94 protein-coding genes and 1 pseudogene are annotated in these 113905 nt (G+C 67.2%); 59 read left to right on the top strand and 36 right to left on the bottom strand.

The features are described 5' to 3' along the window. Positions 1 to 265: 265 nt before the first annotated feature. From ACIGKL_RS12455 to ACIGKL_RS12435, 5 genes are all read left to right on the top strand, one after another. Entirely contained in the window at positions 266 to 637 is a 372-nt protein-coding gene (locus ACIGKL_RS12455; RefSeq protein WP_397486952.1) for a DUF423 domain-containing protein, read from the top strand. Positions 638 to 812: 175 nt separating this feature from the next. Beyond that, a complete protein-coding gene (thiS, locus tag ACIGKL_RS12450; RefSeq protein WP_397486951.1) occupies positions 813 to 1013 on the top strand; it encodes a sulfur carrier protein ThiS in 201 nt (66 codons plus the stop codon). A 20-nt stretch (positions 1014 to 1033) separates the two neighbouring features. Then, positions 1034 to 1828 (top strand): thiazole synthase, encoded by a 795-nt coding sequence (locus ACIGKL_RS12445; protein WP_122109636.1) that lies wholly within the window; start codon positions 1034 to 1036, stop codon positions 1826 to 1828. Between the two features lie 87 nt (positions 1829 to 1915). Beyond that, positions 1916 to 2632, top strand: coding sequence for a tRNA (guanosine(46)-N7)-methyltransferase TrmB (trmB, locus tag ACIGKL_RS12440; RefSeq protein WP_397486950.1), 717 nt, complete (start codon positions 1916 to 1918; stop codon positions 2630 to 2632). 174 nt (positions 2633 to 2806) lie between these two features. Continuing rightward, positions 2807 to 4150 (top strand): DUF1329 domain-containing protein, encoded by a 1344-nt coding sequence (locus ACIGKL_RS12435; protein WP_397486949.1) that lies wholly within the window; start codon positions 2807 to 2809, stop codon positions 4148 to 4150. 148 nt (positions 4151 to 4298) lie between these two features. Here the strand turns inward: ACIGKL_RS12435 and ACIGKL_RS12430 are convergent, their stop codons facing one another. From ACIGKL_RS12430 to ACIGKL_RS12380, 11 genes are all read right to left on the bottom strand, one after another. Continuing rightward, a complete protein-coding gene (locus tag ACIGKL_RS12430) occupies positions 4299 to 4622 on the bottom strand; it encodes a DUF3392 domain-containing protein (protein WP_021442006.1) in 324 nt (107 codons plus the stop codon). 16 nt (positions 4623 to 4638) lie between these two features. Continuing rightward, entirely contained in the window at positions 4639 to 5811 is a 1173-nt protein-coding gene (hemW, locus tag ACIGKL_RS12425) for a radical SAM family heme chaperone HemW (protein WP_397486948.1), read from the bottom strand. Continuing rightward, entirely contained in the window at positions 5808 to 6404 is a 597-nt protein-coding gene (rdgB, locus tag ACIGKL_RS12420; protein ID WP_397486947.1) for an RdgB/HAM1 family non-canonical purine NTP pyrophosphatase, read from the bottom strand. The genes hemW and rdgB overlap by 4 nt, the downstream gene beginning before the upstream one ends. Next, on the bottom strand, positions 6401 to 6817 hold the full coding sequence (locus tag ACIGKL_RS12415) for a DUF4426 domain-containing protein (protein WP_397486946.1): 417 nt from the start codon (positions 6815 to 6817) through the stop codon (positions 6401 to 6403). Before ACIGKL_RS12415 ends, rdgB begins: the two co-directional genes overlap by 4 nt. Positions 6818 to 6844: 27 nt before the next feature. Then, positions 6845 to 7441 carry a methionine biosynthesis protein MetW gene (gene metW / locus ACIGKL_RS12410; protein ID WP_397487464.1) on the bottom strand — a complete coding sequence of 199 codons (597 nt, stop codon included), beginning with the start codon at positions 7439 to 7441 and terminating at the stop codon, positions 6845 to 6847. Between the two features lie 2 nt (positions 7442 to 7443). Further along, positions 7444 to 8583: a homoserine O-acetyltransferase gene (locus ACIGKL_RS12405; RefSeq protein WP_397486945.1), complete on the bottom strand. Its 1140-nt coding sequence runs from the start codon at positions 8581 to 8583 to the stop codon at positions 7444 to 7446. 96 nt (positions 8584 to 8679) lie between these two features. Further along, positions 8680 to 10659 (bottom strand): dynamin family protein, encoded by a 1980-nt coding sequence (locus ACIGKL_RS12400; protein ID WP_397486944.1) that lies wholly within the window; start codon positions 10657 to 10659, stop codon positions 8680 to 8682. 205 nt (positions 10660 to 10864) lie between these two features. After that, entirely contained in the window at positions 10865 to 11164 is a 300-nt protein-coding gene (locus ACIGKL_RS12395; protein WP_397486943.1) for a DUF167 domain-containing protein, read from the bottom strand. A gap of 1 nt (position 11165) precedes the next feature. Next, complete coding sequence (locus ACIGKL_RS12390) at positions 11166 to 11759, bottom strand: YggT family protein (protein WP_397486942.1); 594 nt, start codon at positions 11757 to 11759, stop codon at positions 11166 to 11168. A 9-nt stretch (positions 11760 to 11768) separates the two neighbouring features. After that, positions 11769 to 12587 (bottom strand): pyrroline-5-carboxylate reductase, encoded by an 819-nt coding sequence (gene proC / locus ACIGKL_RS12385; protein WP_397486941.1) that lies wholly within the window; start codon positions 12585 to 12587, stop codon positions 11769 to 11771. 19 nt (positions 12588 to 12606) lie between these two features. Then, positions 12607 to 13302 carry a YggS family pyridoxal phosphate-dependent enzyme gene (locus ACIGKL_RS12380; RefSeq protein ID WP_397486940.1) on the bottom strand — a complete coding sequence of 232 codons (696 nt, stop codon included), beginning with the start codon at positions 13300 to 13302 and terminating at the stop codon, positions 12607 to 12609. A gap of 74 nt (positions 13303 to 13376) precedes the next feature. Here ACIGKL_RS12380 and pilT point away from each other — a divergent pair, with 74 nt between their 5' ends. The 3 genes from pilT to ACIGKL_RS12365 all read left to right on the top strand — a co-directional run bounded on the left by pilT (position 13377) and on the right by ACIGKL_RS12365 (position 16189). Next, positions 13377 to 14411, top strand: coding sequence for a type IV pilus twitching motility protein PilT (pilT, locus tag ACIGKL_RS12375; protein WP_397486939.1), 1035 nt, complete (start codon positions 13377 to 13379; stop codon positions 14409 to 14411). A 122-nt stretch (positions 14412 to 14533) separates the two neighbouring features. After that, positions 14534 to 15679 carry a PilT/PilU family type 4a pilus ATPase gene (locus ACIGKL_RS12370; protein WP_397486938.1) on the top strand — a complete coding sequence of 382 codons (1146 nt, stop codon included), beginning with the start codon at positions 14534 to 14536 and terminating at the stop codon, positions 15677 to 15679. Between the two features lie 111 nt (positions 15680 to 15790). Beyond that, on the top strand, positions 15791 to 16189 hold the full coding sequence (locus tag ACIGKL_RS12365) for a TM2 domain-containing protein (RefSeq protein WP_122109627.1): 399 nt from the start codon (positions 15791 to 15793) through the stop codon (positions 16187 to 16189). Between the two features lie 173 nt (positions 16190 to 16362). Here the strand turns inward: ACIGKL_RS12365 and ntrC are convergent, their stop codons facing one another. From ntrC to glnA, 5 genes are all read right to left on the bottom strand, one after another. Next, entirely contained in the window at positions 16363 to 17796 is a 1434-nt protein-coding gene (gene ntrC, locus ACIGKL_RS12360; protein WP_397486937.1) for a nitrogen regulation protein NR(I), read from the bottom strand. After that, a complete protein-coding gene (gene glnL / locus ACIGKL_RS12355; RefSeq protein ID WP_397486936.1) occupies positions 17793 to 18881 on the bottom strand; it encodes a nitrogen regulation protein NR(II) in 1089 nt (362 codons plus the stop codon). Before glnL ends, ntrC begins: the two co-directional genes overlap by 4 nt. 188 nt (positions 18882 to 19069) lie before the next feature. Next, a complete protein-coding gene (locus tag ACIGKL_RS12350) occupies positions 19070 to 19696 on the bottom strand; it encodes a DUF4124 domain-containing protein (protein WP_397486935.1) in 627 nt (208 codons plus the stop codon). 3 nt (positions 19697 to 19699) lie between these two features. Further along, entirely contained in the window at positions 19700 to 20266 is a 567-nt protein-coding gene (locus ACIGKL_RS12345) for a DUF4124 domain-containing protein (RefSeq protein ID WP_397486934.1), read from the bottom strand. A 304-nt stretch (positions 20267 to 20570) separates the two neighbouring features. Further along, a complete protein-coding gene (gene glnA, locus ACIGKL_RS12340) occupies positions 20571 to 21977 on the bottom strand; it encodes a glutamate--ammonia ligase (protein ID WP_397486933.1) in 1407 nt (468 codons plus the stop codon). Positions 21978 to 22306: 329 nt separating this feature from the next. Here glnA and thiI point away from each other — a divergent pair, with 329 nt between their 5' ends. Both thiI and typA read left to right on the top strand, forming a co-directional pair. Beyond that, positions 22307 to 23761, top strand: a complete 1455-nt coding sequence (gene thiI, locus ACIGKL_RS12335) for a tRNA uracil 4-sulfurtransferase ThiI (protein ID WP_397486932.1) — start codon at positions 22307 to 22309, stop codon at positions 23759 to 23761. 164 nt (positions 23762 to 23925) lie between these two features. Next, positions 23926 to 25749, top strand: a complete 1824-nt coding sequence (gene typA, locus ACIGKL_RS12330) for a translational GTPase TypA (RefSeq protein ID WP_397486931.1) — start codon at positions 23926 to 23928, stop codon at positions 25747 to 25749. 333 nt (positions 25750 to 26082) lie between these two features. Here typA and gbcA read toward each other — a convergent pair whose 3' ends face one another. Then, positions 26083 to 27372, bottom strand: coding sequence for a glycine-betaine demethylase subunit GbcA (gene gbcA / locus ACIGKL_RS12325; protein ID WP_397486930.1), 1290 nt, complete (start codon positions 27370 to 27372; stop codon positions 26083 to 26085). A gap of 325 nt (positions 27373 to 27697) precedes the next feature. On the opposite strand from gbcA, the gene gbcB reads away from it, so the two are divergent. Together gbcB and ACIGKL_RS12315 are read left to right on the top strand one after the other, a co-directional pair. Then, on the top strand, positions 27698 to 28801 hold the full coding sequence (gene gbcB, locus ACIGKL_RS12320) for a glycine-betaine demethylase subunit GbcB (RefSeq protein WP_397486929.1): 1104 nt from the start codon (positions 27698 to 27700) through the stop codon (positions 28799 to 28801). Between the two features lie 274 nt (positions 28802 to 29075). Further along, positions 29076 to 33140: an autotransporter-associated beta strand repeat-containing protein gene (locus ACIGKL_RS12315; protein ID WP_397486928.1), complete on the top strand. Its 4065-nt coding sequence runs from the start codon at positions 29076 to 29078 to the stop codon at positions 33138 to 33140. A gap of 70 nt (positions 33141 to 33210) precedes the next feature. Here the strand turns inward: ACIGKL_RS12315 and ACIGKL_RS12310 are convergent, their stop codons facing one another. After that, on the bottom strand, positions 33211 to 34251 hold the full coding sequence (locus tag ACIGKL_RS12310) for a low specificity L-threonine aldolase (RefSeq protein WP_397486927.1): 1041 nt from the start codon (positions 34249 to 34251) through the stop codon (positions 33211 to 33213). A 231-nt stretch (positions 34252 to 34482) separates the two neighbouring features. Here ACIGKL_RS12310 and ACIGKL_RS12305 point away from each other — a divergent pair, with 231 nt between their 5' ends. The 7 genes from ACIGKL_RS12305 to ACIGKL_RS12275 all read left to right on the top strand — a co-directional run bounded on the left by ACIGKL_RS12305 (position 34483) and on the right by ACIGKL_RS12275 (position 43536). Continuing rightward, positions 34483 to 34782 carry a hypothetical protein gene (locus ACIGKL_RS12305; protein ID WP_397486926.1) on the top strand — a complete coding sequence of 100 codons (300 nt, stop codon included), beginning with the start codon at positions 34483 to 34485 and terminating at the stop codon, positions 34780 to 34782. Positions 34783 to 35457: 675 nt separating this feature from the next. Next, the gene (locus ACIGKL_RS12300) at positions 35458 to 36834 is read left to right on the top strand and encodes an L-serine ammonia-lyase (protein WP_397486925.1); all 1377 of its coding nucleotides are present in this window, start codon (positions 35458 to 35460) and stop codon (positions 36832 to 36834) included. A gap of 36 nt (positions 36835 to 36870) precedes the next feature. Then, entirely contained in the window at positions 36871 to 37860 is a 990-nt protein-coding gene (locus ACIGKL_RS12295; RefSeq protein WP_397486924.1) for a GlxA family transcriptional regulator, read from the top strand. Between the two features lie 235 nt (positions 37861 to 38095). Beyond that, complete coding sequence (locus ACIGKL_RS12290; RefSeq protein WP_397486923.1) at positions 38096 to 39307, top strand: M24 family metallopeptidase; 1212 nt, start codon at positions 38096 to 38098, stop codon at positions 39305 to 39307. Between the two features lie 79 nt (positions 39308 to 39386). Further along, the gene (locus ACIGKL_RS12285; RefSeq protein ID WP_021442225.1) at positions 39387 to 40172 is read left to right on the top strand and encodes a creatininase; all 786 of its coding nucleotides are present in this window, start codon (positions 39387 to 39389) and stop codon (positions 40170 to 40172) included. Positions 40173 to 40313: 141 nt separating this feature from the next. Continuing rightward, a complete protein-coding gene (locus ACIGKL_RS12280; RefSeq protein ID WP_397486922.1) occupies positions 40314 to 41882 on the top strand; it encodes a BCCT family transporter in 1569 nt (522 codons plus the stop codon). Between the two features lie 196 nt (positions 41883 to 42078). After that, the gene (locus ACIGKL_RS12275; RefSeq protein WP_397486921.1) at positions 42079 to 43536 is read left to right on the top strand and encodes a sodium:solute symporter; all 1458 of its coding nucleotides are present in this window, start codon (positions 42079 to 42081) and stop codon (positions 43534 to 43536) included. A gap of 19 nt (positions 43537 to 43555) precedes the next feature. Here ACIGKL_RS12275 and ACIGKL_RS12270 read toward each other — a convergent pair whose 3' ends face one another. Then, positions 43556 to 44563 (bottom strand): GlxA family transcriptional regulator, encoded by a 1008-nt coding sequence (locus ACIGKL_RS12270; protein WP_397486920.1) that lies wholly within the window; start codon positions 44561 to 44563, stop codon positions 43556 to 43558. A gap of 357 nt (positions 44564 to 44920) precedes the next feature. Here ACIGKL_RS12270 and glyA point away from each other — a divergent pair, with 357 nt between their 5' ends. The 7 genes from glyA to fdhA all read left to right on the top strand — a co-directional run bounded on the left by glyA (position 44921) and on the right by fdhA (position 54016). Further along, entirely contained in the window at positions 44921 to 46174 is a 1254-nt protein-coding gene (glyA, locus tag ACIGKL_RS12265) for a serine hydroxymethyltransferase (RefSeq protein WP_397486919.1), read from the top strand. 66 nt (positions 46175 to 46240) lie between these two features. Next, positions 46241 to 47491 carry a sarcosine oxidase subunit beta family protein gene (locus ACIGKL_RS12260; RefSeq protein WP_397486918.1) on the top strand — a complete coding sequence of 417 codons (1251 nt, stop codon included), beginning with the start codon at positions 46241 to 46243 and terminating at the stop codon, positions 47489 to 47491. Between the two features lie 192 nt (positions 47492 to 47683). Continuing rightward, the gene (locus tag ACIGKL_RS12255; protein WP_397486917.1) at positions 47684 to 48010 is read left to right on the top strand and encodes a sarcosine oxidase subunit delta; all 327 of its coding nucleotides are present in this window, start codon (positions 47684 to 47686) and stop codon (positions 48008 to 48010) included. Continuing rightward, complete coding sequence (locus ACIGKL_RS12250) at positions 48007 to 51024, top strand: sarcosine oxidase subunit alpha (RefSeq protein WP_397486916.1); 3018 nt, start codon at positions 48007 to 48009, stop codon at positions 51022 to 51024. Before ACIGKL_RS12255 ends, ACIGKL_RS12250 begins: the two co-directional genes overlap by 4 nt. Next, positions 51017 to 51646: a sarcosine oxidase subunit gamma gene (locus tag ACIGKL_RS12245; protein ID WP_397486915.1), complete on the top strand. Its 630-nt coding sequence runs from the start codon at positions 51017 to 51019 to the stop codon at positions 51644 to 51646. Before ACIGKL_RS12250 ends, ACIGKL_RS12245 begins: the two co-directional genes overlap by 8 nt. Positions 51647 to 51750: 104 nt before the next feature. Then, on the top strand, positions 51751 to 52614 hold the full coding sequence (purU, locus tag ACIGKL_RS12240) for a formyltetrahydrofolate deformylase (RefSeq protein ID WP_397486914.1): 864 nt from the start codon (positions 51751 to 51753) through the stop codon (positions 52612 to 52614). 202 nt (positions 52615 to 52816) lie between these two features. After that, complete coding sequence (gene fdhA, locus ACIGKL_RS12235; RefSeq protein WP_397486913.1) at positions 52817 to 54016, top strand: formaldehyde dehydrogenase, glutathione-independent; 1200 nt, start codon at positions 52817 to 52819, stop codon at positions 54014 to 54016. 128 nt (positions 54017 to 54144) lie between these two features. On the opposite strand, the gene ACIGKL_RS12230 is transcribed toward fdhA, so the two are convergent. Next, complete coding sequence (locus ACIGKL_RS12230) at positions 54145 to 55035, bottom strand: acyltransferase (RefSeq protein ID WP_397486912.1); 891 nt, start codon at positions 55033 to 55035, stop codon at positions 54145 to 54147. Positions 55036 to 55248: 213 nt separating this feature from the next. Between ACIGKL_RS12230 and ACIGKL_RS12225 the strand changes: the two genes are divergently transcribed. The 8 genes from ACIGKL_RS12225 (at position 55249) to ACIGKL_RS12190 (ending at position 63848) form a co-directional block, all read left to right on the top strand. Next, positions 55249 to 55713 (top strand): ATP-dependent zinc protease, encoded by a 465-nt coding sequence (locus ACIGKL_RS12225; RefSeq protein WP_397487463.1) that lies wholly within the window; start codon positions 55249 to 55251, stop codon positions 55711 to 55713. Positions 55714 to 56031: 318 nt separating this feature from the next. Continuing rightward, positions 56032 to 58062, top strand: a complete 2031-nt coding sequence (locus ACIGKL_RS12220) for a methyl-accepting chemotaxis protein (RefSeq protein ID WP_397486911.1) — start codon at positions 56032 to 56034, stop codon at positions 58060 to 58062. A 497-nt stretch (positions 58063 to 58559) separates the two neighbouring features. Next, positions 58560 to 59246, top strand: coding sequence for a two-component system response regulator CreB (gene creB, locus ACIGKL_RS12215; protein ID WP_397486910.1), 687 nt, complete (start codon positions 58560 to 58562; stop codon positions 59244 to 59246). A 3-nt stretch (positions 59247 to 59249) separates the two neighbouring features. Next, complete coding sequence (gene creC / locus ACIGKL_RS12210) at positions 59250 to 60674, top strand: two-component system sensor histidine kinase CreC (RefSeq protein ID WP_397486909.1); 1425 nt, start codon at positions 59250 to 59252, stop codon at positions 60672 to 60674. A 295-nt stretch (positions 60675 to 60969) separates the two neighbouring features. After that, positions 60970 to 61542 (top strand): DUF6932 family protein, encoded by a 573-nt coding sequence (locus ACIGKL_RS12205; protein ID WP_397486908.1) that lies wholly within the window; start codon positions 60970 to 60972, stop codon positions 61540 to 61542. Further along, entirely contained in the window at positions 61539 to 62471 is a 933-nt protein-coding gene (locus ACIGKL_RS12200; protein ID WP_397486907.1) for a hypothetical protein, read from the top strand. The genes ACIGKL_RS12205 and ACIGKL_RS12200 overlap by 4 nt, the downstream gene beginning before the upstream one ends. 80 nt (positions 62472 to 62551) lie before the next feature. Further along, on the top strand, positions 62552 to 63049 hold the full coding sequence (locus ACIGKL_RS12195) for a hypothetical protein (RefSeq protein WP_397486906.1): 498 nt from the start codon (positions 62552 to 62554) through the stop codon (positions 63047 to 63049). A gap of 340 nt (positions 63050 to 63389) precedes the next feature. Then, a complete protein-coding gene (locus ACIGKL_RS12190; RefSeq protein ID WP_397486905.1) occupies positions 63390 to 63848 on the top strand; it encodes a phage infection protein in 459 nt (152 codons plus the stop codon). A gap of 11 nt (positions 63849 to 63859) precedes the next feature. On the opposite strand, the gene ACIGKL_RS12185 is transcribed toward ACIGKL_RS12190, so the two are convergent. Together ACIGKL_RS12185 and ACIGKL_RS12180 are read right to left on the bottom strand one after the other, a co-directional pair. Continuing rightward, positions 63860 to 66169 carry an ATP-dependent DNA helicase gene (locus ACIGKL_RS12185; protein WP_397486904.1) on the bottom strand — a complete coding sequence of 770 codons (2310 nt, stop codon included), beginning with the start codon at positions 66167 to 66169 and terminating at the stop codon, positions 63860 to 63862. Beyond that, positions 66166 to 67796 (bottom strand): annotated as a pseudogene (locus tag ACIGKL_RS12180) (VRR-NUC domain-containing protein). Before ACIGKL_RS12180 ends, ACIGKL_RS12185 begins: the two are co-directional and overlap by 4 nt. Positions 67797 to 68032: 236 nt before the next feature. Between ACIGKL_RS12180 and ACIGKL_RS12175 the strand changes: the two are divergent. The 3 genes from ACIGKL_RS12175 to ACIGKL_RS12165 all read left to right on the top strand — a co-directional run bounded on the left by ACIGKL_RS12175 (position 68033) and on the right by ACIGKL_RS12165 (position 70371). Next, complete coding sequence (locus tag ACIGKL_RS12175; protein WP_397486903.1) at positions 68033 to 68491, top strand: phage infection protein; 459 nt, start codon at positions 68033 to 68035, stop codon at positions 68489 to 68491. A 182-nt stretch (positions 68492 to 68673) separates the two neighbouring features. Continuing rightward, positions 68674 to 70014: a cell envelope integrity protein CreD gene (creD, locus tag ACIGKL_RS12170; protein ID WP_397486902.1), complete on the top strand. Its 1341-nt coding sequence runs from the start codon at positions 68674 to 68676 to the stop codon at positions 70012 to 70014. Between the two features lie 48 nt (positions 70015 to 70062). After that, positions 70063 to 70371 carry a hypothetical protein gene (locus ACIGKL_RS12165; RefSeq protein WP_397486901.1) on the top strand — a complete coding sequence of 103 codons (309 nt, stop codon included), beginning with the start codon at positions 70063 to 70065 and terminating at the stop codon, positions 70369 to 70371. A gap of 287 nt (positions 70372 to 70658) precedes the next feature. Here ACIGKL_RS12165 and pulA read toward each other — a convergent pair whose 3' ends face one another. Next, complete coding sequence (gene pulA / locus ACIGKL_RS12160; RefSeq protein WP_397486900.1) at positions 70659 to 73766, bottom strand: pullulanase-type alpha-1,6-glucosidase; 3108 nt, start codon at positions 73764 to 73766, stop codon at positions 70659 to 70661. 212 nt (positions 73767 to 73978) lie between these two features. On the opposite strand from pulA, the gene ACIGKL_RS12155 reads away from it, so the two are divergent. From ACIGKL_RS12155 to ACIGKL_RS12140, 4 genes are all read left to right on the top strand, one after another. Then, positions 73979 to 74767: a hypothetical protein gene (locus tag ACIGKL_RS12155; protein ID WP_397486899.1), complete on the top strand. Its 789-nt coding sequence runs from the start codon at positions 73979 to 73981 to the stop codon at positions 74765 to 74767. A gap of 166 nt (positions 74768 to 74933) precedes the next feature. Beyond that, a complete protein-coding gene (locus ACIGKL_RS12150; RefSeq protein WP_397486898.1) occupies positions 74934 to 75194 on the top strand; it encodes a DUF4212 domain-containing protein in 261 nt (86 codons plus the stop codon). Between the two features lie 6 nt (positions 75195 to 75200). Beyond that, the gene (locus tag ACIGKL_RS12145; RefSeq protein WP_397486897.1) at positions 75201 to 76970 is read left to right on the top strand and encodes a sodium:solute symporter family protein; all 1770 of its coding nucleotides are present in this window, start codon (positions 75201 to 75203) and stop codon (positions 76968 to 76970) included. A gap of 91 nt (positions 76971 to 77061) precedes the next feature. Further along, complete coding sequence (locus ACIGKL_RS12140) at positions 77062 to 77568, top strand: hypothetical protein (protein ID WP_397486896.1); 507 nt, start codon at positions 77062 to 77064, stop codon at positions 77566 to 77568. Positions 77569 to 77574: 6 nt separating this feature from the next. Here ACIGKL_RS12140 and ACIGKL_RS12135 read toward each other — a convergent pair whose 3' ends face one another. The 5 genes from ACIGKL_RS12135 to ACIGKL_RS12115 form a co-directional block, all read right to left on the bottom strand. Continuing rightward, on the bottom strand, positions 77575 to 77757 hold the full coding sequence (locus ACIGKL_RS12135; RefSeq protein WP_397486895.1) for a hypothetical protein: 183 nt from the start codon (positions 77755 to 77757) through the stop codon (positions 77575 to 77577). Further along, entirely contained in the window at positions 77754 to 78881 is a 1128-nt protein-coding gene (locus tag ACIGKL_RS12130) for a PepSY-associated TM helix domain-containing protein (RefSeq protein ID WP_397486894.1), read from the bottom strand. The genes ACIGKL_RS12135 and ACIGKL_RS12130 overlap by 4 nt, the downstream gene beginning before the upstream one ends. Positions 78882 to 78959: 78 nt before the next feature. Beyond that, a complete protein-coding gene (locus tag ACIGKL_RS12125) occupies positions 78960 to 81347 on the bottom strand; it encodes a TonB-dependent siderophore receptor (RefSeq protein WP_397486893.1) in 2388 nt (795 codons plus the stop codon). 186 nt (positions 81348 to 81533) lie between these two features. Further along, a complete protein-coding gene (locus ACIGKL_RS12120) occupies positions 81534 to 82487 on the bottom strand; it encodes a FecR family protein (RefSeq protein ID WP_397486892.1) in 954 nt (317 codons plus the stop codon). After that, positions 82484 to 83002 (bottom strand): RNA polymerase sigma factor, encoded by a 519-nt coding sequence (locus tag ACIGKL_RS12115; RefSeq protein WP_397486891.1) that lies wholly within the window; start codon positions 83000 to 83002, stop codon positions 82484 to 82486. The genes ACIGKL_RS12120 and ACIGKL_RS12115 overlap by 4 nt, the downstream gene beginning before the upstream one ends. A gap of 189 nt (positions 83003 to 83191) precedes the next feature. On the opposite strand from ACIGKL_RS12115, the gene yegQ reads away from it, so the two are divergent. Further along, positions 83192 to 84499, top strand: coding sequence for a tRNA 5-hydroxyuridine modification protein YegQ (gene yegQ, locus ACIGKL_RS12110; RefSeq protein WP_397486890.1), 1308 nt, complete (start codon positions 83192 to 83194; stop codon positions 84497 to 84499). Positions 84500 to 84650: 151 nt separating this feature from the next. Here the strand turns inward: yegQ and ACIGKL_RS12105 are convergent, their stop codons facing one another. Beyond that, complete coding sequence (locus ACIGKL_RS12105) at positions 84651 to 85355, bottom strand: PolC-type DNA polymerase III (RefSeq protein WP_397486889.1); 705 nt, start codon at positions 85353 to 85355, stop codon at positions 84651 to 84653. Further along, on the bottom strand, positions 85352 to 87283 hold the full coding sequence (locus ACIGKL_RS12100) for a putative nucleotidyltransferase substrate binding domain-containing protein (RefSeq protein WP_397486888.1): 1932 nt from the start codon (positions 87281 to 87283) through the stop codon (positions 85352 to 85354). Before ACIGKL_RS12100 ends, ACIGKL_RS12105 begins: the two co-directional genes overlap by 4 nt. 234 nt (positions 87284 to 87517) lie before the next feature. Here ACIGKL_RS12100 and pgaA point away from each other — a divergent pair, with 234 nt between their 5' ends. The 4 genes from pgaA to pgaD are packed head-to-tail and all read left to right on the top strand — an operon-like array spanning position 87518 to position 93855. After that, positions 87518 to 89980: a poly-beta-1,6 N-acetyl-D-glucosamine export porin PgaA gene (gene pgaA / locus ACIGKL_RS12095; RefSeq protein ID WP_397486887.1), complete on the top strand. Its 2463-nt coding sequence runs from the start codon at positions 87518 to 87520 to the stop codon at positions 89978 to 89980. A gap of 10 nt (positions 89981 to 89990) precedes the next feature. Continuing rightward, a complete protein-coding gene (pgaB, locus tag ACIGKL_RS12090) occupies positions 89991 to 91994 on the top strand; it encodes a poly-beta-1,6-N-acetyl-D-glucosamine N-deacetylase PgaB (RefSeq protein WP_397486886.1) in 2004 nt (667 codons plus the stop codon). Continuing rightward, positions 91991 to 93343 carry a poly-beta-1,6-N-acetyl-D-glucosamine synthase gene (pgaC, locus tag ACIGKL_RS12085; protein WP_397486885.1) on the top strand — a complete coding sequence of 451 codons (1353 nt, stop codon included), beginning with the start codon at positions 91991 to 91993 and terminating at the stop codon, positions 93341 to 93343. The genes pgaB and pgaC overlap by 4 nt, the downstream gene beginning before the upstream one ends. Then, on the top strand, positions 93340 to 93855 hold the full coding sequence (pgaD, locus tag ACIGKL_RS12080; RefSeq protein WP_397486884.1) for a poly-beta-1,6-N-acetyl-D-glucosamine biosynthesis protein PgaD: 516 nt from the start codon (positions 93340 to 93342) through the stop codon (positions 93853 to 93855). The genes pgaC and pgaD overlap by 4 nt, the downstream gene beginning before the upstream one ends. A gap of 102 nt (positions 93856 to 93957) precedes the next feature. Here the strand turns inward: pgaD and ACIGKL_RS12075 are convergent, their stop codons facing one another. Continuing rightward, positions 93958 to 96135, bottom strand: a complete 2178-nt coding sequence (locus ACIGKL_RS12075) for a malate synthase G (protein WP_397486883.1) — start codon at positions 96133 to 96135, stop codon at positions 93958 to 93960. 446 nt (positions 96136 to 96581) lie between these two features. On the opposite strand from ACIGKL_RS12075, the gene ACIGKL_RS12070 reads away from it, so the two are divergent. Both ACIGKL_RS12070 and ACIGKL_RS12065 read left to right on the top strand, forming a co-directional pair. Continuing rightward, a complete protein-coding gene (locus tag ACIGKL_RS12070; RefSeq protein WP_397486882.1) occupies positions 96582 to 97031 on the top strand; it encodes a GNAT family N-acetyltransferase in 450 nt (149 codons plus the stop codon). Between the two features lie 34 nt (positions 97032 to 97065). Further along, the gene (locus ACIGKL_RS12065; RefSeq protein WP_397486881.1) at positions 97066 to 97584 is read left to right on the top strand and encodes a glycine cleavage system protein R; all 519 of its coding nucleotides are present in this window, start codon (positions 97066 to 97068) and stop codon (positions 97582 to 97584) included. A 288-nt stretch (positions 97585 to 97872) separates the two neighbouring features. Here ACIGKL_RS12065 and rarD read toward each other — a convergent pair whose 3' ends face one another. The 5 genes from rarD to ACIGKL_RS12040 form a co-directional block, all read right to left on the bottom strand. Further along, a complete protein-coding gene (rarD, locus tag ACIGKL_RS12060; protein WP_397486880.1) occupies positions 97873 to 98766 on the bottom strand; it encodes an EamA family transporter RarD in 894 nt (297 codons plus the stop codon). A gap of 300 nt (positions 98767 to 99066) precedes the next feature. Then, positions 99067 to 100041 (bottom strand): serine/threonine protein kinase, encoded by a 975-nt coding sequence (locus ACIGKL_RS12055; RefSeq protein WP_397486879.1) that lies wholly within the window; start codon positions 100039 to 100041, stop codon positions 99067 to 99069. Between the two features lie 56 nt (positions 100042 to 100097). Continuing rightward, positions 100098 to 100862: a TOBE domain-containing protein gene (locus tag ACIGKL_RS12050; RefSeq protein ID WP_397486878.1), complete on the bottom strand. Its 765-nt coding sequence runs from the start codon at positions 100860 to 100862 to the stop codon at positions 100098 to 100100. 60 nt (positions 100863 to 100922) lie between these two features. Next, positions 100923 to 101654, bottom strand: a complete 732-nt coding sequence (locus ACIGKL_RS12045) for a ComF family protein (RefSeq protein ID WP_397486877.1) — start codon at positions 101652 to 101654, stop codon at positions 100923 to 100925. Between the two features lie 42 nt (positions 101655 to 101696). After that, entirely contained in the window at positions 101697 to 101990 is a 294-nt protein-coding gene (locus tag ACIGKL_RS12040) for a hypothetical protein (protein ID WP_397486876.1), read from the bottom strand. 209 nt (positions 101991 to 102199) lie between these two features. Between ACIGKL_RS12040 and bioB the strand changes: the two genes are divergently transcribed. The 11 genes from bioB to ACIGKL_RS11985 all read left to right on the top strand — a co-directional run. Further along, positions 102200 to 103255 carry a biotin synthase BioB gene (gene bioB, locus ACIGKL_RS12035; RefSeq protein WP_397486875.1) on the top strand — a complete coding sequence of 352 codons (1056 nt, stop codon included), beginning with the start codon at positions 102200 to 102202 and terminating at the stop codon, positions 103253 to 103255. A gap of 85 nt (positions 103256 to 103340) precedes the next feature. Beyond that, entirely contained in the window at positions 103341 to 104510 is a 1170-nt protein-coding gene (gene bioF / locus ACIGKL_RS12030) for an 8-amino-7-oxononanoate synthase (RefSeq protein ID WP_397486874.1), read from the top strand. Then, positions 104503 to 105228 (top strand): alpha/beta fold hydrolase, encoded by a 726-nt coding sequence (locus ACIGKL_RS12025; RefSeq protein ID WP_397486873.1) that lies wholly within the window; start codon positions 104503 to 104505, stop codon positions 105226 to 105228. Before bioF ends, ACIGKL_RS12025 begins: the two co-directional genes overlap by 8 nt. A gap of 189 nt (positions 105229 to 105417) precedes the next feature. Continuing rightward, on the top strand, positions 105418 to 106221 hold the full coding sequence (gene bioC, locus ACIGKL_RS12020) for a malonyl-ACP O-methyltransferase BioC (protein ID WP_397486872.1): 804 nt from the start codon (positions 105418 to 105420) through the stop codon (positions 106219 to 106221). Positions 106222 to 106305: 84 nt separating this feature from the next. Next, the gene (gene bioD / locus ACIGKL_RS12015) at positions 106306 to 106992 is read left to right on the top strand and encodes a dethiobiotin synthase (RefSeq protein WP_397486871.1); all 687 of its coding nucleotides are present in this window, start codon (positions 106306 to 106308) and stop codon (positions 106990 to 106992) included. Between the two features lie 261 nt (positions 106993 to 107253). Then, a complete protein-coding gene (locus ACIGKL_RS12010; protein WP_397486870.1) occupies positions 107254 to 107553 on the top strand; it encodes a hypothetical protein in 300 nt (99 codons plus the stop codon). A gap of 52 nt (positions 107554 to 107605) precedes the next feature. Then, on the top strand, positions 107606 to 108337 hold the full coding sequence (locus ACIGKL_RS12005) for a putative metalloprotease CJM1_0395 family protein (protein WP_397486869.1): 732 nt from the start codon (positions 107606 to 107608) through the stop codon (positions 108335 to 108337). 168 nt (positions 108338 to 108505) lie between these two features. Continuing rightward, positions 108506 to 110311, top strand: a complete 1806-nt coding sequence (locus ACIGKL_RS12000; protein WP_397486868.1) for a phenylacyl-CoA dehydrogenase — start codon at positions 108506 to 108508, stop codon at positions 110309 to 110311. A gap of 152 nt (positions 110312 to 110463) precedes the next feature. Beyond that, on the top strand, positions 110464 to 111750 hold the full coding sequence (locus tag ACIGKL_RS11995; RefSeq protein ID WP_397486867.1) for a GGDEF domain-containing protein: 1287 nt from the start codon (positions 110464 to 110466) through the stop codon (positions 111748 to 111750). 104 nt (positions 111751 to 111854) lie between these two features. Beyond that, the gene (locus tag ACIGKL_RS11990; RefSeq protein ID WP_397486866.1) at positions 111855 to 113648 is read left to right on the top strand and encodes an acyl-CoA dehydrogenase C-terminal domain-containing protein; all 1794 of its coding nucleotides are present in this window, start codon (positions 111855 to 111857) and stop codon (positions 113646 to 113648) included. Between the two features lie 163 nt (positions 113649 to 113811). After that, positions 113812 to 113905: acyl-CoA dehydrogenase N-terminal domain-containing protein (locus ACIGKL_RS11985; RefSeq protein WP_147459074.1), on the top strand; the 94-nt coding region annotated here is incomplete at its 3' end.

Raw genomic sequence — 113905 nt, 5'->3', positions numbered from 1 at the left:
GATGGCGGCTGGGAGGGGCATTAAAACAAAAAACCTGCGGGAGAAGTTTTTGGGCGTCCTTGTCGGTAGCGCTGGAGGCTAGGCACAAAGGGCGCGTGGTGTCTGTAGGAGCGGATTTATCCGCGAAAACTCCCGGCGAAATCGCGACTAAAGGCCAGGCGCCCCCTCGCTCCTGCAGCATCGCTGCCTGTGACAACGCCGCGCATTTGTCCCGTGGCGCCAGGGGTTACACTGCGCGGCATCGCCCCTCATGCCTGGAGGCTCCATGGCTCGTCTCTGGTTGTTGCTATCGGCCTTCGCCGGCTTTACCGGCGTCGCCCTCGGCGCTTTCGCCGCCCATGGCTTGAAGAACCGGCTGACGCCCGAGTACCTGGCGGTGTTCCAGACCGGCAGCCACTACCAGCTGATCCATGCCCTGGCCCTGTTCGGCGTCGGCCTGCTGGCGCTGCAGGCACCGGGGCGCCTGGTCAACCTGGCCGGCGGCGCCTTCGCCCTGGGTATCCTGCTGTTCTCCGGCAGCCTCTATCTGCTGACCCTCAGCGGCATCGGCAAGCTCGGCATCGTCACCCCCTTCGGCGGCCTCGCCTTTCTGCTCGGCTGGCTGTGCCTGGGGCTGGCGGCTTGGAAGCTGGCGTAGGGGCTGTGGTGCGTCCCCGTTGAGTCGCTGCTATGTCCAGCGGTGCGCACGGCGCACCCTACGACAGACCTGACCCGGGCGTCAGATTTGAGGACGAATGGCGCCTTTTAGCCTTGGTCGCGGCTGGCTATCGGGCTAGAATGCCGGCCCTCTTCCTAGTTGTGACCGAGCCGTCATGCACATTCAGTTGAATGGTGAACCCTTCGAGCTGCCCGACAACCAGAGCGTCGCGGACCTGCTGGCCCGTCTCGATCTGGCCGGGCGCCGCGTGGCGGTCGAGCTCAATCTGGACATAGTTCCACGCAGCCAGCACGACAGCACCCGGCTCGCCGAGGGCGACCAGGTGGAAGTGGTGCACGCCATCGGCGGCGGTTGATCCCCTTGAGGAGTTTCTCCATGAGCCAAGTTCGCAGCGACAAGCCCTTCACCCTGGCCGGCCGCACCTACCAGTCGCGTCTGCTGGTCGGCACCGGCAAGTACAAGGATATGGACGAGACCCGCGACGCCATTGCCGCCTCCGGCGCTGAGATCGTCACCGTGGCGGTGCGCCGCACCAATATCGGCCAGAATCCGGGCGAGCCGAATCTGCTCGACGTGATCAGCCCCGACCAGTACACCATCCTGCCCAACACCGCCGGCTGCTATGACGCCGCCGACGCCGTGCGCACCTGCCGCCTGGCGCGCGAGCTGCTCGACGGCCACAAGCTGGTCAAGCTGGAAGTGCTGGCCGACCAGAAGACCCTGTTCCCCAATGTCATCGAGACTCTCAAGGCCGCCGAGATACTGGTCAAGGACGGCTTCGACGTGATGGTCTACACCAGCGACGACCCGATCATCGCCCGTCAGCTGGCGGACATGGGCTGCGTCGCGGTGATGCCGCTGGCCGGCCTGATCGGCTCCGGCCTGGGCATCTGCAACCCCTACAACCTGCGCATCATCCTCGAAGAGGCCAAGGTGCCGGTGCTGGTCGATGCCGGCGTGGGCACCGCCTCCGACGCCACCATCGCCATGGAGCTGGGCTGCGAGGCGGTGCTGATGAACAGCGCCATCGCCCATGCCGACAACCCCGTGCTCATGGCCCAGGCCATGAAGTACGCGGTGGAAGCCGGGCGCCTGGCCTATCTGGCCGGGCGCATGCCGAAGAAACTCTATGCCAGCGCTTCTTCTCCGCTGGATGGCCTGATCAAATAACGATGACGATTTGCTGCGCGTCTGCCCTGCTGCGTTAAAAACAGGCTCTAGCTCGCAAAATCGTAAAGCACTCTACAAGAGCTCCACATGACTGACACGCAACAGCCCGAAACAACCGAAGACGGTCGCCGGCTCCGCACCATCAAGAGCTTCGTGATGCGCGCCGGGCGCATGACCGAGGGTCAGCAGCGCGGCCTGGACAAGGGCTGGCCGCTGTTCGGCCTGGCGCTGGAAGACGGCCTGCGCGATTTCGACCAGGTGTTCGGGCGCCGCGCGCCGCGCACCTTCGAGATCGGCTTCGGCATGGGCCATTCCACCCTGGAGATGGCCGCGGCGGCGCCGGAGCAGGACTTCATCGGCGTCGAGGTGCACAAGCCCGGCGTCGGCGCCCTGCTGAGCGGGGCGATGGCGCAGAACCTGAGCAACGTCCGGGTGTACAGCTGCGATGCGCTGGAGGTGCTGCGCCAGTGCGTGGCCGATGCCAGCCTGGACCGCGTGCTGCTGTTCTTCCCCGATCCCTGGCACAAGGCCCGGCACCACAAGCGGCGCATCGTTCAGCCGGCCTTTGCCGAGCTGGTGCGCAGCAAGCTGAAGATCGGCGGCGTGCTGCACATGGCCACCGACTGGCAGAACTACGCCGAGCATATGCTCGAGGTGATGAGCGCCGCGCCGGGCTACCGCAACCTGGCCGCCGACGGCAGCTACGTGCCGCGCCCCGAGGAGCGTCCGGTAACCAAGTTCGAGCGCCGCGGCGAACGCCTCGGTCATGGCGTATGGGACCTGAAGTTCCAGCGCCAGGAGTGATCGTCGCTGCACATCCCCACCGCTTCGCCAAAAAATGGCAGGACGCCTAAGCAGATCGGGATAACCCGGCGGCCAGGACGGCACCTCACCGCAGACACAACAAAACGATAAGCGCGGCCGCGGGCCGCGCGGATAACAGCGACGCCGCTGCCACGGCGCCGTGAGGAGAGCATTGTGTTGAGATCGGTTTCCATTCTGCTGCTGAGCGCCCTGGCCCTGCAGGCCCAGGCCAAGGTCGATGCCAGCCAGGCCGCGCGCCTGGGCCAGGAGCTGACGCCGCTGGGCGGCGAACGCGGCGGCAATGCCGCCGGCACGATTCCCGCCTGGAACGGCGGTCTGGCCACGCCGCCGGCCAATTACCAGCCGGGCATGCACCACCCCGACCCCTATGCCGCCGACGCCGTGCAGTACCGGGTCGACGCCGGCAACCTGGCGCAGCATGAACAACAGCTGCCGCTGGGGCTCAAGGCCCTGCTGCAGCAGAACCCCGGCTACCATCTGCGGGTGTTCCCCACCCGGCGCAGCGCCGCGGCGCCGCAGCGCATCTACGACGCCACCCGCTTCAACGCGCTCAACGCTGAGCTGATCTCCGGCGGCAACGGCGTGCAGGGCGCCGCCTCCGGTGTGCCCTTCCCGCTGCCGCAGAATGGCCAGGAAGCGATCTGGAACCACATCATGCGCTACCGTGGCGACCAGATCAGCATGGCCACCAACCAGGCCGCGGTGCTCAGCAACGGCAGCTACAACCTGCTCAAGCTCGAGCGCGACATTTATTTCCTCTACGGCCGCGACGGCGTGGCGCCGCAGGACCTGGACAACACCCTGTTCTACTACAAGTACAAGGTGGTGGCGCCGGCCAAGCTGGCCGGTTCGGCCCTGGTGGTGCAGGAGACCCTCGACCAGGTGCTCGCCATCCGCAAGGCCTGGCGCTTCAACCGCGGCGAGCGTCGCGTGCGGCGCCTGCCGATGCTGGCCTACGACACCCTGCAGCCGGACACCAACGGCATGGCCACCGCCGACCAGGTCGACGCCTACAACGGCGCGCCGGATCGCTACGAGTGGCAGTTGCTGGGCAAGCGCGAGATGCTGGTGCCCTACAACAGCTACGCCGTGCACCAGAAGGGCATCGCCTACGGCGATATCCTCCAGGCCAAGCACGTCAATCCCGAGCTGCTGCGCTACGAGCTGCACCGCGTCTGGGTGGTCGAAGCGGATCTGCGTACCGGTTTCAGCCATCCCTACGGCAAGCGCCGCTTCTACCTGGACGAGGACAGCTGGCAGATCCTCGCCGTCGACCTGTACGACAAGCACGGCGAACTGATCGGCCTACAGGAAGCCCACCCGATCAGCTACTACGACGTGCCAATGTTCGGCTCGACCCTGGAGACCATCTACGACTTCAAGGGCAGCCGCTACTTCGTCGACGGTCTGGACAACAACGAGAAGATGTACGACTTCGACGCCAAGCTGAGCCCGCGCGACTTCACCCCGCAGGCGCTGCGCCGCGAAGGCAACTGAGGCACGCGGCCGCAGGCCGCATGTTCGAGCGAAGCGCCGCGACGCCTTGACCGGGTCGCGGCGTTTTTTATGCCGTTGGGGCTGGTTGGCGCCGCGCGTAGGGTGCGCTGCGCGCACCGCCGGCGACTGGATGTGTGGTGCGCACTTCTTAGTTGCGGTCGGCCAATATGCCGATCACCACGAAGATCAGGATCAGCACCGGCGCCAGGGTGAAGTTGTTGAAATGCGCCAGGCCCTTGGCCAGCCAGGGGGTGAGGAAGACGATCGCCAGGCCGTAGCCGACCGCGCAGAACACCACGAACAGCAGGGTGCGCAGGACGAAGTTGAGGTTGCCGATGGTGCGCTGGACCCAGGCGTTGATGGCCGGGCCAAACAGCACCAGCAGGGTGGCCATGATGGCCAGGGAGATGTCGCCGAGGTGGCTGCGGCTCCAGCGCGAGAGGGTGACGATCAGGTCCAGTACGAGATCCATCCGGGGTCCTTAGCCATCAGGGCAGGAAGTGTTGCAGCAGATCGTTGAGAAACAGCTGGCCCTCGGCGGTGGCGCACAGCCGCTCGGGCTCGCTGCGCAGCAGCTTGCGCGCCTGCGCCTCGGTGCGGGCGGCGTCCAGGCTGGCCAGGGGCAGACCGGTGCGCTCGGTGAACAGGCTCGCCGGCACGCCGTCGCTGAGGCGCAGCACGTTCATGAGAAATTCGAAGGGCAGCTCGTCGGCGCCGAGCACGCGCTCGCCGGCCTGGAAGGCCTTGGCCGCGTCCAGGTAGTCCTTGGGCAGGCGGGTCTTCCAGCTGCGCAGGATGCGCCCGTGCGGGTCGCTGAGCTTGGCGTGGGCGCCGGCGCCGATGCCGAGAAAGTCGCCGAAGGTCCAGTAGTTGAGGTTGTGCCGCGCCTGCTTGCCCGCCTGGGCGTAGGCGGACACCTCGTACTGGGCGTAGCCCTCGGCCGCCAGCAGCGCCTGGCCGGCCTCCTGGATGTCCCACAGCAGATCGTCCTCGGGCAGCGTCGGCGGCTGGCTCCAGAACAGCGTGTTCGGCTCCATGGTCAGCTGGTACCAGGACAGGTGCGTCGGCGCCTGGGCGATGGCGGTGCGCAGGTCGAACAGCGCGTCCTCGAGGCTTTGCTCGGGCAGGCCGTGCATCAGGTCGAGGTTGAAGTTGTCGAAGCCGGCGGCGCGCGCCATATCGGCGGCGCGGATCGCCTCGCTGCCGTCGTGGATGCGCCCCAGCGCCTTGAGCTTGGCCTCCTGGAAACTCTGCACGCCGATCGACAGGCGATTGATGCCCAGCGCCCGGTAGCCCTTGAACTTGGCCTGCTCGAAGGTGCCGGGGTTGGCCTCCAGGGTGATCTCGATGTCGCCGGCGAACGCCACGCGGCGCTCGACGCCTTCCAGCAGGCGGCCGAGGGCGCGGTCGGAGAACAGGCTGGGGGTGCCGCCGCCGAAGAAGATCGAGCTCAGCGGCCGGCCGTGGACGTGACCCAGGTCGGCGTCGAGGTCGGCCAGCAGGGCGTCGACGTACTCAGCTTCCGGCAGCGTCGGCCCGGCCGCGTGGGAGTTGAAGTCGCAGTAGGGGCACTTTTTCACGCACCAGGGGATATGGATATAGAGCGCCAGCGGCGGCAGCGCGAAACTCCGCTCCCCGGCGGCGGGGGAGTGCTGGCTCACGCCAGCCCCAGCCGCTGCTTGAGCAGGGCCATGGCGCGGGCGCGGTGGCTCAGGCGGTTCTTTTCCGCCGCCGGCAGTTCGGCGGCCGAGCGCTGGCAGTCTTCCACCCAGAACAGCGGGTCGTAGCCGAAGCCCTGTTCGCCGCGCGCCTGGTGCAGGATGCGGCCGTGCCACAGGCCCTCGCAGAGAATCGGCAGCGGGTCGTCGGCGTGCCGCACCAGGGCCAGGGCGCAGACGAACTGGGCGCCGCGCTGGGCGTCCGGCACATCTTTCAGGGCATCGAGCAGCTTGGCGTTGTTCGCCGCATCGCCCTGGCCGTCCGCGTAGCGCGCCGAGTAGATGCCGGGGGCGCCGCCGAGATGATCCACCGCCAGACCGGAATCGTCGGCCAGCGCCGGCAGGCCGGAGAGGCGTGCGGCGTTGCGCGCCTTGAGGATGGCGTTCTCGACGAACGACAGGCCGGTTTCCTCCGGCTCGACGCTGGAGAATTCGCCGATCGAGCGCAGGCGCACGGCATCGCCGAGCATGGCCTGCAGTTCCTTGAGTTTGCCGGCGTTGTGGCTGGCCAGCACCAGTTCGTTGAAGGCTGTCATTCGTCGGGGAACATTTCCTGGTTAAAGCTGAAACTGTGCGGGTTGCCGCCCTGCTGCACGTCGAGGGTGAAGCTCAGCACCTCGCGGCTGGAGAAGGGGAACTGCGCCAGGTAGTAGATGGCGCCGCTTTCCGTGACCTGCTTGAAGCTCAGCGGCGTGACCTGGCCGAGCAGGTTCTTCACCTGGCCGCCCACCTGCGCGGTGCTGGCCTTGCCGGCCTTGAGCACGGCGACGTTGACCACGCCCTGGGTCTTGCTGCGGGTCAGGCCGGCGGCCGCGGCGATGTCCGGCTGCAGGAAGCTGGAGTTGAACACGCTGTAGTGCACGTCGAGATCGCCGAAGCTCTGCTTGCGTTCGGCGACGGCCGGCAGGGCCAGGCACAGGGCGATCAGGAAGGGGATGATGCGACGCATGATGGTTCTCCTCGGGCAGGCGATGGCTCAGTTCGCACCGCTGATGCGATAGATGCCGATCTCACCCAATAGATTAGGCCAGACTCGGCTGGCCCAACCGTGGCGATGATCGCGATCCACCGCCAGGCGCTCCTCGACCCGCGCGCCCTGGGCGTGGCACAGGCGCTCGAAGTCCTCGAAGGTGCAGAAGTGGATGTTCGGCGTGTTGTACCAGGTGTAGGGCAGAAAATCCGACACCGGCATGCGACCCTTGCTCGTCAGGTACCAGCGGCAGCGCCAGTGGCCGAAGTTGGGGAAGGTGATGATGCAGGTCTTGCCGACGCGTAGCATCTCCGCCAGCACCTTGTCCGGGTAGTGCAGCGCCTGCAGCGACTGGGTCATGACCACCACGTCGAAGCTGTCGCTGGCGAAGTTGCCCAGGCCCTGGTCGAGGTTCTGCTCGATCACGTTGACTCCGCGCTCGATACAGGTGGCGATCTTCTCCGCGTCGATCTCCAGGCCGTAGCCGGCCACCCGTTTGTGCTCGCGCAGCCAGGCCAGCAGCTCGCCATCGCCGCAGCCCAGGTCGAGCACGCGGCTGCCCGGGGCTATCCATTCCTGGATGATGTCCAGATCCGCTCGCATGCTCATACCTCGATCCGCTTCATGTAGCTGCCGAACGCCTGCAGGTAGCGCGGGATCGGCATGAGGAAGGCGTCGTGGCCCTGTGGCGCGTCGATCTCCAGGTAGCAGACGTTCTTCTTCGCCGCCGTCAGGGCGTCGACTATCTCCCGCGAGCGGGCCGGGGAGAAGCGCCAGTCGGTGGTGAAGGACATCACGCAGAAGTCCGCCTGAGCCGCGGCCAGGGTCTTGGCCAGGTCGCCGTCATGGGCGGCGGCCGGGTCGAAGTAGTCCAGCGCCTTGGTCATCAGCAGGTAGGTGTTGGCGTCGAAGCGCCCGGAAAACTCTTCGCCCTGATAGCGCAGGTAGCTTTCGACCTGGAACTCGACGCTGTGGAAGTCGTAGTTGAGCTTCTCGCTCTTCAGGCCGCGGCCGAATTTCTCGCCCATGGCGTCGTCGGACAGGTAGGTGATATGGCCGACCATACGCGCCAGCATCAGGCCGCGCTTGGGGATCACCCCACGCTCCTGGAAATGCCCGCCGTGGAACTCCGGATCGGTGAGGATGGCCTGGCGCGCGACTTCGTTGAAGGCGATGTTCTGCGCCGACAGCTTGGGCGCCGAGGCAATCGCCAGGCAATGGCGCACGCGCTCGGGGTAGCTGATGGTCCATTGCAGCGCCTGCATGCCGCCGAGGCTGCCGCCGATCACCGCGGCCCACTGCGCAATGCCCAGGCGGTCGGCCAGGCGCGCCTGGCTGTGCACCCAGTCTTCCACGGTCATCACCGGGAAGTCGGCGCCGTAGGGCTTGCCGGTGGCCGGGTTGGCGCTGCTCGGGCCGGTCGAGCCGTTGCAGCCGCCGAGGTTGTTGAGGCTGACGACGAAGAACTTGCGCGTGTCGATCGGCTTGCCGGGGCCGATGCAGCTGTCCCACCAGCCGGGTTTGCGATCGTCCGGGCTGTGGTAGCCGGCGGCGTGGTGGTGGCCGGACAGGGCGTGGCAGATCAGCACCGCGTTGCTGCGGGCGGCATTCAGCTCGCCGTAGGTTTCGACGACCAGTTCGTACTCGGCCAGGCTGCGCCCGCAGGCCAGCGCCAGCGGCTCGCTGAAGCGCTGCACCTGTGGGCTGACCAGGCCGACGGAATCTTCGGGAAAGGCAGTGGGCATGAAGGCGCTGCTATCGAATCGGAGGAGGGCGCCAGTCTAAAGAGCACCGCCGGCAGCGGCAAGCGAGCTGGCGCCCGGTCTGGCCAGCGTTCGCGGCTATTCGCCGCCCTGCGCACGCACCGCCGACGGCAGGCTGACCACCTTGCCCTGGCGCTGCACCGGCGCCGGGCGACGAAGGATGCGCAGCATGTCGGCGGCCTGCGCCAGTTGTTGTTGCAGCTCCTGCTGGTAGTGCGCCAGTTGCTGGCTGCGCCTGCGCGTCTGCTGGGTTTCCTGGGCCAGGGACTTGAGCCGCAGCATATGGGTTTCCAGCATCTGCTTGTGTTCCAGGGTGTGTTGCATCAGCGGCATCAGGGCGTCGCCGGCCCACTGTTCGGCGTCCTGGCGCAGGCGCTGGTGCAGGCCGATCACCTCCTGGGCGAGGGTGGCGAAGAAGCGCCGGGTCAGGCTGCGCTGCTCGGTCAGCAGGGTCTTGAGGTGCAGGCGGAACTGATCGCCCTTGGCCTGCAGCTTCTTCAGCTCGCGCAGGTAGCGCTGGGCCTGGAACTGCGGGGCGTCGACGCCGTGCAGCGGGTTGTCCTCGTTGTGCCGGCGGTAAATGGCGGCGACCATCTTGTTGGCCATCTCGGCTTCCTGTTCCAGGCCGTGCAGGTCGTGCTCCACGGCGCGGAAGAAGTGCAGGATGGCCTGGTTGATGCCCAGGGTGGTCCAGCTGCCGGTGAGGTTGCTGCGCACCTGGTCCAGGTGCTCTTCCAGGCGCTCGGCGCGCGCGGCGTGGCGCAGCAGCTCGCCCTGGCGCTGAACCAGGCGTTGGTTGGTCTTCAGCCCGAGCAGGCGCTTGTGGTGCTGGCTGTGGTCTTCCTTGGTCTTGGCGGTCAGCTCGAACAGTAGCTGGCCGTTGTCCTGCTGGTGGCTGCCGAGCAGGGCGAGCTGTTCGCCGACCTTCTCCAGGCGCAGGCCCAGCACGTGCTGGCTGTTGTTGAGCAGGGCCAGCACCTGGCGCACCACGCGGTCTTCGATCAGACGTTCCTTCTGCGCGACGATGCGTTCGCAGAGCAGGGTCTCGAGGTTGGCCATCTGGCTGCGCGCCAGCAGTTCCTCGTCCTTGCGCACCTTGGCCAGCAGCGCCTGCTTGGCCGACAGTGGTAGCACCTCGTCCTTGGCGATACCCAGCTGGCGAGCGGTGGTGGCCTGGATCTGGCCGATGGCGTTCTGCACGAAGGCCTCGCCGGCCAGGTCGTCCCACAGCACGTCGATCTTGTTCAGCACGGCGAACAGGCAGGTCTGGGTGTCTTCGTCGAGCTGGCGAATGTGTTGCTGCCAGATGCTCATGTCGCTGGCGGTGACGCCGGTGTCGGCGGCCAGCAGGAAGATGATCGCCTGGGCGCTGGGCAGCATCGACAGGGTCAGTTCCGGCTCGCTGCCGAGGGCGTTGAGGCCCGGGGTGTCGAGGATACGCAGGCCCTGGCGCAGCAGCGGGTGGTCGAAGTTGACCATGGCGTGGCGCCAGGCCGGCACCAGCACCTGGCCGCGTTTGCCGGTGCCTTCGAGCATGTCCGGGTGGAAGCCGAGCTGGATCGCCTGTTCCACCGGCATCGGCTTGGTCTTGGCCACCTGGCTGAAGGCCAGGGCCATGTTGGCCGGGTCGCTGGTATCCAGGGGAATGTTCACCCAGTGCCGCGGGATGCGCTTGAACTGGGCGACGCTGGCCGAGGCGGTGCGCGTCTCGATCGGCAGCAGGCGGATGTAGGAGCGTTCCGAGCGCGGGTCGAAGAACAGCTCGGTGGGGCACATGGTGGTGCGCCCGGCATGCGAGGGCAGCATGCGCTGGCCGTATTCGGAGAAGAACAGGCTGTTGATCAGTTCGGTCTTGCCGCGGGAGAACTCGCCGACGAAGGCCAGGGTGATGTGGTCGGTGCGCAGCAGCTTGAGCGCGCGTTCGAGCTTGGCCTGCACCGCCTCGGAGTTGAGCCGATTGTGCTCCAGCCAGCTGCGGTAGCGGGTGATCTCGCGCATCAACTCGCGCTTCCAGGCGACGTAGGCATCGACCTGCTGGCTGAGACGTTCCATGCTCATCCTGGCTCTCCTCTGGGCAAGGCGTGCGGCGGCTGCTGGTTGGGGCGCGGACGACGGTTCGCGTCGGTTGGCCGCCAGAACGCACGGCGTTCGCCTGAATACCCCGCATTATGCGGTGGCCGCGGCGGTCGTCAATCGCCCGTCTGCCCAGTCCCGCCTTACGGCCGGTGGCGACCGCCGAGCGGTCGCTGGGAGCGCCGGACGGTCATGCGCTGGCGGGCCGCGCCAGTCCCGGCAGCGCCGGCAGACAGCGCGGGGCACGGATGCGCAGACGTTTCTGTCGGTTCAGCTCGCCGCTCTCCAGGCTCACCTGGCTCTTGGCCACGCCGAAGGCCTTGGCCAGGAAGGCCTGCAGCTGGGCGTTGGCCTGGCCCTCGACCGGCGGCGCGGTGAGGCGGATCTTCAGGCGTTCGCCGTGCAGCCCGGCGAACGCATCGCTGCTCGCCTTGGGCTGCAGGTGGCAGTCGAGGATCAGGTCCTCGCCGTCCCAGCGGAACCAGCTCATCTCACAGGAAGGGGCTGAGCATCGGCGGCAGACCGGTCATGGCGGCCAGGTTGCCGATGACGAAGCGGTCCACCAGGTTGATCGCGATAAAGGCGAAGATCGGCGAGATGTCCAGGCCGCCGAGGTTCGGCAGCAGCTTGCGGAACGGTGCCAGCACTGGCTCGCAGATCTGGTTGACCAGTTGCGCGCCGGGGTTGTAGCTGCCCGGGGCGACCCAGGAGAGGATCACGCTGACGATCAGGGCGAAGAAGAACACCTTGAGGAACAGCGAGGTGACGCCGATCACCGACCACACCAGCAGTTGCAGGAGGAAGCCGCCGACGTTGTAGCCCATCAGCGTCAGCGTCACCAGCATCAGCAGCAGCTGCACCAGGATGGCCAGCACCAGCGAGGCCAGATCCAGCCCGGCGATCCCCGGGATCACCCGGCGCAGCGGGGTCAGCAGCGGCTGGGTGGCCTTGACGATGAACTGGCTGAGCGGGTTGTAGAAATCGGCGCGCACCAGTTGCAGGATGAAGCGCAGCAGCACGATCAGCAGGTACAGGCTGCCGAGGGTCTGGATGATGTAGATGAGGGCTTCGATGAATCCGGACATGCAAACTCCTTATTGACCCAGTTGCTCGGCCAGTTCGGCCGAACGGTTGGCGGCGGCATTCAGCGCCTGTTGCACCAGCGCTTCGAAGCCGCCGGCCTGGAACGTCTTGATCGCCGCCTCGGTGGTGCCGTTCGGCGAGGTGACCCGGCGGCGCAGCTCGGCGGCGTCGACCTCGCTCTCGCTGGCCATGCGCGCGGCGCCCAGCGCGGTGTGGATGCTCAGGCGCGCGGCGGTCTCACGCGGCAGGCCGAGCCGCTCGCCGGCGGCGGTCATGGCCTCGATCAGCAGGAAGAAATAGGCCGGGCCGCTGCCGGACACGGCGGTCACCGCGTCGAGCTGCGCCTCGTCGTCCAGCCACAGGGCCAGGCCCACGGCGCTCAGCAGCTGTTCGGCCTGGGCCTTTTGTGCGCTGCTGACCCGGGCGTTGGCGTACAGCCCGGAGACGCCCTGGCGCAGCAGCGCCGGGGTGTTGGGCATGCAGCGCACCACGGGGCGCTCGCCCAGCCAGCGTTCCAGGCTGGCGCAGCCGATGCCGGCGGCGATGGAGACGATCAGCTGACCGGGTTGCAGGTGCGGCGCCAGGTCCAGGCACACCGCCTTCATCACCTGCGGCTTGACCGCCAGGACGATCAGCTCGGCGCCGGCGATGGCCTCGGCGTTGCTTTCGAACAGGGCGATGCCGTGCTCGGCGTGCAGGCGCTGGCGCTGCTCGGCGTTCGGCTCGCTGGCGCGGATCGCGTTGGCCGGGGTGCCCTGGGCGCGCAGGCCGCCGATCAGGCTGGCGGCCATGTTGCCGGCGCCGACGAAGGCGATGATCGGGTTGCTCATGGGGTGGCTTCCTTTATATTCAGTGGGCGGCGGACTGGCCGTAATCGCGGGCGCCGAACAGCGCGGTGCCGATGCGCACCCAGGTGGCGCCCTCGGCGATGGCGGCTTCTAGGTCATGGCTCATGCCCATGGACAGGCAGTCGAGGTTCAGTGCCAGATCATCGCGCAACTGGCGCAGACGGGCGAAGGCTTGGTGTTGGGCGGCGACGTCGTCGGTCGGCTCGGGGATTGTCATCAATCCGCGCAGGCGCAGGTTGGCCAGTTGTGTAACCGCCTGTGCCAGGGCCGGCAACTCGTCCGGGCTGCAGCCGGACTTGCTGGGCTCGCCGCTGACGTTGACCTGCAGGCAGATATTCAACGGCGGCAGCTGCGCCGGGCGCTGGTCGGACAGGCGTTGGGCGATCTTCAGGCGATCCACGGAGTGCACCCAGGCGAAATGCTCGGCGATGGGTCGGGTCTTGTTCGACTGAATGGGGCCGATAAAGTGCCAGATCAAGGGCAGGTCGGCCAGCTCCGCCTGCTTGTCCAGGGCCTCCTGCAGGTAGTTCTCGCCGAAGTCGCGCAGGCCGGCGGCATGGGCTTCGCGGATGGCGGCGGCGGGTTTGGTCTTGCTCACCGCGAGCAGGCCGATATCCGACGGATTGCGCTGCGAGGCTTGCGCCGCCTCACGGATGCGCGCTCCGACCTTTGCAATATTCTCTGCTATCGTGGACATTACCTGCGCTCTATAAGCCCGGCCGTTCGAGGGTTCGCGGCATTCTACCTGCTTGCTTGTAATTGGGGAGTCCCATGGATATTACCGAGCTGCTTGCCTTCAGCGCCAAGCAAGGCGCGTCGGATTTGCACCTCTCGGCCGGTCTGCCGCCGATGATCCGCGTCGACGGCGATGTGCGCCGGATCAACCTGCCGCCGCTGGACCACAAGCAGGTGCACGCGCTGATCTACGACATCATGAACGACAAGCAGCGCAAGGACTTCGAGGAGTTCCTCGAGACCGACTTCTCCTTCGAGGTGCCGGGCGTGGCGCGTTTCCGGGTCAACGCCTTCAACCAGAACCGCGGCGCCGGCGCGGTGTTCCGGACCATTCCGTCGAAGGTGCTGACCATGGAAGACCTCGGCATGGGCGAGGTGTTCCGCAAGATCACCGACGTGCCGCGCGGCCTAGTGCTGGTCACCGGCCCTACCGGTTCGGGCAAGTCGACCACCCTGGCGGCCATGCTCGACTACCTCAACAGCAACAAGTACCACCACATCCTCACCATCGAAGACCCCATCGAATTCGTTCACGAGTCGAAGAAGTGCCTGGTCAACCAGCGCGAGGTGCACCGCGACACCCACGGCTTCTCCGAAGCCCTGCGTTCGGCGCTGCGGGAAGACCCGGACATCATCCTGGTCGGCGAGATGCGCGATCTGGAGACCATCCGCCTGGCGCTGACCGCCGCGGAAACCGGTCACCTGGTGTTCGGCACCCTGCACACCACCAGCGCGGCGAAGACCATCGACCGTGTCGTCGACGTGTTCCCCGCCGAAGAGAAATCCATGGTCCGCTCCATGCTCTCGGAATCGCTGCAGGCGGTGATCTCGCAGACCCTGCTGAAGAAGATCGGCGGCGGCCGGGTGGCGGCCCACGAGATCATGATCGGCACCCCGGCGATCCGTAACCTGATCCGCGAGGACAAGGTGGCGCAGATGTACTCGGCGATCCAGACCGGCGGTTCGCTGGGCATGCAGACCCTCGATGCCTGCCTGAAGAACCTGGTGGCCAAGGGTCTGGTCAGTCGCGACAGCGCGCGAGAGAAGGCCAAGAGCCCGGAAAGCCTCTAACAACAGAAATGGGGCGGCCAGCGGCCGCCCGCGGTAGCGACTGCGGAGCACGCCAGCAGTCGCCGGGCTTCGCACGGAGCCTCCCGCGTCCTGGTGCGTGTCGTTGATGGGCGAGACCGAAGATGGAATTCGAAAAACTGCTGCGCCTGATGGTGGAAAAAGGCGGCTCCGACCTGTTCATCACCGCCGGCGTGCCGCCGTCGATGAAGGTCAACGGCAAGATCATGCCGGTGACCAAGAACGCCATGTCGCCGGAGCAGACCCGCGAGACCGTGCTCGGCGTGATGAACGAGGCGCAACGCCGCGATTTTGCCGAGAACCACGAGTGCAACTTCGCCATCAGCGCCCGCGGCATCGGCCGCTTCCGCGTCAGTGCCTTCTACCAGCGCAACCTGGTGGGCATGGTGCTGCGCCGCATCGAGACCAACATCCCCACCATCGACGACCTCAAGCTGCCGGAAATCCTCAAGAAGCTGGCGCTGACCAAGCGCGGCCTGGTGCTGTTCGTCGGCGCCACCGGTACCGGCAAGTCCACCTCGCTGGCGGCGATGATCGGCTACCGCAACAAGAACAGCAGCGGCCACATCATCTCCATCGAAGACCCGATCGAATACATCCACCAGCACCAGAACTGCATCGTCACCCAGCGCGAGGTGGGCATCGACACCGAGTCCTTCGAGGTGGCGCTGAAGAACACCCTGCGCCAGGCGCCGGACGTGATCCTGATCGGCGAGGTGCGCACCCGCGAGACCATGGACCACGCCGTGGCCTTCGCCGAAACCGGCCACCTGTGCCTGGCCACCCTGCACGCCAACAACGCCAACCAGGCGCTGGACCGCATCATCAACTTCTTCCCGGCGGACCGGCAGAACCAGGTGTGGATGGACCTGTCGCTCAACCTCAAGGCCATCGTCGCTCAGCAACTGATTCCAACCCCGGATGGCAAAGGTCGCCGCGCGGTGATCGAGGTGCTGATCAACACCCCGCTGGCCGCCGACCTGATCCGCAAGGGCGAGGTGCACGAGCTCAAGGGCCTGATGAAGCGCTCCACCGAGCAGGGCATGCAGACCTTCGACCAGGCACTGTACAACCTCTATATCCAGGGCGAGATTACCTACGAAGACGCGCTGCTCTACGCCGACTCGGCCAACGACCTGCGCCTGATGATCAAGCTCGGCTCGGAGACCGATGGCGACCACCTGACCAGCATGTCCCAGGGGTTGTCGTTGGAAGTCAGCGAGGAAGATCCGGGGCGGCGCTTCCGCTAGCCCCCGTAGCTGACCCCGTGGCCGGCTCTATGCCGGCCGCGCTGCTTTCGCCCGAGGAAACCTTGTGTCGGGCGGGGCGTCTGAGACAGTTCATCGCACAAGGAGATTGCCATGCAACGACAGGACACCCACAGCAAGCTGATCGGCTACCTGCTGTGGATTTTCGGCTTCCTCGGTTCGCACCGTTTCTACTACGGCAGGCCGGTGACCGGCACCATCTGGTTCTTCACCCTCGGCCTGCTGTTCATCGGCTGGATCATCGACCTGTTCCTGATCCCTTCGATGGACCGCGAGGCCGACCTGCGCTTTACCGCCGGCGATACCGACTACAACGTCGCCTGGATCCTGCTGACCTTCCTCGGCATCTTCGGCGTGCACCGCATGTACCAGGGCAAGTGGCTCACCGGAATCCTCTATCTGCTGACCGGCGGCCTGTTCCTGCTCGGCGTGCTCTACGACTTCTGGACGCTGAATACGCAGATCTCGATCAAGAACGCCCAGCGCGGTTGAGTCATCAGTGGTGCGCGCGGCGCACCCTACGCAAAAGGGCATCCCGCGGGATGCCCTTTTCGTTTGGCGTTTGACCTGTGGGAGGGGCTTTCGGCTCTGGCATCCTGGTCCTGCATCCATGCAGTCGTAGCCGCGACTGTCGCCGCTGAAGCGCCTCCCACAAGCGGTCTGCCTCAGTCGTCGTTGTCGTCCTCGTCGGCGCCGTCGACCTTCATGCCCAGTTCCTTGATCTTGCGCGTCAGGGTGTTGCGGCCCCAGCCCAGCAGCAGGGCGGCGTCGCGGCGGCGGCCGGCGGTGTGCTTGAGCGCGGTCTCGATCATGATCCGCTCGAACGCCGGCACGGCGCTGTCGAGCAGGTTGGATTGGCCGCGCGCCAGGGCCTGGTCGGCCCACAGGCGCAGGGCCTGTTCCCAGTTGGTCACCGGCGCGGCGTCCTGCGGCTGGCTGAGCAGCTCCGGCGGCAGGTCGTCGACGTGCACTTCGCGGCCCGAGGCCATCACCGTGATCCAGCGGCAGGTGTTCTCCAGCTGGCGCACGTTGCCCGGCCAGGGCAGGTGCTTGAGGTAGTCCTCGGTCTCGCCCTTGAGCAGCTTGGGCTCGACCGCCAGCTCCTGCGCGGCGCGTGCGAGGAAGTGGTGGGCCAGGGTGGGGATGTCCTCGCGGCGGTCGGCCAGGCGCGGAATGTGGATACGAATGACGTTGAGGCGGTGGAACAGGTCTTCGCGGAACTTGCCGGCCTGCACCAGGGTTTCCAGGTTCTGGTGGGTGGCGGCGATGATGCGCACGTCCACCTTGACCGGGGTATGCCCGCCGACCCGGTAGAACTCGCCGTCGGCCAGCACGCGCAGCAGGCGCGTCTGGGTGTCGGCCGGCATGTCGCCGATCTCGTCGAGGAACAGGGTGCCGCCGTCGGCCTGCTCGAAGCGGCCGCGGCGCTGGTTGGCGGCGCCGGTGAAGGCGCCCTTCTCGTGGCCGAACAGCTCCGATTCCATCAGGTCCTTGGGGATGGCCGCCATATTCAGCGCGATAAAGGGCGACGCCGCGCGCGGGCTGTGGCGGTGCAGGGCGTGGGCCACCAGCTCCTTGCCGGTGCCGGATTCGCCGTTGATCAGCACGGTGATATTGGAGTGGGACAGGCGGCCGATGGCGCGGAACACCTCCTGCATCGCCGGCGCCTCGCCGATGATCTCCGGGGTGCGCGCCTGGGCGGCGGGGGCGGCCAGGCTCTGCTGCTCCTGGGCGTGCTGGAAGGCGCGCTTGACCAGCGACACCGCCTCGTCGACGTCGAACGGCTTGGGCAGGTACTCGAAGGCGCCGCCCTGGTAGCTGGCCACCGCGCTGTCGAGGTCCGAGTGCGCGGTCATGATGATCACCGGCAGGCGCGGGTACAGCTCGCGGATCCGTGCCAGCAGGTCGAGGCCGCTGGCGCCGGGCATGCGGATGTCGGAGATGATCACGTCCGGCTGCTGGCGGGTCAGGCGGGCGAGGACACCGTCGGCACTGTCGAAACTCTGGGTGGTCATGCCTTCCTGCTGCAGCGCCTTTTCCAGCACCCAGCGGATGGAACGATCGTCGTCGACAATCCAGACGGTTTCACTGCGGCTCATGGCGAGGTTGCTCCTTGTTCCAGCGGCAGGAAGATCGAGAACACGGTGTGGCCGGGGTGGCTCTCGCATTCGATCAGGCCCTGGTGCTGACTGATGATGTTCTGGGTGATGGCCAGGCCCAGGCCGGTGCCGTCGGCCCGCCCGCTGACCATGGGGTAGAAGATGGTTTCCTGCAGCTCGGCGGGGATGCCCGGGCCGTTGTCGATGATCTGGACCTTGACCACCAGGCGGTGGCGGGTGTGGCCGATGGTGAACTGGCGCAGGGTGCGGGTGCGCAGGCTGATGCGGCCCAGGCCCATGTCGTGCTTCTGCCCGGCGATGGCCTGCATGGCGTTGCGCACTATGTTGAGCACCGCCTGGATCAGCTGCTCGCGGTCGATCAGCAGGTCGGGGATGCTCGGGTCGTAGTCGCGCACCAAAGTGATGCCGCCCTGGCTCTCCGCCTCGATCAGGTTGGCGACCCGCTCCAGCACCTCGTGGATGTTGGTCATCGCCAGCGACGGCAGCTTGTTCGAGCCGAGCATACGGTCGACCAGGTTTCTCAGCCGGTCGGCTTCCTCGATGATGACGTTGGTGTAGTCCTTCAGGTGTTCTTCCGGCAGCTCGCGCGCCAGCAACTGCGCCGCGCCGCGGATGCCGCCGAGCGGGTTCTTGATCTCGTGGGCCAGGCCGCGCACCAGCAGCTTGGTGGTCTCCTGCTTGGACAGCTGCGCCTCTTCCTTGGTGATGCGCAGCAGGCGGTCGCGTGGGTGCACCTCCAGCAGCAGCAGGGTCTGGCCACGGTTGAACAGCGGGGTGACGGCGTAGTCGACGGTCAGGGTCTGGCCGGTGACCGAGGTCAGCACCGCCTCGCGCTTGTTGAACGGATGCGCCTGTTCCACCGCCTGGCGCAGCGACGACAGCGCCTCGGGCGATTCGGTGAACAGCTCGCTGATGAACTGGCCATGGCTGCGCTGGCCGCTGACGGCCAGGAGCATTTCCGCCGCCGGGTTCATGTACTCGAGGCGCAGCTGGCTGTCGAGCAGCAGGGTGGCGGTAGTCAGGTTGTCGAGTAGCAGGCGGTGCAGAGCGTCGTTGATGGTCATAGGCAGCGCGTTCCGGCAATGGGCAGGAAAATGCAAGAAGCAAACCAAAGCCCCGAAAAGACGCATGTTCTCTGCGCCTTGGCGGGTTTTCGCGGGGTTGCGGCACGGCGAGGCGGGCAATTACGACCCAAAACAGGGACAGCTTAGGAGGTGGTGCGCGCCATTGCACCATAAGGGTGCGGTGGCGTTCAGAGGAAGGGCAGGATGCTGATCAGTCCCTTGTCTTCTTTCGGCTTGTCCTTCAGCGGGCACTCGGGGCGCACGCCGTAGTCGTCCTTCTGGCAGGGGTTGACCTTGCGCTTCTGCGCCAGCGACATGCGGTGCATGTGGAAGGGCTGGGCCGGGGTGCGCTCCACGGTCAGGCCGGCGGCGTCGATGATCTCCACGGCCAGCAGGTGGGTGCCGCGGTCGACGTGCTGCAGCGGAAACACCGGGCTGCGGCTCGGCTCGCCCTGCACCTGGCCGTCGAGCAGCAGGCGGTAGCTGTGCCCGGGCAGCAGGCCGGGTTCGCTGGTGGCGGTGACGATCAGGTCGCCCGAGGCGTTGTGCACCGAGGCGTCCGGTTCGGGCACCAGGATGCGCAGCAGCTGGTAGTGGATGGCCATCTTGCTCACCGCGGCGGGGGCCGCGGGCGCCGCCGCGCCGCCCGGCTGGCTGAGCTGCACGCTGTTGGAGGGGGCGAGGATCACCGGCTGCGCGCTGCTGCTGCGCGGCTTGTCGGTGAACACCCGGTTACCTTCGGCGTCGACGTAGGTGTAGACCTGCGCCAGGGCGCCCTGGGCGATCAGCAGCAGGCAGAGAAGCAGTGCACGCATGGGTCAGTTCGCCGGTTTCGGAGTGGGTTTGGGCGGTGGGGGTGGCGGACGCAGCGCCGGGCTGCTGGTGTTGACCCGCTGCACGGTGAAGGTGACGCTGGCGCTCTGCTGGATCGCCCGCTCGCCGCTGAGCACCTCGACCGCCAGGCTGTGCTCGCCGCGGTCGACGTTGACCAGCTGCAGGCGCGGCACGTTGCTCGCCTGGCCGTGCGGCTGGCCATCGAGCAGCAGGCGCAGGCGGTGGCCGGCGGCCAGGCGCGGCTGGATGTCGACGCCGACGCTGAAGGTGCCGTTGTTGGCGCGCATGGCTTCGTCGTCGGGGATGTCGGTCAGGCTCAGCACCGAGTAGGGTGCCTCGGCCTGCGCGGTCGCTTCGCTGCTGGCGGCCGGCACGCTGGGCGCCTGCATTTCCACCGTGTTGGTCGGCGGCAGGCTGACGCTCTCGGCGGCGGTGCCGTCCGGCGGCTGGTTGGTGAACACCGTGTTGCCGTTGGCATCGGTGTACTTGTAGATCTGCGCGGCGACCGGCAGGGCCAGGCCGAGCAGCAGGCAAGCGAGCAACGGGCGCATGGGCCATTTCCTCCCTGGGTGATGCGGCTAAGCCTTGCACCGGCAAGGCGCCCTGGCAAGTGCCGCGCGGTGGCGTTGTGATGCAGAAGATGAAAGCGGCGTTGCGGCACGCTCCGTCGCACCGGCAGCGCGCGAGGCGGGCAGCAATCCGTAGGGCGCGCCGTGCGCACCGAATAAAGCGCCGTGGGGCTCGATGGTGCGCACGGCGGGCCAGGGGCGCCGGCATACGCAACACAAAAAAGCCCCGCCAGGCAGCGCCGGGCGGGGCTTTCGAGTGCGCCGCACAGGGCGGCGCGAGGCTGGCTTAGACGCTGTAGTACAGGTCGTATTCCAGCGGGTGCACGAAGGTGCGCACCTTGATTTCTTCTTCGCTCTTCAGCTCGATGTAGGCATCGATGAAGTCGTCGGAGAACACGCCGCCCTTGGTCAGGAACGCGCGGCCCTTGTCCAGCTCTTCCAGGGCTTCTTTCAGGCTGCCGCACACCTGCGGGATCAGCTTGCCTTCTTCCGGCGGCAGGTCGTACAGGTTCTTGTCGGCTGCATCGCCCGGGTGGATCTTGTTCTGGATGCCGTCCAGGCCGGCCATCAGCAGCGCGGCGAAGGCCAGGTACGGGTTGGCAGCCGGGTCCGGGAAGCGCGCTTCGATACGGCGGGCTTTCGGGCTGGCAACGTACGGGATGCGGATCGAGGCGGAACGGTTGCGGGCCGAGTAGGCCAGCATCACCGGAGCTTCGAAACCCGGAACCAGGCGCTTGTAGGAGTTGGTCGACGGGTTGGTGAAGCCGTTCAGGGCCTTACCGTGCTTGATGATGCCGCCGATGAAGTACAGAGCAGTCTCGGACAGGCCGGCATAGCCTTCGCCAGCGAAGGTGTTCTTGCCGTCTTTGGAGATCGACATGTGCACGTGCATGCCCGAGCCGTTGTCGCCGTACAGCGGCTTCGGCATGAAGGTGGCGGTCTTGCCGTAGGCGTCGGCGACGTTGTGTACGCAGTACTTCAGGGTCTGAACTTCGTCAGCCTTGGCCACCAGGGTGTTGAACTTCACGCCGATTTCGTTCTGGCCGGCAGTGGCCACTTCGTGGTGGTGCACTTCGACGACCAGGCCCATTTCTTCCATGGCGTTGCACATGGCAGTACGGATTTCGTGGTCGTGGTCGCACGGCGGAACCGGGAAGTAACCGCCCTTGACGGCCGGACGGTGGCCCTTGTTGCCGCCTTCGACGTCGCCGTCGGTCATCCAGGAGCCTTGCTCGGAGTAGATCTTGAACATCGAGCCGGAGATGTCGGACTTGAACTTCACTTCGTCGAAGATGAAGAACTCGGGCTCCGGGCCGACGAACACGGTGTCGCCGATGCCGGTGGTCTTGAGGAATTCCTCGGCGCGCTTGGCGATCGAGCGCGGGTCGCGGTCGTAGCCTTGCATGGTGCTCGGCTCGATGATGTCGCAGACCAGGATCAGGGTCGGCTCTTCGGTGAAGGGGTCGAGCACGGCGGTGTCGTCGACCGGCATCAGGATCATGTCGGAGGCTTCGATGCCTTTCCAGCCATGAATGGAGGAGCCGTCGAACATCTTGCCGTGTTCGAAGAAATCGTCGTCCAGGGCATCGCGAGCCGGCATGGTCACGTGGTGCTGCTTGCCTTTGGTATCGGTGAAGCGCAGGTCTACCCACTTCACGTCGTGTTCTTTGATCAGTTGAACAGCCTTAGACATGTTGTCCTCCAGATGGAAAAGGCTCGCTTCGTGGAGCCCCGATATGTGCGGTGAAGCCCGGCGGGATAGTCCTCCAGGGCAACCTGCCTCACAAGGGAGCAAATTGCATGCCAGTGCCCCGGAATGGACGGAAGCCCGAAAACTCAGGCGCTGCGCGGCCTGCATGGGACATGTGCAGGAATATTTGCACCATTTAGGGGCTGTCAAATATCGCAATGTTCTATTTTGGTGCGCTCTGCGAGGTGCGCAGTATTTTTGGTCAAAGCTTGAGCAATTTCCGCTATAATCCGCGCCCCTGTTTTTCCGTCGCCCCTGCAGGCGCCCAATTCATGAAGCTGATCGTCAAAGTTTTCCCGGAAATCACCATCAAGAGCCGCCCGGTGCGCAAGCAGTTCATCCGCCAGTTGGGGAAGAACATCCGCACCGTGCTGCGTGATCTTGACCCCGAACTGCGGGTGACCGGTGTCTGGGACAACCTCGAGGTCGAGACCGACCTGGACGATCCGCGCCTGCTCGCCGAGATGACCGAGCGCCTGCGCAATACGCCCGGCATCGGCCTGTTCCTCGAGGTCAACGAGTACCCGCTGGGCGATCTGGACGACATCACCGAGCACTGCAAGCGCCACTACGCCGACCAGCTGCCGGGCAAGATCTTCGCCGTGCGCTGCAAACGCGGCGGCAAGCACGCCTTCAGCTCCATCGACGTCGAGCGCCATGTCGGCTCGCGCCTGCGCCAGGAGTGCAATGCGGCCGGCATCGACCTGAAGAAGCCGCAGGTCGAAGTGCGCATGGAGATCCGCGACCAGCGCCTGTTCGTCGTCCATCACCGCCACGAAGGCCTCGGCGGCTACCCGCTGGGCTCGCTGGAGCAGACCCTGGTGCTGATGAGCGGCGGCTTCGACTCCACCGTGGCGGCCTACCAGATGATGCGCCGCGGCCTGGTCAGCCACTTCTGCTTCTTCAACCTCGGCGGTCGCGCCCACGAGCTGGGCGTGATGGAAGTGGCCCACTACCTGTGGCAGAAGTTCGGCCGTTCGCAGCGCGTGCTGTTTATCAGCGTGCCGTTCGAGGAAGTGGTCGGCGAGATCCTCGGCAAGGTCGACAACAGCCAGATGGGCGTGATCCTCAAGCGCATGATGCTGCGCGCCGCCACCCGCATGGCCGAGCGCCTGGAGATCGAGGCGCTGGTCACCGGCGAGGCGATCAGCCAGGTTTCCAGCCAGACCCTGACCAACCTGGCGGTGATCGACGCGGCCACCGACATGCTGGTGATGCGCCCGCTGGTGGCCAGCCACAAGCAGGACATCATCGACACCGCCACGCGCATCGGCACCGCCGAGTTCGCCAAGCACATGCCCGAGTATTGCGGGGTGATTTCGGTCAACCCGACCACCAAGGCCCGCGGTTATCGCATCGAGCGCGAAGAAGCGCAGTTCGACATGGCCGTGCTCGAGCGTGCCCTGGAGCGCGCCACCCTGCTGCCCATCGACCGGGTGATCGACGAGCTGGGCAAGGACGTGCAGGTCGAGGAGGTGCGCGAGGCGCTGGCCGGGCAGATCGTCATCGACATCCGCCACCCCGATGCCGCCGAAGACGCGCCCCTCGAGCTGCCCGGCATCGAGGTGCAGGCGCTGCCGTTCTATGCGCTGAACAACAAGTTCAAGGAACTGGATGAGAACCGCCAGTACCTGCTGTATTGCGACAAGGGCGTGATGAGCCGCCTGCATGCCCACCACCTGCTGAGCGAGGGGCATGCCAATGTGCGCGTTTATCGTCCGGCATAAAACGCCCGGGCTGAATGGCGGCAGCATCCGCCATCGGCCTCCCGACCGATCGCGCCGCTGAGGCGCGCGTCCGCCAGATTTCCTTAACGACCTGTCTGTACCTTCAATCCTGATTTTTCGCGTTGGGCTTCGCTACGCTCAACCCAACCTACGAGACCACTACTGTGATCGAAAACCTGCGCAACATCGCCATCATCGCCCACGTCGACCATGGCAAAACCACCCTCGTCGACGCCCTGCTGCGTCAGTCCGGCACCCTGGAACGCAACGAGCTCAACGACGAGCGCGTGATGGACAGCAACGACCAGGAAAAAGAGCGCGGCATCACCATTCTGGCCAAGAACACCGCCATCAAGTGGAACGACTACCGCATCAACATCGTCGACACCCCCGGCCACGCCGACTTCGGTGGTGAAGTCGAGCGCGTGATGTCGATGGTCGACTCGGTGCTGCTGGTGGTCGACGCCCAGGACGGCCCGATGCCGCAAACCCGCTTCGTGACCAAGAAGGCCTTCGAAGCTGGCCTCAAGCCGATCGTCGTGATCAACAAGATCGACCGTCCGGGCGCGCGTCCGGACTGGGTCATGGACCAGATCTTCGACCTGTTCGACAACCTCGGCGCCACCGACGAGCAGCTCGACTTCCAGGTCGTCTACGCCAGCGCCCTGAACGGCATCGCCGGTCTCGACCACAGCGACATGGCTGAAGACCTGACCCCGCTGTACCAGGCCATCGTCGACCACGTACCGGCACCGAACGTCGACCTCGACGGTCCGTTCCAGATGCAGATCTCCGCGCTGGACTACAACAGCTTCCTCGGCATCATCGGCGTCGGCCGTATTGCCCGTGGCAAGATCAAGCCGAACACCCCGGTGACTGCCATCGACGTCGACGGCAAGAAGCGTAACGGCCGTATCCTCAAGCTGATGGGCCACCACGGCCTGCACCGCGTGGACGTCGAAGAAGCCACCGCCGGTGACATCGTCTGCGTCAGCGGTATGGATCAGCTGTTCATCTCCGACACCCTCTGCGACATCAACCATGTCGAAGCGATGAAGCCGCTGACCGTTGACGAGCCGACCGTCTCGATGACCTTCCAGGTCAACGATTCGCCGTTCTGCGGCAAGGAAGGCAAGTTCGTCACCAGCCGCAACATCAAGGAGCGTCTGGACAAGGAGCTGCTGTACAACGTGGCTCTGCGCGTTGAAGAAGGCGACAGCGCCGACAAGTTCAAGGTCTCCGGCCGTGGTGAGCTGCACCTCTCGGTTCTGATCGAAACCATGCGCCGCGAAGGCTTCGAAATGGGCGTTGGCCGTCCGGAAGTGATCATTCGTGAAGTGGGCGGCGTCAAGCAGGAGCCGTTCGAGAACGTCACCATCGACATCCCGGAAGAATCCCAGGGCAAGGTCATGGAAGAAATGGGCCTGCGTAAGGGCGACCTGACCAACATGTCGCCGGACGGCAAAGGTCGCGTGCGCCTGGAATACAACATCCCGGCTCGCGGTCTGATCGGTTTCCGTAACCAGTTCCTGACCCTGACCAACGGCGCCGGCATCCTGACCTCGATCTTCGACCGTTACGACACCGTCAAGCCGGGCAGCATGTCTGGCCGTCAGAACGGCGTACTGGTGTCGATCGATACCGGCAAGGCGCTGACCTATTCCCTGGAAACCCTGCAGGCGCGCGGCAAGCTGTTCGTCGAGCACGGCCAGGAAATCTACAACGGTCAGATCGTCGGCCTGAACAGCCGCGACAACGACCTGGGTGTGAACCCCACCAAGGGCAAGAAGCTCGACAACATGCGTGCTTCGGGCAAGGACGAAACCATCGCCCTGGTGCCGCCGGTGCGCTTCACCCTGGAGCAGGCGCTGGAGTTCATCCAGGACGATGAATTGTGCGAAGTGACTCCAAAGTCCATTCGCCTGCGTAAAAAGATTTTGGACGAAGGCGAGCGCACCCGCGCTGCCAAGAAAGCCAACAAGGCTTGATGCGGCTTAGCCTAGCGCTGTAGCTGAAAAGCCCCGCCAGAGCGATCTGGCGGGGCTTTTTGTTGGGGCGCCGCCCCTGTAGGAGCGGCTTCAGCCGCGAAGCTTCTGCGCGATCCGGGTCGCCCGCTCTGCCTGTTGTGCAGGGCGTAGGGATTGTCGCGGCTAAACCGGCTCGCCGCGCGCCGCTCCTAGGGTTGGGCGTGGCGCCGCCAATAGAAAGCCCCGGCATCCGCCAGGATGCCGGGGCTTTCACAGGTTATCAGCCGCGCTGCGGCCGACAGGCCAGCAGCCCGTAGGCCGCCAAGCCGATCACCAGCAGCAGGCTCAGCGTCATCACTCGCCGGCCACCTGGCGCAGCTGCGCCGGCTCTTCGCCGAGGTTGTTGAGCATGCGCTCGCTGTACCAGTCGATAAAGTTGACCACGCCGAACTCGTAGGTCTTCGAGTAGGGGCCGGGCTGGTAGGCGGTGGAGTTGATGCCGCGCTGGTTCTCCTCGCCCAGGCGACGGTCCTGGTCGTTGGTGGCGTCCCACACCTGGCGCAGGCGCTCGACGTCGTAGTCGACGCCTTCCACCGCGTCCTTGTGTACCAGCCACTTGGTGATCACGATCGACTCCTGGGCGCTGATCGGCCACACGGTGAAGTTGATCAGGTGGTCGCCCATGCAGTGGTTCCACGAATGGGGCAGGTGGAGGATGCGCATGGAGCCCAGGTCCGGGTTCTGGATCCGCCCCATCAGCTTCTTGCAGCCCTGCTTGCCGTCCATGGTCATGGACACGGTGCCCTTGAGCAGCGGCATGCGTACGATGCGGTTGCGCAGGCCGAAGCCGGCATGCGCGTAGGGAATCTTCTCCGCGTCCCAGGCGGCGGCGCATTCGGCGACGTGATCCTTGAACTCCTGGGTCGCGCGCGGGTCGTTGGTGTCGTCCCATTCCAGCAGGGTGTTGAGCAGCTCCGGGTGCGAACCGTTGCAGTGGTAGCACTCGCGGTTGTTCTCCAGCACCAGCTTCCAGTTGGCCTTCTCCTTCATGCTGCTCTGCACCGCGACCTTGGTGTTCTCCATGTCGTACGGCTCCATGTAGTGAGCCAGGCCGGCGAGGAACTCGTCGATCGCCGGCGGGTTTTCCGCCAGGCTGATGAAGATGAAGCCGCCGGCGCTCTTGCAGTGCACCGGCTTGAGGCTGTAGTCCTTGAGGTCGAAGTCGGCGCCCATCTCGCTGCCGGCGAACAGCAGGCGGCCGTCCAGTTCGTAGGTCCACTGGTGGTAGGGGCAGACCAGCTTGGCCACCTTGCCCTTGTCGCTCACGCACAGGCGCGAGCCGCGGTGACGGCAGACGTTGTGGAAGGCATGGATCTGCCCCTCGGCGCCGCGCACCACGAGGATCGGGTTGTCGCCGAGCTGCAGGGTGAGGAAGTTGCCCTTGGCCGGGATTTCGCAGGTCATGCCGGCGATCAACCACTCCTTGTGGAAGATCTCCTGCATGTCGATCTGGAACAGCCGCTCGTCGTTGTAGAAGGGTTGCGGCAGCGAGAAGGTGCGCTCGCGCTCGCGCAGCATGCCGGCGGTGGCCTTGCGTGCGGGCTCCAGCGGGTCGCCCAGGCTCAGGGTGTGGGTGCAGTCCATCGGTGACTCCTCATGGCTGGCGCGGGGGCGGCAGCCGCAAAAGTGGCTGATACGGTGGTGACGCAAGGCGTTGTGGCGGCTGCTGCGAGCGGGTCGGCGGCCGCGCGTTGTCGGGGGTTGCTCTGAGGCTGAGTGTGGATTCGCCGCGCCGCGAAACCTTATCCATGGGCGACATGGCCGAATGCGTTTCCGACGCGCCAGGCCCCGTGCCAAGCGGCAGGTCGCGATGAGCATGCCGATGTCGCTGGCAGATAAATGAGGGCGCGCGGCGTTTCGCACAATCGGCGCCATATAGGCCGATGTCCGGCCGCGTGGAGAGCCGTTCATGACCACCAACGCCTTCCTCAACCCGGTTACCACCCAGACCTGGACCAACGGCCGCCACCTGGTGCGTTGCGTCAAGGTGATCCAGGAAACCTGGGACGTGCGCACCTTCTGCTTTATGGCCGAACAGCCGGTGCTGTTCTTCTTCAAGCCGGGGCAGTTCGTCACCCTCGAGCTGGAGATCGACGGTGCGCCGATCATGCGCTCCTACACCATCTCCAGCTCGCCGTCGGTGCCTTACAGCTTCTCCATCACCATCAAGCGGGTGCCGGGCGGCAAGGTGTCGAACTGGCTGCACGACAACCTCAAGGAGGGCGACGAGCTGCCGGTGCACGGCCCGGTGGGGCTGTTCAACGCCATCGACTTCCCCGCCGAGAGGGTGCTGTTCCTCTCCGGCGGCGTCGGCATCACCCCGGTGATGTCGATGGCGCGCTGGTTCTTCGACACCAACGCCAACGTCGACATGGTCTTCGTGCACAGCGCGCGTTCGCCCAAGGACATCATCTACCACCGCGAGCTGGAGCACATGGCCTCGCGGATCAACAACTTCAGCCTGCACCTGATCTGCGAGAAGCATGGCCTGGGCGAGGCCTGGGCCGGCTACCGCGGCTACCTCAACCAGAAGATGCTGGAGCTGATCGCCCCGGACTTCATGGAGCGCGAGATCTTCTGCTGCGGCCCGACCCCCTATATGAGCGCGGTCAAGCACCTGCTGCAGGGCAACGGCTACGACATGAGCCGCTACCACGAGGAGGCCTTCGGCCCGACGCCGCCGGAGATCCGCGCCGAGGTCAAGGAACTGGCCGCCGAGGCGGCCGAGGCGCCCGAGGTGCCGCTGGCCGACCTGCACCAGGTGGAGTTCGTCAGCACCGGCAAGAGCATCCGCGTCGCTCCCGGCGAAACCGTGCATGCCGCCGCCGCCAAGCTCGGCCTGCACATCCCCAAGGCCTGCGGCATGGGCATCTGCGGTACCTGCAAGGTGATGAAGACCGCCGGCGAGGTGGACATGGAACACAACGGCGGGATCACCGACGAGGACGTCGCCGAGGGCTACATCCTGTCCTGCTGCAGCGTGCCCAAGGGCGATGTGGCGATCGACTACTGAGTGGCGCCTGGCGCTGGCGGCTGGCGAGTATTTGACTAGTCTTCACAGGGCTCCCGGCGCGTAGTCTTCATCCCGCAGTAGAGGTGTTCCCAGGGGCATGGGCGGGAACGGGCGGCGTCCGTTCTCTTGCTGGGGGAGGCCTGCGGCGCGTAGGGCGCGCAGCCGTTTCCCCCTATTGCGTGCAGGGGGCCTCGGGATGGGGTGCAACAAAGGACGTGGGCAGCGGGCTGGCGGCCGTCTTCCCTTGGCGGTGCTGGTGTGTGGCGGGGTGGCCTTGAATGCGCTGGCCCTGCGGGCCGCGGCCATCGATTTCAACGGCAACGAATCGGCCGGCGACGCCGTCATCGACAACAGCATCGAAGGCGTCAATTTCAACGACCAGAGCACGGCCGGCAGCGCCACCATCAACAACAGTTTCAGTGGCCTGACCTTCTTCAACGATCAGAGCACGGCCGGCAGCGCGACTATCCGCAGCGAGAACGGCGGCGCGACGATCTTCGCCGGGCAGAGCAGCGCCGGCAATGCGCTGATCATCAGTGGCGAAGAGGGGCGCACGCTCTTCACCGACAACAGCGACGGCGGCACGGCCCGGCTGGTGGCGGAGAACAGCGGCTTCGTCGACTTCTCCGAGGCGCAGGGGCCCGATGGCGCGGGGCGCTTCACCGTTGGCTCGATCGAGGGCAACGGCGGCTTCGAACTCGGCTCGGCGGTGGTGGCGGTCGGCAGCAATAACCTGGATACGCAGGCGACCGGCTCCCTCGGCGGCGATGTCGACGGCACCCTGATCAAGGTCGGCAGCGGTACGCTGACGGTGCGCGGCGAGAACGCCAACAGCTTCGCCAGCGCCATTCGTATCGAGGGCGGGCTGATCAACTTCGACGGCGGCGACAGCCTGGGCAGCGGCAGCATCCTGCTCGATGGCGGCGGGCTGCAGTGGGGCGATGCCTCCTCCTTCGACATCTCCTCGCGGCTCGAGGCGCTGGGCGCGGCGGGCGGCACCTTCGATACCAACGGCAACGATGTGCTGCTCTCGGGCGCCATCGGCGGCAGCGGCTCGCTGACCAAAGCCGGGGCGGGCGTACTCGACCTGCTGGGGCCGGCCAGCTACAGCGGCGCCACCATCGTCCAGGCCGGCACCCTGCGTCAGGGCAGCAGCGGCGGCTTCGTGCAGAACGGCGCCTATGTCATCGACGGCGGCGCGCTCGACCTCAACAGCGTCGGCCTGAGCATGGGCTCGCTGTCCGGCAGCGGCGGTCAGGTGCTGCTGGGCAGCGCCGATCTGGTGGTCGATCAGGCCGTCGATAGCAGCTACGCCGGCGCGATCAGCGGCAGCGGCGGCCTTTCCAAGCTGGGGGCCGGGCTGCTGTTGCTCGAAGGCAGCAACGACTACGCCGGCCTCACCCAGGTGAGCGACGGCACGCTGCGTCAGGGTGCTGCCGGGGCCTTCGTCGCCGGTGGCAGCTACCTGGTCAGCGGCGGCGTGCTCGACCTCAACGGCTTCGACCTGAGCATGGGCTCGCTGTCCGGCAGCGGCGGCGAGGTGGCACTGGGCGGCGCCGAGCTGACCCTGGTGCAGACCTCGGACAGCAGTTTTTCCGGCGTGATCAGCGGCAGCGGCGGCCTGATCAAGCAGGGCGATGGGCTGTTGCTGCTGTCCGGCGCCAACAGTTACAGCGGCACCACGCGGATCGACGGCGGTACCTTGCGCCAGGGCGCGGCCGGCGCCTTGGCCGGTGGCGACTACAGCGTCAACGCCGGGGTGCTCGACCTCAACGGCTTCGACCTGGACATGGGCTCGCTGTCCGGCAGCGGCGGCGAAGTGGCGCTGGGCGCCGCCAATCTAGGCATCGATCAGGCGGCGGACGGCACCTTCTCCGGGGTCATCAGCGGCAGCGGCGGATTGCGCAAGTCTGGCGACGGGACGCTGCTGCTGACCGGCACCAACAGTTACGGCGGCGTGACCCAGGTCAGCGGCGGCACGCTGCGCCAGGGCAGTGCCGGGGCGTTCGTCGCCGGTGGCGATTACCTGGTCGATGGCGGCGTGCTCGATCTCAACGGCTTCGACCTGAACATGAACGCGCTGACCGGCGGCGCTGGCGAGGTGGCGCTGGGCAGCGCCGACCTGACCCTGGCGCTGGCCTCGGGCGGCAGTTTTGCCGGCGTGATCAGCGGCAGCGGCGGCCTGATCAAACAGGGCGACGGCCTGTTGATGCTGGCCGGCGCCAACACCTACAGCGGCGCCACTCAGCTGCGCGGCGGCACGCTGCTGCAGGGCAGTGCCGGCGGCTTCGCCGCAGGCGACTACGTCATCGACGCCGGCCTGCTCGACCTCAACGGCTTCGACCTGAGCATGGGATCGCTGTCCGGCAACGGCGGCGAGGTGGCGCTGGGCGGCGCCGACCTGACCCTGGTGCAGGCCGTCGACGGCAGCTTCCTCGGCACCATCAGCGGCAGCGGCGGCCTGATCAAGCAGGGCGGCGGGACGTTGACGCTGTCCGGCAACAACAGCTACAGCGGCGCCACGCGGGTGGACGCCGGCACCTTGCGCCAGGATTCGGCCGGCGGCTTGGTATCCGGCGGGGCCTATGAGCTGGGCGGCGGGGTGCTGGATCTCGGCGGCTTCGATCTGAGCATGACTGAGCTGGCGGGCGCTGGCGGGCAGGTGGCGCTGAGTGGCGCGACGCTGACGGTCGATCAGGCGAGCGATACCAGCTTCGCCGGTGCCATCCTCGGTTCGGGCGGCTTCATCAAGGACGGCGCCGGCAGGCTCGATCTTGGCGGCAGCCACGGCATTGCGGGCACCACCGAAGTCCGCGGCGGCACCCTGGCGGTCAACGGCTCGCTGCTGTCCGCTATCCAGGTGCAGAGCGGCGCCACCCTGGGCGGCACCGGCACGGTCGGTAGCGTGCAGCTCGCCGACGGCGGCATCCTGGCGCCGGGCAACTCCATCGGCACGCTGAACGTCGACGGCGACCTGATCTTCAGCCCCGGCTCGGTCTTCCTGGTGGAGACCGATGCCGCCGGCAATGCCGACCAGGTGCTGGTCAGCGGGCTGGCCAGTCTGGCCGGCACCGTGCAGGTGCTGGCGGAAAACGGCACCTACGCGCCGGCCACCAGCTACGGCATCCTCAGTGCCGGGCAGCTGAGCGGCGAGTTCGACGCTGTCAGCTCCAACCTGGCCTTTCTCGACCCCAGCCTGAGCTACGCCGGCAACGCCGGCAACGCCGTGACCCTGACCCTGACGCGCAACGACACCAGCTTCTCCAGCCTGGCGCGCACGCCCAACCAGGTGGCTTTCGCTCAAGCGGCCGAGAGCCTGGGCGAGGACAACGAGGTCTACCGCACCCTGCTCGACCTGGGCGAGGACGAGGTGGCCGATACCTTCAACAAACTGTCCGGCGACGCCCATGCCAGCATCGCCTCGGCGGTGATGTTCGACGACCTCAACCTGTCGCGTGCGCCGCTGGGCAACCTGCGCCGCAACCTAGCCTCGCCCGAGCGCGCGCTGCCCTACTGGGTGCAGGTCGGCGGCGGGCGCCAGCGTATCGACGACGACGGCAACGCCGGCGAGATCATCCAGGATCACGAGAGCATGCTGTTCGGCGGCGACTGGCCGGTATACGGCGACTGGCGCCTGGGCGGCGCCTTCGGCTACGGCCAGGAGCAGCTGGATGTCGACTCGCGCGACGCCAAGGCCGACTCCGACAGCTACCGCTACGCGCTGTACGGCGGGCGTGATGTCGAACTGTCGCGCGGCACGCTCAAGCTGTTCGGCGGCGGCGGCTACAGCCAGCACCAGATCGACAGCCAGCGCGACGTGCGCCTGATCGACGGCCCGGAGCGGCTGACCCGCCAGTACGACGTCAACACCGCGCAGGGCTTCGGCGAGCTGGCCTGGCACCTGAAGTTCGACGAGCCGGCCTATGTCGAGCCCTTCGTCGGCCTGCTGCTGATCGACCAGCGCAGCGACAGCTTCAGCGAGCAGGGCGGGGCCGCCGCGCTATCGGCGGACAGCCAGCGCAACGAGCTGCTCAGCACCAGCCTCGGCGTGCGCGGCCAGCAGTTGTTCCAGCTGGCCGAACGCGACCTATTGTTCAATGGCTCGTTCACCTGGCGGCAGATCAACGGCGACCTGCGCCCGGAACTGGACCTGCAACTGGAGGGCGGCGACAAGTTTCGCGTGTTGGGTACCGAGCTGCCGCGCAACAGCTTCCTGGTCGAGCTCAACCTCGACTACTCGATCACCCCGAACATCGTCCTCGACGTGGATTACAACGGCGTGTTCAGCGACAGCAGCGAGGCCAACAATATCGCCTTCAACCTGCGCTGGAAGATGTAGGCCGGTGCGTAGGGTGTCGCGCGGCCGCCTAGGCCGTGCGCACCGGCTGTGCTGAGTCGGTGGCCGGCGCTCAGGCGCTCATCACCTCGCGGATATCGGCCGCCAGCTGGCGCACCCGCGTCTCGTCGGTGTCCCAGCTGCACATGAAACGCGCACCGCCGGCGCCGATGAAGGTGTAGAAGCGCCAACCGCGGGCGGTCAGCGCGGCGATGGCCGGCTCCGACAGCTGCAGGAACACGCCGTTGGCCTCGACCGGGAACATCAGGCTGACGCCGGGCACGTCTTCGACCAGCGAGGCCAGCAACTGGGCGCAGCGGTTAGCGTGGCCGGCGTAGCGCAGCCAGGCGTCGTCCTGCAGCAGGCCGACCCAGGGCGCCGACAGGTAGCGCATCTTCGAGGCCAACTGGCCGGCCTGCTTGCAGCGGTAATCGAAGTCCTCGGCCAGGGCCTTGTTGAAGAACAGGATCGCCTCGCCCACCGCCATGCCGTTCTTGGTGCCGCCGAAGCACAAGACGTCGACGCCGGCCTTCCAGGTCAACTCGGCCGGGCTGCAGCCGAGGAAGGCGCAGGCGTTGGAGAAACGCGCGCCGTCCATATGCAGGTTCAGCCCCAGCTCCTTGCAGGTCTGGCTGATCGCGCGCACCTCGTCCGGGCGATAGACGGTGCCGACCTCGGTGGCCTGGGTCAGGGTCACCACGCGCGGCTTGGGGTAGTGGATGTCCTGGCGCTTGAGCGCCACCTCGCGGATCGCCGCGGGGGTCAGCTTGCCGTGCTCGGTGCGCGCCAGCAGCAGCTTGGAACCGTTGGAGAAGAATTCCGGGGCGCCGCATTCGTCGGTCTCGACGTGGGCGGTCTCCGAGCAGATCACGCTGTGGTAGCTCTGGCACAGCGAGGCCAGGGCCAGGGAGTTGGCCGCGGTGCCGTTGAAGGCGAAGAACACCTCGCAGTCGGTCTCGAACAGGCGGCGGAAGTGGTCGGCGGCGCGCGCCGTCCAGTCGTCGTCGCCGTAGGCGCGCTGGTGGCCCTGGTTGGCCTCGGCCATGGCGGCCCAGGCCTCGGGGCAGATGCCGGAATAGTTGTCGCTGGCAAATTGCTGGGCGTTGTCGGGCATGGGGCGTTCCTTCTTTGAGCGGGGCCGGCAGGGCGCAGCGGCGGATGGCGCTACTTTACTCCGCGCGGGCCCTGGCCTGGGGCCGCCAAGGCGACAACTTGTTGTGTTCATGCGTACTGGGCGGTCGCTATGCGAACGACCGTTCGACCCTTCGGCGGAACTCATGGCGGCGCCGGGGGTTCACAACCCCAGGGCGGCGGTTTGCCGCCTGTCATCGAAAAGGAGTGTCTTATGAACCATCGCCACCTGCTCGCCTTCGCCCTGCCGCTGGCCGTTGCCTTGCCGTTGTCTGCGGCCGAGTGGACGGCGCAGGCGAAAACCGAATTCGTCCAGCAATGCATCAACGGCGCGCCGGCCGGCTACGAGCAGCCGCAGCTGCAGGCCTATTGCGACTGCGCCGCCGACAAGGTCAGCCAGGAGTTCAGCGAGGCCGAAGTGCAGGCGATCAGCCGCCAGTCGCCGCCCGATGCGGCGCTGCAGCAGCGCCTGGTCGAAGCCACCGGCAGCTGCGCCGGCAAGCTCAAGCCGTAGCCTGGATTTGCCGCAGGCGTAATCCGGGAAGCCACGGCCGCGTCATTGCACAAATAACGCACGCCCGGGCCCAGGCCTCGCAGGGCCTGGCCTGGCGCCGCCTGCCCACAGGCTGTGCACAGAGCGACGCACAGCATTTGTGCACAAGCATCTTCTATCTGATTGATTCTGTTCGATTTTTGCTCGATTGCCGGAAGGCCTTGCGCGGCCTGGGCTGCAGCCTAGGCCGAACAGCCTATGCACAGTTTGCTCCACAGCATCTGTGCATAGTCCACCGCGCCGCAGCCTGGCGCCGGCTGTCGCGGGTGGATAAGTCGCCGCGCCCTGGTGCCTGGCTGTTTCTCGGCCAACCGCGGCAAGTCCAGCGCCGGCAGGGGCTGGCGCCGACTGATCACAGCTTATGCACAGCCTGGTGCACAGTATCTGTGCATGGTCTTATCTGTTAACTGCTTGATATCGTTCAATAAATATACGTTTCACGGCAGGCCTTGGGGCGCCTGGCCCGGCGGCTTCTGCGCACGGCTTATCCACAGCTTGATCCACCCATCCTGTGCGTAACGGCAGGGGGCGACTCTGAACACTTTCGCGTCGAAGCTGAACAAATTTGCTGCCGAGCGACACCGGACAATCTGCCGCACTGCGCCCCGTGGCGCATCCGAGCTAAGGAGTCCTCTCGTGGCCATCAGCGTATTCGACCTGTTCAAGATCGGCATCGGGCCGTCCAGCTCGCACACCGTGGGGCCGATGCGCGCCGCCGCACTGTTCGTCGAGGCGCTGCGCGAGCGTCAGTTGCTGGGCCGGGTGCGGCGCATCGAGGTGCGCCTGTACGGCTCGCTATCGGCCACCGGCGTCGGCCACGGCAGCGACCGTGCGGTGATCATGGGCCTGATGGGCGAGTGGCCGGATCGCATCGACCCGGCGCAGATCGCCCCGCGCATCGCCACCCTGCTCGAACGCGGCGAGCTGCTGCTCGACGGCCGCCTGCCGATTCCCTTCGACTGGGCGCGCGACATGCGCCTGCTGGAGGAGAACCTGCCCTACCACCCCAACGCCATGACCCTGGTGGCCGAGGGCGAGGACGGCGAGCTGCATGCCGATACCTACTACTCGGTGGGCGGCGGTTTCGTCGTCGATGCCGCCCAGGCCGCCACCGGCGCGCTGGACCAGGACCACACCGTGCTGCCCTACGATTTCTCCAGCGGCGCCGAGCTGCTGCTGCTGTGCCGCCAGCACGGCCTGCGCGTGTCGCAACTGATGCTGGCCAACGAGAAGGCCTGGCGCAGCGAGGCCGAGATCCGCGCCGGCCTGCTGCAGCTGTGGCAGGCCATGCAGGACTGCGTGACCAACGGCCTGCGCGAGGAGGGCATCCTCCCCGGCGGGCTGAATGTGCGGCGGCGCGCCGCCAAGCTGCACCGCAGCCTGCAGGAGCTGGGCAAGCCCAACGTGATCGGCAGCACCATGAGCGCCATGGAATGGGTCAACCTCTACGCCCTGGCGGTCAACGAGGAAAACGCCGCCGGCGGGCGCATGGTCACCGCGCCGACCAACGGCGCGGCGGGGATCATCCCGGCGGTGCTGCACTACTACATGCGCTTCAACCCGGATGCCAGCGACGCCGACGTGGTCGACTTCCTCCTGGCTGCGGCGGCGGTGGGCATCCTGTGCAAGAAGAACGCCTCGATCTCCGGCGCCGAAGTCGGCTGCCAGGGCGAGGTGGGCTCGGCCTGCGCCATGGCCGCGGCGGGTCTGGCCGAAGTGCTCGGCGCCAGCCCCGAGCAGCTGGAGAACGCCGCCGAGATCGGCCTGGAACACAACCTCGGGCTGACCTGCGACCCGGTCGGCGGGCTGGTGCAGGTGCCCTGCATCGAGCGCAACGCGATCGCCGCGGTGAAGGCGATCAACGCGGCGCAGATGGCCCTGCGCGGCGACGGCGAGCACCACATCTCGCTCGACCGGGTGATCCGCACCATGCGCGACACCGGCGCCGACATGCACGACAAGTACAAGGAAACCTCGCGCGGCGGCCTGGCGGTGAGCCAGGTCGAGTGCTGATTCTCCTGCCCGCTGGTTTTGTCGAGGACTGCCGCAATGACCCGTTTCGAGAAACTGCCGACCCTTGCCGCCGTGGAGTCCATCGGCTTTCTGCTGGATGAGCAGTTCAGCCTGGTAGCCCTGGCCGCCGCGCTGGAGCCGCTGCGCCTGGCCAACCAGCTGGCCGGGCGCAGCCTGTATCGCTGGCAGACGCTCAGCCTGCAGGGCCGGCCGCTGCGCGCCAGCAACGGCATGTGGATCACCCCGGATGGCGCCGCCGACGCCGCGGGCGAGCTGCACGGGCTGATCCTCTGTGGCAGCGATGCCGCGCAGGCGCGCGAGCGGCCCGAACTGGAGCGCTACCTGCGGCAGCAGGCGCAGCCCGGGCGCTTTCTCGGCGCACTCGGCAGCGGCAGCTGGACGCTGGCGCGCGCCGGTCTGCTGGAGGGCCACCAGTGCAGCACCAGCTGGCGCTGCCGGGTCGATCTGCAGCGCGCGTTTCCCGGCGTGGCGCTGAGCGCCCAGCCCTTTGTCGTCGACCGCGACCGCGGTACCGCCGCCGGCGGCGCGGCGGGGCTGGAACTGATGCTGCAGTTGATCGCTGGTCGGCATGGCCAGCCGCTGGTCAGAGCGATCGCCGAGACCCTAGCGTTCGAGCTGGTCCGCTGCGAGCCGTTGCCGGCGCAGATGCCCTTGTCCCTCTGCGGCGACGAGCCCAGCCCCAAGCTGCGCGAGGTGATCAGCCTGATGGAGAGCAACCTCGAGGAGCCGCTCGAGCTCGGCCAGCTGGCGGGCTTCGTCGCGCTGTCGCGGCGCCAGTTGGAGCGCCTGTTCGAGCGCCATCTGCAGTGCTCGCCGGCGCGCTACTACCTGCGCCTGCGCCTGGTGCGCGCGCGCCAGTTGCTGCGCCGTACCCGCCTCAGCGTGGTCGAGGTGGCAGCCGCTTGCGGCTTCCTCTCGGCGCAGACCTTCTCGCGCTGCTACCGCGAGCACTTCGCCCTCTGTCCCAGCGACGAGCGGCGTACGCCGCAGGTGGCGCTGCACTGACCGCCGTCCCTCCGGCTGTCACCCTTTCGAGGCCCGTCCGTGCTGGCAGCGCGGTACGGGCCTCTTTTTTTGCGCGCGGAAATTGCCCGCTCGGCAGGGCATAGGCCGCAGCGGATCTGACCAACTTCGGGTCGGAATCGTACAAAAGTTCGCGCCGGGCATCTGTTGCAATCCTCTGCAACGACCCGCCAAACCGGCCGGTCGCCTTACCCCAGACAGCAAAGGGATTCACGCCATGCAGATGCCCCAAACGCTTCGAATCCGGAACGGCGAAAAGGTCAAATCGACGTTCACCGCCCAGGAATACGCCAACCGTCATGCCAAGCTGCGCGCCCACCTGGCGGCCGAGAATATCGACGCGGCGATCTTCACCTCGTACCACAACATCAACTACTACTCGGACTTCCTCTACTGCTCCTTCGGCCGCCCCTACGCCCTGGTGGTGACCCAGGACGACGTGGTCAGCATCAGCGCCAATATCGACGGCGGCCAGCCCTGGCGCCGCACCGTCGGTACCGACAACATCGTCTACACCGACTGGCAGCGCGACAACTACTTCGTCGCCATCCAGCAGGCGCTGCCACGCGCGCGGCGCATCGGCATCGAGTTCGACCACCTGAACCTGCAGAACCGCGACAAGCTGGCCGCCCGCTATCCGGATGCCGAGTTGGTTGACGTCGCCGCGCCCTGCATGCGCATGCGCATGATCAAGTCCGCCGAGGAGCACGTGATGATCCGCCACGGCGCACGCATCGCCGACATCGGTGGCGCGGCGGTGGTCGAGGCCCTGCGCGACCAGGTGCCGGAGTACGAGGTGGCCCTGCACGCTACCCAGGCCATGGTCCGCGCCATCGCCGAGACCTTCGAGGACGTCGAGTTGATGGACACCTGGACCTGGTTCCAGTCCGGCATCAACACCGACGGCGCGCACAACCCGGTGACCACGCGCAAGGTGAACAAGGGCGACATCCTCAGCCTCAACTGCTTCCCGATGATCGCCGGCTACTACACCGCGCTGGAGCGCACCCTGTTCCTCGACCATTGCTCCGACGACCACCTGCGCCTGTGGCTGGCCAACGTCGAAGTACACGAGGCCGGCCTCAAGCTGATCAAGCCCGGCGCACGCTGCAGCGACATCGCCAAGGAGCTGAACGAGATCTTCCTCAGTCACGACCTGCTACAGTACCGCACCTTCGGCTACGGCCACTCGTTCGGCACCCTCAGCCACTACTACGGGCGCGAGGCCGGGCTGGAGCTGCGCGAGGACATCGACACGGTGCTGGAGCCGGGCATGGTGGTGTCGATGGAGCCGATGATCATGCTGCCCGAAGGCCGGCCCGGCGCCGGCGGCTACCGCGAGCACGACATCCTCATCGTCAACGAGCAGGGTGCGGAGAACATCACCAAGTTCCCCTACGGCCCGGAGCGCAACATCATCCGTAAATAGTCACAGTCACCGCCGTGCCCCGTCGGGCACGGCCCCTTTAGGGTCGCCTGCCGCCTGCAGGTGACCAGGAGGTCACTTAATGAATGACAGCGTGTTCGTCGGCGAACTGAGCTGGAAAGAATACGAAGCCCTGGTGGCCGATGGTCAGCGGGTGCTGTTCCTGCCGGTCGGCGCCCTGGAGCAGCACGGCCACCACCTGTGTATGGATGTCGACGTGCTGCTGCCCACCGCGGTCAGCCAGCGCGTCGCCCAGCGTATCGGCGGCCTGGTGCTGCCGGCTCTGCCATACGGCTACAAGTCGCAGCAGAAGTCCGGCGGCGGCAACCATTTCCCCGGCACCACCAGCCTGGACGGGGCCACCCTCAGCCACACGGTGCTGGACATCATCCGCGAGCTCGGGCGGCACGGCGTACGCCACCTGGTGCTGATGAACGGCCACTACGAGAACGCCATGTTCCTCGTCGAAGGCATCGACCTCGGTCTGCGCGAGCTGCGCTACGCCGGCATCGACGACTTCCGCGTGGTGCTGCTGTCCTACTGGGACTTCGTCAAGGATCCGCAGGTGATCGCCCAGCTCTACCCGGACGGCTTCCTCGGCTGGGACATCGAGCATGGCGGCGTCTTCGAAACCTCGCTGATGCTCGCCCTCTACCCGCAGCGGGTAGACATGAGCCGCGTGGTGGACCATCCGCCGGCGACCTTCCCGCCCTACGATCTCTATCCCATCGATCCTTCGCGCACCCCGGCCCCCGGCACGCTGTCTTCCGCCCGTGGCGCCAGCCGCGAGAAGGGCGAGCTGATTCTCGAGGTGTGCGTGGAGGGTATCGCCAAGGCGGTCGGCGAGGCGTTCGAGAACGTCCCCTGATGCTGCAGACGCGACAGCCGCATGACTTCGCCCACTGATTCCGACAATGACAAGAATGATCGAGAGGCTAGCATCATGAAAGCGCACCAATGCGTGGCGGAACCCTCATCAACCTTCGCCGGGCCGCCACAGGAGGCTGGCGTGGACATATCCGAGAGCGCCTGGCTCAAGGGCCTCAACCCCTTGGTCACCCTCGGCTCGCTGCTGGTGATCGTGGCGGTGGTGGCCGGCCTGCTGCTGTTCCAGGAACAGGCGGCGCTGCTGTTCGACCGGGTGCGCAGCGGCATCACCTACTACTTCACCTGGTACTACGTGCTGATCGCCGCGTTGTTCCTGTTCTTCAACGCTTGGCTGGCCTTCAGCCGCTTCGGCCGCATCCGCCTGGGACGCCAGGACGAGCGGCCCGAGTTCGGCTACTTCTCCTGGTTCGCCATGGTGTTCTCTGCCGGGCAGGGCATCGGCCTGATCTTCTGGAGCATCGCCGAGCCGATGTTCCATCTGCAGGGCAACCCCTTCAGCGACGGCAGCATGAACGCCGCGACGGCGGAAAGCGCCATGCGCATCACCTTCTTCCACTGGGGCCTGCATGCCTGGTCGATCTACTGCATCGTCGCCCTGGCGTTGGCCTACGCCGCCTTCCGCAAGAACCTGCCGCTGACCATTCGCTCCACCCTGCGCCCGCTGTTCGGCCGCCTGATGGACGGCCCGCTCGGCCATGCGGTGGACATCCTGGCGATCCTCGCCACCATCTTTGGCGTCGCCACCTCGCTGGGTCTCGGCGCGCAGCAGATCAACGCTGGCCTCAACCGTCTGCTCGGTCTGGACAGCTCGATCCTGGTGCAGCTCAGCCTGATTGGCGGCATCACCCTGATCGCCGTGCTGTCCGCGGTTTCCGGCGTGACCCGCGGGATCAAGCGGCTCAGCGAGCTGAACATCTGGCTGAGCTTCGTGCTGATCCTGTTCTTCTTCATCTGGGGGCCGAGCCGCTACCTGATCATGTCGCTGGTCGACGCCACCGGCGACTACCTGGCGCATTTCATCGAGATGAGCTTCTGGATGGACGCCAGCCGCCAGGACCCGGGCGCCTGGGAGGGCTGGAAGTCCAGCTGGCAGGGCTGGTGGACGGTGTTCTACTGGGGCTGGTGGCTGTCCTGGGCGCCCTTCGTCGGCGTGTTCATCGCCCGGGTTTCCCGTGGGCGGACCATCCGCGAGTTCATCCTAGGGGTGATCCTGGTGCCGTCGCTGATGACCTTCGTGTGGATCGCAGCGTTCGGCGGCACCGCCATGAGCCACGAGTTGTTCGACCAGGGCGGGGTCGCCGCCGCGGTGTCCCAGGACGTCGCCAGCGCCTTCTTCGCCACCGTGGACAGCATGGCGCTCGAGGGCCTCGGCACCCTGGCACTGTGGCTGGGCACCCTGCTGGTGGCCACCTACTTCATCACCTCGGCCGACTCCGCCACCCTGGTGCTGACCACCATCATGTCCCATGGCGGCATCCACCCGGCCAAGCGCCATCGGGTGTTCTGGGGCGCGCAGCAGGGCGTGGTGGCCGGCGTGCTGCTGGTCGCCGGCGGCACCGCCTCGCTGGCCACCCTGCAGACCGCGGCCATCGCCGGCGCCCTGCCGTTCTCGCTGATCATGCTGCTGATGTGCCTGAGCCTGACCAAGGCTCTGCGCGCCGAAGCGGCGATCGCTCAGCCCGCCGTCTGAGAGGCGCCGGCCGCGTCCTGCGGCCGGCCCCACCCCGCCCTGCGGGTCGCCCATAACGACAACAAGAGGCCACACCAATGAGCTCCTGGGTACTCACGCTCTTCGTAGCGCTCAACATCCTCATGTTCCTGATCGCGGCGGCCACCTATGTGTGCCGTGCCGCCCACGAAACCTCCCGACCGGCGGAGTAAGCGCAATGGACTTCTATGAACTGTTCAACTGGGCTCTGCTGATCGTCACCTTCGCGGTAATGATCGGAATAGGTTTTCTCTCCTCGCGCAAGGTCAGGGACAGCGACGAAGGCGGCTTCCTGCTCGCCGGCCGCAGCCTGGGCGCCTTCGTCGGCGCCAGCACCATAGTCGCCACCGGCTTCAGCGGCTGGGGCTTCATGGGCTCGCCGGCGGTGGCCTACGAGTTCGGCGCCATCGAGCTGCTGGGCAACTTCTTCTTCGCCCCGGCGATGATGATCGCCGTGCTGTTCTTCGCCAATCACATGCAGAAGCGCGCCCTGTGCATGGGCAGCAACACCATCCCCGAGTACATCGGCCAGATCCATGGCGGCGGCGCCGGCGGGCGCCTGCTACAGGGGGTGGCGGCGGTCATGACCATCGTCCTGCTGATGGTCTTTCTGGTCAGCCAGATCAAGGCGGTGGGCATGCTCGGCGCGTCCTGGCTGAACATCGAGATGACCAGCAGCGCCTGGCTGATGATCTCGGTGATCATCCTCTACACCATGCTCGGCGGCCTGGCCGCGGTGGCCTGGACCGACACCCTGATGGTCTGCGGCATGGCCCTGGCCGCGCTGGCGATCATGCTGCAGATGTTCACCAGCGTCGACCTGGGGTTGTGGGAGGCCAACCTCAACAGCATCGACCCGAACCTGCTCAACCCGGTCACCGCGGCGCCCTACGGCGCGAGCAAGGGCTCGGTGTTCCTGGTGCTGCCCTACGCCTTCCTGTTCGCCGCGGTGTTGCCCTACATGGCCATCCGCTTTCTGGCCTTCAGGCCCAAGGTGAAGATGCACAGGGTCGGCATCTACGTGGCCGTTCTCGGCGGCCTGCTCAGCCTGATCCCCATCGTCGGCCTGTACATGCGCGCCTTCGGCCCGCCACTGGTCGATCCCGACAACGCCATGCCGATGTACCTGCAGACCTTCATGCACCCGGCGCTGCAGGGCTTGATCACCCTGTTCATCATCTTCGCCATGAAGTCCACCGCCAACTCCATGCTGCATACCGTGGCCTCGGCGACCTCGCACGACCTGCGCCTGGCACTGAACAAGCATGCCGAGACGGATTCGCCGCATGCGCTGATCGTCAACCGTGTCGCGGTGGTGGCGCTGGGGCTGCTCGGCTTGCTGATGATGATGTACGCGCCGCCGTTCATGCTGTCCTGGCTCGGCATCCTCGGTTCCGGCACCCTGCTGGCGGCGATGATCGGCCCGGTGTTCATCTCCACCTTCTGGCGCGGCAATGTCGCCGGCGCGCTGGCGGCCATGCTGGTCGGCTTCTTCACCAGCGGCGGACTGCTGTTGAGCAGCGATATCGGCTGGGTGGAGGGCCCGCTGCTCGGTTGCCTGGCCTCGTCGCTGTGCTACGTGGCGGTCAGCCTGCTGACCCGCGGCAAGGCGGGAGCCGCGGCTCGCCTGGCTTGACCCCGCGCGGTGCGGGGGATTATTCCTGCACCGCGATCCCGCTCTGCTTGCGCTCGCCGCGCGGCGACAGGCCGAACTGCCGGCTGTAGCACTTGGAGAAGTGCGCCGGCGAGGCGAAGCCGCAGGCCAGGGCGACGTCGCGCACCTGGGCATCGCTGCGCAGCAGCAACTCGCGCGCCCGGTTCAGGCGCAGTTCCAGGTAGTACTGGCTGGGCTTGCGCCCCAGGTACTTGTGGAACAGGCGCTCCAGCTGGCGCACCGATACCTCGTTGAGCTGCGCCAGCTCCTCCAACTCCAGCGGCTCCTCCAGATTCGCCTCCATGATCGCCACGATCTGGCTCAGCTTGGGTTGGGCGTTGCCGATCTTCTGCCGCAGCGGGATGCGCTGCTGGTCGCGGGCGTTGCGCACCCGGTCGCACAGCAGCAGTTCGGCGGCGCGACTGGCGATCTCGGCGCCGCCGGGCTCGCGGCTGACCAGCTGCAGGGTCATGTCCATCGCGGCGGTGCCGCCGGAACAGGTGTAGCGATCGCGATCCAGCTCGTACAGCTGGTTGGAGATGATGATCCCCGGGAACCGCTCCTTGACCTGCTCGATGTCTTCCCAGTGCAGGGTGCAGCGATAACCCTTGAGCAGGCCGGCGCAGGCCAGCAGGTGGCTGCCGGTGCAGATGCCGCCCAGCGGCACGCCCTGTTCGGCCAGCCGGCGCAGCCAGGCGAGCAGCGCTCGGTCGTACTTCTGCGGGATCGGGTTGGCGCCGACGACGAACAGGGTGTCCAGCGGCGGCGCCTGCTCGAAGTGGGTGTCTGCCAGCACGCGCATGCCGTTGCTGGCCGGCACCGGCTCGTTGCCGGCGGCGATCAGCAGGGTACGGTACAGCGGCCGTCTGGCGGCCAGGCCGGCCATGCGCAAGGTCTCGATGGCCGAGGCGAAGCCGATGGCGGTGAAGTTGGGGATCAGCAGGAAGCCGAAGGTCTTCAGCGTGTCGCAGGCAGGCGCTTGCGGTTGCAGATATTCGGCGTAGTTCATCTGGTGCTCCTGTCCGGTCGTTGCCTGCGCGACCGCGGAGACAGCCCTGGTCGGCACCCAGGCGGGCCTGTGCCGATCTTACACCCATTTCCCCGCTGCCCGGCGCCGTGGCCCAGGGCGCCACCTGTCTCTGCGCGACATTCCCGGCATCGGGCCGCCAGGCGCCGTGGTCACCGCCCGTCGCGCCGTTCGGGCTAGGTCAGTTTGAGCATTTTGACGTCGTAATTAGGCAAATGACCCCCCAGGCTATTTCGCACAATCGATCCCAACAGACGCCCTGCCGATGGCTCCGCGAGCCAGCGCGGCGGGCGCTTCGCCAACACAGATGCGGCCCTGACGGGTTGCCGGGAGATCGAGATGTTCAGCAAGCAGGATCAGATCCAGGGTTACGACGATGAATTGCTCGCCGCCATCGACCAGGAAGAGCGTCGTCAGGAAGAGCATATCGAGCTGATCGCCTCGGAGAACTACTGCAGCCAGCGCGTGATGGAAGCGCAGGGCAGCGGGCTGACCAACAAGTACGCCGAGGGCTACCCGGGCAAGCGCTACTACGGTGGCTGCGAGTACGTCGACAAGGTCGAGCAGCTGGCCATCGACCGCGCCAAGGCGCTGTTCGGCGCCGACTTCGCCAACGTCCAGCCGCACTCCGGCTCCTCGGCCAACAGCGCCGTGTACCTGGCGCTGCTCAATGCCGGCGACACCATCCTCGGCATGAGCCTGGCCCACGGCGGCCACCTGACCCACGGCGCCAAGGTGTCGTCCTCGGGCAAGCTGTACAACGCCGTGCAGTATGGTCTGAATCCCGCCACCGGGCTGATCGACTACGACGAGGTGGAGCGCCTGGCCGTCGAGCACAAGCCGAAGATGATAGTCGCCGGCTTCTCCGCCTACTCCAAGACCCTCGACTTCCCGCGCTTCCGCGCCATCGCCGACAAGGTTGGTGCCTACCTGTTCGTCGATATGGCGCACGTGGCGGGTCTGGTCGCGGCCGGTCTGTACCCCAATCCGATCCCCTTCGCCGACGTGGTCACCACCACCACCCACAAGACCCTGCGCGGCCCGCGTGGCGGCCTGATCCTGGCCAAGGCCAACGAAGAGATCGAGAAGAAGCTCAACTCCGCGGTATTCCCCGGCGCCCAGGGTGGCCCGCTGATGCACGTGATCGCGGCCAAGGCGGTGTGCTTCAAGGAAGCCATGGAGCCCGAGTTCAAGGCCTACCAGCAGCAGGTGATCGACAACGCCCAGGCCATGGCGCGGGTGTTCGTCGAGCGCGGCTTCGAGGTGGTCTCCGGCGGCACCGACAACCACCTGTTCCTGCTCAGCCTGATCAAGCAGGGCCTGACCGGCAAGGAGGCCGATGCCGCCCTCGGTCGCGCCGGCATCACGGTGAACAAGAACGCCGTGCCGAACGACCCGCAGTCGCCGTTCGTCACCTCGGGCATCCGTATCGGCACCCCGGCGGTCACCACCCGCGGCTTCAAGGTCGCCCAGTGCGAGGCGCTGGCCGGCTGGATCTGCGACATCCTCGACCACCTCGGCGATGCCGACGTCGAGGCGCAGGTGGCCAAGCTGGTGGCCGGGCTGTGTGCGGATTACCCGGTGTATCGCTAAGCCAACCCTCTCCCCCGGCCCCTCTCCCGCAAGCGGGAGAGGGGAGTAGAACCCTGGAGCATGCCCATGCAACGTTATTCCGGCTTCGGCCTGTTCAAGCACTCGTTCAGCCACCATGAGAATTGGCAGCGCATGTGGCGCAACCCGACGCCCAAGCCGGTGTACGACGTGATCATCGTCGGCGGTGGCGGCCACGGCCTGGCCACCGCCTACTACCTGGCCAAGGAGTTCGGCGTGAAGAACGTCGCCGTGGTCGAGAAGGGCTGGCTGGGCGGCGGCAACACCGCGCGCAACACCACCATCGTGCGCTCCAACTACCTGTGGGACGAATCGGCGCAGCTCTACGAGCACGCCATGAAGCTGTGGGAAGGCCTGTCGCAGGACCTCAACTACAACGTCATGTTCTCCCAGCGCGGCGTGTTCAACCTCGGCCACACCCTGCAGGACATGCGCGACATCGAGCGCCGGGTCAGCGCCAACCGCCTCAACGGCATCGACGGCGAGGTGGTGGACGCCAAGCAGGTGGCGGAGATGATCCCCTACCTGGACTGCTCGAAGAACACCCGTTACCCGATCCTCGGCGCCTCGCTGCAGCGTCGCGGCGGCGTCGCCCGTCACGACGCGGTGGCCTGGGGCTTCGCCCGCGCCGCCGACGCCCTGGGCGTCGACCTGATCCAGCAGACCGAGGTGATCGGTTTCCGCAAGGAAAACGGCGCGGTGATCGGCGTGGAGACCAGCAAGGGCTTTATCGGCGCCAAGCGCGTCGGCGTGGTCACCGCCGGTAACTCCGGCCATATGGCCAAGCTCGCCGGCTTCCGCCTGCCGCTGGAATCGCACCCGCTGCAGGCGCTGGTCTCCGAGCCGATCAAGCCGATCATCGACACCGTGATCATGTCCAACGCCGTGCACGGCTATATCAGCCAGTCGGACAAGGGCGACCTGGTCATCGGCGCCGGCATCGACGGCTACAACGGCTACGGCCAGCGTGGCTCCTACCCGACCATCGAACACACCCTGCAGGCCATCGTCGAGATGTTCCCGGTGCTCTCGCGGGTGCGCATGAACCGCCAGTGGGGCGGCATCGTCGACACCACCCCGGACGCCTGCCCGATCATCGCCAAGACGCCGGTGAAGAATCTGTTCTTCAACTGCGGCTGGGGCACCGGCGGCTTCAAGGCCACCCCAGGTTCGGGCCACGTGTTCGCCGCCAGCCTGGCCAAGGGCGAGATGCACCCGCTGGCCAAGGCGTTCTCCATCGAGCGCTTCCACAACGGCGCGCTGATCGACGAACACGGCGCGGCGGGTGTGGCGCACTAAAGGTCGCGCGTAGCGCGACGGCTGATGGCCTTCTCCCATTTATGGGAGAGGGTGCCCGAAGGGCGGGAGAGGGTGCCAGGTTCGGCATTCACATTCCCGATAACAGAGTTCGGGAGTGCTGGTGCGCTGAGCACCCTCTCCCCCGGCCCCTCTCCCGCAAGCGGGAGAGGGGAGCAAAGCGGAGGCTCCACCATGTTGCATATCTTCTGCCCTCACTGTGGCGAACTGCGTTCCGAAGAAGAGTTCCACGCCGGCGGCCAGGCGCACATCGCCCGCCCGCTGGACCCGAACGCCTGCACCGACGAGGAGTGGGGCGAGTACCTGTTCTTCCGCGACAACCCGCGCGGCATCCACCACGAGCTGTGGATCCACGCGGCGGGCTGCCGCCAGTACTTCAACGTCACCCGTCACACGGTGAGCTACGAAATCCTCGAAACCTACAAGATCGGCGAGCGCCCCAGCGTGACTGAGGCCACGCTCGCCGCGAAGAAGGCCGTCGACCAAGGAGTAACGGCATGAGCCAGGTCAATCGTCTTGCCCAGGGCGGTCGCATCGACCGCAGCCAGCCCCTGACTTTCAGCTTCAACGGCCAGACCCTCCAGGGTTACGCCGGCGATACCCTGGCCGCCGCCCTGCTGGCCAACGGCGTCGACGTGGTCGGCCGCAGCTTCAAGTACTCGCGTCCGCGCGGCATCGTCGCCGCCGGTAGCGAGGAGCCCAATGCCGTGCTGCAGATCGGCTCCAGCGAAGCCACCCAGATCCCCAACGTGCGCGCCACCCAGCAGGCGCTGTACCAGGGCCTGAGCGCCGCCAGCACCAACGGCTGGCCGAGCGTCAACACCGACCTGATGGGCATTCTCGGCAAGGTCGGCGGCGGCATGATGCCGCCCGGCTTCTACTACAAGACCTTCATGTACCCGCAGAACCTCTGGCTGACCTACGAGAAGTACATCCGTAAGGCCGCCGGCCTGGGTCGTGCGCCGAAGGAAAACGACCCGGACATCTACGACTACCTGAACCAGCACTGCGACGTGCTGGTGGTCGGCGCCGGCCCCGCCGGCCTGGCCGCGGCCCTGGCGGCCGGGCGCAGCGGCGCGCGGGTGATCCTCGCCGACGAACAGGAAGAGTTCGGCGGCAGCCTGCTCGCCACCCGCGAGATGCTCGACGGCAAGCCCGCCGCCGAATGGGCCGCCAAGGCCATCGCCGAGCTGGAAAAGATGCCGGAGGTGACCCTGCTGCCGCGCGCCACGGTCAACGGCTATCACGACCACAACTTCCTCACCATCCACCAGCGCCTCACCGACCACCTCGGCGAAGTCGCGCCCATGGGCCAGCCGCGTCAGCGCATGCACCGCGTGCGTGCCGGTCGCGTGGTGCTGGCCACCGGCGCCCACGAGCGGCCGCTGGTGTACGCGGGCAACGACGTGCCCGGCAACATGCTGGCCGATGCGGTCTCCACCTACGTGCGCCGCTACGGCGTGGCGCCCGGGAGCAAGCTGGTGCTGTCGACCAACAACGATTACGCCTACCGCGCGGTGCTCGACTGGCTCGACGCCGGCCTGCAGGTGGTGGCCGTCGCCGATGCGCGCAGCAACCCGCGCGGCAGCTGGGTCGAAGAGGCGCGCCGGCGTGGCGTGCGGGTGCTCACCGGCAGTGCGGTGGTCGAAGCGCGCGGCAGCAAGCGCGTCACCGGTGCGCGCATCTGCGCCATCGACCTGGCCAAGCACAAGGTCAGCAGCCCCGGCGAAGTGCTCGACTGCGACCTGATCGCCAGCTCCGGCGGCTACAGCCCGGTGGTGCACCTGGCCTCGCACCTCGGCGGGCGCCCCGTCTGGCGTGAAGACATCCTCGCCTTCGTCCCCGGCGAAGGCTTCCAGAAGCGTTATTGCGCCGGTGCGGTCAACGGCGTGTTCGGCCTCGGCGACAGCCTCGCCGACGGTTTCGAGGCCGGCGCCAAGGCCGCCGCCGAAGCCGGCTTCAAGGCCGTGACCGGCAGCCTGCCGAAGGCCGAGAAGCGCATCGAGGAAGCCGCCGTCGCGCTGTTCCAGGTGCCGCACGACAAGGGCACCGCGCGGGCGCCGAAGCAGTTCGTCGACCAGCAGAACGACGTCACCGCCGCCGGCATCGAACTGGCCACCCGCGAGGGCTTCGAGTCGGTCGAGCACGTCAAGCGCTACACCGCGCTGGGCTTCGGCACCGACCAGGGCAAGCTGGGCAACATCAACGGCCTGGCCATCGCCGCCAAGTCGATGGGCATCAGCATCGCCGAGATGGGCACCACCATGTTCCGCCCGAACTACACCCCGGTGACCTTCGGCGCCATCGCCGGCCGTCACTGCGGCGAGCTGTTCGAGCCCAAGCGCTACACCGCCATGCACAAGTGGCACCTGGAGAACGGCGCCGAGTTCGAGGACGTCGGCCAGTGGAAGCGTCCCTGGTACTTCCCCAAGAACGGCGAGGACATGCACGCCGCGGTGGCCCGCGAGTGCCTGGCGGTGCGCAACGCGGTGGGCATCCTCGATGCCTCGACCCTGGGCAAGATCGACATCCAGGGCCCGGATGCGCGCGAGTTCCTCAACCGCGTCTACACCAACGCCTGGACCAAGCTGGACGTGGGCAAGGCCCGCTACGGCCTGATGTGCAAGGAAGACGGCATGGTCTTCGACGACGGCGTCACCGCCTGTCTGGCCGACAACCATTTCGTCATGACCACCACCACCGGCGGTGCCGCCCGGGTGATGGAGTGGCTGGAGATCTACCACCAGACCGAGTGGCCGGAGCTGAAGGTGTACTTCACCTCGGTCACCGACCACTGGGCGACCATGACCCTGTCCGGCCCCAATAGCCGCAAGCTGCTGGCCGAGGTCACCGACATCGACCTGGACAAGGACGCCTTCCCCTTTATGAGCTGGAAGGAAGGCAAGGTCGGCGGCGTACCGGCGCGGGTGTTCCGCATCTCCTTCACCGGCGAGCTCTCCTACGAAGTCAACGTGCAGGCCAACTACGCCCTCGGCGTGTGGGAGAAGATCATCGCCGCCGGCAAGAAGCACGGCCTGACCCCCTACGGCACCGAGACCATGCACGTGCTGCGCGCCGAGAAGGGCTTCATCATCATCGGCCAGGACACCGACGGCTCGGTCACCCCGGACGACCTGGGCATGGGCTGGTGCGTCGGTCGCACCAAGCCCTTCTCCTGGATCGGCTGGCGCGGGATGAACCGTGAGGACTGCCTCAAGGAAAACCGCAAGCAACTGGTCGGCCTCAAGCCGGTCGACCCGAACAAGGTGCTGCCGGAAGGCGCGCAGCTGGTGTTCGACCCCAAGCAGTCGGTGCCGATGACCATGGTCGGCCACGTCACCTCCAGCTATATGAGCGCCGCGATGGGTTACTCCTTCGCCATGGCCCTGGTTCGGGGCGGCCTGTCGCGGATGGGCGAGCGCGTGTTCGCGCCGCTGGCCGATGGCTGCGTGATCGAAGCCGAAATCGTCAGCCCCGTGTTCTATGACCCGAAAGGGGATCGCCAGAATGTCTAACGTCAACGTTTATCAGCAACGCCCCACCGATATCGCCGGGCAATCGCCGCTGCACCATGCCGGTCTGCACGAACTGGCCGGCAAGGGTCCCAAGCGCGCCGGGGTGACCCTGCGCGAGAAGAAGCTGCTGGGGCATTTGATCCTGCGCGGCGACGCCGACGATGCCGAGTTCGCCGGCGGCGTGCACAAGGCCCTGGGCCTGGAGCTGCCGGTGGCGCTGACCCTGGTGGCCAGCGGCGACACCTCGCTGCAGTGGCTGGGCCCGGACGAGTGGCTGCTGATCGTGCCCGGCGGCAGCGAGTTCGAGGTCGAGGCCAAGCTGCGCGAGGCGCTGGCCGGACAGCACATCTCGGTGGTCAACGTCAGCGGCGGGCAGACCCTGCTCGAGCTGTCCGGACCCAAGGTGCGCGAGTTGCTGATGAAGTCCAGCAGCTACGACGTGCACCCGAGCAACTTCCCGGTGGGCAAGGCGGTGGGCACGGTGTTCGCCAAGTCGCAGCTGATCATCCGCCACACCGCCGAGGAAACCTGGGAACTGCTGATCCGCCGCAGCTTCTCCGACTACTTCTGGCTGTGGCTGCAGGATGCCAGCGCCGAGTACGGGCTGGCGGTCGAAGCCTGACGATAAACACCCTGTGGGAGGGGCTTTAGCCGCGAAAAACAGTCGCGGCTAAAGCCCCTTCCACGGAGTAGAACGCCGACCCTAGCGCCGCACAGGAGATCGACATGAGCCGCACCCCCGATACCTGGATACTTACCGCCCACTGCCCGAGCGTGCTCGGCACGGTGGATGCGGTGACGCGCTTTCTGTTCGAGCAGCGCTGCTACGTCACCGAGCACCACAGCTTCGATGACCGGTTGTCCTCGCGCTTCTTTATCCGCGTCGAGTTCCGCCAGCCGGACGGCTTCGACGAGGCGGCGTTCCGCGCCGGCGTGGCCGAGCGCCTGGCGCCGTTCGCCATGCAGGTCGAGCTGACCCCGCCGGGCTATCGGGCCAAGGTGGTGCTGATGGTGTCCAAGGCCGACCACTGCCTGAACGACCTGCTCTACCGCCAGCGTATCGGCCAGCTGGCCATGGACGTGGTGGCGGTGGTGTCCAACCACCCGGATCTGGAGCCGCTGGCGCGCTGGCATGGCATCCCCTATCACCACTTCCCGCTCGACCCGGCCGACAAGCCGGCGCAGGAGCGCAAGGTCATGCAGGTGATCGAGGACACCGGCGCCGAGCTGGTGGTGCTCGCCCGCTATATGCAGGTGCTGTCGCCGGAGCTGTGCCGCAAGCTGGACGGCTGGGCGATCAATATCCACCACTCGCTGCTGCCCGGTTTCAAGGGCGCCAAGCCCTACCACCAGGCCTACCAGAAGGGGGTCAAGCTGGTCGGCGCCACCGCCCACTATGTCAACGACCACCTCGACGAGGGGCCGATCATCGCCCAGGGCGTGGAGGCGGTGGACCATGCCCACTACCCCGAGGACCTGATCGCCAAGGGCCGCGACATCGAATGCCTGACTCTGGCCCGCGCCGTCGGCTACCACATCGACCGCCGCGTGTTCCTCAACGCCAACCGCACGGTGGTGCTCAACCCCTGACCCATGGCGTGTCGCAGGGCCGCTTAGGCCGCGCGCACCACGGTCATGCAACAAACATCGGTGCGCACGGCGCACCCTACATGCGGTCACCGCTCTGCCAGGTTTCACCGGCGGTGCCCGGCAACGAACGAGAAGCTCCAGTGCAAGGTCGCGCGGCCGTCGGTCGCGCCTTTGTATCCACAACAACAAAGGAGAGTGACGCATGTCTGGTAATCGTGGTGTGGTTTATCTCGGTACGGGTAAGGTCGAAGTGCAGAAGATCGACTACCCGAAAATGCAGGATCCGCGCGGCAAGAAGATCGAGCACGGGGTCATCCTGAAAGTCGTTTCCACCAATATCTGCGGCTCCGACCAGCATATGGTGCGTGGCCGTACCACCGCCCAGGTCGGCCTGGTGCTGGGCCACGAGATCACCGGCGAGGTGATCGAGAAGGGCCGCGACGTCGAGCGTCTGCAGATCGGCGATCTGGTTTCGGTGCCGTTCAACGTCGCCTGCGGCCGCTGCCGCAGCTGCAAGGAACAGCACACCGGCGTGTGCCTGACCGTCAACCCGGCGCGTGCCGGCGGCGCCTACGGCTACGTCGACATGGGCGACTGGACCGGCGGCCAGGCCGAGTACGTGCTGGTGCCCTACGCCGACTTCAACCTGCTCAAACTGCCGGATCGCGACAAGGCCATGGAGAAGATCCGTGACCTGACCTGCCTGTCCGACATCCTGCCGACCGGCTACCACGGCGCCGTCACCGCCGGCGTCGGCCCGGGCAGCACCGTCTACGTCGCCGGTGCCGGCCCGGTCGGTCTGGCCGCCGCCGCCTCGGCGCGCCTGCTCGGCGCCGCCGTGGTCATAGTCGGCGACCTCAACCCGGCCCGTCTGGCGCATGCCAAGGCGCAGGGCTTCGAGATCGCCGACCTGTCGCTGGACACCCCGCTGCACGAGCAGGTCGCCGCGCTGCTGGGCGAGCCGGAAGTGGACTGCGCCATCGACTGCGTGGGCTTCGAGGCCCGTGGCCATGGCCACGAAGGCGCCAAGCACGAGGCCCCGGCCACGGTGCTCAACTCGCTGATGCAGATCACCCGCGTGGCCGGCAAGATCGGTATTCCCGGTCTGTACGTCACCGAAGACCCGGGTGCGGTGGACGCGGCGGCCAAGATCGGCAGCCTGAGCATCCGCTTCGGCCTCGGCTGGGCCAAGTCGCACAGCTTCCACACCGGCCAGACCCCGGTGATGAAGTACAACCGTGCGCTGATGCAGGCCATCATGTGGGATCGCATCAACATCGCCGAAGTGGTCGGCGTGCAGGTCATCAGCCTGGACGACGCGCCGCGCGGTTACGGCGAGTTCGATGCCGGGGTGCCGAAGAAATTCGTCATCGACCCGCACAAGACTTTCAGCGCGGCCTGATCGCGCTTCGCTGCACGGCGGGCGGGCCGCGTGCCCGCCTGCCCCAATTGATTGTTGGTGCTACGGCCAGGCGCATTGGTCCGCGCCTTTTTTCGGGAGCCTGCGGGCTCCCTTTTTTCGTTCCGGCGTTACGCGCCCCCGGCGCGAATCTGCGCGATGCGCGCGTCCTTGTCCTGCCACAGCTGGGTCACCCAGCCCTGCAGGTACTGGCGAAATTCGCCGTCGTTCTGGTAGTCGCCCTGCCACAGCGCCGGCTCAAGGCTGAGGGTTTGGATATCCACTATGACCTTCGGCACCTGGCCGCTGAGCAGCGCCCAGAAGCCCGGCACGCCGCGGCTCGGATAGACCAGGGTGACGTCCAGCACCGCGTCGATCTGCTCGCCCAGGGTGGCGAGGACGAAGGCCACGCCGCCGGCCTTGGGCTTGAGCAGATGCTGGTAGGGCGAGCCCTGCTGCGCCTGCTTGGCCGGGGTGAAGCGGGTGCCTTCGAGGTAGTTGACCACGGTCACCGGCAGGCGCTTGAACTTCTCGCAGGCGGCCTTGGTGATCTCCAGGTCCTTGCCCTGCATATGCGGATTCTTCTCCAGAAAGGCCTTGGAGTAGCGCTTCATAAAGGGGTAGTCGAGCGCCCAGAAGGCCAGGCCGAGCAAGGGCACCCAGATCAGCTGCTGCTTGAGGAAAAACTTGAAGTAGGGCGTCCTGCGGTTGAACGCCTGCACCAGCGCCGGGATGTCGACCCAGGACTGGTGGTTGCTGATCACCAGGTAGGAGCGGTCGCGGCGCAGCTCGGCGTTGCCGCGGATGTCCCAGTGGGTCGGGGTGGTCAGGGCGAAGATGCGCTTGCAGTTCTCCGCCCAGAACTCGGCCACCCACATCACCCCGCGCGAGCAGGCGTCGCGCGCCGTCTGGCCGGGCAGGACGAACTTGGCCAGGGCGATCAGCAGCAGCGGGCCGATCAGGGTCAGGGTGTTGGCGAGCAGCAGCAGGAGGTTGGCGAGGCCGGTCAGCAGCGGGCGCATATCGACTCCATGATGGGCGGTGGCCGGCCATGATAAGCAAGGCGCGGCGCGGCCTCCAAGGGCGGCGGCGGGCCGCTTGGTAACACCTTGTCACGCCGCCCGGGGAACGGGGCGGCGCCGCGGGCGGTCGGAAATCCGGTCTATCCCCATACAGGAGTATCGACCTTGAACCATGCCCCGATCCTGCTGGCCGCGCTGCTCAGCCTGCCGGCCATGGCCAGTCAACAGCCAACGCTGTACGGTCGCTACGAGCTGATCGAACTGCCCGAGCTGGGCCAGACCCTCAAGGCCAAGCTGGACACCGGCGCCATGACCGCCTCGCTGTCGGCCAAGGACATCCAGCGCTTCCAGCGCGACGGCGAGGACTGGGTGCGCTTTCGCCTGGCGGTGGACGGCGCCGAGGAGCGTGTCCATGAGCACCCGCTGGTGCGCATCGCCGAGATCAAGGCGCGCAGCGAGGAGCTGGCCGGCCAGCCGCTGAAGACGGCGGCGGCCTCGCAGCGCCCGGTGATCGAGCTGCCGGTGTGCCTGGGCGAGGAGCAGCGCACCATCGAGGTCAACCTCACCGACCGCAGCACCTTCAACTACCCCCTGCTGATCGGCGCCAGCGCCCTGCGCGATTTCGGCGCGGCGGTGAACCCCGCCGAACGCTACACCCGCGAGCGTCCCCAATGCTGAGTTAATTGTCGCATTTCGGAAAAGGCTGATGCCCATTGGCCATTACACTCGTCGAGAGCGCCCAGTAACGACTTCCTTGCCCCAAGGGGCGTCGAGCCTAATGCCACTCAGTTGAGCGTCGATGCAGCGAACGTGTAGGAGCGGCGCCCCGCCGCGAACCTCGGCGGAGCGGACTCGAAAAGCTTCGCCCCGGGGCGGGGCTCCTACGAACGGCTGCTTTGGCAGCCTCATCTGATCGGAATTAGCGTCGGGCCTGCTTTTTGCTATGTGCAATTCTTTGCCAGGCCTGTAGGCCCTTTAGGTCGTTGAGGTGTCGCGATGACTGGAGTACTCAAACCGGGTGTGCGGCTGCTGGAGCGGTTCAGCTTTGCGCGCAAGTTTCAGCTGGTGTTCCTGCTGTTCGCCCTGCCGCTGGGCTACGCCCTGTGGGTGATCGGCAGCGACTACCTGGGTCGCCTGCAGGCCATCGACCACGAGCTGGAAGGCGCGCAGGCGCTGCAGTCCATGGCCCTGGTGCAGCGCGAGCTGATCGCCCAGCGCAGCCTGCTGGCGCGCTGGAAGGGCACCGACAGCGCCGCCGAGGGCCTGTTGCGTCAGCGCGAGGCGCAGCTCGACGAGGCCCTGCAGCAGGCTGCCGCGCCACTGCAGAGCGCGCTGATCGGCGCCCAGGCGCGCGAGCATTTCCAGGCGCTGCAGGGCGAACGCGCTGGGCTTCAGGCGCAGGCCCTGGCCCGCGTGGCGTTACCGGATGCGCTGGAGCGTTACCAGAAGACCCTGCTGCACCTGCTCGCCCTGCGCGAGCAGGTAGCCACCGACAGCGGCCTGATCCTCGACCCGCGCCTGGCCACCTACCTGATGATGGAGCAGCTCACCTACATCCTGCCGCGCCTGCTCGAGCAGCTCGGCAGCTTCGCCGCCCAGGGCCATGGCGCGGTGGTGTCGCAGCATTTCACCCTGCAGAGCCGGGTGCTGATCCGCGACCTGCGCCGCGGCCTCGACGAGCAGCGCGCGCAGCTGATCAAGGCGCAGAGCACCCTGCAGCGCGAGGCGCCGCAGGCCATGCGCCAGCTCAGTGGTCCCTTCGAGGCGGCACTGGCTGGCTTCGACCAGTTCCTCGCGCAGATCGACCGCGACATGTTCGAGGCCAGCCCCATGGCGCTCACCCCCGAGCAGTTCGTGCAGCGCGTCGAGGCCCTGGAGGCGCAGCTGCAGGGGCTGCAGCAGGCGGTCTACGACCAGTTCGCCGCCAGCCTGGGGCAGCATCGCCAGCGTGCGCTGCTGACCATGGTCGAGGTGATCGGCGCCTTCGTCCTGCTCACCCTGCTGGCGCTGTACGTGCTGCTGTGCCTCAACGCCTCGATCCGCCGCAGCACCGCCGGCATCATCGAGGCCGCCGAGAGCCTGCGCGACGGCGACCTGCGCGTGCGCATGCAGGTGCACGGCGCCGACGACCTGGCCGCCATCGCCGAGGCGCTGAACAGCGCCGTGGCGCAGCTGCGCGACTCGCTGCAGGGCGTCGGCCGCGAGAGTCGCCAGCTCGACGGCACGGTGCAGCTGCTCGGCGGCCAGGCCCGCGACGCGCTGGAGGCGGTGGAGCAGCAGCAGGCGCAGATGAGCCAGATCGCCACCGCCGCCACGCAGATGGCGGCCACCGCGCAGAGCGTGGCGCAGAGCTGCGAGCAGGCCGCGGTGGAGGCGCAGCAGACCCGCGAGGTGGCGCTGGGCAGCAACCAGCGCAGCGAACGCACCAGCGCCAGCATGCGCCAACTCAGCAACCGCCTGGGCGACAGCGCCGCGGCGCTGCAGCAGCTGCGCGAGCAGACCCAGCAGATCAACCGGGTGGTGGAGGTGATCAAGGGCATCGCCGAGCAGACCAACCTGCTCGCGCTCAACGCGGCGATCGAGGCGGCGCGCGCCGGCGAACAGGGCCGCGGTTTCGCCGTGGTCGCCGACGAGGTGCGCTCGCTGTCCAAGCGCACCCAGGATTCCACCCAGGAAATCGCCCAGACGGTGGATAACCTGCAGCGCGTGGTCGGCCAGTCGGTGAGCCTGATGGAGGAGGCCTGCAGCCAGGCCGACGGCGATATCGGCAGCGTGCTGGCCATGGGCGACGACCTGCAGGCCATAGTCGAGTCGGTGCAGCGGGTCAGCGACCGCCTGGCGCAGATCGCCACCGCCGCCGAGCAGCAGGCCGCCACCGCCGACGAGGTCAGCGGCAATATCCAGCAGGTCGACCAGGCCGCCGGCCAGCTGCTCGACGGCGCCCAGGCGGTGAGCAGCGCCGCCGAACAGCTGCGCCGCGGCAGCGAGGGATTGGCGCAGAACACCGGACGTTTCCAGCTCGGTTAGCGCCGTTGCGCAGAAAACCGCCAGCCCGGCGCAGCCCCCGTGGCGCCGGGCCTAGCGGCGAGCATCCCGAGCTTATCCACAGCGCCGTCCCCAGTATCTGTGCATAGCCAAGGCCCCTAGGGTGCGCCGTGCGCACCACCTGTGATCAACCCGGCGCCACCCGCGCCGTACAGAAATCGCACAATCGCCCGCAGCCCCCGGCTGGTGCCGCCTGCAGCGGATTACTCCAAGGTTATCAACAACTTGGCCCCCAGCTTCTGTGGGTTTGTGAACACTCGTAGGGTGCGCCGCGCGCACCGCTCGGTTGGCGCACGACTCACTGCCGCACAGAAATCAGCCAGCCGCCGCCGAGCCAGACGCCGCCTGGCCCGGCGCCAACTGCTCCAAGCTTATCCACAGCGCCATCCCCAGTTTCTGTGCATCGATTGCACCGCCTTGACGGGCTGTTCGGGCTGGCGCAGTCTGCCGGCCGTGACCGCCCACGAGCAGGACGCCCGATGCCGCAGATACTGATAGTCGAAGACGAAGCCGCGATTGCCGACACCCTGGTCTACGCGCTGCAGGCCGAAGGCTTCGCCACCCGCTGGGTGACGCTGGCCGGCGAGGCACTGGGATTGCTGGAACACCAGGCCTTCGACCTGGCGATACTCGACGTCGGCCTGCCGGATATCAGCGGCTTCGAGGCCTGCAAGCGGCTGCGGCGCTTCTCCGAGGTGCCGGTGATCTTCCTCACCGCGCGCAGCGAGGAGATCGACCGCGTGGTGGGTCTGGAGATCGGCGCCGACGACTACGTGGTCAAGCCGTTCAGCCCGCGCGAGGTGGCCGCCAGGGTCAAGGCCATCCTCAAACGCATGGCGCCACGCGCCGCCGCACCTGTGGATAACGTCGCGACCGGGCCCTTTCACCTCGACCTGGCGCGCTACCAGATCCATTTCCACGGCCAGCCCCTGGCCCTGACCCGCCACGAGTTCCGCCTGCTGCAGACCCTGCTGGCCCAGCCGCGGCGGGTGTTCTCCCGCGAGCAACTGCTCGACGCCCTCGGCGTGGCCAGCGAGGCCGGCTACGAGCGCACCATCGACAGCCATATCAAGAGCCTGCGCGCCAAGCTGCGCGCGGTGGCGGCCACCGCCGAGCCGATCCAGACCCACCGCGGCCTGGGTTACAGCTGCGATCCGGAGGGCTGAACCATGCCCTTGGGCGTGCGCATTTTCCTCGTCTACTTCCTCTTCGTCGGCCTGGCCGGCTGGTTCGTGCTGAGCACGGTGATGGACGAGATTCGCCCCGGCGTACGCCAGAGCACCGAGGAAACCCTGGTCGACACCGCCAACCTGCTGGCGGAGATCCTGCGTGACGAGGTCAAGGCCGGCAACCTGGGCCAGGGCCGGCTGCACGAGGCGTTGGAGGCCTACGGCCGGCGCCAGCCCGGAGCGAATATCTGGGGCGTGAGCAAGGCCGAGGTCAACCACCGCATCTACGTCACCGACGCCAACGGCATCGTCCTGCTCGACTCCAGCGGCCAGGCGGTCGGCCAGGACTACTCGCGCTGGAACGACGTGCTGCTGACCCTGCGTGGCGAGTACGGCGCACGCTCGACCAAGGAAGACCCCAGCGATCCGGACTCCTCGGTGATGTACGTGGCGGCGCCGATCAAGGACGGCGAGCGGATCATCGGCGTGGTCTCGGTGGCCAAGCCCAACCGCAGCCTGCAGCCCTATATCGAACGCTCGCAGACCCGCCTGGGCTGGCTCGGCGCCGGGCTGATCGGCCTCGGCCTGCTGATCGGCGCGGCGCTGTCCTGGTGGCTCAGCGCGGCGCTGGGCAAGCTGACCCGCTACGCCCAGGCGGTCAGCGAGGGCCGCCGCGCCGAGGCGCCGCAGGTACGTGGCGGCGAGCTGGGCCAACTGGCCGTGGCGGTGGAGCGCATGCGCACCGAACTGGAGGGCAAGGCCTACGTCGAGCGCTACGTGCACACCCTGACCCACGAACTGAAGAGCCCGCTGGCCGCCATCCGCGGCGCCGCCGAACTGCTCGACGGCGACATGCCTGCCGAGCAGCGCCAGCGCTTCTTGGCCAATATCCAGCAGGAAAGCGCGCGCCTGCAGCAACTGATCGAGCGCCTGCTGCACCTGGCCCAGGTGGAACAGCGCCAGGGCCTGGAGGAGCGAGTGACGCTGCCGCTGGCGGCGCTGGTCGACGAACTGCTGCAGGCGCAGCAGGCGCGCATCCTCGCCGCCGAGCTGCGGGTCGAGCAGGCCGTGCCGGCGCACCTGAACCTGCGCGGCGAACGCTTTCTGCTGCGCCAGGCGCTGGCCAACCTGCTCGACAACGCCCTGGACTTCACCCCGCCCGGCGGCACGATCTGCATCGCCGCCGAGCGCCAGGGCGAGCGGGTGTGGCTGCGCCTGTTCAACCAGGGCCAGGCGATTCCCGACTATGCCCTGGCGCGCCTGACCGAACGCTTCTACTCCCTGCCGCGCCCCGGCAGCGGCCGCAAGAGCACCGGCCTGGGCCTCAACTTCGTCCAGGAAGTGGCCGAGCTGCATGGCGGCGAGCTGCATATCGGCAATGTCGAGGGTGGGGTGGAGGTGTGCCTGACTCTGCCTAGTGGGTAGGAGCCAGCATGCTGGCGAGGTTTCGCCCGAATATATAGTTGCGCCGATAGGGAATTATCCCGCCAACAACTCATGCTCTGGCAAAATCGCCCCCAGTTTTTCGATCGCACCGTCTTTACGGTGCGACGCTGCATACAAGGTGCGAATGGGACGGCCCGTCATGAAGAACACTAATATCTCAACGAACTAAAGAGTAAACGCTGGAACGCCGCCGACAGCCAGCGAAGAACTGGCTAAGCAGGCCGTGACCTAACTATGCTTGCCAAGCCCAACTCTATCACCCAAGGATGAATTGATGATCCCAGCATGGAACCTGTCCGGTGTATTGCCGCCGATTCACCCCGGCGAGGCCGGGCATAGCGCGAACCGCTCACCTTATCGGGCGGCCTTGGTCGAGGTGGTCGAAGGTTTTTCCGGCTCCGCACAGCGCGTATCTATCCTTCAGGGGTTGCTGGACTATCGAGCTGCTTTGCATGCCTTGGGGATTGTCCATGGTTTCCAGTGGCTGGATGGTAGCTTTATGGAGCATGTGGAGGTGCTGGAGTCCCGCCCGCCGCGGGATATGGATGTGGTGACCTTCTTCCATCTCCCAGCCAATGAAACCCAGTCCAGTTTGGCATCCAAGGCCGCACACCTGTTTATCCCTGAGCAGACCAAGGGAACCTATCAACTGGATGCCTACCCCTGCATCCTCGGTCAGCCCACCGAGCCGCACCATGTGCAGCAGATTTCCTATTGGTACAGCATGTGGTCGCACCGGCGTAATGGCGTATGGAAGGGGTTTGTGCAGGTGGATCTGGCACCAGAGGAAGATCAGGCGGCAAGGCGTATCCTTGAACTGGTACAGAGCGGAGGGGCCACGTCATGAGTTACGACGAATACTTGGCTATCGCTGGCGAGATCGATCAACTGCAAGCGCTGTTGGCGGAGATTCCCCGGGAGAACGTGCTTGAGCGCATGGGCCTTGAGGCGCGCCTAGCTTCTGCGCAGCAGATGATCGAGGGGATTGCTTCCGATCTCTTGATACATAAGGCTCGGTTGACCTTCCGTGGCCGGCCGGTGCTAGGTAGCCATGGCATTGCTGCGGATTTTGCCGGCAAGGCCGCTGGTGCCTTTTCCGATGCGGTGGCGGCTGTGGCGGCCGGCATCGGCGAGAGTTTGCGTTATATGGGGCCCATTCCGGACAAAAGCAAAAATCAGCTGCTGATTACCGGAACGGCCATAGGCTCGTTCGGTTTCGAGTTCGAGCTACCCAAACCGCAAGACCACGACCTGTTTCCCGAGCCGAGCAAGGCAGAGGATGCGCTGGGGAAAATTCAGGCACTGATGCGTCAAGCCGCCCAGGGCACGGATGATGAAGTTGCCGAACTGGTCGAGGAGATTCATCCACGGGCAGTGCGCAAGGTCGCCGATTTTCTGGGCTATCTGCTGCAACAGGACGCCTGGTGTGGTCTTGAGTTCAAGAACCAGTATTTTCGCTTTCAGGATATGAACCAGCTCAAGCTGTCTGCCACACGCTTGCAGGAAGACAATATCCACGAAACCGAGGAGGAATATCGGGGCGAGTTCCAGGGTGTATTGCCCGCCAGTAGAACCTTCGAGTTCAAATTGGGCGATCAGGCCGGGGTTCTGAAAGGGAAGGTCGATACGGCTGTTGAGGATCCTGATCTGCTCAACCGCGAATGGTTGCACAAGCCAGTCCGGATTAAGTTGAACGTTATCCAGGTAGGGCAAGGACGACCGCGCTTCACGTTGCTGTCACTTGATGCGCTACAGCCATTGGCTTCAGGAGACTAGCCACCAGTCCTGTGCCGGATTAGTGCCCCCGATCAACCTGGGCCATGCATATGGCTGTCTCGAACAAGGAACCCGCCGCCATGGCCTCCCCGGATAAACAGAAAAAGCGTGCCCAGCGGGCCAAAGCCAAGGCCAAGCAGAACCGCATGGGCAAGCCCAAGGCCAATGTGGTGCATCCGCTGCTGGCCAACCCGCTGATCGACGAGCCGTTCGACGATGTCGCCATCGACCTGAGCACCTTCGACTTCAAGGACATCGAGGAGAACGGTTTCGACCCGGCGGACTTCGACGACCTGTTCCAGGCGATGCGGGTCGGCGAGGGCATCAGCCTGCTGGCGCTGTGTCTGGTGTTCCTGCAATACCCGGTGCTGGAGCTGGTGGTCGCCGAGGAGGCGGAAGATGCGGCCACCGACTTTATGATGGGCCTGCTGATCGTCTATCGCGGGATCTTCCACGATGAGGACGAGGACGCGGCGGTGGAATGGATCGGCAGCGACGCCTTCCAGACGGCCTACAACGAAGCCTCGTTGATCCTGCAGCAGAAGCACGCTCGCCGCACCCCGGGCAGCCGCGTCTAGCAGGCCGTTGAAAAACGTAGGCGAGGCAGCCAGTGCAAGGCAAAAACAGGCGAAAAAGCGCAGTTTACGAGTTGTAAATGAGCATTTTGAGCCTGTTTTTAACGCCGCAATGGCAACGCAGGTAGTTTTTCAACAGCCTGCTAGCCGCACGGCGAGCAACGGCCTGGCCCTGCGCTTCCCGCCCGTCGAATTACCTGACTGAAACCTTGGAGCGGGGTTTTGTTTCAGATTTGTATCTACTGATTCGATTGTTTAGATTGTTTATTTGCGCTTTTTTATCAAATTCGTGCGAGTAGCATAGGTTCCGTAGCCACCTTCCAGCCCGCCCCGGAGCCCGACCATGAAAAAGCACATCCTCGCCAGCCTCGTTATCGCCGCCCTGTCCGCCAGTGCCTTCGCCTTGCCGCAGTCTTCCGTTCAATCCGGCGCTGCGCCGCTGGTGGCCGAAGGCGGCGCCGACCGCGTAGGCGTCAATCGCATCGCCGCCGATGGTGCGGATCGCGTCGGTGTGAATCGCATTGCCGCCGATGGTGCGGATCGCGTCGGTGTGAATCGCATCGCCGCCGATGGTGCGGATCGCGTCGGTGCCAATCGTATCGCCGCCGATGGCGCGGATCGTGTCGGTGCCAATCGTATCGCCGCCGACGGTGCGGATCGCGTCGGTGCCAATCGTATCGCCGCCGATGGTGCGGATCGTGTCGGTGCCAATCGTGTCGCCGCCGACGGTGCGGATCGCGTCGGTGCCAATCGTGTCGCCGCCGATGGCGCGGATCGCGTCGGCGCCAGCCGTATCGGCTGATGCCGCCTCGCTCAGGTTTCGACTGAAGGCGCCCGCTCGGGCGCCTTCGTCGTTTCCGCCGGCAGGCGCATGGCCTCGACTTGCCACCAGCTCGGCAGCAGGTCGCGCACTTGCGGGCGGGCGAAGCGGTCGTCGATCAGGTAGAGCACGCCTTCGTCCTCGGTGGTGCGGATCACTCGGCCGGCGGCCTGCACCACCTTCTGCAGGCCGGGGTAGAGATAGGTGTAGTCGTAACCGTTGCCGAACAGCGCGTGCATGCGCTGGCGGATTTCCTCGTTGATCGGGTTGACTTGGGCCAGGCCGAGGGTGGCGACGAAGGCGCCGATCAGGCGTTCGCCGGGCAGGTCGACGCCTTCGCCGAATACCCCGCCGAGCACGGCGAAGCCGATGCCGCGCCCGCCGACCTGGAAACGCTCGAGAAAACCCTGGCGCGCCGCCTCGTCCATCTGCCGCGACTGCACCCACACGGGAATCTCGGGATGCTCGCGGGCCAGCAGTTCCAGCACCTGTTGCAGGTACTGGTAGCTGCTGAAGAAGGCCAGGTAGTTGCCGGGGCGTTCGCCGTACTGGCGGGCGATCAGCCGGCAGATCGGCGCCAGCGAGGCCTCGCGGTCGCGGTAGCGGGTCGACAGGTTGCGCACCGCGCGCACCTGCAACTGCTCGGCGCTGAAGGGCGAGTCGACGTCCAGGCACTGGGTCTCTTCGGGCAGGCCGAGCAGGTCGAGGTAGTAGTGGCTGGGGCTGAGGGTGGCGGAGAACAGCGTGGCGCTGTGCGCGTCCTCGAAGCGCGGGCCGAGGAAGGGTGCCGGCAGCACGTTGCGGATGCACAGGGTCGAGTAGCTGCGGCCGTTGCCAGCCTCGACGCGGCTGATATCGAACAGCGAGTGCGGGCCGAAGCTTTCCGCCAGGCGGCAGAACAGCATGGCGTCGAGATAAAAGCTGAGCAGCTCGCCGGCATTGCCCTCGGGCTGGTCGGTGAGCAGATCGGTGATGGCGCTGACCGCCTTGCCCAACGCGGCCAGCAGCAGGTCCGGCGCCAGCGGATAGACCTGGTAGGGCAGCTGCTGCTCGCGGTGCAGCTGGTTCCAGTGGCGGTCGACCCGCTCCAGCACACTTTTCAGGCGCTTCGGCGCCTCACGGCACATGGCCTTGAAGCGCGCCTGATCCAGCTCGGCGCTATACATGCCGCGCCCGCGTTCGACCAGGTTGTGCGCCTCGTCCACCAGCAGGCAGACGCGCCACTGGTTGACCAGGGTCAGGCTGTGCAGCAGGGCGCCGAGGTCGAAGTAGTAGTTGTAGTCGCCCACCACCACGTCGCTCCAGCGGCACAGCTCCTGGCTCAGGTAGTAGGGGCAGATGCCGTGGGCGAGGGCGATGGCGCGCACGGTCTGCTGATCCAGCCAGCGTTCCTTCAGCGCCGCGCTGCGCGCCGCCGGCAGGCGGTCGTAGAAGCCCCTGGCCAGCGGGCAGGAGTCGCCATGGCAGGCCTTGTCCGGATGTTCGCAGGCCTTGTCGCGGGCCACGTGTTCCAGCACCCGCAGCGGCGTCTCGGGCCCCCGCAGGCGCTGCAGGGCATCCAGCGCCAGGCGCCGCCCCGGGGTCTTGGCGCTGAGGAAGAACAGGCGGTCGAGCTGCTGGCCGGGCATGGCCTTGAGCTGCGGGAACAGGGTGCCGAGGGTCTTGCCGATGCCGGTGGTGGCCTGCGCCAGCAGATGGTGGCCGTCGCGCGCGGCGCGGTACACGGCCTCGGCCAGCTGCCGCTGGCCATGGCGAAACTCGTCGTAGGGGAAGCGCAGGGCCGTCAGCGCCGCGTCGCGCGCCAGGCGATGGGCCTGTTCCTGGCGCGCCCAGTGGATATAGCGGCGGCATTGCAACTCGAAGAACTGGCGCAATGCCTCGGCGCTATGGCGCTCGCGAAACACCGTTTCCTTCTGGCTGATGATGTTGAAGTACACCACCGCCAGGTCCAGCTCATCGAGCTGCAGCGCCTGGCACAGCAGCCAGCCGTAGACCTTGACCTGCGCCCAGTGCAGCAGGCGATGGTTGGCCGGAATGCGCGCGACGTCGCCGCGGTGGGTCTTGATCTCTTCCAGCAGGCGAAACTGCGGGTCGAAGCCGTCGATGCGGCCGCTGACCCACAGTTCCTCGAACTCGCCGCTTACGGCCAACTCGGACATATAGTCGGGGCCGCGCCTGGCGACCACCGTGGCGTGCCCGGCGATGCCTTCGGCGGCGGTGGGCGAGGGGGTGAATCGCAGGTCGAGGTCGCCCTCCTTGGCGGTGAACTCGCACAGCTCGCGCACGGCGATGCGCAGGCTCAATCGCTCCACTCCACGTAGCAGACGCTGACCGGCATGCCGTGCTCGGCGCAGAACGCCAGCCAACGCTTCTGGTTGTCCTGCAGGCGGTCGCCGGGGCCCTTGACCTCGATCATCCGGTAGCGCCCTTCGCCCGGCCAGAACTGGATCAGGTCGGGCATGCCGGCGCGGTTCTCGCGGATATCGGCGAGCAGGCGGCGGAACCAGGCCGCCAGGTGCGCCGGCGGCAGGCAGGCCAGCGCCTGCTCCAGGCGCTCGGCGTCGAGCAGCTCCCAGAATACGAAGGGCGACTGGATGCCGAACTTCTCGGCATGGGTGCGGCGCATGGCCTCGACGTAGCTGCCGTCGTCCAGGCGCGCCAGGCAGGCGGCGAACAGCTCGCTGCGCCGGGCGTGGAAGTCGGCGCGGTGCAGGTCTACCGGGTCGGTATGGAAGGGGTGGAAGAAGGCGCCGGGCAGCGGGGCGAAGATCGCCTCCCAGCAGAGCAGGCCGAACAGCCCGCAGATCAGCGTGTTCTCCACGTAGTGCACCGGCGCCTCGGGCTCGGCCAGGTGCGCGCCACGGCCAGCTCGACGCTGGCGGCGCGCGGCAGGCGCAGCTCGACGCGCTCCTCGACCGGCTTCGCCGCCTTGGCCGGGGCCGGCAGGGCGAGACGCTTGCACAGGCGGGTGCGCGCCCGCTCGGCCAGTTGCGCCTCCTCGCCGTTGTGCGGCGCAGCGATGACCTGTTCAGCCAAAACCAGGGCCTCGGCGTCGCGGCCCAGGCGCTCCAGCACGCGGATCTGCCGCTGCCGTGAGCCGAGCGCGGCGCAGTCGCGGTACAGCGCCAGCGCCGACTCCAGCTCGCCGGCGCGTTCCAGCTGCTGGGCCAGGCGCAGCAGCAGACGCTGGTGGCGCTCGCCGATATGCGGGTTGTCGCTGGAAAAATCACCGAGCAGTTGCAGCACCTCGGTTACCGTCATACCCGCGTCGAAGGCGTCGCGGCAGGCGCGCAGGTGCAGGTAGTGGTCCACATCCTGGCGGCTGCGGAAGCCGCGCGAGCCCGGGGTGATCGGCACCTGCTCGTAGCGGAAGATGCCTAGGTCGGCGAGGACGAATTCCGACCAGTCCTGCGCCAGGTTGCCGAAGAACATCAGGCGCAGGCGGTCGCACAGCGGCCCGATGGCCAGGCTCAGCAGACGGTCTTCCAGGCGCGGGCACCAGTCGGCCAGGCTGCGCGGCTCGCTGTGCAGCTCGCGCAGGTGCTCGAGCAGCTCGCTCTTCTTCCGCGCGCCGCCCGGGAGGTCGGCGGCGAAATGCGCGGCCAGCTCGTCCTTGAGCAGCAGGGCGCCGAGTTCGTCGAAGTCCAGCGCGGCGTCGTCGATCAGCCAGCCCTGCGCCAATAGCGGCGCGGCCGCTGCCGCGATATCGCCGATCTCGGCATAACTGAGCTTGCTCGCGCGAAAGTGCACGCCCTTGCGCATCACCAGGCGCACCAGCAGCGCCTGGGCCGGCAGCGGCAGTTGGGCGAAGGTCGCGACGAAGGTCTGCTCGGCCTCGTCCATCAGCTCGCGGTGATGGGCGTCGAGCCAGTCGAGGGCCTTGCGGAAGTTGGCCAGGTAATAGAGTTCGGGGGCGTCGAGGGCGGGCATGGCGCGCTGCTGGGTACTGGTTTTTTGTACAGATACCAGGGTGCGCCCTGTCGCGCAACGGCGGCGGGACGGATGGGCGGCTCCCGCCTATCACTACTATGTCCATGATCGATAAGAAATTTTCCGGGTATCGATGGCGTCGATGGTCGCTATCGAGACATGTCCCTTTTGCCAAATTGGGGCGTGCGTAACATGGGCCCCGTAGCCACTTTCCAGCCCCACCCAGGAGCCCGATCATGAAAAAGCACATCCTCGCCAGCCTCGTTATTGCCAGCCTGTCCGCCGGTGCGTTCGCCCTGCCGCAGGTCTCCGTCGAGCAGTCCAACGCCCCGGCGGTTGCCGCCGACGGTGCCGACCGCGTAGGCGTCAACCGTATCGCCGCCGATGGCGCCGACCGTGTAGGCGTCAACCGCATCGCTGCCGACGGCGCCGACCGCGTAGGCGTCAACCGCATCGCTGCCGACGGCGCCGACCGCGTAGGCGTCAACCGCATCGCCGCCGACGGTGCCGACCGCGTAGGCGTCAACCGCATCGCTGCCGACGGTGCCGACCGCGTAGGTGTCAACCGCATCGCCGCCGACGGCGCCGACCGCGTGGGTGTCAACCGCATCGCCGCCGACGGTGCCGACCGCGTGGGTGTCAACCGCATCGCTGCCGACGGCGCCGACCGCGTAGGTATCAACCGCATCGCCTGACCCGCCAACCCTTCTGGCGGGAGCAGTTCGATGCCGCACAGCAGCAGTTAACCAGGGCGCCCGCACTCGGCGCCCTGATGCTTTTCCGCTTTCTCCACGCAATCTCCACGTTCCACCCATAAAGCCCCCACCTGCGCGGCCCAGGCTCTGCCGTACCTTCACTCGCTACGGAGAGCCGCGCCATGAGCCGCACCCTGAGCTTCAAGCTGGGCGCCATCGCCCTGTTGATCCTGTTGTTGCTGATTCCCCTGCTGATGATCGACGGCCTGGTCGACGAACGTCAGAACCTGCGCCACCAGGTGCTGCAGGACATCGCCCGCAGCTCCAGCTACCGCCAGCAGATCACCGGGCCGATCCTGGTGCTGCCCTATGTCAAGACCACCCAGGAGTGGCGCACCGAAAAGAGCGGCGAGCGCTTCCTGGAGGAGCGGCAGAAGCGTGGGCGCCTGTACTTCCTGCCGGAGCGCTTCGTGCTCGACGGCCAGGTGAGCACCGAGCTGCGTTCGCGCGGCATCTACCAGGCGCGCCTGTACCGCAGCGATAGCCAGGTCAGCGGCCAGTTCCGCCTGCCGCCGCGCCTGGGGCTGGGCGACGAGCTGGGTTTCTATCGCTTCGACAAGCCCTTTCTCTCCGTCGGCATCAGCGATATCCGTGGCATCGGCAACGACCTGCAGCTGCGCCTCAACGGCCAGACCCTCGGCTTCGCCCCGGGCAGCGGCGACCCCAGTTTCGGCGCCGGCGTGCATGCGCCGCTGCCGGCGCTCGACGCGCAGGGCGGGCAGCTGCTGGAGTTCGCCTTCGACCTCAAGCTGCAGGGCACCCAGCAGCTCGCCGTGGTGCCGGTGGGGCGAGACAGCCGGGTCAGCCTGAGCTCCGACTGGCCGCACCCGAGCTTCGTCGGCGAGTACCTGCCGAGCCGCCGCGAAGTCAGCGACACGGGCTTTAGCGCCGAATGGCAGACCAGCTTCTTCGCCACCAACCTGGAGGAGGCGCTGGCCGACTGCGTGGGCCGCGAGCAGTGCCACGCGCTGCTCGGGCGCAACTTCGGGGTCAGCTTCGTCGACCCGGTCGACCAGTACCTGAAGACCGACCGCGCGATCAAATACGCGCTGCTGTTTATCGCCCTGACCTTCGCCGCCTTCTTCCTCTTCGAGGTGCTCAAACGTCTGGCCGTGCACCCGGTGCAGTACGCCCTGGTGGGCCTGGCGCTGGCGCTGTTCTACCTGCTGCTGCTGTCGTTGTCCGAGCACCTGGCGTTCGCCCTGGCCTATGGCCTGTCCGCCAGCGCCTGCGTCGGCCTGATCGGCTTCTACGTCAGCTTCGTGCTGCACAGCTGGCGTCGTGGCCTGGGCTTTGGCGCCTTGCTGGCGGCGCTGTACGCCCTGCTCTACGGCCTGCTCAGCGCCGAGGACCATGCCCTGCTGATGGGTTCGCTGCTGGTGTTCGGCGTGCTCGCCAGCGTCATGGTGCTGACCCGCAAGCTGGACTGGTACGGCGTCGGCCGCACTGCTCCGCACGCCTGAATCCGATCGGCGCGGCGTGGGCCGCGCCCCTTCTCTGGAGCTGATCCCATGCGTCTGTTTATGCAGTTTTCCGCCTGCCTGGCCCTGGCCCTGGGCCTGGTGGTGGCGCTGATGATCCTCGTCGGCCTGATGTTCGCTGGCTGGTTCGACCTGATCGACGGCCTGCTGCTGACCGGCAAGCCGCTGGCTCACTTGAGCCTGATGCTGTTGCCGGAGGGTTTCTGGAATGCCTTGAGCGGCCTGCCGGATGCGGCCAACAACGCCACGCTGCGCTCCTTCCTGGCGCTCTGCGCGGCGCTGGGCCAGGTCGGCCTGCTGCTGGCGCTGGGCTTTATGCGCCTGTGGTACCGGGTATGAGTCGGCATATCGGCTTGCGCGAGGACGCGCGCGTCGGGCGTCGCCTGGCGCAGCGGATCGCGGCGCTGTTTGCGCCGCGTGAAGCCGCGGGAAATCCGGCGGGTTGCACCCGCCCTACGCGGTCGAGATCGTAGGGTGCGCTGTGCGCACCGCTGGCAACCGGGTTTTTTGTCCTTGCTTGGGGCCACCGAAGCCCCGCTTGACCACCATACCCACCGTCGGCAAGCGGAGGCCTGGTGCGCACAGCGCACCCTACGAAGCGAATACCGAGCCAGCGGCGCCAGGGTTTAGCGCCGCTTTTCCTGCGGCAGAACGAATACCGCCACGCTCAGCCCGGGCACCTGGAACTGGCCGTTCTCCACCTTGGCCTGGCGGATGCGGGCGTCGCTGGAGTCGCGTTGCACCGGGTGCAGGCGATGGCCGGGTTGGGCGCCGGGCAGGCTGATCGGCTCGGCGCCGACGTTGAACACCACCATCAGCGCCTCGTGCCGCGGATCGAGATCGCGGCCTGTGCCGCGCCCGTCGTCCAGGCTGAAGGCGATCACGCCGGGCAGCTGGCCGGGGCCGGTGTTGTGAAAGCGCAGGCGCCGGTCGATCTCGGCGGCGCTGTCGAGCTGGAACAGCGGGCTGCCGCTGCGGATGCGCAGCAGTTCGAGGAACTGCCGCCTGGCCGCGAGGATATCGGCACTGCTCGGCTTGGCGTTGGCGTCGGCGATGATCTGGCGGATCAGCGGCCAGTTCTCGCCGTCCTTGTCTTCACGTGGCAATCCTCTATTCCAGCTGTTGTCCTGGTAGGTGAAGTCCACCGCGTTGAACCAGTCGCCGGAATCGTAGCTGTCGCGCTCCATCGACTTGGAGCGGAGGATGTCCGAGCCCATGTGGATGAAGGGCACGCCCTGGCTCAACAGCGGTACGGCCAGGCCGAGCAGTTGCAGGCGCACCCGTTCGGCGCTGGAGAGGGAGGCGGGCAGCTTGTACTGGTTGATGTCCCACAGGGTCTGGTTGTCGTGCTTGGAGACGTAGTTGACGGTCTCCTGCGGATCGAGGGTATAGCCGGCCGGCTGGCCGTTGTAGTCGATCTCGGCGCCGCGCCGGCGGCTGCCATCGGCGCTCTCGAAGCGGTAGTCGCGCAGGCCGCCGGCGATGCCGACGCGGATCAGATCCTTCAGCCTGAGCAGCTCGGCCTGTTCCCCGGCGCTGCCACTATTGAGCTCGTTGGGCAGCAGGTAGAGACCGTTGGCGAAGCCCTGGAAGCGCCGCAGGCTGTCGCCGCCGTCGAACGGGCTGCCGCCACGCACGGCGTCGCGCTGGCGGTCGTTGAAGGTGCCGATACCGGTGCCGGCCATGTTGGCCTGGATGGCGTTGACGCCGCGGGCGCCATCGGCCACCTCGCCGAAGTTCCAGCCCTCGCCGTAGAGGTAGGTCTGCGGGTCGATCTGGCGCACCGCCTTGTGGGCCCTGGTCAGGTTGCTGCGCATATGGTGGCCCATCAGGTCGAAGCGAAAGCCGCCGATCTTGTAGTCGCGCGCCCAGACGCGCAGCGAGTCGATCATCAGCTTTTCCATCATCAGGTGCTCGGACGCGGTGTTGTCGCAGCAGGTGGAGCGTTCCACCGCGCCGGTTACCGGGTGACGCCTGTGGTAGTAGCCGGGCACCAGCTTGTCGAGCACCGACTGCTCGCCCAGACCCGAGGCGTGGGTGTGGTTGTAGACCACGTCCATCACCGTGGTCAGGCCCATCTCCGCCAGCGCCTGGACCATGCGGCGGAACTCGCGGATGCGCGCCACGCCCTCGGCATCGCTGGCGTAGCTGCCCTCCGGTACCGTGTAGTGGAAGGGGTCGTAACCCCAGTTGAAGGCGTCCAGCGCACGCAGGTCGGCGTATAGCGCCTGGGCGTCGCTGCTTGCCGGGTCGAAGCCCTGCAGCACCTCGCGGATGCTCCCGGCGTTGCAGTAGCCGGCCCAGTTGCGCCGGGCGCTGGCCGACAACGCGCAGAGCTTGGCGAAGGGCTCGTCCAGGTCAACGCGCTTGGCCGGGTCTTCGTCCACCGTGGCGATATCGAATACCGGCAGCAGCTGCACGTCGGTCAGCCCGGCCTTGCGCAGCTCCTGCAGGTGCTGCACGCCGCGGCTGGTGGGCTGGGTGAAGGCCAGATAGGTGCCGCGCTGGGCGGCGGGCAGCGCGCTGTCGCTGGCGCTGAAGTCGCGCACATGGGTCTCGTAGATCACCCGCGCCTCGGGCTTGGCGGCGCGCGGCGGGCGCAGGCTGTCCCAGCCGGCCGGCTTGAGGTCGGCGGCGTCCAGATCCACCACCTGAGCGTACTGACTGTTGCGCGACAGGCTGAGGGCGTAAGGGTCGCTGGTCAGGCTGGTTTCGATGCGTCCGCTGACGGGGTGATAGACGCTCACCTCGTACTGGTAGTAGGCGCGGTCCAGCTGTTTCGGTCCGCTGTAGGTCCACACGCCGTGATGCTCGCGCATCTCTTTGGGGAAGCCGGGCAGCAGGCGTTTCTTGCGGTCGAAGGCATGCAGACGCACGCGCTGGGCGCTGGGTGCCCAGAGGCGAAAGCGCACGTCATGCCTGCTCACTTCGGCGCCCAGCGGGCCGGAGTAGGCATAGAGCGCATCGAGCACGCCGGGCGTCTGCACCTGGGTGGCGCTGAGCAGGCGTTCGTCCTGGTCGTAGGCGAGCACCAGCAGCTGGCTCTTCAGCGCGCTGCGCAGGGTCTTGGCGCCGACCTCCAGGCGGTAGGCCGGCTGTTCGGCCAGATGCGGGAACCTGGCCTTGAGCGTTGCGTTGAGTCTGCCGGGGCGCAGGGCGATGGCGCGGCCACCGCTGACGCTGCGCTGCTCGCTGTCGATGCGGATATCGGCCTGCGGCGCGTAGCGCAGCTCCAGCCGCGCCGCCGCACTGCCGCCGTGCAGCACCAGGGTGAAGGGGTCGAGCCAGTGCGCGCGGGCGCCGTCGATGGCCAGCGGCGCGCCGACGATGGGCGTCGCCGACAGCTGCGCGCTACCGCTCTGGCTGAAGGCGCGCCGGCCCAGCTCGTCGAGGCGCCAGATCAGGTCGCCGCCGCCCAGGTCCTTGTCGTCGCCGCGGTGCATGATCAGGTTCAGGCAACTGGCGTCGGCGCTCAAGGGGATGCTGAACCAGGCGCCATGCTCGGCATCGACGCCGGCCGGCGCCAGCGGTCGGTCCCAGCTGGTGCCGTCGCGCACACCACTGCATTGCGGGGTGTTCCACAGGTGCAGGCCCCAGCCGGCGTAGTCGCCGTCGCTGCGCTGGTAGTACAGCAGGGCCTCGTCGGGGCCGGGCTGCAGCGACTCGGCGCCGGCCAGGGTGGAGCCTGCGAGCAGCAGGCCGAGTAGATACCGCGGCAATCTCGAATCGTGCATGGTGTGCGTCCCTGGTTGTTGTTGTGGGTACTTCTTCCAGCGAGGCGATACTGGCCAGGGCGGCCGGGTGGCACATCCTCTGTGCGGCGTTTTGCGAGGGCGTAGGGTGGGGAAGGAGCGGGGATTAATGGCGTTTCGCTGGCGTCCGGTGGGCAGCGGCCAAGGCCCGGCCTAGACTGTCGCCGCCTGGATGAATAGCAAGGAGCTCAGGGATGAAACGCATGATTTTTGCCGAATGCTGCGGCCTGCTGCTGGTCGCTGCGGCGCAGGCCGACGATTGCCGGCAGCAACTGCCTGCCTGGATCGAACAGGCCCACCCGGGCCATGCAACGGGTCAGGTGCTGCAGGACGAGCGCGGGCGCTATCGGGTGGATACCGAACAAAGCATCTGCAAGGTCTGGCCGGCGCGGCCGCAGTTGACCCTGATGGCGATGCTGCTGGTGCGTGAAGAAGAGGACGACTACGGAGACGCCGAGCTGGAAGTCCTGGTGCTCGATAGCGCCAAGCAAAGCTTCTTGGCTCGTTTGGTCGAACCCAATCGACTGGACTGGAATGCGTTCCATGTCGAGGACATGACTTTCGACACTGCGCCTTATCGTCTGCGTGGGGATGATCTGGCGTTTGGTGTGCGGATATCACGGCGCAATTCGTCACGCGCTAACCCGGCCCATGAAACGCGCCTCGATCTTTACGAGCTGGAGGCGCAGAGCCTTCGACCGCTGCTGGGTGAGCTACCGGTATTTCTGTCCTGGGGTGAGTGGGATACCAGCTGCACAGGCGCGTTCAGCGAAACCAAGGGTGTGGTCATCATCACCGACCGCGTCGGTAACCAGGGGTATCGCAAGCTGTTGCTCAAGGACACTCGTGTCGAACGGCGCATGGCGCTGATCGACGGCGAATGTCGGACGGTCGAGGAGAGCACTCATCGTTATCAGTTGCCCATCGAATACGGCGATGAACGCTATCTGTTGCCGATCGAACTGGTTTCAGACCCTCTCTGAAGGCAGTAGGCGGCTTGGAAGGTGCGTTTTTTCTTCTACAGTTTCAGCGTTTGCCCTGAGTGCCCGAAACCTCGCGATGCGGCTAATACCAATGTCTATCTGTCGGTCTTGGCTGGCCTGCTGCTAGTTTGAAGCTGCATCAGAATAACAATAACCGGAGGCGTCTATGACTTCTGAAAAAGCAAATGCCGCGGCCTACTGGAAGGCCAATGTGCGGCTCATCACCTGGAGCCTGATCGTCTGGGCGCTGGTGTCCTACGGCTTCGCCATGATTCTCCGACCCCTGCTCGCGGGCATCATGGTCGGCGGCGCGGACCTCGGATTCTGGTTCGCCCAGCAGGGCTCCATTCTCGTATTTATCGGCCTCATTTTTCACTACGCGTGGAGACTGAACAGACTCGATAAAGAATTCGGCGTCGAGGAGTAAGAGGTCATGAGCCAATTCGTCATCAACATGCTGTTCGTGGGTGCGTCCTTCGCGCTCTACATCGGTATCGCCATCTGGGCCCGCGCGGGCTCGACCAAGGAGTTCTACGTCGCCGGCGGCGGCGTGCACCCGGTCACCAACGGCATGGCCACCGCCGCCGACTGGATGTCGGCCGCGTCCTTCATCTCCATGGCCGGCCTGATCGCCGCCGGCGGTTACGCCAACTCCACCTTCCTCATGGGCTGGACCGGCGGCTACGTGCTGCTGGCCATGCTGCTGGCGCCCTACCTGCGCAAGTTCGGCAAGTTCACCGTGCCGGATTTCATCGGCGATCGCTTCTACAGCCGCGGCGCACGCCTGACGGCGGTGATCTGCCTGGTGATCATCTCGGTCACCTACGTGATCGGGCAGATGGCCGGTGCCGGCGTGGCCTTCTCGCGCTTCCTCGAAGTGAGCAACTCGACCGGCATCTGGATCGCCGCGGCCGTGGTGTTCGCCTACGCCGTGTTCGGCGGCATGAAGGGCATCACCTACACCCAGGTGGCGCAGTACGTGGTGCTGATCATCGCCTACACCATCCCGGCGATCTTCATCTCGCTGCAACTGACCGGCAACCCGATCCCGCCGCTGGGCCTGTTCGGCGACCACGTCGACTCCGGCGTGCCGCTGCTGCAGAAGCTCGACGAAGTGGTGCGTGAACTGGGCTTCGCCGCCTACACCGCCGATGTCGACAACAAGCTGAACATGGTGCTGTTCACCATGTCGCTGATGATCGGTACCGCCGGCCTGCCGCACGTGATCATCCGCTTCTTCACCGTGCCGAAGGTGGCCGACGCCCGTTGGTCCGCCGGCTGGACCCTGATCTTCATCGCCCTGCTGTACCTCACCGCGCCGGCCGTGGCCTCGATGGCGCGCCTGAACCTGGCGACCACCATCTACCCGCAAGGCCCGACCGCCGAGGCCCTGGCCTACGACGAACGTCCGGAATGGGTCAAGACCTGGGAACAGACCGGTCTGATCGCCTGGCAAGACAAGAACGGCGACGGCCGCATCCAGATGTACAACGACGCCGCCCCGGCCTTCACCGCGACCGCCCAGGAGCGTGGCTGGAACGGCAACGAGCTGACCGTCAACAACGACATCCTGGTACTGGCCAACCCGGAGATCGCCAACCTGCCCGGCTGGGTGGTGGGGCTGATCGCGGCGGGCGCCATCGCCGCGGCACTGTCGACGGCGGCGGGGCTGTTGCTGGCGATTTCCTCGGCCATCAGTCACGACCTGATCAAGACCTTGATCAACCCGAAGATCAGCGAGAAGGGGGAAATGCGCGCGGCGCGGATCTCCATGGCCTGCGCGATTCTGCTGGCGACCTACCTGGGCCTGAACCCGCCGGGCTTCGCCGCGCAGGTGGTGGCGCTGGCCTTCGGTATCGCCGCGGCCACGCTGTTCCCGGTGCTGATGATGGGCATCTTCTCCAAGCGGGTGAACGACAAGGGCGCGATCTGCGGCATGGTCGCCGGTCTGGTGGTGACCCTGCTGTACATCTTCACCTACCTGGGCTGGTTCTTCATTCCGGGTACCAACATGCTGCCGAACACCCCGGACCAGTGGTTCATGGGTATCTCGCCGGCTTCGTTCGGTACCGTCGGTGCGCTGATCAACTTCGCCGTGGCCTATGCCGTGGCGATGCTGACCACCGCTCCGCCGCAGGAAATCCAAGACCTGGTGGAAAGCGTGCGGACTCCCAAAGGTGCTGGTGGCGCGCTGAGCCACTGAGCATAATCCAGGCCTGACGCCATCGGTCGATGGCCCAGGGTCTAACGGACGGGCCTCCAGTGGAGGCCCGTCCTATTTCAGGAACAGTCGAATGTTATGGACTTTGCTTGCCATCGCGGTGGCGGGGCTCGGCGCTGCCGGTATCGCCCTGCTGCTGCGAAAGCTGACGCGCAACAAACTGCCGAAGTGGATCATCCCGCTGTTCGGCGGCCTGGGGATGCTGGGCTACCAGATCTTCTACGAATACTCCTGGTTCGAGCATCAGCAGCAGCGCCAGCCGCAGGAATCGGTGGTGGTGGCCAGCGAGGCCGGCCACGTGTTCTGGCGCCCCTGGAGCTACTTCGTGCCGATGATCACCGCTTTTACCGTGCTCGATAGCACGAGCGTGGCCAAGCGCGAACTCGACGGCAACACGGTGGCCGAATTCATGCTCTACCGCTTCGAGAAACAGCATATCGACCATGTCGCCCACCAGGCGCACCTGCTCAACTGCGACAGCGCCGAACTGCTGCCGCTGAATGCGCAGAAGCAGCCGCAACTCGATCAGCTCAAGCGCATCGCCAAGGACGATGTGCTCTACCTGCAGGTCTGTCGTTAGCCGCTGTTAAGGGCGCCCGCTCCGACGCGGCGCCAGCAACGGCCAGCACCCCAGCAGCGCGGGCAGGCCCAGGCCGAGCCAGGCCAGGGCGTCCCACCAGCCGTCGCCGAGCAGTGCGGCGAACAAGCCGCCGGCGCCGAGCAGGGCGATCAGCGCCGGCAGGGCGAAGGTCGAGGCGCGCCAGTTCATGCCCGCGCCTCGCCGCGCACCGCGGCCCGCGCTGTGCGGCGACGTGCCCACCAGAGGTACAGGCCGCTGAGCAGCACGACGATGGTCAGCACGTCCAGCAGCGCCCAGAGGATCTGCATCGGCCGCCCGCCGTAGTCGCCGAAGTGCAGCGGCTGCGACATCGACAGCGCATCCATGTACCAGGGCCGTTCGGCGATGGCGCTGACTGCCAGGCTTTGCGCATCGATCAGCAGCGGCGCCCACAGGTAGGCGGTCAGCTGCGTGTTGCCGACCATGAACACCGTGTAATGGTGTTCGGTGGAAAAGCGCGTGCCGGGGAAGGCGATGAAGTCGGGGCGCATGCCGGGTAGCGCCGCTGCGGCGATCTCCAGCAACTGGTCCGCGGACGCGCGCTGCTGCAGCGGCGGCGCGTCGCGATAAGGCTGCATCAGTGCGCCGAGGGCCTCCTCGCGCCAGGCCTCGATCAGCAGGTCGGCACTGGCGCTGATGACGCCGGTGATGCCCACCGCCAGCGCCCAGGTCAGGGTGACGATGCCGATCAGGTTGTGCAGGTCGAGCCAGCGCGTGCGCGTCGATTTGTGCCGGCGTACTTCGGCAAAGCGCAGGCGGCGCATAAAGGGTGCGTAGAGCACCGCGCCGGAGACCATGGCGGCGACGAACAGCAGGCCCATCGCCGCCAGCAGCAGCTTGCCCGGCAGGCCGGCGAACAGGTCCACGTGCAGGCGCAGGATGAACATCAGCACGCCGCCGTTGGCCGCCGGCATGGCCAGCGCCTCGCCGCTGCGCGCGTCGAGCATGAAGCTGTGCGAGGCGTTGGGTTCGCTGGCGGCGCTGGCGGCGGTGATGGCGATCACCCCGTGCGGCTCGTCCTTGTCGTAACCGAGGTACTGCAGCACCTCGCCCGGCCGCTGGCGCTCGGCGGCGTCCACCAGCTGTTGCAGGCGCAGATGTGGCGTGCCTGCCGGTAGCGCGCGCAGTTCGGGCGCCTCGCCGAGCAGGTGCTCGAGTTCGTGGTGGAAGATCAGCGGCAGGCCGGTGACGGCCAGCATCAGCAGGAACAGGGTGCAGATCAGGCTGGTCCAGGTGTGCACGAAGGACCAGCGGCGGATGGTGGTGCTGTTCATCGCGTTATTCGGCTTCTGTCATGCGGGCAGGAGGCGCCCGACGCGGCACGCGCAGCGTGCGCGTGCCGCGCCCCGGGCTCAGAACTCCAGCTGGGCGGAGAAGGTCAGGGTGCGCGGCGCGCCCAGGTAGTGGCTGCTCAGCCAGTACTGCTTGTCCGCCAGGTTGCTGACGTTGGCGCGCAGGGTCAGCTGGTTGTCGGCCACCGGCATGCGGTAGCGGGCGCCGGCGTCGAAGGTGGTGAAGGACGGCAGGCTGTGCCGGTTGGCTTCGTCGCTGTACTGCTTGCCGGTGTAGAAGGCGCCGCCGGTCAGGGCCAGGCCGGGCAGGGCGCCGATCTCGTACTCGGCGTAGAGCTTGGCCAACTGGCTGGCGACGTCGGTCGGCTTGTTGCCTTCGTGGGCGGCGTTGGCGGTTTTCTTCACCTCGGGGTCGAGCAGGGTGATGCCGCCGACCAGGGTCAGTTCGGGCAGCGGCTTGCCGGTGATGCCGAACTCCAGGCCGTTGTTTTCCTGGCGGCCGTCCTGGGTGTAGATGCCGGCGCCGTTGGTGTAGCTGTTGGGCTTGTCGATATTGAACAGCGCCAGGGTCAGCAGGGTGTCGCCGAGGCTGGCCTTGACGCCCACTTCGTACTGCTCGCTGACCTGCGGTGCCAGCGCCTGGCCGGCATTCAGCGCGGTGTTGGGGGCGATGCCGCCGGCCTGCAGGCCTTCGATGTAGCTGACGTAGGTGGTCAGCCAGGGCAGCGGCTTGTAGATCAGCGAGAGGTTCGGCGAGGTCTCGCTCTCGTCGTAACGGCTGGCGCTCTCCGCGTAGCCGAAGGCCTCGGCCCAGACGAAGTCGTTGCTGTAGGTCTTGATGCGGCTGTGGGTCAGGCCGAGGATGCTCGACCACTGCTCGTTGAAGCTGATCACGTCGCCGATCAGGAAGTTGTCGGCCTGGGTGCGCGAGGACAGGCGCTGCTCGCCGTTGCCGATGGAGTAGTCGGGCTTGCCGACCTGCGGCCGCTCGCCGAACGGCGAGGGCATGCCGACCACGTCCTGGTACTGCGGGCCGGGGTAGGGGATGTGGTCCTCGTAGTCGCGCACGCGGGCGACGTTGCCCTGGTAGCCGAGGGTGGTCTGGTGGCGGATGGCGCCGGTGGCGAAGGCGGCGTCGAGGAACAGGTAGGCCGAGGTTTCCTCGGTTTCCACCGGGGCGAAGGCGTACAGCGGCTGGCTGTACTGGCCGGCGCTGTCGACGGTGGGGCCGGTGTAGGTGTATTCGCTGGTGTACTGGCTGTAGGCGAGCGCGCCGCGCAGGCTGAAGACCTCGTCCAGGCGCCAGTTGAAGCGGCTGCCGAGGCGGTCGTGCTCGCTGTCGGAGAAGGCCCAGCGCTGGCTGTACAGCTTGTCGTTGTCGAGGTCCTTGGCGTCCGGGCGCAGCGCCTGGTCGAAGAAGTACCAGTAGCTGGTCAGGCCGCGGGTCTCGCTCTTCTTGTGCGAGGCGTCGAACTGGATCAGCAGGTCGTCGCTGAGGTTCCAATCCAGCGCCAGGCTGATCATCTGCCGGCGCTTCTGCTGCAGGTCGATGGCGGTCTCGCCGTCCTGGCTCAGCAGGTTGAGGCGGTAGGCGAAGCGCCCTGCGTCGTCGAGCGGGCCGCCGAAGTCGCCGTGCAGGTAGTAGTTCTCGCCGCCGGCATTGCCCAGGGTGACGCTGTTGTAGCGCTCGTAGGTGGGGCGTTTCAGCACGTAGTTGACCAGGCCGCCGGGGCTGGCCGGGCCGTAGAGAAAGCCGGACAGGCCGGTGAGCACTTCCAGCTGCTCCATCTCTTCGATGAAGTTGCCGCTGTCGTAGCCGTTGGAGAAGCGCAGGCCGTCGTTGGCGATGCTCAGGTTACCGGAGCCGCTGAAGCCGCGCATGCTCACCGCGCTGGCGTAGCCGGCGCTGGTCGGCGAGGTGAACTGGGTCGCCGGGCTGAGCTTGAACACGTCGTCCAGCGACTTGGCCTGGATGTTCTGCAGCAACGCCTGGGGAATCACGCTGACCGAGTAGGGCGCGTCCTGCAGGCGCATGCCGCCGAGGGCGCCGACGTGCTTCACCTTCTCGCTGCGGTAGCCGGCCGCTTCGCTGCCCTCGCTGGCCCGGGCCGCGCTGACGGTGACGTCCGGCAGCGCCACCGCGCCGTCCGGCAGCGGCGCCAGGCTGTAGACCCCGGCGGCGCTTTCCTGCAGCTGCAGGCCGCTGCCGCGCAGCGCCGCGTGCAGCGCGCCGAGGGCGTCGTACTCGCCCTGCACCGCTGGCGCGCTCTTGCCGGCGGTCAGCGCCGGATCGATGCTCAGGGCGATGCCGGCCTGGCTGGCGATCTGGTTGAGGGTGGCGGCCAGCGGCCCGGCGGGCAGCTGGTAGGCCTCGGCCTGGGCCAGGCCGACGTGGCCGGCGAGGGCGATGGTCAGGGCCAGCAGCGGGCGGCGGAAGGGGGCGGACATTGCGAATTTCTCCTAAGCGGGAATGTGTCTCAATGTCCTGTTACCGAAGCAAAAAGGAAAAATGACAGGGGCGGGGCGAAAAAATTCGTTGTTGGGGTAGGTGCTGGCTGAATCACCCTCTCCCGCCCTGCGGGCACCCTCTCCCGGCGGGGGAGGGTTGTCAGCAGGGCGCATGACGGCCGCGGATCAGGGCGCCGGCACCACCCGCGTCCACCAGGGGCCGAAGCGTTCGATGCGCACCGGCAGGCTCGGCGGCAGGGCGGCCAGCGCCTTGTCGCTGTCGAGCAGCGGGAAGCTGCCGCTGATGCGCAGCGCGGCCAGGCGCGGGTCGAGGCCGAGATAGCCGCTGCGGTACTCGCCGAGGCGTTCGATCAGCTGCGCCAGCGGCAGGTTGTCGGCGACCAGCATGCCGCGGCTCCAGGCTTCGGCGCCGACGGGCGCGGGCTCGCTGTCGCCCAACTGCCGGCGTTCCATGCGCACCTGCTCGCCGGCCTCGACGATGCGCTCCTGCGGGCCGGCCAGCGGCCGCGCGGCGACCGCCGACTGCAGCACGATCAGCTCGGTGGCCGCGCCGTCGCGGCGCACCAGGAAGCGGGTGCCGAGGGCGCGCAGGCGGCCCTGGGGGGTGTCGACGACGAACGGCCGCGGGTCGCCCTTGGCGGTCTGCACCAGGATCTCGCCGCTGCGCAGGAACAGCCGGCGTTCGTCGCCGCTGAAATCCACGTCCAGCGCGCTGCGGCTGTTCAGCTTGATCTGGCTGCGGTCGCTCAGCAGCAGGTCGCGCTGCTCGCCGGCGGCGGTGCGGTGGTCGGCCAGGTAGTCGCCGAGTGGGCGTTGCTGGGCCAGCAGGGCCAGCGCGATGCCGCTGGCCAGCAGCAGGCCCAGGGCGCTGCCGTTCAGGCGGCGCAGGCTGCGTCGCCGCGTGCCGCCCTGCAGCAGGGCGCGCCGCGCCAGGGGCGGGGCGGCGGCGCTCAGTTGCTGGTCGATGCCGCCGAGCCGATGCCAGACCAGCGCGTGTTCGGGGTGGGCGCTCAGCCACTGGCCGAATTCGCGGCGCTGCTGTTCGCTGGCCTCGCCCGAATCCAGGCACAGCTGCCAGGCGATGGCCTCGTCGAGGGCGCGGGCGGACACCTGGCTCATCGCGGCGCTCCGTAGAGGGCGATGTAGCACTGGCGCAGGCCCTGGGTCAGGTATTGGCGCACGCGCGAGGGCGACACGCCGAGGCGTTCGGCGATCTCGGCGTGGCCGAGGCCGTCCAGGCGGTTATAGAGGAAGGCGGCGCGCGCCTTGCTCGACAGCTGGCCGAGCAGGCGGTCGATCTCGCTCAGTTGTTCCAGCGCCAGAGCCTGTTCCTCGGGGCTGGGGTGCACGGCCTCGGGCGCCTGCGCCAGCTCGTCGAGGTAGGCGCGCTCCAGGGCGCTGCGGCGGAACTGGTCGACCAGCAGGCCCTTGGCGATGGTGGTCAGCAGGGCGCGTGGCTCGCGCGGCGTGTGCAGGTCGGGGCGGCCGAGCAGGCGGACGAAGGTGTCCTGGCTCAGGTCCTCGGCGCGCTGCGGGCAGCTCAGGCTCTTGCGCAGCCAGCCGAACAGCCAGTCGCGGTGGTCGCGGTAGAGCAGACCGACCAGTTGCTGGTTGCTGGAATCCTGGACCGACACGCGCACCTCGCGAGGATGGGAGTTGAGTTGATAATGATTCGCATATGATTGCAGAGGCCGGCCCCTGCCCGCAATCGCCATGTTGCATGGGCGATGGATGGTTCGCGCCGCGACATAGATGCAGGTCAATAAGCGCGGCGCGGCGCGCCCCTAGAATCGCCGGCTTTGCCTTGCAAGCAGGACTTTCCCATGCGCTCGCGTCCCGAACTGCTGTCCCCGGCCGGCAGCCTGAAGAACATGCGCTACGCCTTCGCCTACGGCGCCGACGCGGTCTATGCCGGGCAGCCGCGCTACAGCCTGCGCGTGCGCAACAACGAGTTCGACCACGCCAACCTGGCCCTGGGCATTGTCGAGGCCCATGCCCAGGGCAAGCGCTTCTACGTGGTGGTCAATATCGCCCCGCACAACGCCAAGCTCAGGACCTTCCTCAAGGACCTGGAACCGGTGATCGCGATGGGCCCGGATGCGCTGATCATGTCCGACCCCGGGCTGATCATGCTGGTGCGCGAGCACTTCGCGCAGATGCCGATCCACCTGTCGGTGCAGGCTAACGCGGTGAACTGGGCCAGCGTGCGGTTCTGGCAGCAGCAGGGGCTGAGCCGGGTGATCCTCTCGCGCGAGCTGGCACTGGAAGAGATCGAGGAGATCCGCGCCGAGGTGCCGGAGATGGAGCTGGAGGTGTTCGTCCACGGCGCGCTGTGCATGGCCTATTCCGGGCGCTGCCTGCTGTCGGGCTATATCAACCGACGCGACCCCAACCAGGGCAGCTGCACCAACGCCTGCCGCTGGCAGTACCAGGCCACCCCGGCTGCCGAGAACGAGGCGGGCGACATGGTGCGCCTGGTCGAGCCGACCCTGGGCGTCGGTGCGCCCACCGCCCAGGCCTTCCTGCTGGAGGAGGCCGGTCGTCCGGGCGAGCATCTGGCCGCCTTCGAAGACGAGCACGGCACCTACATCATGAACTCCAAGGATCTGCGCGCGGTGCAGCACGTCGAGCGCCTGCTGCGCATGGGCGTGCATTCGCTGAAGATCGAGGGGCGCACCAAGAGCCACTTCTATGTGGCACGCACCGCCCAGGCCTACCGCCAGGCCATCGACGACGCCCTGGCCGGGCGGCCCTTCGACGGGGGCCTGATGCAGCGCCTGGAATCGCTGGCCAACCGCGGCTACACCGAGGGTTTCCTCCGTCGCCATGTGCACGACGAGTACCAGAACTATGGGCGCGGCAGTTCGCGCGCCGAGCGCCAGCAGTTCGTCGGCGAGCTGACCGGCGAGCGCCGCGGCGAGCTGGCCGAGGTGCGGGTGAAGAACCGCTTCGCCATGGGCGACTGGCTGGAGCTGATGACCCCGCAGGGCAATCGGCGCTTTTCCCTGGCGCAGCTGGAGAACCGCCACGGTCAGGCGGTGGACGTGGCCCCGGGCGACGGCCACGTGCTCTATCTGCCGTTGCCGGCAGAGTTGCAACTGGAATACGGCCTGTTGATGCGCGACCTGTAGGGTGGATGGCGCTTTCTCCATCCACCGGTGGCGTTGCGGCTTCGCCGTGGTGGATAAAAAGAGCGTTATCCACCCTACGTGGACCGCCGGCAAGCCGGCTCCTACAGGGGGGCAGCTGTAGCCCGGATGCAATCCGGGGCAAGGGTGCCGGCTACAGCGAATAGGCGCGCTGGCGGCGCCGGCTGTTGAGCGCCTGGAGCAGCGCCGGCAGGCTGTCGAGGCCCTGCTGGCGGGCCTTGCTCAGCAGGATCAGGGCCAGCTCGGCGGTGACCAGGGCGTCGGCGCTGGCGTGGTGGCGCTGCTGCACCTGCAGGCCGAAATGCCGGGTCCAGTCGTCCAGCCCGGCGTGTGCCAGCTTGGCCTTGGGGCACAGCAGCGGGGCCAGTTCGGCGACGTCGAAGAAGGCGTGCTGCAGGCGCTGGCCCAGGCTCTCCTTGAGCGCGCGGGCGAGCATGCGCTGGTCGAACTCGGCGTGGTAGGCCAGCAGCGGGCTGTCGCCGACGAACTCCATAAAGGCCAGCAGGGCCTCGGCCGGCTCCTCGCCGCGGGCGATCTCGCTGGGGGCGATGCCGTGGATCAGGGTGCTGACCCCGGCCTGGTGGCCGTCGCGCTGCAGGGTGCACTCGAACTGCTGGCTGAGGTCGATGGCGCCGTGCTCGATCACCACCGCGCCAATCGACAGCACCTGGTCGCGGCGCATATTCAGGCCGCTGGTCTCCAGGTCGAGGACGACCAAGCGTTGCGCGTGCAGCGGCCGCTCGTCGAGCGCGGCCGAGGCCGCCAGCTCGCGGCGGCGTTCCAGCTGGCGCTGGGTCAGGGCCGGGCCGCGCCCGGTGAACCAGGTGAACTTGCTCATAGCTGATACCTCAGGGCCAGGCTGCTCTGCAGCCGCTGCGCCTGGCGCAAGGACTCGCGCAGGATGCGCCGGTCCAGGTGGTTGAGGCGGTCGGGGTCGACCCGGTTGGAGTAGGGCAGCTCGTCGCGCGCCTGCAGCTGGTGCTGCTGCATGCGGGTCTGCTGGATGAAGTGGTAGGCCTCCTCGAACGCGGCGCCGTCCTGCGCCTCGATCACGCCCTTGGCCACCAGCGCGCGCAGGCGCTCGAGGGTGCCGACCGCGGCGACGTTATGGGCCAGGGCGAGTAGGCGGGCGCCGTCGACGAAGGGGGTCAGGCCCTGCACCTTGAGGTCCAGGGTGTCCTTGTCGGCGCCGGAGCGGGCCACCACGAAATCGCGGAAACGCCCCACCGGCGGACGCTGGCGCAGGGCGTTCTCGGCCAGCATCTGCTGGAACAGGCTGTTGTTGCCGATGCGCCCGAGCAGCTCCTCGCGCAGCTGCTCGCAGCCCTCGTCCGGGCCCCAGATCGCGCGCAGGTCGAAATAGATGGTCGAGCTCAGCAGGTTTTCCGGGGTGGCTTCGAGGACGAAACGGGCGAAACGCCGCGACCACTCCTGGCGCGACAGGCACAGCTCCGGGTTGCTGGCCATGATATTGCCCTTGCACAGGGTGAAGCCGCACTGCGCCAGGCGCTGGTTGATGGTGGCGGCCAGCGGCAGCAGGCGCCCGCGGATGGCGGCGGCCTCGGCGGCGTCGGCCGCCTCGAACAGGATGCCGTTGTCCTGGTCGGTGTGCAGGGTCTGCTCGCGGCGGCCTTCGCTGCCGAAGCACAGCCAGGTGAAGGGCACGCCGGGGTCGCCCATTTCCTCGATCGTCAGCTCGATCACCCGGCACACGGTGTGGTCGTTGAGCAGGGTGACGATATGGGTGATCTGCGTCGAGCTGGCGCCGTGGGCCAGCATGCGGTCGACCAGCAGGCGGATGTCGCTGCGCAGCCCGGCCAGGGTCTCGACCTTGCCGGCGTGGCGGATGGTGCGCGCCAGGTGCACCAGGTCGACGCGCTGCAGGCTGAACAGGTCGCGCTCGGAAATCACCCCGCACAGCCGCTCGTGTTCCACCAGGCAGACGTGGGCGATATGCCGCTCGGTCATGGCGATGGCGGCGTCGAAGGCGCTGGCGTCCGGCGCCAGGTGGAAGGGCCTGGGCGTCATCAGGTTGCTGATCGGCTGGGCCAGGTCGACGCCGTCGGCCACCACCCGGCGCAGGTCGCGCAGGGTGAAGATGCCCAGCGGCCGCTCGCTCGGGTCGACGATGACGATGCTGCCGACGTGCTGTTCGTGCATCAGCCGCACCGCCTCGCGCAGCGGCGTGACGGGGGCGCAGCCGATGGGTTGGCGCATGGCCAGTTCGCCCAGGCGGGTATCCAGCGAGTACTGCGCGCCGAGGGTCTCCACCGCGCGCAGCTGCACCTGCTGGTTGACCTGGTCGAGCAGGCTGCTGACCCCGCGCAGGGCGAAGTCGCGCAGCGGGTTGGACACGGCGAACAGCTTGACGAAGGCGTGCTTGGCCAGCAGCAGACAGAAGCTGTCCTCGGCGGCCAGGTGTTCGGTGCGGGTGGCGCGTTCGCCGATCAGTGCGGCCAGCGGAAAGCACTCGCCGGCGGCGATCTCGAAGGTGGTCTCGGTGCCGCGCCGCGCGCTGTGCGGGCGCTCGCCGTGCACCCGGCCCTGCTTGACGATGTAGAAGTGCTCGACCGGGCCGTCGCTCGGCTTGATGATCGACTCGCCCTCGCCGTAGAAGCGCAGCTGGCAATGCTCGACCAGAAACGCCAGGTGGGCGGTGTCCATCTGGTTGAAGGGCGGAAACTTCTGCAGGAACTCCATGGTGCCGTGAATGTTCTGCAGCACCGCGGTCTTGCCCGCATCGGCCAGGGCGTCGGCCTTGCTCATGGGCTTGCGCCTCGCAGTTTCGAGATGCTGCCAGTGTGGCCGCGCGCACGCGCCCTGGCCATTGCACCTAAGTAGGGGGCGGTCACGCTCTTCTCTGTTTTGTCATAGAAATGGCGCATGAAATACTGGTATGTGATAGATCGAAGAGGTGTGTCAAAATGCCATCTTTCGCCGGCCGACTCGCCTTTTCGCATTGCCGCGGCCGCCCGAACATATCTGGTCTGGATGTAGTTCGTGAACCTGAGCAAGAGAAGAGGGCGCGTCGCGCCGTGTGGGAGGCGCCGCGCCGCGCTGTTTGTCAACACCCTGCTGCTGAGTACTTGCCTGCAGGCCCAACCGCATTACGATGCCTTGCTCGAGCAGGCCCGCAGCGGGCGCTACCAGCCGGCGCTGAACTATCTGCGCGGGCAGGAGGGGGCCTGGGCCTCGCCCCGCTATCTGTCCGATCACCTGCTGATCGCCGGTTGGGCCGGCGAGGATGCCGAGGTCGTCAGGCTCTATGAGGGCCATGCTGCGCAGGCCGCCCTGTCGGCCGATGTGCTGACCGGTGTGGCCCGGGCCTATCGCAATCTGCACCAGTGGCAGTCGGCGCTGGCGGTCTACGAGCGGGGCCGGGCGCGTTTCCCCGGCCATCCGCAGCTGGCGCTCGGGCAGGTGCTGGTGATGGCCGATGCCGGCCAGACGCAGCAGGCGGTGAGCCGCGGCCTGCGCCTGGTGCAGCAGGCCCCGCAGGACGCCGAGCGGCGCCTGGCGCTGGGCTACGCCCATCTGCGCGATGGCCAGCCCTATGCGGCGCTGTTTCAGATCGACCGTGCCCGCGAGCTGGCGCCGCAGCGCGGCGATGTCGCTCGCGAGTACCTTACCGCCTTGCAGCGCGCCGGCCTGGCCGAGCAGGCGCTGGCGTTCGCCCGGGCTCAGCCCGGGCTGCTCGACGCCGCTCGGCAGCGCCAGCTGCAGGCCGACGCGCTGGCCGCCCTGGTGCGCATGGCGGACATGGCCACGCGCAGCGAGGCCGAGCGCTTTCGCCTCGCCGACCAGGCCCTGGCCGATGCCGAACGCCTGCTCCAGGCCTGGGCCGAGGTGCCGCAGGCGCGCGCCGACGGCCTGCGGGTGCGTATCGACCGGCTGGGCGCGCTGCATGCGCGGGTGCGCATGGCCGAGCTGCTGGAGGACTACCGGCAGTTGCAGGCCGAAGGCGTCGAGCTGCCGGGCTATGCCCAGCGCTGGGTCGCCTCCGCGCTGCTGTACCTGCGCGAGCCGGAGCAGGCGGCCGCGCTGTACCGCCAGGTGATCGCCGGGGAGAACGACAAGCACCCGCTCTGGCTGGCCGACCATCAAGGGCTGTTCTATGCGCTGGTGGAAAGCGAGCAGCTGCAGGAGGCCCATGGGCTCGCCACGCGGCTGGCGGCGCAGCAGCCGCCACGGCTGTACCGGCTGGGCAACCCCGAGGCCGAGCCCAATGCGCGCTGGCTGGAGGCGCAGGCCATGCAGGCCAACGCCGAGCTGTACCTGAACAACACTCCGGCCGCCACGCAGGCATTCGCCCAGTTGGCCGGGAACGCGCCGAACAACAGTTCGTTGCGCACCTCGCTGGCCAGCCTGTACCAGGCTCGCGGCTGGCCGCGGCGTGCCGAGGACGAGCTGAAGGTGGTGGAAAGCACGGCACCACGGCATCTGGGTCTGGAGGTGCAGCAGGGCCTGGGGGCGCTGGAATTGCAGGAATGGCGCCAGCTCGATCTGCTCGCCGACGACGTGATCCGCCGCTATCCGGAAAACCTCCAGGCACAGCGCCTGGAGAAGCTGCGCCGGGTGCATCACATGGCCGAGCTGCGGATTTCCGCCTACCGCGGCCTGGGCTCGGGCAGCAGCGTATCCGGCGGCCATGACCTGGGCATCGACAGCGTCCTCTACAGCGAGCCGCTGCACGACGACTGGCGCCTGTTCGGCGGCGCCGGCTATGCCAGCGCGGACTTCGAGGAAGGGCGCGGCCATCATCGCTGGCAGCGCGGCGGACTCGAGTGGCGGGTACGCAACCACCGCCTGGAGGCCGAGGTGTCGCGCCACGATTACGACCACGGCGACAAGCTGGGCCTGCGCCTGAACGGCTGGCACGACATCGATGACCACTGGCAGTACGGCTGGTCGGCGCAGTCGTTGTCGAGCGAGACGCCGTTGCGGGCGCTGAACGCCGACATCAGCGCCGACAGCCTGAGCGGCTTCCTGCGCTGGCGTGCCGACGAGCGGCGCGAATGGCGGGGCTCCTTCGCTGCCGCGCATTTCAGCGACGGCAACGACCGCCTGGGCCTGCTGCTGGCCGGCAGCGAGCGCCTGTACACCGCGCCGACCTGGCAGGCCGACCTGGGGCTGGAATTCTCCGGCGCCCACAACAGCGGCTCGGCCGACGTGCCCTACTTCAATCCCAGGGCCGAGTTCGGCGTGCTGCCCAGCCTGAACCTGTCGCACAGCCTCTACCGGCGCTACCAGACCGTCTGGAGCCAGCAGGTGCAACTGGGCCTCGGCAGCAACCACCAGCGCGACTACGGCAGCGCGGCGGTCGGCCTGATCCGCTACGGCCAGCGCCTGCGCCTGGACGACCGTTTCGATGGCGGCATCGCCGTCTCGGCCCTGAGCCGCGAGTACGACGGCGACCGCGAGCGCGAAGTGAGCGTGCTGCTCGATCTCAATTACCGCTTCTAAGGACCATCCCATGGCCTATTTTCCTCGTTGGCTGCTGCTCGGGCTGAGCGCCCTGCTGCTCGCCGCCTGCGCCGTCGAAGCGCCACCCTTCACACCGCCGCAGCAGCGCCCGCTGGCCGCTGCGGAGAATCCCTGGCCGCAGGGGCGTGTCCTGGCGCTGGCCTATCACGATGTCGAGGACGGCGAGGCCGACCAGCGCTTCATGTCGGTACGCACCGCCAACCTGATCGAGCAGCTGGCCTGGCTCAAGGCCAGCGGCTTCCAGGCCGTGTCGGTGGATCAGCTGCTGGCTGCCCGTCAGGGTGGCCCGGCGTTGCCGGACAAGCCGCTGCTGCTCAGCTTCGACGACGGCTACGTTAGCTTCTACGAGCGCGTGCTGCCCATCCTCCGCGCCTATGGGTGGCCGGCGGTGCTGGCCCCGGTGGGCGTCTGGCTGGATACGCCGGCAGAGCGGCCGGTGGATTTCGGCGGCGAGCCGGTGGCGCGCGAGCGCTTCCTGGGCTGGCAGCAGATCGGCGAGATCGCCGCCAGCGGTCTGGTGGAGATCGCCGCGCATACCGACGCCCTGCACTACGGAGCGCAGGCCAATCCGCAGGGCAACCTGCAGCCGGCGGCGGCCACGCGCCTCTACGACCCGCTAAGCCGCCGCTACGAAAACGATGCCGAGCACGACGCGCGCATCGCCCGCGATGTCGAGCGCATCAGCGCCAAGATCCAGGCCGCCAGCGGCCGTGCGCCGCGTGTCTGGGTCTGGCCCTACGGCGAGGCCAGCGGCAGCGCCCTGCGCATCGTCGGCGACAACGGCTACGAGCTGGCGCTGACCCTGGAGAACGGCCTGGGTGATTTCGCCAGCCTGCAGCAGGGGCCGCGCATGTTGCTCAGCGGCGACCCGGATACCAGCAACCTGGCCCTGGCGGTTAGCCGGGTCGAGGAGCAGAAGCTGATGCGCGTCGCCCATGTCGACCTGGACTACGTCTACGACCCCGACCCGCAGCAGATGGACGCCAACCTCGGCAAGCTGGTGCAGCGCATCGCCGATCTGCGTATCAGCACGGTGTTCCTGCAGGCCTACGCCGACCCCGAGGGCGACGGCCTGGTCAGGTCGCTGTATTTCCCCAACCGCCACCTGCCGGTGCGCGCCGACTTGTTCAACCGCGTCGCCTGGCAGCTGCGTACCCGCGCCAAGGTCGAGGTGTACGCCTGGATGCCGGTGCTCAGCTTCGACCTCGATCCCGCCCTGCCGCGGGTGCAGCGCTGGTCCGCCGATGCCGCGCCGGTGGTGGACGAGGTGCAGTACCGCCGGCTGTCGCCCTTCGACCCCGAGGTGCGCCGGCAGATCGGCGAGATCTACGAGGACCTGGCGCGTCACGCCAGCTTCGCCGGCGTGCTGTATCACGACGACGCCCTGCTCTCGGATTTCGAGGACGCCGGCCCGGCGGCCCTGGCGGCCTATCGCGGCGCCGGTCTGCCCGGCGATATCGCGCTGCTGCGCGCCGACGAGGACAGCCTGCAGCGCTGGACGCGCTTCAAGAGCCGCTACCTGATCGACTTCACCGCCGAGCTGACGGCCAAGGTTCGCGCCATCCGTGGCCCGCAGGTGAAGACCGCGCGCAACCTCTATGCGCAGCCGGTCATCAACCCCTACAGCGAGACCTGGTTCGCGCAGAACCTCGACGATTTCCTCGCCAGCTACGACTGGACCGCGCCCATGGCCATGCCCTTCATGGAGGGCGTCGAGGCGCAGCAGGCCGAGGCCTGGCTGGACCAGCTGGTGCAGCAGATCGCCCGGCGTCCGGGCGCGCTGCAGCGCACGGTGTTCGAGTTGCAGGCGCGCGACTGGCGTGGCGGCAGCCAGGGGCCGATCGACTCGCAGCTGTTGGCCCAGTGGATGCGCCGCCTGCAATGGCACGGCGTGCGCCACTTCGGCTACTACCCGGACGACTTTCATAGCGACCAGCCGCGTCTGCAGACGGTTCGGCCGGCGCTCTCCAATGCCTGGTATCCCCTGCCATGATCGACCGCATCTATGCCCTGCTGATCCTGCTGCTGGTGCTCGGCGCCCCGGTCGGGGTGGCCCTGGCCCTGACCGGGGACGTGCTGCTGGACTTCGTCTTCTTCTACCCGCTGTTCATGTCGGCGCTGTGGATGGCCGGCGGCAGCTACTTCTGGCTGCACTGGGAGCGCCACTGGCCCTGGTCCGACAGCGGGGAGGTGCTGCCGCCGCCGCTGGTCGGCGAACCGCTGGTGTCGATCCTGGTGCCCTGCTTCAACGAGGGCGAGCACGCCCGGGAAACCATAGGCGCGGCCCTGGCGCAGCGTTACCCGGCCATCGAGGTGATCGCCATCAACGACGGCTCGCGCGACGACACTGCCGCGGTGCTCGATCGCCTGGCCGCCGACGAGCCGCGCCTGCGCGTGCTGCACCTGGCGCAGAACCAGGGCAAGGCCGTGGCCCTGCGCATGGGCGCCCTGGCGGCGCGCAGCGAATACCTGGTGTGCATCGATGGCGATGCCTTGCTTGAGCAGGACGCCGTGGCCTACCTGGTGGCGCCGCTGATCGATAACCCGCGGGTCGGCGCCGTTACCGGCAACCCACGCATTCGTACCCGCTCGACGCTGGTGGGACGCATCCAGGTCGGCGAGTTCTCCTCCATCATCGGTCTGATCAAGCGCACCCAGCGGGTCTATGGCCGGGTCTTCACTGTTTCCGGGGTGATAGCCGCGTTCCGCCGCAGCGCACTGAACCGCATCGACTACTGGAGCGCGGACATGATCACCGAGGACATCGACGTCAGCTGGAAGCTGCAGCTTGATCACTGGTCGATCTTCTACGAGCCGCGCGCCCTGTGCTGGATCCTTATGCCGGAAACCCTGCGTGGTCTGTGGAAGCAGCGCCTGCGCTGGGCACAGGGCGGCGCCGAGGTGTTGCTGAAGAACATCGGCACCATCTGGGCCTGGCGCCTGCGCTACATGTGGCCGCTGTTGATCGAGTTCGCCCTGTCGGCGATCTGGGCCTTCACCTTCGCCCTGTCGATCCTGCTATGGCTGCTCGGCCAACTGGTGGAGCTGCCGCCCGGGTTGCAGGTCAGCAGCATCCTGCCGCCGGCCTTTACCGGCCTGGTGCTGGCCTGCGTATGCCTGCTGCAGTTCAGCCTCAGCCTGTTCATCGAGCGACGCTACGAGCGCGGGCTGGCCCGCTCGCTGTTCTGGATCATCTGGTACCCGCTGGCGTTCTGGATGGTCACCCTGTTCACCACGCTGGTCAGCTTCCCCAGGGTCATGCTCAAGCGGCGTCAGCAACGGGCGCGCTGGGTCAGCCCGGATCGTGGGATCAATACTCTCAACGCAAGGAAGCCATCATGAGCCTGCTGGTTCGTAGCCAGCAGGGCCGCCTGGCGCGCGCCGTCGACGTGCTATTGACGCTGGCCGCCTGGGCGGCGATGGCCTACTTGCTGGTGCAGGGCGTGGCCTCGCTGCTGGCCAGCGGCCGGCATGGGCCGCGGCCGGCCCTGGTAGTGGAAATCATGCCGACGCTCGATACCCTGCTGGTCTACCTGCTGGTGGCACTGGGGCTCGGCGCCATCCTGCTGGCCTGGGCCAAGTACAACGAACGCCGCGCCGGCTGGTACCAGCGCCGTTCGCGCATGCCGGACATCACCGAGGAGACTCTGGCGGCCAATTTCCAGGTCTCCCTGGGGATCCTCGATTGCCTGCAACGTCAGCAGGTGCTGATTCTGCACAATCGCGAGGACGGTGCGCTGGCTGCCATCGAGTTCCCTGGTACCGCGCTGCGCCTGCCGGCCCTGGCCAGCGATGAGCTGCTCGAGTCGCTGCGCAGCGAAGAGGCGCTGAGCGCCGAGCCGCTGGAGGGCTGAGGGAGTGCCAGGCGCCGACGAGTATGGCGCCACGGAAAAAGAAAAATCCCCGCAGCGAGCAGTCGCTGCAGGGATTTCTTTGTGCCGAGCCCGGGGCGCGAATCAGAGGCCGTTCTTGGCTTTGAACTCGCGGCGGCGGCGGTGCAGCACCGGCTCGGTGTAGCCGTTGGGCTGCTTGCTGCCTTCGACCACCAGCTCCAGCGCGGCCTGGAAGGCGATGTTGTTGTCGAAGTCCGGGGCCAGCGGGCGGTACAGCGGGTCATTGGCGTTCTGCCGGTCGACCACCGGCGCCATGCGCTTGAGGCTCTCGACGATCTGCGCTTCGCTGACGATGCCGTGGCGCAGCCAGTTGGCCAGCAGCTGGCTGGAGATGCGCAGGGTGGCGCGGTCTTCCATCAGGCCGACGTCGTTGATGTCCGGCACCTTGGAGCAGCCGACGCCCTGGTCGATCCAGCGCACCACGTAGCCGAGGATGCCTTGCGCGTTGTTATCCAGCTCGTTGCGGATCTCTTCCTGGCTCCAGTTGGTATCCTTGGCCAGCGGGATGGTCAGGATGTCGTCCACCGAAGCCGGGGTGCGCTTGGCCAGTTCGGCCTGACGGGCGAACACGTCGACCTTGTGGTAGTGCAGGGCGTGCAGGGTGGCGGCGGTCGGCGAGGGAACCCAGGCGGTGTTGGCGCCGGACAGCGGGTGAGCGATCTTTTGCTCGACCATCGCCGCCATCAGGTCCGGCATGGCCCACATGCCCTTGCCTATCTGCGCGCGGCCTTGCAGGCCGGTGGCCAGGCCGACGTCGACGTTGTTGTTCTCGTAGGCACCGATCCAGGCTTCGCTCTTCATGGCGGCCTTGCGCACCACGGCGCCGGCTTCCATGGAGGTGTGAATCTCGTCACCGGTGCGGTCGAGGAAGCCGGTGTTGATGAACACCACGCGCTCCGAAGCCGCTTTGATACAGGCCTTGAGGTTGACGGTGGTGCGACGCTCTTCGTCCATGATGCCGACTTTCAGGGTGTTGCGGGCCAGGCCTAGCACATCCTCGACGCGGGCGAAGATTTCGCTGGTGAAGGCGACTTCTTCCGGGCCATGCATCTTCGGCTTGACGATGTACACGCTGCCGGTGCGGGTGTTCTTGCGGCTGGTGTTGCCGATCAGGTTGTGCACCGCGATCAGGCTGGTGAACAGCGCGTCCTGGATGCCTTCCGGAATCTCGTTGCCCTCGGCGTCGAGGATGGCCGGGTTGGTCATCAGATGGCCGACGTTGCGCACGAACAGCAGCGAGCGGCCATGCAGGGTCAGTTCGGAACCGTCCGGCTGGGTGTAGACGCGATCCGGGTTCATGGTGCGGGTGAAGGTGCTGCCGCCCTTGGACACTTCCTCGGCCAGGTCGCCCTTCATCAGGCCCAACCAGTTCTTGTAGACCACCACCTTGTCATCGGCATCGACGGCCGCGACGGAGTCTTCGCAGTCCATGATGGTGGTCAGCGCGGCTTCCATCAGCACGTCTTTCACGCCAGCGGCGTCGGTGCTGCCGATGGGGCTGGAGGCGTCGATCTGGATCTCGAAGTGCAGGCCGTTGTGCTTGAGCAGCACGGCGACCGGCGCGCCGGCCTCGCCCTGGAAGCCGATCAGCTGGGCGTCGTCGCGCAGGCCGCTGTTGCTGCCGCCCTTGAGCGAAACCACCAGCTTGCCGCCTTCGATGCGGTAACCGGTGGAGTCGACATGCGAGCCGGCGGCCAGCGGCGCGGCCTCGTCGAGGAAGGCGCGGGCGAAGGCGATGACCTTGTCGCCACGCACCTTGTTGTAGCCGCGGCCTTTCTCGGCGCCGCCTTCCTCGCTGATCACGTCGGTGCCATAGAGCGCGTCGTACAGCGAGCCCCAGCGGGCGTTGGAGGCGTTCAGGGCGAAGCGCGCGTTCATCACCGGCACCACCAGCTGCGGGCCGGCCAGGCGGGCGATCTCTTCGTCGACGTTGGCGGTGCTGGCCTGGAAGTCTTGCGGCTCCGGCAGCAGGTAGCCGATTTCCTGGAGGAAGGCCTTGTAGGCAGCGGCGTCATGGGCCTGACCCTGGCGCGCCTGGTGCCAGGCATCGATCTGCGCCTGCAGTTCGTCGCGTTTGGCCAGCAGGGCACGGTTCTTCGGCGCCAGGTCCTTGATGACCGCGGCGGCACCGGCCCAGAACTGGTCGGCAGCGATGCCGGTACCGGGGATGGCTTCGTTGTTCACGAAGTCGTACAGGACTTTGGCGACCTGCAGGCCACCGACTTGAACGCGTTCAGTCATCACTTGCCTCACTCTCTCTGAGCTCTACTCAATAGCCGCTTCGGGCACCTCTAAAAACTACCTGCGTTGCCATCGCTGCGTTAGACGCAGGCTCAGAATGCTCATTTACAACAAGTAAACTCCGCTTCTTCGCCTGCTTCTGCCTTGCGCTGGCTACCTCGCCTACGTTTTTAGAGGGGCTCGTCGGAGACGGGTCTACCGTCTTGTAGTCCGAGGCGCGGCATACTACATCAAGATTCCGGGGAAATGCAGTGGGTGTGCGTCAGTCTGCGACCGGAAGGCTCTGTACGGTCACGTTGAATACGCTGTGTGTGCAAAAAAGTGCGCTATTGTTCCATAAAATTTGTAAAAACGTACACGATTAATTGCGCGGGCTACTGACAAGGGGGCGAATATGGCCTACGCCGCCTTCGCCTATACTGCGCTGACCCGTTCTGGAGCCTGCCATGCCGGTATCCGCCGCCGTTGCCGCCGACCTCGTCGACCTCACCCGCCTGTTCGCCGGCTACCTGGCCTTCTACCAGGTGCCGCGGGCCGAGACGGAGATCGCCGCCTTTCTCGGCGAGCGCCTGCAGCGCGGCGACGCGCAGCTGCTGATCGCCCGCGACGAGCGGGGCGCGGCCCAGGGCTTCGTCCAGCTCTATCCCTTCCATTCGTCCCTGGCGCTGGAACCGGCCTGGCTGCTCAGCGATCTGTATGTCGACGAGCCGGCGCGCCGCGTCGGCGTCGGCGCGGCGCTGATGAACGCCGCCCGTGCTCATGCCGAGGCCAGCGGCGCCTGCGGCCTGCAGTTGGAAACGGCGAAGAGCAACCTGGCCGGGCAGCGCCTGTACGAGCGCCTGGGCTATGTGCGCGACGAGCAATTTCTCACCTACTGGCTGGCGCTGCGCGGCTGAGCCTTTCCAATCCTGTGAACGAGTGAGGTAGTACATGGATCATCTGGTACTGACGGTGATTGCCGAGGATCAACCGGGGCTGGTCGAGCGCCTCGCCGCCTGCGTCGCCGAGCACGGCGGCAACTGGCTGGAAAGCCGCATGGCGCGCATGGCCGGGCAGTTCGCCGGGATCGTGCGGGTGGACGTGCCGGGTGAGGCGCACGGCGGCCTGATCAAGGCGCTGGACGCGCTCGGCGCGCAGGGCATTCGTGTGCAACTGGCGGCCAGCGGCAGCGAGCCGGCGGGGCGCTTCACCGCGATCCGCCTGGAACTGGTGGGCAACGACCGCCCCGGCATCGTCCGCGACATCACCCGCTTGCTGGCCGAGCAGGGCGTCAACCTGGAAAGCCTGCTGACCGAAGTGGCACCGGCGCCGATGAGCGGCGAGTTGCTGTTCACCGCCGAGGCGCTGCTGGCGGTGCCGGAGACGCTGCCGCTGGAGCAGTTGCAGGCGCGCCTGGAGACCCTGGCCGACGACCTGATGGTGGAGCTGAATCTGCGTCAGGAAGACTGATATCCACCGCTGGCGTGGATCAGCCTGTGGATAAGCTGGGGAGCCCCGGCGCACCCTCTAGTGCCCCGGGGCTTTTCTTTGCCTGGCTAAAGAATCAGCAGGATCAACGACTTGTGCACAAATACCGGGGATGGCTCTGTGGCTAAGCCGGGGGCTGCAGGTGCCACGTCAGGGCTGGTGCAGCCCGGGGATGGTTGAGCGTTTTCTGCTCAGTGCCTCTCGACGCCGGTGCGCACGGCGCACCCTGCGATCGGCTCCCCTGTAGGGTGCGCTGTGCGCACCGCCGCGTCATGCGCTCGAACGCTTGCGCAGGCTCAGCCAGATATCCAGGCTGTACACCGCCAACCCGGCCCAGATGCAGGCGAAGGCCAGCAGGGTGCTGGGGGCGAAGTGCTCGTCGAACAGCAGGATCGCCTGCAGCAGCACCAGGGTCGGCGCGATGTACTGGAGAAAGCCCAGGGTGGTGTAGGGCAGGTGGCGCGCCGCGGCGTTGAAGCACACCAGCGGCACCAGGGTGATGGGTCCGGCGGCCGCCAGCCACAGCGCCTCGCTGCTGCTCCAGAAGCTCGCCTGGCTGCTCGCCGCCGCCGGGTGCAGGGCCAGCCAGGCCAGCGCCACCGGCAGCAGCAGCCAGGTTTCCACCACCAGGCCGGGCAGGGCGGCGACCGGCGCCTGTTTGCGGATCAGCCCGTAGAAGCCGAAGGTCAGCGCCAGCACCAGCGACACCCAGGGCAGGCTGCCCAGCTGCCAGACCTGCTGCAGCACGCCGAGGGCGGCCAGGCCGACCGCCAGCCACTGCAGGCGGCGCAGACGCTCGCCGAGGATCAGCAGGCCGAGCAGCACGTTGATCAGCGGGTTGATGTAGTAACCCAGGCTGGCCTCGATCATCCGCTCGTTGTTCACCGCCCAGACGTAGACCAGCCAGTTGGTGGCGATCAGCAGGCCGCAGCCTGCCAGCACCGCCAGGCGCTTGGGATGGTCGCGCAGCTCGCGCCACCAGCCGGGGTGTTTCCAGACGAGCAGCAGCAGGCCGCCGAACAGCGCCGACCAGAGCACCCGGTGGACGATGATTTCCAGTGCCGGCACGCTCTGGATGGCCTTGAAGTAGAGCGGGAACAGGCCCCAGATGACGTAGGCGGTAAGGCCGAGGAGATACCCGCGTCGCGGGTTGGCGGTGGCCATGCGGAGTCCTTGCTTAGGCAGCTAACGGTAGCCGCGGAATTCTAGTCCCCGGGCCCCGGGCTTGTCTGTTCGTTCAGTTTTTCTCCATGGCCGCGTGCCGGGAAAGTCGTAAGGTAAAGTTTACGCGGCGTGGGCAACTGTATCGGTCGACCCGCAGAACCGTCCGTAGGGTGGACATGGCGCAGCCTTGTCCACCGTCGATGTGGCGGACAAGCCTGGCGGCATGTCCACCCTACGCCAACGCCGTTCGCCATGGGACGTCGTTGTCAGTGTGTAACCCGGATTTCATTCGGGCTGCGGCTAGAACAGCCGCAGCGGCTCCTCGTCCAGCGCCGCCAGTTGCTCGCGCAAGGAGAGGATCTGGTCGCCCCAGTAGCGCTCGCCGGCGAACCAGGGGAAGGCCAGGGGGAAGGCCGGGTCGTCCCAGCGCCGGGCGATCCAGGCGCTGTGGTGCATCAGGCGCAACGCGCGCAGGCCTTCGATCAGCGCCAGTTCGCGGGCGTCGAAGTCGTGGAACTCCTGGTAGCCGTCCATCAGCTCGGCCAGTTGGCCGAGGCGTTCGTGGCGCGGGCCTGCCAGCATCATCCACAGGTCCTGCACCGCCGGGCCCATGCGGCAGTCGTCGAGGTCGACCATATGGAAGGTCTCGTCGCGGCACAGCAGGTTGCCGGGGTGGCAGTCGCCGTGCAGGCGGATCGACTGGACGCGCACGCGGGCGAACAGCTGATCGAGGCGCGCCAGCAGGTCGCGCGCCACCGACTCGTAAGCCGGCAGCAGGCTGCGCGGGACGAAGCCGCCGCCGAGCAGGGTGGCCAGCGAGGCGTGACCGAAATTGTCCACCGCCAGGGTCTCGCGCTGGGCGAAGGGACGGCTGGCGCCGACTGCGTGCAGGCGGCCGAGCAACTGGCCGAGGCGGTACAGCTGATCCAGGTTGCCCGGCTCCGGTGCGCGCCCGCCACGCCGCGGGAACAGGGCGAAGCGAAAACCGCCGTGCTCGAACAGGGTCTCGCCGTCGCGAATCAGCGGCGCCACCACCGGCACCTCGCATTCGGCCAGCTCATGACTGAAGGCATGTTCTTCGCGGATCGCCGCATCGCTCCAGCGCTCGGGGCGGTAGAACTTGGCGATCAGCGGCGCCTCGTCCTCGATGCCCACCTGGTAGACGCGGTTTTCGTAACTGTTGAGCGCCAGCACGCGGGCGTCGCTGAGGTAGCCGAGGCTCTCCACGGCGTCGAGCACCAGGTCCGGGGTGAGGGTGGAGAAGGGATGGCTCATGACAGGCTCCGCGCGCTAGGGCGCACAGTGTAGCCCTTTGGCCCCGGCCAGCGGGGTTAGACCTGGGTGCCGAGCAATACCTGGCTGGCGGCGAACTGCGCGCGCACCGGGTCGCCGGCACGCAGGCCCAGCTGCGCCAGGCGCTCGGCCTCGACCAGGGCGCACAGGGTCTGGCCGCTGGCCAAGCCGATGCGCACTTCGCTGGGGCCGTCGTCCGCCGCCAGGACCTGCTCGATCCAGCCTTCCAGGGCATTGCGCGCGGGATCGAGCGGCGCCGACAGCGGCTGCAGTTCCAGCCAGCCGGCCTTGATCAGCGCCACCACGCCGGCGCCGGCGCTCAGTTCGAGCTTCTCGGTGCTGTCGCGGGTGATCTGCGCGCGGATCAGCGCGCCGCCCGGCAGTTCCAGTTCGACCAGATCGTTGCGTCCCTGCGCCTGGATCGCCCGCACCCGGCCACTCAGCTGGTTGCGCGCGCTGGTGCGCAGCAGCAGGCGGCCGAGCAGCTGCAGGTCGGCGTCGTCCTCGGCGGCCTGCAGCAGCTGCGCCTGCAGTGCCTGCACCCGCCGATGCAGGGCCAGCAGGCGTGCGCCGGCCGGGGTCAGGCGCGCGCCGCCGCCGCCCTTGCCGCCGACGCTGCGGCTGACCAGCGGCTGTTCGGCGAGGTTGTTGAGTTCGTCGATGGCGTCCCAGGCGGCCTTGTAGCTGAGCCCGGCGGCCTTGGCGGCGCGGGTGATCGAGCCTTGTGCGGCGATCTGCTCGAGCAGGGCCAGGCGTTGCGGGCGACGGCTGAGCAGTTGGGCGATGGGGTCGAGTCGGGCCATGACGAAGCGGGCTGGAAGTGGATGGGCGGCACGTTGCGCGACTCTGACCGGCAAGTCAAGTCAGCCGTCGCCGGGGCGCGGCGTGCGCGCCAGGCAGTAGACGTCGACCCGCGCGGCGCCGGCGCGGCGCAGCAGGCGGGCGAGGATGCCGGCGGTGGCGCCGGTGGTGAGCACGTCGTCGACCAGAGCCAGATGCAGTCCGGCGAGCTCGGCGCCGGCGTCGAGGGCGAAGGCCTGGCGCAGATTGCGCTTGCGCGTGGCGGCGTCCAGGCCCTGCTGCGCCGGGGTGTCCAGGCGCCGTTGCAGCCAGTCGTCGTGCACCGGCAACTGCAGGCGGCGGCCGAGCCAGTCGGCGAGCATCTGCGCCTGGTTGAAACCGCGGCGCCGCTGGCGGCGGCGCGCCAGGGGCACCGGCAGCAGCGCCTGCGGCCTGGGCAAACCTTCGTCGTAGGCGTGCTGCAGGTGTTCGGCCAGCAGCTCGGCGAGCAGCCGGCCGTGCGGCCACTGGCCCTGGTGCTTGAAGCGGGTGATCAGGTTGTCCACCGGGAAGGCATAGCGCCACGGCGCTTCCACCCGGGCGAAGCCCGGCGCACGGCGCTGGCAGGCGCCGCAGATCAGGCCGGCCATCGGCAGCGGCACCGCGCACACCTGGCACTGCGCGCCGAGCCAGGGCAGCTCGGTCTCGCAGGCGCTGCACAGGGCGTGTCGCGGGTGGTCGGCGGGCTCGTCGCAGAGCTGGCAATGGCGGCGCGGTTGCAGCCAGGCGGGAAGCTTGAGGGGGCGCAGGGGCATGGCGGCTCGTCCGTGAGCGAAAGCCCTGAGCCTAGCCGGCGCTCAGCGGATCAGCCAGCCCAGCAGCACCAGGCCCAGCAGCAGCCAGATCACCCCGGCGAGGATGGCTTTGCGCAGCAGCGCGCGCACGCCCTTGTAGAGAAACAGCAGGCCGAGGATCAGCAGGACGAGGCTGAAGATCGACACGTCCATGCCGATGGCCCGCGCCATGCCGCCGAGGAACGCATCGATGGCGTCGGCCACCGCGCCCAAGGCGCCGGAAAACAGGTCGACGATAAAGCGGATGGCGCTGCCCAGGCTGTGGCCCAGCCAGTCGAAAAAGCCGGTTAGCTGCATGCAGAAGATTCCGATGACGCGATAGGGGTTTGGCCAGATGCCGTGATAGATGCTCGACTGCTCAATAAATGATCAGTGGTAAACCTGTGCCTTGTTGGCGGTTGACAGCATCCAAAGGCCACTTATGATGCCCTAAGCCTGAACGTCCCGTCGCCCCGCGCGCCGGGCCCCCGACAACAGACGCCGCCTAGCGTCGAAGGAAGCTCCCGATGAGTGCAACCGCCGCCACCCCCACCCGCCACGACTGGTCGCTGGCCGAAGTCCGCGCGCTGTTCGAGCAGCCGTTCAACGACCTGCTGTTCCAGGCGCAGACGGTGCACCGCGCGCACTTCGACGCCAACCGCGTGCAGGTCTCCACCCTGCTGTCGATCAAGACCGGCGCCTGCCCGGAAGACTGCAAGTACTGCCCGCAGTCCGGCCACTACAACACCGGCCTGGACAAGGAAAAGCTGATGGAGGTGGAGAAGGTGCTCAAGGCCGCCGCCGAAGCCAAGGCCATCGGTTCCACGCGTTTCTGCATGGGCGCGGCGTGGAAGCACCCGTCGGCCAAGGACATGCCCTACGTGCTGGAGATGGTGAAGGGCGTGAAGAGGCTCGGCCTGGAAACCTGCATGACCCTGGGCAAGCTGGACCAGGAGCAGACCGCCGCGCTGGCCGAGGCCGGGCTGGACTACTACAACCACAACCTGGATACCTCGCCGGAGTTCTACGGCAACATCATCACCACCCGCACCTACTCCGAGCGTCTGCAGACCCTGGCCTACGTGCGCGAGGCGGGGATGAAGATCTGCTCCGGCGGCATCCTCGGCATGGGCGAGTCGGTGGACGACCGCGCCGGGCTGCTGATCCAGCTGGCCAACCTGCCGGAGCACCCGGAGAGCGTGCCGATCAACATGCTGGTCAAGGTCAAGGGCACGCCGCTGGCCGAGGAGAAGGACGTCGATCCGTTCGACTTTATCCGCACCCTGGCCGTTGCAAGGATCATGATGCCGAAATCCCACGTGCGCCTGTCCGCCGGCCGCGAGCAGATGAACGAGCAGATGCAGGCACTGGCCTTTATGGCCGGCGCCAACTCGATCTTCTACGGCGAGAAGCTGCTGACCACCGCCAACCCCCAGGCGGACAAGGACATGGCCCTGTTCAAGCGCCTCGGCATCAAGCCGGAGGAGCGCGAGGAGCACGCCGACGAGGTGCACCAGGCCGCCATCGAGCAGGCCCTGGTCGAGCAGCGCGACTCCAAGCTGTTCTATAACGCCGCGGTCTGACGACGGCAGCCGCAAGCTTCAAGCTCCAAGCCGCAAAAGCAGCACGGATGGCTTGAAGCTTGCGGCTTGAAGCTTGGAGCTATTGATGCCTTTCGATCTCGTCACCCGCCTCGCCGAGCGCCAGGCCGCCGATCTGTTCCGCCAGCGGCCGTTGTTGCAGACCCCGCAGGGGCCGCAGGTGCGTACCGACGAGCAGGAACTGCTGGCCTTCTGCTCCAACGACTACCTGGGCCTGGCCAATCATCCGGACGTGATCCGCGCCCTGCAGCAGGGCGCGGAGCAATGGGGCGTCGGCGGCGGCGCCTCGCACCTGGTGATCGGCCACAGCACGCCGCACCACCAGCTGGAAGAGGCGCTGGCCGAATTCACCGGGCGGCCGCGCGCGCTGCTGTTTTCCACCGGCTATATGGCCAACCTGGCGGTGGTCACCGCGCTGGTCGGGCAGGGCGACAGCGTGTTGCAGGACCGCCTCAACCACGCCTCGCTGCTGGATGCCGGCCTGCTGTCGGGGGCGCGCTTCTCACGTTACCTGCACAACGATGCGGTGAGCCTGGCCAATCGCCTGCGCAAGGTCAGCGGCAACTGCCTGGTGGTCAGCGATGGCGTGTTCAGCATGGACGGCGACCTCGCCGATCTGCCCGCGCTGTGCGCCGAGGCGCGGCTCAAGGACGCCTGGGTGATGGTCGACGACGCCCATGGCTTCGGCCCGCTGGGCGCCAGCGGCGGCGGCATAGTCGAACACTTCGGCTTGGGACTGAATGACGTGCAGGTGCTGGTCGGCACCCTGGGCAAGGCCTTCGGCACCGCGGGTGCCTTCGTCGCCGGCTCGGAGGAACTGATCGAGACCCTGATCCAGTTCGCCCGGCCCTATATCTACACCACCAGCCAGCCGCCGGCGGTGGCCTGCGCCACCCTGAAAAGCCTGCAGCTGCTGCGCAGCGAAAGCTGGCGCCGCGAGCACCTGAACCGCTTGATCGCGCGCTTCCGTGCCGGCGCCGCCGAGATCGGCCTGAGCCTGATGGACAGCCCGACGCCGATCCAGCCGATCCTGGTCGGCGACAGCGCGCGCGCCCTCAAACTGTCGGCACTGCTCAAGGAGCGTGGCCTGCTGGTCGGCGCCATTCGCCCGCCCACCGTGCCGGCCGGTGGCGCGCGCCTGCGGGTGACCCTGTCCGCGGCGCACAGCGAGGCGCAGCTGGAGCTGCTGCTGGAGGCGCTGGCCGAGTGCTGGCCGCAGGTGCAAGAGCATGACTGAGCGACTGATCCTGTTGCCCGGCTGGGGCCTGGACGCTGCCGTGCTGCAGCCGCTGGCCGAGGCCCTGAGCGGCGAGTTGCAGGTCGAGCTGCACGAATTGCCGGCGCTGACCTCGGCGGCCGTGGACGATTGGCTCGCTGAGTTGGACGCGCGCCTGCCGCAAGACTGCTGGCTGGCCGGCTGGTCGCTCGGCGGCATGCTCGCCACCGCGCTGGCGGCGCGCCATGGCGCGCGTTGCCGGGGGCTTATCGGCCTGGCCAGCAACGCATGCTTCGTTTCCCGCGACGCCTGGCCGCAGGCGATGCCGGCCGACACCTATGCGACCTTCTATGAGGGGTGCGCGCACAACGCCGGCGCCACCCTCAAGCGCTTCGCCATGCTCTGCGCCCAGGGCGCAAGCGACGCCCGCGGCCTGGCGCGTCTTCTGCAGAGCAATCTGTTGGCCAGCGAGCCCTCGCTGCTGGCCGGGCTTCAGGTGCTGGCGGGCCTGGACAACCGCGCGGCGCTGGCCGCCTTCGCCGGGCCGCAGTTGCACCTGCTGGCCGAGCAGGACGCCCTGGTGCCCGCCTCCGTCTGCGATGAACTGCTGGCACTGCTGCCAAGCGGCGAGGTGGATGTGCTGGAAGGCTGCGGCCACGCCTTCGTCCTGGAACAACCGCAGGCCCTGGCGGCGCTGCTGCTCGACTTTATCCGCGAGGCCGGCGATGGCGAGTCGTAGGGTGCTGGCTTACTGCCGCGAACTGCCGGAATTCCATGGTGCGCACGGCGCACCCTACGCGGGGGCGTTTTCTGCTTGCGTGGGATGCCGCGCCCGTAGGGTGCGCCATGCGCACCAACTTCGTGGTCTCGGATTGACCCAAGGTGCGCACGGCCTAGGCGGCCCCGCGACACCCTACGGGGCTTGCCCATGAGCGAACATGCCCAGCCCGGCGGCCTGCCGGACAAGCGCCAGGTCGCAGCCTCCTTCTCCCGTGCGGCGGACAGCTACGACGCGGTGGCCGAGCTGCAGCGCAGCGTCGGCGCGCAACTGCTCGAGCGCCTGCCCGTCTCGCTGCAAGCGGCGCGCTGGCTGGACTTGGGCTGCGGCACTGGGCATTTCACCCGCGCCCTCGGCGAACGCTTCCCGCGGAGCGAGGGCCTGGCCGTGGATATCGCCGAGGGCATGCTGCGCCACGCCCGGCCGCTGGGCGGCGCCGCGCATTTCGTCGCCGGCGATGCCGAGGCGCTGCCGCTGCAGGCCGGCAGTGTCGACCTGCTGTTCTCCAGCCTGGCGCTGCAGTGGTGCGCCGATTTCCCGCAGGTGCTCCGCGAGGCGGCGCGGGTGCTGCGCCCTGGCGGGGTGCTGGCCTTTTCCAGCCTGTGCGTCGGCACCCTGCAGGAGCTGCGCGATAGCTGGCAGGCGGTGGACGGCTTCGTTCACGTCAACCGCTTTCGCCGCTTCGAGGACTACCAGCGCCTGTGCGCCGCCGGCGAGCTGCAGCTGCTGAGCCTGCAGCGCCAGGCCGAGGTGTTGCATTTCCCCGACCTGCGCAGCCTGACCGCCTCGCTCAAGGACCTTGGCGCGCACAACCTCAACCCGGGGCGGCCGGGCGGGCTGACCGGGCGCGCGCGGATTCGCGCGCTGATCGAGGCCTACGAGGGATTCCGTCAAGCCGAGGGGCTGCCGGCCACCTACCAGGTGGTCTATGGGGTATTGCGTAAATCCCTGTAGAGACGGGGGACGCCTGGTTCTCTGCTCGCGAATCGGGCCCTGGAAAAGCTTCGCGAGCAGAGCTCGCTCCTACGGAAACAGGATATGACTCAAGCCTACTTCGTCACCGGAACGGACACGGAGATCGGCAAGACCACCATCGCCGCCGGCCTGCTGCATGCCGCTCGCCAGCGCGGGCTGAGCACCGCGGCGGCCAAGCCGGTGGCCTCCGGTTGCGCCATGAGCGCAGACGGCCTGCGCAACGACGATGCCCTGGCCCTGCTCGGCGAATGCTCGCTGGCGCTGCGCTACGAGGAGGTCAATCCGCTGGCCTTCGCCCCGGCCATCGCCCCGCACCTGGCGGCGCGCGAGGCCGGAGTGCAGCTGGATGTGGCCAGCCTGCTCGGCCCGGTGCGCGCGATCCTGGCCAAGGGCGCCGATTTTTCCCTGGTGGAGGGCGCCGGCGGCTGGCGCGTGCCGCTGGCCGGCGACGAGAACCTCTCCGACCTGGCCGTGGCCCTGGGCCTGCCGGTGATCCTGGTGGTCGGCGTGCGCCTGGGCTGCATCAACCACGCCGTGCTCAGCATGGAGGCCATCGAGCGCGACGGCCTGCGCCTGGCCGGCTGGGTGGCCAATGTGGTCGATGCGCAGACCTCGCGCCTGGAGGAAAACCTCGCCACCCTCGGCGAACGCCTGGCGGCGCCCTGCCTGGGGCGCGTGCCGCGTCTGGCCCAGGCCACGCCGGCGGCGGTGGCGGCGCATCTGGATCTCGACCGGCTGGTACCCCGGTAATAAGCAGTTACCCGACCATAGCCTTTTGCCTGTACGTTCTATAGGCAGTTTCTGCTTCAATACAGGCCATTAGGGAAATTCTGAAATAGCCGTCATTCCCGCGCAGGCGGGACAGCAGCTTTATCGCTGAACAGCGCTTGCGCTGGCCCGAAGGGGAATAATCCAGGATTTGCGTAGTCCCTGGGCTCCCGCCTTCGCGGGAGTGACGATAAATGGCTTTTTCAGAACTTTCTCAGGTTCTAATCGCGCCGGGAGCTGCCGATGGAAATCTCCGCCAACGCATTCAACTCGGGTCTGAGCGGCATTCAGGCCGGGCAGCGGCGTGTCGAACAGGCCGCCAGCGAGATCGCCAGCAACGCCGTCAGCCAGCCGCCGCAAGGCAGCCAGACCCCGTCGCAGAATCAGGTCAATCCGGCGCCGCAAGCCGCCGAACAGACTCGCCCCGACCTGGCGCAAAGCCTGGTCGCCCTGCGCGTCGGCGAGAACGAGGTGCGCGCCAATGCGCGCGTCGTGGAAACCGCCGACGAGGTGCTCGGTACCCTGATCGATACGCGTGCCTGAGTAGTTCCACCCCGGCCGCGGATGCGGCCAGCTGCGGGGCAGGAGGGAGCATATGCAGATCGGCAGCAGCCTGCCGTCGTTCGTCCCCGCGCCGTCCGTCGCGCCGGCCCGGCTACTCTCGGCCGACGTTTCCCCCGATATCGCTCGCGCCGATCAGCCGCCTGCCGCCCCGACGCAGGAGGCGCAGGCCGACTCCTCCGCTTCCGGGCGCGAGGAGGCGGATCGCTCGGCCGAGCGCGATGGCCGTGGCGACGGCGAGCCCAGTGCGCAGCAGCAACGTCTCGAACGACTGGAAATCGCCGAGCTGAGCCAGCGCGACCGCGAAGTGCGCGCCCACGAACAGGCCCATGCCGCGGTGGGCGGGCAGTACGCCGGGGCGCCGAGTTACAGCTTCAAGCGCGGCCCGGACGGCCAGCGCTACGCCGTTTCCGGCGAAGTCAGCATCGACACCGCCCCCGTACCCAATGACCCCGAAGCCACCCTGCGCAAGATGGAGGTGGTCCTGCGCGCCGCGCTGGCGCCGGTCGAGCCGTCCGCGCAGGACCTGCGCGTCGCCGCCCAGGCCCAGGCGCAGGCGGCCCAGGCGCGGGTGGAGTTGGCCGAACTGCGCCGCGCGGAGGCCGTCGCCGCGGCCGAGGCGCGCCAGGCCGAGCGGGACGCCGTGGAAGGCGACGAAGAAGAGCGCGCCGCGCAGCAGCCCCTGCCGCCAGCGCCTAGTCTTGAGCTGTATCGGCGCCTGGGCGAATTGCCGGCGCCGGATTCGCGCATCGATCTGCTCGCCTAGCCGGGCGATTGGCAGCGCTTGACAAGGGGGTGGCGTAAACGTATGTTTCAAACGCCTGTTTGATTGCTGGGCCGCGAATGCATGGCCCAGCAGCCGGGAGTGATCCCGAAAGCGACCGACAAGCCGGTCACCCCAACTACTAGGAATCCACCGCAGAGGTTTACCGCTATGCCTGATTACAAGGCCCCCTTGCGTGATATTCGTTTCGTCCGTGACGAACTGCTGGGCTACGAAGCGCACTATCAGAGCCTGCCTGGCTGCCAGGACGCCACTCCGGACATGGTCGACGCCATCCTCGAAGAAGGCGCCAAGTTCTGCGAGCAGGTGCTGTCGCCGCTGAACCGTGTGGGTGACACCGAGGGCTGCACCTGGAGCGAATCCGGCGTGAAGACCCCGACCGGCTTCAAAGAGGCCTATCAGCAGTTCGTTGAAGGCGGCTGGCCGAGCCTGGCGCATGACGTCGAGCACGGCGGCCAGGGCCTGCCGGAATCCCTCGGCCTGGCCATCAGCGAGATGGTCGGTTCGGCCAACTGGTCCTGGGGCATGTACCCCGGCCTGAGCCATGGCGCGATGAACACCATCGGTGCTCACGGTACCGACGAGCAGAAGCACACCTATCTGACCAAACTGGTTTCCGGCGAATGGACCGGCACCATGTGCCTGACCGAGCCGCATTGCGGCACCGACCTGGGCATGCTGCGCACCAAGGCCGAACCGCAGGCCGACGGCAGCTACAAGGTTTCCGGCACCAAGATCTTCATTTCCGCCGGCGAGCACGACATGGCCGACAACATCGTCCATATCGTCCTGGCCCGCCTGCCCGATGCACCGGCTGGTACCAAAGGTATCTCGCTGTTCATCGTGCCGAAGTTCCTGCCCAACGCCGAAGGCGGCGTAGGCGAGCGCAACGCCGTTTCCTGTGGCTCCATCGAGCACAAGATGGGCATCCACGGCAACGCCACCTGCGTGATGAACTTCGACGGCGCCACCGGCTACCTGATCGGCCCGGCCAACAAGGGCCTGAACTGCATGTTCACCTTCATGAACACCGCTCGTCTGGGTACCGCGCTGCAAGGCCTGGCCCATGCCGAAGTCGGTTTCCAGGGTGGCATCAAGTACGCTCGCGAGCGTCTGCAGATGCGTTCGCTGACCGGCCCGAAAGCGCCGGAAAAAGCCGCCGACCCGATCATCGTGCATCCGGACGTGCGCCGCATGCTGCTGACCATGAAGGCGTTCGCCGAAGGCAACCGCGCCATGGTCTACTTCACCGCCAAGCAGGTCGACATCGTTCAGCACAGCCAGAACGAAGAAGAGAAGAAAGCCGCCGACGAACTGCTGGCTTTCCTCACCCCGATCGCCAAGGCCTTCATGACCGAAGTGGGCTTCGAGTCCGCCTCCCACGGCATGCAGATCTACGGTGGCCACGGCTTCATCAGCGAGTGGGGCATGGAGCAGAACCTGCGCGACTGCCGTATCTCGATGATGTACGAAGGCACCACCGGCGTGCAGGCCCTCGACCTGCTGGGTCGCAAGATCCTCATGACCCAGGGTGGCGCGCTGAAGAACTTCACCAAGATCGTGCACAAGTTCTGCCAGGCCAACGAAGCCAACGACGCCGTCAAGGAGTTCGTCGAGCCGCTGGCCAAGCTGAACAAGGAGTGGGGCGACATCACCATGAAGGTCGGCATGGCGGCGATGAAGGACCGCGAGGAAGTCGGGGCCGCTTCGGTGGACTACCTGATGTACTCCGGCTACGCCTGCCTGGCCTACTTCTGGGCCGACATGGCGCGCCTGGCTGCCGAGAAACTGGCGGCCGGCAGCGGCGACGAGGCCTTCTACAAGGCCAAGCTGCAGACCGCACGCTTCTACTTCGCGCGTATCCTGCCGCGTACCCGCATGCACGTCGAAGCCATGCTGTCCGGCGCCAGCAACCTGATGGACATGGACGAAGAGCACTTCGCCCTGGGCTTCTAAGCCTTCCAGCTGTTGCGCCGAAAAACGCCGCCCCTCGGGGCGGCGTTTTTTTATACCGGCGCGCCGGCGATAACGGAATGTCGCAACCCGTCGCTGTTTTCGCCGCAGCAAGCAGGCAAAATGCCGCCATCTCCGTGATGGACCATGCCGCGATGCGTCTCGCCAGCCTGCGCCCCAGCCATTTCCTGTCTTCGCTGCCGTTGCTGCTCGGCGGGTTGCTGGCGGCGCGTCTGCCGGTGCTGAGTGAGTTCTTCGTCTCGCTGTTCAATGTGCTGCCGACCCTGTTGCTGCTGCTCGGCGGCGCCTTCTGCCTGGGCTACGGCCGTCAGCGCGAGCTGTTCCTGCTGCTGGTGCTGTACCTCGCCTATTTTCTGCTCGACATCCAGGTCGACCATTTCCGCGCCGGCGGCCAGGTGCGCGAGGATGCGGCCCTGGTGTTCCACCTGGTCTGCCTGCTGTTGCCGCTGTTCTATGCCCTCTATGGCTGCTGGGAGGAGCGCTCGCACCTGGCCCAGGATCTGCTCGCCCGCGGCGCCGTGCTGCTGGCGTCGGGGGCGCTGGCGCTGGGCCTGGCGCGGCGCTATCCGCAGGGCCTGGCCGAGTGGCTGGCGGCAATCCACTGGCCGAGCCTGCACGGCGCCTGGATGAGCCTGGCGCAACTGGCCTATCCGCTGTTTCTGCTGGCCTTCGTCGCCCTGCTGCTGCAGTACCTGCGGCGGCCGCGGCCGTTGCACGCGGCGCAGCTGTGCGGCCTGCTCGGTGTGCTGTGGATGCTGCCGCAGGTGTTCATCCTGCCCCACGCGCTGCAGGTGATGAGCAGCCTGGCGATGCTCATGCTGGTCGCCGCGGTGGCCCACGAGGCCTACCAGATGGCCTTTCGCGACGAGCTCACCGGGCTGCCGGGACGGCGCGCGCTGAACGAACGCCTGCAGCGCCTGGGCCGCGACTACGTGATCGCCATGGTCGACGTCGATCACTTCAAGAAATTCAACGACACTCACGGCCACGACGTCGGCGACCAGGTGCTGCGCCTGGTCGCCAGCCAGCTGCGCAAGGTCGGGGGCGGCGGCAGGGCCTACCGTTACGGCGGCGAGGAATTCACCCTGCTGTTTCCCGGCAAGAGCCTCGAGCAGTGCCAGCCCCATCTGGAGGCGGTGCGCCTGGCCATCGAGCACTACCGCATGCAGCTGCGCGACAAGCAGAGTCGTCCGCGCAGCGACCAGCAGGGCAAGCAGCGCCGCGGCGGCAAGGGCGCGAGCGAGGTGTCGGTGACCGTCAGCATGGGCGTGGCCGCGCGCCAGGCCGAGCAGCGCAGCCCGCAGGCGGTGATCAAGGCGGCGGACAAGGCGCTGTACGGCGCCAAGGCCGCCGGGCGCAACTGCATCCGCAGCGCCGGCCAGCGCCGCGGCGCGGTGAAGCTGGCCGGCGAAGCCGACTGAAGCCGCTTATGGCCGCGCATTCAGCCGGCCAACTGTCGTTGTTGCCGGCCGTCGTGCGGCAGTAGCGTGGGGCGACCTGACCGCTGCCCGAATGGAGAACCGCCATGCCCGAGTACAAGGCCCCGCTGCGCGATATGCGCTTTCTGATCGACGACGTCTTCGCCTTTCCCGCCCACTACGCCGCACTCGGCGCCAGCGAGGCGAGCCCCGACATGCTCGGCGCCATCCTCGAGGAAGGCGCCAAGTTCTGCGAGCAGGTGCTGGCGCCGCTCAACCGCAGCGGCGACGAGGAGGGCTGCCAGTTCGAGACCGGTGTGGTGACCACGCCCAAGGGTTTCAAGGAGGCCTTCGCCCAGTACGCCGAGGGCGGCTGGATGGGCCTGGCGGCCGACCCGGCCTACGGCGGCCAGGGCCTGCCGCAGTCGCTGGGGCTGATCGTCAGCGAGATGGTCGCCTCGGCCAACCAGTCCTGGGCCATGTACCCGGGCCTGACCCACGGCGCCATGTCGGCGATCCATGCCCATGGCAGCGAGGCGCAGAAGCAAACCTACCTGAGCCGCATGAGCGAAGGCCGCTGGACCGGCACCATGTGCCTGACCGAGGCGCACTGCGGCACCGACCTGGGCCTGATCAAGACCCGCGCCGTGCCCCAGGCCGACGGCAGCTACAGGATCAGCGGCAGCAAGATCTTCATCTCCGCCGGCGAGCACGACATGAGCGAGAACATCGTCCATCTGGTGCTGGCCAAGCTGCCCGACGCGCCGGCCGGCACCCGCGGCATCTCGTTGTTTATCGTGCCCAAGTTCCTGCCCGATGCGGCAGGCGAAGCCGGCGCGCGCAACGCCGTGAGCTGCGGCGCCATCGAGCACAAGATGGGCATCAAGGCCTCGGCCACCTGCGTGATCATCTTCGACGGCGCCAGCGGCTACCTGATCGGCGAGGCCAACCAGGGCCTGGCCTGCATGTTCACCATGATGAACCACGCGCGCCTGGGCACCGGCATGCAGGGCCTGTGTCTCGGCGAGGCGAGCTTCCAGGGCGCGCTGAAGTACGCCAACGAGCGCCTGCAGATGCGCGCGCTGAGCGGGCCGAAGGCGCCGGACAAGGCCGCCGACCCGATCATCGTGCACCCGGACGTGCGCCGCATGCTGCTGACCATGAAGGCCTTCAACGAGGGCAACCGCGCGCTGGCCTACTTCACCGCGCAATTGCTCGACGTGGCGCACCAGGCCGAAAGCGCCGAGGCGCGAGAGGAGGCAGAGAACCTGCTGGCCTTCCTCACCCCGATCTGCAAGGCCTTTATGACCGAGACCGGGCTGGAGGCGACCAACCTCGGCATGCAGGTGTTCGGCGGCCACGGCTATATCCGCGAATGGGGCATGGAGCAACTGGTGCGCGACTGCCGCATCGCGCCGATCTACGAGGGCACCAACGGCATCCAGGCGCTGGACCTGCTCGGGCGCAAGGTGCTCGGCAGCCAGGGCAAGCTGCTGCGCGGCTTTACCAAGCTCGTCCACAAGTTCTGCGAGGCTCAGGCCGGGCATCCGCAGCTCGGCGCACAGGTGGCCCGGCTGGCCGCCTTGAACCAGCAATGGGGCGAGCTGACCCAGCAGGTCGGTATGGCGGCGATGAAGAATCCGGACGAGGTCGGCGCCGCCTCCGTCGACTACCTGATGTATTCGGGCTACCTGACCCTGGCCTATTTCTGGCTGCGCATGGCCGTGGTGGCCCAGGAGAAGCTGGCGGCCGGCGACGACGACGGCTTCCACCAGGCCAAGCTGGCCACCTGCGCCTTCTACTTCCAGCGCCTGCTGCCGCGGACCGAGGCGCACCGCCTGGCCCTGGCCGCCGGCAGCGCCTGCATGATGGAACTGCCGGCCGAACACTTCGCCTTCTGACCGGCGGTCGTGGTCACTGGAGCCCGCCTGTTGGCGGGCTTTTTCATATCAAGCGGATGCGAACTTTTAGTGGATAATTGGTCACAACACGACCCTATGTGTCTGTAAAGTTGTTCCAGTAAACTCGGAATCCTCACGTAACTCCGTTTTCCGAGGATGTGCCATGGCCGATTACCAAGCCCCCCTGCGCGACATGCGCTTCGTGCTCAATGAAGTGTTCGAGGTTTCCAAGCTCTGGGCCGAGCTGCCGGCCCTGG

Origin of the sequence: Pseudomonas sp. NPDC077186 (assembly GCF_044543505.1) — a bacterium.
Taxonomy (GTDB): domain Bacteria; phylum Pseudomonadota; class Gammaproteobacteria; order Pseudomonadales; family Pseudomonadaceae; genus Aquipseudomonas.
The sequence above is the reverse complement of the archived record's forward strand: the minus strand, read 5'-3'. Positions and strand labels throughout refer to the sequence as shown.

Bases quoted from the DNA above. Each gene is read 5' to 3' on its own strand.
- ACIGKL_RS12455 (WP_397486952.1), top strand. From the start codon at position 266: ATGGCTCGTCTCTGGTTGTTGCTATCGGCCTTCGCCGGCTTTACCGGC.
- ACIGKL_RS12295 (WP_397486924.1), top strand. From the start codon at position 36,871: ATGACCCGTTTCGAGAAACTGCCGACCCTTGCCGCCGTGGAGTCCATC.
- glnL (WP_397486936.1), bottom strand. From the start codon at position 18,881: ATGACCATCAACGACGCTCTGCACCGCCTGCTACTCGACAACCTGACT.
- ACIGKL_RS12290 (WP_397486923.1), top strand. From the start codon at position 38,096: ATGCAGATGCCCCAAACGCTTCGAATCCGGAACGGCGAAAAGGTCAAA.
- ACIGKL_RS12190 (WP_397486905.1), top strand. From the start codon at position 63,390: ATGAAAAAGCACATCCTCGCCAGCCTCGTTATCGCCGCCCTGTCCGCC.
- thiI (WP_397486932.1), top strand. From the start codon at position 22,307: ATGAAGCTGATCGTCAAAGTTTTCCCGGAAATCACCATCAAGAGCCGC.
- ACIGKL_RS12400 (WP_397486944.1), bottom strand. From the start codon at position 10,659: ATGAGCATGGAACGTCTCAGCCAGCAGGTCGATGCCTACGTCGCCTGG.
- ACIGKL_RS12370 (WP_397486938.1), top strand. From the start codon at position 14,534: ATGGAATTCGAAAAACTGCTGCGCCTGATGGTGGAAAAAGGCGGCTCC.
- ACIGKL_RS11990 (WP_397486866.1), top strand. From the start codon at position 111,855: ATGCCCGAGTACAAGGCCCCGCTGCGCGATATGCGCTTTCTGATCGAC.
- ACIGKL_RS12050 (WP_397486878.1), bottom strand. From the start codon at position 100,862: ATGGCCCGACTCGACCCCATCGCCCAACTGCTCAGCCGTCGCCCGCAA.
- yegQ (WP_397486890.1), top strand. From the start codon at position 83,192: ATGCGCTCGCGTCCCGAACTGCTGTCCCCGGCCGGCAGCCTGAAGAAC.
- ACIGKL_RS12250 (WP_397486916.1), top strand. From the start codon at position 48,007: ATGAGCCAGGTCAATCGTCTTGCCCAGGGCGGTCGCATCGACCGCAGC.
- creC (WP_397486909.1), top strand. From the start codon at position 59,250: ATGCCCTTGGGCGTGCGCATTTTCCTCGTCTACTTCCTCTTCGTCGGC.
- ACIGKL_RS12070 (WP_397486882.1), top strand. From the start codon at position 96,582: ATGCCGGTATCCGCCGCCGTTGCCGCCGACCTCGTCGACCTCACCCGC.
- creB (WP_397486910.1), top strand. From the start codon at position 58,560: ATGCCGCAGATACTGATAGTCGAAGACGAAGCCGCGATTGCCGACACC.
- ACIGKL_RS12430 (WP_021442006.1), bottom strand. From the start codon at position 4,622: ATGGATCTCGTACTGGACCTGATCGTCACCCTCTCGCGCTGGAGCCGC.
- bioB (WP_397486875.1), top strand. From the start codon at position 102,200: ATGAGTGCAACCGCCGCCACCCCCACCCGCCACGACTGGTCGCTGGCC.
- metW (WP_397487464.1), bottom strand. From the start codon at position 7,441: ATGCGAGCGGATCTGGACATCATCCAGGAATGGATAGCCCCGGGCAGC.
- rarD (WP_397486880.1), bottom strand. From the start codon at position 98,766: ATGGCCACCGCCAACCCGCGACGCGGGTATCTCCTCGGCCTTACCGCC.
- ACIGKL_RS12135 (WP_397486895.1), bottom strand. From the start codon at position 77,757: ATGAACTGGCGCGCCTCGACCTTCGCCCTGCCGGCGCTGATCGCCCTG.
- ACIGKL_RS12445 (WP_122109636.1), top strand. From the start codon at position 1,034: ATGAGCCAAGTTCGCAGCGACAAGCCCTTCACCCTGGCCGGCCGCACC.
- ACIGKL_RS12285 (WP_021442225.1), top strand. From the start codon at position 39,387: ATGAATGACAGCGTGTTCGTCGGCGAACTGAGCTGGAAAGAATACGAA.
- ACIGKL_RS12380 (WP_397486940.1), bottom strand. From the start codon at position 13,302: ATGTCCACGATAGCAGAGAATATTGCAAAGGTCGGAGCGCGCATCCGT.
- ACIGKL_RS12175 (WP_397486903.1), top strand. From the start codon at position 68,033: ATGAAAAAGCACATCCTCGCCAGCCTCGTTATTGCCAGCCTGTCCGCC.
- ACIGKL_RS12230 (WP_397486912.1), bottom strand. From the start codon at position 55,035: ATGCGCCCGCTGCTGACCGGCCTCGCCAACCTCCTGCTGCTGCTCGCC.
- ACIGKL_RS12150 (WP_397486898.1), top strand. From the start codon at position 74,934: ATGACTTCTGAAAAAGCAAATGCCGCGGCCTACTGGAAGGCCAATGTG.
- ACIGKL_RS12200 (WP_397486907.1), top strand. From the start codon at position 61,539: ATGAGTTACGACGAATACTTGGCTATCGCTGGCGAGATCGATCAACTG.
- ACIGKL_RS12130 (WP_397486894.1), bottom strand. From the start codon at position 78,881: ATGAACAGCACCACCATCCGCCGCTGGTCCTTCGTGCACACCTGGACC.
- ACIGKL_RS12305 (WP_397486926.1), top strand. From the start codon at position 34,483: ATGAACCATCGCCACCTGCTCGCCTTCGCCCTGCCGCTGGCCGTTGCC.
- bioD (WP_397486871.1), top strand. From the start codon at position 106,306: ATGACTCAAGCCTACTTCGTCACCGGAACGGACACGGAGATCGGCAAG.
- rdgB (WP_397486947.1), bottom strand. From the start codon at position 6,404: ATGACAGCCTTCAACGAACTGGTGCTGGCCAGCCACAACGCCGGCAAA.
- ACIGKL_RS12225 (WP_397487463.1), top strand. From the start codon at position 55,249: ATGGCCAGTCAACAGCCAACGCTGTACGGTCGCTACGAGCTGATCGAA.
- ACIGKL_RS12405 (WP_397486945.1), bottom strand. From the start codon at position 8,583: ATGCCCACTGCCTTTCCCGAAGATTCCGTCGGCCTGGTCAGCCCACAG.
- ACIGKL_RS12100 (WP_397486888.1), bottom strand. From the start codon at position 87,283: ATGAGCAAGGCCGACGCCCTGGCCGATGCGGGCAAGACCGCGGTGCTG.
- thiS (WP_397486951.1), top strand. From the start codon at position 813: ATGCACATTCAGTTGAATGGTGAACCCTTCGAGCTGCCCGACAACCAG.
- ACIGKL_RS12145 (WP_397486897.1), top strand. From the start codon at position 75,201: ATGAGCCAATTCGTCATCAACATGCTGTTCGTGGGTGCGTCCTTCGCG.
- ACIGKL_RS12055 (WP_397486879.1), bottom strand. From the start codon at position 100,041: ATGAGCCATCCCTTCTCCACCCTCACCCCGGACCTGGTGCTCGACGCC.
- ACIGKL_RS12390 (WP_397486942.1), bottom strand. From the start codon at position 11,759: ATGTCCGGATTCATCGAAGCCCTCATCTACATCATCCAGACCCTCGGC.
- ACIGKL_RS12045 (WP_397486877.1), bottom strand. From the start codon at position 101,654: ATGCCCCTGCGCCCCCTCAAGCTTCCCGCCTGGCTGCAACCGCGCCGC.
- fdhA (WP_397486913.1), top strand. From the start codon at position 52,817: ATGTCTGGTAATCGTGGTGTGGTTTATCTCGGTACGGGTAAGGTCGAA.
- ACIGKL_RS12195 (WP_397486906.1), top strand. From the start codon at position 62,552: ATGGCCTCCCCGGATAAACAGAAAAAGCGTGCCCAGCGGGCCAAAGCC.
- ACIGKL_RS12140 (WP_397486896.1), top strand. From the start codon at position 77,062: ATGTTATGGACTTTGCTTGCCATCGCGGTGGCGGGGCTCGGCGCTGCC.
- pulA (WP_397486900.1), bottom strand. From the start codon at position 73,766: ATGCACGATTCGAGATTGCCGCGGTATCTACTCGGCCTGCTGCTCGCA.
- ACIGKL_RS12205 (WP_397486908.1), top strand. From the start codon at position 60,970: ATGATCCCAGCATGGAACCTGTCCGGTGTATTGCCGCCGATTCACCCC.
- bioC (WP_397486872.1), top strand. From the start codon at position 105,418: ATGAGCGAACATGCCCAGCCCGGCGGCCTGCCGGACAAGCGCCAGGTC.
- ACIGKL_RS12310 (WP_397486927.1), bottom strand. From the start codon at position 34,251: ATGCCCGACAACGCCCAGCAATTTGCCAGCGACAACTATTCCGGCATC.
- ACIGKL_RS12005 (WP_397486869.1), top strand. From the start codon at position 107,606: ATGCAGATCGGCAGCAGCCTGCCGTCGTTCGTCCCCGCGCCGTCCGTC.
- ACIGKL_RS12105 (WP_397486889.1), bottom strand. From the start codon at position 85,355: ATGAGCAAGTTCACCTGGTTCACCGGGCGCGGCCCGGCCCTGACCCAG.
- ACIGKL_RS12220 (WP_397486911.1), top strand. From the start codon at position 56,032: ATGACTGGAGTACTCAAACCGGGTGTGCGGCTGCTGGAGCGGTTCAGC.
- ACIGKL_RS12125 (WP_397486893.1), bottom strand. From the start codon at position 81,347: ATGTCCGCCCCCTTCCGCCGCCCGCTGCTGGCCCTGACCATCGCCCTC.
- ACIGKL_RS12025 (WP_397486873.1), top strand. From the start codon at position 104,503: ATGACTGAGCGACTGATCCTGTTGCCCGGCTGGGGCCTGGACGCTGCC.
- ACIGKL_RS12155 (WP_397486899.1), top strand. From the start codon at position 73,979: ATGAAACGCATGATTTTTGCCGAATGCTGCGGCCTGCTGCTGGTCGCT.
- trmB (WP_397486950.1), top strand. From the start codon at position 1,916: ATGACTGACACGCAACAGCCCGAAACAACCGAAGACGGTCGCCGGCTC.
- ACIGKL_RS12415 (WP_397486946.1), bottom strand. From the start codon at position 6,817: ATGCGTCGCATCATCCCCTTCCTGATCGCCCTGTGCCTGGCCCTGCCG.
- bioF (WP_397486874.1), top strand. From the start codon at position 103,341: ATGCCTTTCGATCTCGTCACCCGCCTCGCCGAGCGCCAGGCCGCCGAT.
- glnA (WP_397486933.1), bottom strand. From the start codon at position 21,977: ATGTCTAAGGCTGTTCAACTGATCAAAGAACACGACGTGAAGTGGGTA.
- ACIGKL_RS12395 (WP_397486943.1), bottom strand. From the start codon at position 11,164: ATGAGCTGGTTCCGCTGGGACGGCGAGGACCTGATCCTCGACTGCCAC.
- creD (WP_397486902.1), top strand. From the start codon at position 68,674: ATGAGCCGCACCCTGAGCTTCAAGCTGGGCGCCATCGCCCTGTTGATC.
- ACIGKL_RS12275 (WP_397486921.1), top strand. From the start codon at position 42,079: ATGGACTTCTATGAACTGTTCAACTGGGCTCTGCTGATCGTCACCTTC.
- ACIGKL_RS12345 (WP_397486934.1), bottom strand. From the start codon at position 20,266: ATGCGCCCGTTGCTCGCTTGCCTGCTGCTCGGCCTGGCCCTGCCGGTC.
- ACIGKL_RS12260 (WP_397486918.1), top strand. From the start codon at position 46,241: ATGCAACGTTATTCCGGCTTCGGCCTGTTCAAGCACTCGTTCAGCCAC.
- ACIGKL_RS12165 (WP_397486901.1), top strand. From the start codon at position 70,063: ATGCGTCTGTTTATGCAGTTTTCCGCCTGCCTGGCCCTGGCCCTGGGC.
- gbcB (WP_397486929.1), top strand. From the start codon at position 27,698: ATGACCACCAACGCCTTCCTCAACCCGGTTACCACCCAGACCTGGACC.
- ACIGKL_RS12075 (WP_397486883.1), bottom strand. From the start codon at position 96,135: ATGACTGAACGCGTTCAAGTCGGTGGCCTGCAGGTCGCCAAAGTCCTG.
- glyA (WP_397486919.1), top strand. From the start codon at position 44,921: ATGTTCAGCAAGCAGGATCAGATCCAGGGTTACGACGATGAATTGCTC.
- ACIGKL_RS12365 (WP_122109627.1), top strand. From the start codon at position 15,791: ATGCAACGACAGGACACCCACAGCAAGCTGATCGGCTACCTGCTGTGG.
- pgaB (WP_397486886.1), top strand. From the start codon at position 89,991: ATGGCCTATTTTCCTCGTTGGCTGCTGCTCGGGCTGAGCGCCCTGCTG.
- ACIGKL_RS12245 (WP_397486915.1), top strand. From the start codon at position 51,017: ATGTCTAACGTCAACGTTTATCAGCAACGCCCCACCGATATCGCCGGG.
- ACIGKL_RS12120 (WP_397486892.1), bottom strand. From the start codon at position 82,487: ATGAGCCAGGTGTCCGCCCGCGCCCTCGACGAGGCCATCGCCTGGCAG.
- ACIGKL_RS12040 (WP_397486876.1), bottom strand. From the start codon at position 101,990: ATGCAGCTAACCGGCTTTTTCGACTGGCTGGGCCACAGCCTGGGCAGC.
- ACIGKL_RS12350 (WP_397486935.1), bottom strand. From the start codon at position 19,696: ATGCGTGCACTGCTTCTCTGCCTGCTGCTGATCGCCCAGGGCGCCCTG.
- gbcA (WP_397486930.1), bottom strand. From the start codon at position 27,372: ATGGACTGCACCCACACCCTGAGCCTGGGCGACCCGCTGGAGCCCGCA.
- purU (WP_397486914.1), top strand. From the start codon at position 51,751: ATGAGCCGCACCCCCGATACCTGGATACTTACCGCCCACTGCCCGAGC.
- ACIGKL_RS12255 (WP_397486917.1), top strand. From the start codon at position 47,684: ATGTTGCATATCTTCTGCCCTCACTGTGGCGAACTGCGTTCCGAAGAA.
- proC (WP_397486941.1), bottom strand. From the start codon at position 12,587: ATGAGCAACCCGATCATCGCCTTCGTCGGCGCCGGCAACATGGCCGCC.
- pgaD (WP_397486884.1), top strand. From the start codon at position 93,340: ATGAGCCTGCTGGTTCGTAGCCAGCAGGGCCGCCTGGCGCGCGCCGTC.
- pgaC (WP_397486885.1), top strand. From the start codon at position 91,991: ATGATCGACCGCATCTATGCCCTGCTGATCCTGCTGCTGGTGCTCGGC.
- ACIGKL_RS12000 (WP_397486868.1), top strand. From the start codon at position 108,506: ATGCCTGATTACAAGGCCCCCTTGCGTGATATTCGTTTCGTCCGTGAC.
- ntrC (WP_397486937.1), bottom strand. From the start codon at position 17,796: ATGAGCCGCAGTGAAACCGTCTGGATTGTCGACGACGATCGTTCCATC.
- ACIGKL_RS12065 (WP_397486881.1), top strand. From the start codon at position 97,066: ATGGATCATCTGGTACTGACGGTGATTGCCGAGGATCAACCGGGGCTG.
- ACIGKL_RS12010 (WP_397486870.1), top strand. From the start codon at position 107,254: ATGGAAATCTCCGCCAACGCATTCAACTCGGGTCTGAGCGGCATTCAG.
- pilT (WP_397486939.1), top strand. From the start codon at position 13,377: ATGGATATTACCGAGCTGCTTGCCTTCAGCGCCAAGCAAGGCGCGTCG.
- ACIGKL_RS12270 (WP_397486920.1), bottom strand. From the start codon at position 44,563: ATGAACTACGCCGAATATCTGCAACCGCAAGCGCCTGCCTGCGACACG.
- ACIGKL_RS11995 (WP_397486867.1), top strand. From the start codon at position 110,464: ATGCGTCTCGCCAGCCTGCGCCCCAGCCATTTCCTGTCTTCGCTGCCG.